The following is an 84,347-nucleotide window of genomic DNA, read 5'->3' on the forward strand; positions in this document are numbered from 1 at the left end:
AAGAGCAGTGCAACGCGGCTTTCGCTCACCGTTGCGAGGTGGCGTATATTACGCTTTCCTCTTTCAGAGTCAACCCGTTATTTCAGGATTTTTTCTCTTCAACCGACCGGGCTGTTTGTGAAGTGATTCACATCCGCCGTGTCGATGGAGGCGCATTATAGGGAGTTCCCGAACGACCGCAACCGAAAAGTTGCAAAAAAATGACTGACTGCTGCATTCCCCAGCAAAACCCCGCCTTATACCCTTTTATGCACAAAGTTATCCACAATCATGCACGGTTCCCGACGCGATCCCACGAATTGAGCGAGAAGATCAACTATACTAGCGGCAAATATTCTCCTCTGTTCAGGCCCACCCTCATGACCACACAACGCCTCACCCGCGACTGGCGTCTCCCTACAGCAGGGGTGATGCTGCTGGCACTTCTCTTTGCGGGTTTTACCCTGCATGCGCACTGGAACGCCTTTATCCAGTGGTGTCTCGCCACGCAAATTACGCTGCACCGCTATCTGGTGATGTATCTGCTGCAGCTTAATAACCACCAGTACAGCGGCGGATTATGGCTGTTAACGGGGGCTTTCCTTTATGGTGTCCTTCACGCCATCGGACCCGGGCACGGAAAGTTCATCGTGACGACCTATCTGACCACCAATAAGGAAAGCGAGCTGGCCGCCCGGGTCGTCCCCTTCCTGGGCAGCCTGATGCAGGGCGTCAGCGCCATTCTGTTTGTCTTTATTCTGGCGGTAGGATTTAACCTCGCCTCAGGGGATATTAGTACCAGCCGCTGGTATGTGGAGAAGATCAGCGCAGTGCTTATTGGCGCATTCGGCGCATTTGTCATTTACCAGGCGCTGAAAAGTCTGCGTCCGCGCAGAATGTCTGTCTCTGCCATTAAGCCACTTCATCAGCACGACGAACACTGTGGCTGCGGCCATCACGGCGTAGGTACAGACCTGACGCAGGGCGACTGGAAAACCCGTCTGGGCGTGATTCTGGCGATTGGCGCACGCCCGTGCAGCGGGGCGATCATGATTCTGATGTTTTCGAACGCGCTGGGCATTGTCACCTGGGGGGTGGCCGCAGTCATGACCATGTCTCTGGGAACCGCCCTCTCTATTGTGGGGCTGTCCCTTGCTGTAAGGTACGCCCGCGAACGCACGGTGACCTGGTTCGGAGAAAGCGCCTCATTAAGATGGCTGGTACCGGCAGTCAAAATAGCCGGAGGGATAGTCCTGATCCTGTTCGCGACACTGCTGTTCCTGACGGTGATCCCCATCAGTGCCAATGGCGACTACATCGCTGCCGGATGCTAATAAAAGAAAACCCGCCGTTGGCGGGTTTATTTATTACTCGTTGATGCGTGGATGCTGATCCACCAGTCGGGAGCGTTTTTTCTGCAGCTCTTCAATCTCGGCGTCAATATCCTCAATCTTCTGCTCTACATTATCGTAGTGCTCACGCAGGATCTCTTTCGCTTCCTGGATATCCGATGCCGCAGGCGTTGCGCCTTTCAGAGGACGATTTGCCGTCTCCTTCATGGTAATACCGGTAATCAAACCAATCACCGCGATCACCATCAGGTAATAAGCAGGCATCATCAGGTTCTGTGTGCTCTCCACCAGCGAGGCGGCAAGCGTTGGGGTCAGACCGGCAATCAGCACCGAGATGTTAAAGGCTGCGGCCAGCGCGCTGTAGCGAATGTGGGTCGGGAACATTGCGGGCAGCGTTGAGGCCATCACCCCGATAAAGCAGTTAAGGATCACCGCCAGCATCAGCAGACCGGCAAAAATCAGCCCCAGCACATCACTGTTAATAAGAATAAATGCCGGGATTGCCAGAGCAAACAGCGCAACGCTTCCCAGAATAATGAACGGTCGACGACCAAAACGGTCACTCAACAGGCCCATAATCGGCTGCACAAACAGCATACCCACCATGATGGCGATAATAATCAGCACACCGTGATCTTCCGAATAGTGCAGGTTATGCGACAGATAGCTCGGCATGTAGGTCAACAGCATGTAGTAGGTCACGTTGGTCGAAATCACCAGACCAATACAGGTCAGCAGGCTGCGCCAGTGCTTAGTGGCAATCTCTTTGAACGATACCTTAGGACCATCCTGCAGCCCTTCGCGGTCACCCTGCTCCAGTTTATCGACGTGCTGCTGGAAGGCAGGCGTCTCTTCCAGCGCATGACGCAGGTAGAGGCCAATAATCCCCAGCGGCAATGCCAGGAAGAACGGAATACGCCAGCCCCAGTCGAGGAAGTTATCTTCACCCACCACGGTTGAAATCAGCACCACGACGCCCGCACCCAGGACAAACCCGGCAATCGAGCCGAAGTCCAGCCAGCTTCCCATAAAACCGCGCTTACGGTCCGGGGAATACTCGGCAACGAAGATCGAGGCACCGGTATATTCACCGCCTACGGAGAAGCCCTGGGCCATCTTACAAATCAGCAGGAGAATGGGTGCCCAAATGCCGATGGTGGCGTAAGAGGGTATAAGGCCGATACAGAATGTACTGATCGACATAATAACGATGGTGATAGCAAGGATCTTCTGGCGACCATATTTATCGCCGAGCATACCGAAGAACAGACCACCCAGCGGGCGAATCAGGAAGGGAACGGAGAACGTACCCAGTGCGGCAATCATCTGCAGGCTGGGATCGGCCCCGGGGAAAAACACTTTACCTAACGCATAGGCCACAAAACCGTAGACACCAAAATCGAACCATTCCATCGCATTACCGAGCGAGGCTGCGGTAATCGCTTTACGCAGCTTTGCGTCATCAATAATGGTGACGTCGCGAAGCGTGATGGGTTTAATCTTTTTCCTTCTCAGCATAGCTATCCTCGTTGACTCGGCCCTGTCTGTTTCACAGTCCAGTATGCGTTCTGTGAACCATGGGATCCGCTCCATGCGAATCGCCTTATTCAAGCGTAGCAGGTTTACTTACATTGACGTTTTACATCGATACAACCGAACCTGTTGACGCCTGCCTGGGCAGTTAATGACCTTTTTACCCTACCAGCGTTTATATTTGTGATCAACTTCACATATATTTTTGCGTCTGGTCAACTCAGTCCAATTTTTGTCAAGGAATGCCAATAAGCACTTCCTTACCCTCCCCAAAAGAACATCCTCACGCGCGTTTTTATTTCTTTCGTAACAGAAAAACAAACCACGTTAATTCACATCAACTTTACATAAATTTTCATCAACAGGATCCGGCCTCAAGCTTTACATTGAATATGTGACAAAGATAACTAAAACGATGTTTTATTTTCATTGAATCAATATTCCAATGATCGCATGATAAATCCGAATACAACGTTTTATGTGTTTTCAAAAGAGGCTAATCGCGAGCACACATTTAATTATGTTGCTGGGTCATCGAAAAAAGACGGCAAGCAATAAGAGCAATCAATTGAATTTATTGACTAATTTTTAAAACCTATCCCCCGTGCTGCGGGATCCGATGTGAGGTTTGTCTATGAAGATTAAAGCCACGATAGAACGCATTCCTGGCGGTATGATGCTGGTTCCGCTGGTGCTGGGCGCGATCCTGAATACCCTTGCTCCCAATACCGGAGCTTATTTTGGCGGTTTCACTAAAGGCATGATAACGGGCACGGTTCCGATTCTTGCCGTCTGGTTTTTTTGTATCGGCGCGTCCATTAATTTGCGGGCAACGGGTACCGTATTACGGAAATCCGGAACGCTGGTGATAACCAAAATAGCGGTAGCCTGGGCGGCGGCAATGATATGCGCAATGTTCATTCCAGAGAATGGAATTCAGACCGGGTTCTTCGCGGGATTATCGGTCCTGGCAATTGTCTCGGCGATGGACATGACCAACGGCGGATTATACGCCAGCCTGATGAACCAGTACGGAACGAAAGAAGAGTCCGGCGCATTTGTGTTGATGTCTCTGGAATCTGGCCCGCTGATGACGATGCTGATCCTGGGGTCTGCTGGCCTGGCCTCGTTTGAACCCCACCACTTTGTCGGCGCGATCTTGCCCTTCCTGGTCGGTTTCGCCCTTGGCAATCTCGATCGCGATCTGCGTGATTTCTTCAGCAAAGCCACGCCGGTGCTGATCCCTTTCTTCGGTTTCGCACTGGGGAACACCATCAACCTGAAGGTCATTCTCGATACAGGCCTGCTGGGGATTGTGCTGGGTGTCGCCGTGATCGTCATCACCGGCATTCCGCTGATTATTGCTGACCGCGTAATCGGAGGAGGAAACGGCACGGCGGGCGTCGCCGCCTCTTCAGCCGCAGGTGCTGCTGTCGCAAACCCGATGATTATTGCTCAGATTAACCCGGCCTTCGAACCGGTCGCTGCTTCAGCGACAGCACTGGTTGCCGCGAGCGTGATTGTCACCGCGATTCTGGTGCCCATCATCACGGCGCTGTATGCGAAGCGCTACGGGAATATGCATGAGACCCAGCCTGAACCGGAGCCAATAGAAGCGAATCATTAACACACAGCACCAGATCATCCCCTCTCCCCTCGGGGAGAGGATCGGGGTGATAAGGGATTCATCCAAAAATTTCTTCCACCATCCCGTCCACCAGCCGTTTTGCCGAACAGAGCCGCGGCATGCCCAGCGCGACGGTCTGCCAGTTTTGCGTCACTGACCAGCTCACCGGATGTTGATCCGCCTGACACCAGTCCCCCAGCCAGCCCAGCATATCTTTATGATCGATTAAGCCCGGAGAGGCCGGCGTTGTAAGCCACTGGTGATAGAAATGGCGGGTCGTGGGTGACGCATTGATCCCCTGCGCCAGATAGTTAGCCGCCATGCTGCGCAGGTTATCCTTAAGCATTGCCGCCACATCTTCATTCGCGAGGCGGCATGCGTCACCAAATGCCCCCCAGCGTAGCTCTTCCAGGACGATAAAGCAGCGCCCGGCCAGCGACCAGCCATCATAATGTCCGGCCCGCCAGCGGGTAAAAATCTGCTCGCTGTGCTCGCCCGCCTGCACCGTCAGCCCGCGCTGGGTTAGCGCCTTCTCTTTCCAGGCGGCGCGTTGGGTAAAATGAGAAGAGAGTTCAGCGTACTGCTGCATCAGTCCGGGGGACTGCTGGGCGCGCGGGTGCGTCTGCTGGCGCAAAGCAATAAGTTTCTCTGCCATCAGCGTCAGCGCGAGATGACCCGGGTCAAGCATGCCGGCCAGTTTTTCCGCCAGCCCCAGGCGCAGCGCCGCATTTTCATTGAGCATACCCGCCATCGCCCAGGGGCGTAGCCGGGTATGCGTCATGATTTCCTGAGTCAAACGCTCACGAAATTGAAGCTGTTGAGGTCCCAGGTGAGGATGACGCGCCGCGTCCACTCCCTGAACCAGATCGACCATAAATTTTGGATTAATACACTCCAGCGTTCGCCCGGGGCCATCCAGTAGTGGTGTTGTCATGGTTGCTCTGCCGCGAATAGAGTTTGAATATCATCGCGTAACAGTCGGGTATCTTCCTGTATCCACGTCGCAGTAGTAATACTTTGCTTCAACAACTGGCAGAGCGCTCGGGTTGAATGCTCATTCTGTTGACGCACTGCGAGGCTATCACGCAAGCTTTCCTGTAACCCGGTCAGGCACAACGAAAATTCTGCAAAGAACGTTGCCATTCCTGCCGTAACAGAGACATCGACCTGCGCGGACAAAGCTTTACGTATTTGTTCACAAAACTGATCAATATGTTGCTTAAATTTGTCATGTAGCTGCGCAATGTCGATAACATAGCGCGTGCGCGTTTCCACATACTCATCCCAGCCCCAGCCCGGATTATTGAGCCAACGAGAGACCGTTTCACGCATGCTGCTCCCGCCGGAGGGAGGGGCGGCCTGGCTGTCGTCCTGTGCAATCGCATCGTTGAACAGCGCTCGCGTATTGAAGTTAAGCTGGCTTGCCTGAAACGCGGGGAAACTGATCCGCGCCCGAAACCCCGCATGGCTCAGATGCTCTTTAATACGCGTTTCGATGGGGCGCATGGCTTCGTTCAGGGAACGCGCCAGCGTAGATTCAAGCTGGTCGAAGCGTAACGCCAGCTCCCGGCAAATCTTCGTCTGTGCATCGAGCATCACCAGCTCGCAGGAGGAGCGGATTTTACTCAGCACGATCTGCGCCTGCCCTTCATCTTCCAGAACCAGCTGTTTCAGCTCGTGCGCCTCGTCACCGCGAAGGTTCTGCCGATCGATACCTGCCAAATCAAGAATATGCTGAGCGCTGAACACCTCACCAATCGCCTGGCGAAGCGCAGTTTTTTGGGCTCCCATAAAGTCCGTAGTGGCGTTCAGAGCCTCTTCAACCTCATGTTTCACCTCATCGCTCACCACGCTCTGACGCGTCTGCAGAAGCGCCATGTCCTCTTCCAGACGTGCGATGTTCAGTTCCAGCGCCTCAAAGGCAACCGTCAGCCCCTGATAGCGGAAGTCGAGGTACTCCCGGGCATTTTGTGCATAGTTGAGCAGTTTATGCGAAGCAGAACGCAGCGCGTAAAGTGAAGCATTGGCATAGGCGGCGTAAATCAGTTTGCGTATCGGTTGTTCGAATAGCGAATCTTCCCAGAGCAAATCGGCAGAATGACGAATATGGTCGATATCGTCCAGGTCCGCCGTACGCCAGCGACGTCCAAGCGCAGCTTCAGCAAAATCCTGCACCCAGGGTTGCTCCTGATGATCCGGCAGTTGTCCGTGGGTACTCATCTCGTAGCGAGCGCGGTTCGCCAGATAGGCCCACATGGACGAAACGGGGTAGATCTGGCCAGGCGAAATATTGCCTTTCATTAAGGTGCCGGAGATCATCGCCCGGATCTGCTCTTCATCGTCGCTATTGCGATCTTTCTGATCGAATTTATTGACCAGCGCATACAGCGGCACTGATTTTCCCGCTGCGGAAATGGCCTGGCGGACTTCTTCATCAGAAATGGATTTAAGCTGGGTATAATCCATCACGGCCAGCACCGCCGACGCGCGGGACAATTGCTCGCTGAGCATTTTTTGCAGGTGCGGCTGTCCGGCCTCATTCGGCCCGGGCGTATCGAGCAGCGTCAGCTGTCCGAGGTGAGCATCCAGACCCGCAAGATGCACGAACTCCACTTCAATTACCGGGATATGTTCGATAGCCGCATACTCAGAGAACGGAAACTCTACACCTAATGCCTGGGAAAGCCTCACCAGGTCGTTGAGACTTTTCAGACAGTGAAATATCGGCTGCGCGCCCAGGTGATGCTTCTCAAACGCTTCCCCTTTTTCAATGCGCTCCAGCAGCGTATTCATGTCTTTATCAATTTCCAGACGCTGAGCCAGCTTCCCGCGGTCGTAATCGCATAGCTTTTTCTGGAGCAGTTGGATCAATTCATCAATGGGCGAGGCATGCGAGAAATGCAGCACCGGCTCCTTCTGACCCGGCGTGTGGCGAATCAGGGTAGGAAGTGCCGTCATCGGACGATTGCGATTCGGCAACACTTCGGTCCCCACAATCGCATTAATGGTGGTTGATTTCCCCGCCTTCATGGTGCCCACAATAGCCAGGACCATTTCCAGCCGGGTTATTTTTCGTAATTCATTATTCAGCATCGCCTGCTGCGCTTCGACGCCGCGCGCGCTAAAATGCAAAGGTAAAACGTTGTTCTTTTCACCCGTAATAGCAGCCGCAGTGCTCTCCAGCATCGCAGTCGGCATTGATTTCAACGTATCAAGGTTTTGCAGGGCAAGCTGTAGCAAACGCTCAGCTTCCTGGCTTAATTCAAAAATGGTCTGTGTGTGCATGATAAAAGCCTTTCCTTAACGCAAATTTATTACTTTTATTAAGCCACTGGTATTAATTATGTTGTTCAGGCTTATATGATTACGTGTGGAAAACATGTTCGCCGAAATATAACTGATTGATGATAATCAGAAATAATTCACTATCCTTGCATGGCGTGTATAGCTTCCCTCCTGGCCTGACAGCCAAAAGAAAAAAAGCGTAGCCCATTTTTAAGAAACTTCAGGATATATCATCATTATTTCCCCCCTAAAAAGAGAGGTAATACCCCACTGCCATAAGATATGTAGAGCAGCGAAGTCCAGAGATAAATAACAATGTGTCGCTTCACCTTATCCGAAATGAAGGAACGTAGCAATTTGCCGCAATAAAATATTCGATATATTTAGCGTCATTTCTTCCCACCGTGTTAATGAGGTCAGCATCGCTTAACTGACTGACAGGAAGTGTCACTCCCAATACGTTTTTTGCATTTTTTTAATTCACAATGTCACCGACAAACGTGTGGATTTGCGCTATACTTGCCGCCTTTTTCGGCACGCTGCCGTCATTTAGCTGGCACTTTCCAGCGCGTTTACACTTTTTGAGGATACCGATATGTCACTCCCACACTGCCCAAAATGCAATTCTGAATACACCTATGAAGATAATGGCATGTTCATCTGCCCGGAATGCGCTCATGAATGGAATGATGCCGAACCATCAAACGATGCTGATGCACTTGTCGTCAAAGATGCGAACGGCAATCTGCTGGCGGACGGCGACAGCGTAACCGTGATTAAAGATCTGAAAGTGAAAGGCAGCTCTTCCATGCTGAAGATCGGCACCAAAGTGAAGAATATCCGTCTGGTTGAAGGCGATCATAATATCGACTGCAAAATTGACGGCTTCGGTCCGATGAAGCTGAAATCAGAGTTTGTGAAAAAGAACTGATTTACCCGCCCGGTGGCGCTTCGCTTACCGGGCTTTCGGGCACTACACTTAACGGGCTTATCTTACGTGAGGTAAAGATTATGCCGTTAAGTCCCTACATCTCTTTTGCCGGCAACTGCGCTGAGGCCACCGCCTTTTACCAGCAAGCCGTCGGCGCAGAACTTCTCTATAAAATCACCTTCGGCGAAATGCCAAAAAGCGATAACAGCGATGAAGGCTGTCCGTCCGGTATGCAATTTCCGGATTCGGCTATCGCCCACTCCAACGTCCGCATTGCGGGCAGCGATATCATGATGAGCGACGGGATGCCGCCCGGCAGCAACGCGCAGTACGCGGGCTTTACCCTGGTTCTCGACACCCAGGACGTCCATGAAGGCAAACGCTGGTTCGACAACCTCGCCGCGGGCGGGAATATCGACATGGCCTGGCAGGAAACCTTCTGGGCACATGGTTTTGGTAGAGTCACCGATAAGTACGGCGTGCCGTGGATGATTAACGTCGTTAAGCAACAAACGTCGTAGGCAGGACACGCGCAGCGCAGCCAGCAAAAGCGCCCGGTGGCGCTGCGCTTACCGGGCCTACAGTAACTGTCATCGCTTTCACTTCAACTCTTCAAACTCCCGCAACCTGCACTTAACCCAAATGTCACATTGATGCGCCAGCATGAGGCCACATTTATCGTGAGGCCCAGCACATGCAAACCGTCATCCGCGTCGAGAAACTGAGCAAGACCTTTAATCACAACAAGGCTCTGCATGCCGTTGATCTGACCGTCCGGCAGGGCAACATGGTGGCGCTTCTCGGGCCTTCTGGCTCGGGTAAATCTACCCTTCTGCGCCATTTGAGCGGGCTTATCACCGGCGATAAAACGCCGGAAAGCCACGTCGAGCTGCTGGGTAATACCGTCCAGCGCGCCGGGCGTCTGGCGAGCGATATCCGCAAGAGCCGCGCCCAGACGGGCTACATCTTCCAGCAGTTCAACCTGGTAAACCGCCTGACTGTACTGGAGAACGTGCTGATTGGCGCGCTCGGCAGCACCCCGTTCTGGCGCACCTGTCTGCGCTGGTTCTCCCCTTCCCAGAAGCAGGAAGCCTTGCAGGCGCTGACCCGAGTCGGCATGGCGCACTTCGCCCACCAGCGCGTCTCTACCCTGTCCGGCGGGCAACAGCAGCGCGTGGCGATTGCGCGCGCGCTGATGCAGAAAGCGCAAATCATTCTTGCTGACGAACCCATCGCCTCGCTGGACCCGGAGTCCGCCCGCATCGTGATGGAGACCCTGCGCGACATTAACCAGAACGACGGCATCACCGTAGTGGTCACGCTGCATCAGGTTGATTACGCCCTGCGCTACTGCGAGCGCATCGTCGCCCTGCGTCAGGGGCACGTGTTCTTTGATGGCGCGAGCCATCAGTTCGATAACGAACGTTTTGACCATCTCTACCGCAGCATTAACCGCGTCGAAGAGAACGCGCAGGCTGCTTAATTAAACCCGATCCGAGGAAAGTACATGAGCTACAAAGCCGTTGCCGCGCTGGCCTTTACCAGCATGTTCAGCATCAGCACCCTGTTAAGCCCAGCGTATGCGGAAGAGCAGGAAAAATCGCTGAACTTCGGCATTATTTCGACGGAATCACAGCAGAACCTGAAGCCTCAGTGGGAACCGTTCCTGAAAGATATGGAAACCAAGCTGGGGATCAAAGTGAACGCCTTCTTCGCCCCGGACTATGCGGGCATCATCCAGGGGATGCGCTTTAATAAAGTGGACATCGCCTGGTACGGCAACCTCTCCGCCATGGAAGCGGTGGACCGCGCGAACGGCCAGGTCTTTGCCCAGACCGTCGCGGCCGATGGCTCTCCTGGCTACTGGAGCGTGCTGATCGTCAACAAAGACAGCCCGATCAACAACCTCAATGACATGCTCGCCAAACGCAAAGAGCTGACCTTCGGCAACGGCGACCCGAACTCTACCTCCGGCTACCTTGTCCCTGGCTACTACGTCTTCGCCAAAAACAACGCCTCCGCCAGCGACTTCAAGCGCACCGTAAACGCCAGCCATGAAACCAACGCGCTGGCCGTGGCCAACAAGCAGGTGGACGTTGCCACCAACAACACCGAGAACCTCGACAAGCTGAAAACCTCAGCGCCGGACAAGCTTAAAGAGATCAAGGTTATCTGGAAATCGCCGCTGATCCCGGGCGACCCGATCGTGTGGCGTAAAAACCTGTCCGAAAGCACCAAGGACAAGGTGTACGACTTCTTTATGACCTATGGCAAAACGCCGGAAGAGAAAGCGGTTCTCGAACGTCTGGGCTGGGCACCGTTCCGCCCGTCAAGCGACCTGCAGCTGGTTCCGATTCGCCAGCTGGCGCTGTTTAAAGAGATGCAGGGCGTCAAGGACAACAAGGGACTGAAGGACGAGGAAAAGACCAGCAAAGTGGCCGCGATTCAGGCCCAGCTTGAAGACCTCGACCGCCTGACCGCCGCGCTCGGCGCGATGACCAGCGTGAATAAAGCGGTGCAGTAACTTTGTCCCCTCTCCCTTGAGGGAGAGGGAGAACAGATTAAGGAGCCAACATGCAAACCATCACCCTCCCGCCGCCAAAGCGCAGCTGGTTCTCGCTCATAAGCTGGGCCATCCTGCTGGCGGTGCTGGTTATCTCCTGGAAGGGCGCGGAAATGGATCCGCTGCTGCTCTTCAAAGACGCTGGCAACATGGCGACCTTCGCCGCCGACTTCTTCCCGCCGGACTTCAGCCAGTGGCAGGATTACCTCAGCGAAATGGCGGTCACCCTGCAAATCGCCGTCTGGGGCACCGCGCTGGCCGTTATTCTCTCCGTTCCGTTTGGCCTGATGAGCGCCGAAAACATCGTGCCATGGTGGGTATACCAGCCCATGCGCCGCCTGATGGACGCCTGCCGCGCCATCAACGAAATGGTCTTTGCGATGCTGTTCGTGGTCGCCGTCGGCCTGGGTCCGTTCGCGGGCGTCATGGCGCTGTTCATCCACACCACCGGCGTGCTCTCCAAGCTGCTCTCCGAGGCGGTCGAAGCCATTGAACCCGGTCCGGTGGAAGGCATCCGCGCCACGGGTGCCAATAAAATCGAAGAGATCCTCTACGGCGTTCTGCCTCAGGTGATGCCGCTGCTGATCTCCTACTCCCTGTACCGCTTTGAGTCCAACGTCCGCTCCGCCACCGTGGTCGGCATGGTCGGCGCAGGCGGGATTGGCGTCACCCTGTGGGAAGCGATTCGCGGTTTCCAGTTCCAGCAAACCTGCGCCCTGATGGTGCTCATCATCGTCACCGTCAGCCTGCTGGATTTCCTCTCTCAACGTTTGCGCAAGCACTTCATCTGAGAAGCGAGGCTTTGTTTTCTATGCACTTATCCAGACATCCGACCAGTTACCCCACCCGATGGCAAGAGATCGCGGCAAAGCTCGAAGTGGAGCTGCGCACGCACTACCGCTGCGGGGACTACCTCCCTGCCGAGCAGCAGCTTGCTGACCGCTATGAAGTGAACCGCCACACCCTGCGTCGCGCCATTGACCAGCTGGTCGAGCGCGGCTGGGTGCAGCGCCGTCAGGGCGTGGGCGTGCTGGTGCTGATGCGCCCGTTCGACTACCCGCTGAACGCCCAGGCGCGCTTTAGCCAGAACCTGCTGGATCAGGGCAGCCATCCGACCAGCGAAAAGCTGCTCTCGGTGCTGCGTCCGGCCTCCAGCCACGTGGCGGACGCGCTGGGCATTCAGGAGGGCGACAACGTCATCCACCTGCGCACGCTGCGCCGCGTCAACGGCGTGGCGGTGTGCCAGATCGACCACTACTTCGCGGACCTCACCCTCTGGCCGGTGCTGCAGAATTTCTCCAGCGGATCGCTGCATGATTTTCTCCAGAATGCGACAGGCATTGCGCTGAAACGCACCCAGACGCGCATCAGCGCCCGCCGCGCGCAGGCGAAAGAGAGCAAAGTACTCGAAATTCCCAATATGGCCCCGCTGCTCTGCGTGCGCACCCTCAACCACCGTGACGGCGAGATCGACGCGACGGAATACTCCGTCAGCCTGACCCGCGCCGACATGATCGAATTCACCATGGAGCACTGAATGCACTTCGACACCGCCACCCGACAGCGCTGGATGCGCGTGCTGGCCCACAGCCAGCCTGCTGCGCTCTCTGCCCGCATGATCGCCCTTGCCCTGGCCCCCGGGTACGACCTCCTCCGCGCGCCGGAGATCGGCCTCGTTCAGATCCAGGCGCGCATGGGCGGCACCGGCGAGCGCTTCTTCGCCGGAGATGCCACCCTCACCCGCGCAGCGATCCGCCTGCACAGCGGCACGCTGGGCTACGGCTACGTGCTGGGGCGTGATAAAGCGCACGCCGAGCGCTGCGCGGTCATCGACGCGCTTTTACAGGAACAACCGCATTTCCAGACGCTGATGGAAACCCTTATTTCCCCGCTGGAGGCCGACCGCGCCGCACGTATTGCCGCGCGTCAGGCCGAAGTGAATACCAGCCGGGTCGACTTCTTTACGCTCGTTCGCGGAGACAACGCATGACGCTTCAACCCGCTTTTACCCTGGCCGTCCAGGATGCCCAACACAGTTTTCGTCGCCTGCTGAAAGCCATGAGCGAGCCGGGCGTGATTGTCTCGCTGCACCAGCTCTCTCAGGGCTGGCTGCCGCTGAACCTGGCGACCACCAGCGTGCTGCTGACCCTGGCCGACAACGATACCCCGGTATGGCTTTCGGGCGCCCTGTCTAACGATATCGCCAGCCAGAACCTGCGTTTTCACACCGGCGCCCCGCTGGTTGAACAGCCGCAGCAGGCAATCTTTGCCGTGGCCGACGAACAAATCAGCCATGAACAGCTGAATGCCCTGAGCGAAGGCTCCGCCGTCGCCCCGGAAACCAGCGCCACGCTGATTTTGCAGGTCTCCAGCCTGAGCGGCGGCCGCATGCTGCGCCTGACCGGCGCAGGCATCGCCGATGAGCGCATGGTTGCGCCGCAGCTGCCGGAGTGCATCATTCACGAGCTGACCGAGCGCCCGCACCCGTTCCCGCTGGGCATTGACCTGATCCTGACCTGCGGCGAGCGCCTGCTGGCCATCCCGCGGACCACCCACGTGGAGGTGTGCTGATGTACGTTGCCGTCAAAGGGGGCGAGAAGGCTATCGCCGCCGCCCATGCGCTGCAGGCGCACAGACGACGGGGCGATGAACAGCTCCCTGAGCTGAGCGTGGCCCAAATCGAGCAGCAGCTAAACCTTGCCGTCGACCGGGTGATGACCGAAGGCGGCATCGCCGACCGCGAGCTGGCGGCGCTGGCCCTGAAGCAGGCCAGCGGCGATAACGTGGAAGCGATCTTCCTGCTGCGCGCTTACCGCACTACGCTTGCCAAACTGGCGGTGAGCGAGCCGGTCAACACCGCGGAGATGCGCCTGGAGCGCCGCATTTCTGCCGTTTATAAAGACATCCCCGGCGGCCAGCTGCTTGGCCCTACCTGTGACTACACCCATCGCCTGCTCGATTTTACCCTGCTGGCGAACGGCGAGATGCCGCCGCTCAGCTCCTCTGACGCAGAACAGGAACCGTCTCCGCACGTCTTCAGCCTGCTGGCAAAACAGGGCCTGGCGAAGGCGGAAGAAGATTCTGGCGCGCAGCCGGATGACATCACCCGCACGCCGCCGGTTTACCCGTGCTCGCGCTCGTCTCGCCTGCAGCAGCTGATGCGCGGCGACGAAGGCTATCTGCTGGCGCTAGCCTACTCCACCCAGCGCGGCTACGGGCGCAACCACCCGTTTGCCGCCGAAATTCGCAGCGGCTACATCGACCTTGAAATCGTGCCGGAAGAGCTGGGTTTTGCTGTGAACGTCGGCGAACTGCTGATGACCGAATGCGAAATGGTGAACGGTTTTGTCGCGCCTGAAAATGAAGACCCGCACTTTACCCGCGGCTACGGGCTGGTGTTCGGCCTCGGCGAGCGCAAGGCCATGGCCATGGCGCTGGTCGATCGCGCCCTGCAGGCACCCGACTACGGCGAGCACGTTGCAGGCCCGGCGCAGGACGAAGAGTTTGTGCTGGCCCACGCGGATAACGTCGAAGCTGCGGGCTTCGTCTCGCACCTCAAGCTGCCGCACTACGTCGATTTCCAGGCCGAACTGGAACTGCTGAAACGCCTGCAACGGGAGCGCAAACATGGCTAACTTAAGCGGCTACAACTTTGCCTATCTGGATGAGCAAACCAAACGCATGATCCGCCGAGCGATACTTAAAGCGGTGGCGATTCCGGGCTATCAGGTGCCCTTCGGCGGCCGCGAAATGCCGATGCCCTACGGCTGGGGCACAGGCGGTATTCAGATTACCGCCAGCGTGATCGGCGAGGCGGACGTGCTGAAGGTCATCGACCAGGGCGCCGACGACACCACCAACGCCGTGTCGATCCGCAGCTTCTTTCAGCGGGTAACGGGCGTCGCGACCACGGAAAAAACCGAAGACGCGACGCTGATCCAGACCCGCCACCGCATTCCCGAAACCCCGCTCGCTGAAGATCAGATTCTGATTTTCCAGGTGCCGATTCCGGAGCCGCTGCGCTTTATCGAGCCGCGCGAAACCGAAACCCGCACCATGCACGCCCTGGAAGAGTACGGCGTGATGCAGGTGAAGCTGTATGAGGATATCGCCCGCTTCGGCCATATCGCCACCACCTATGCGTACCCGGTGAAGGTCAACGGGCGCTACGTCATGGACCCGTCGCCGATCCCGAAGTTCGATAACCCGAAGATGGACATGATGCCCGCCCTGCAGCTGTTCGGCGCCGGGCGCGAAAAGCGCATCTACGCCGTCCCGCCGTACACGCGTGTCGAAAGCCTGGATTTCGACGATCACCCGTTTACGGTTCAGGAATGGGACGAGCCGTGCGCCATCTGCGGATCCAAACACAGCTATCTGGATGAAGTGGTGCTGGATGACACGGGCAAACGGATGTTTGTCTGCTCCGACACCGATTTTTGCCGCCAACAGAGCGAGGCGAACGGCCAATGAAACCGCTGCTTTCGGTTAATAACCTGACCCACCTGTATGCGCCGGGCAAAGGCTTTAGCGACGTGTCGTTCGAGCTGTGGCCGGGTGAGGTGCTGGGGATCGTCGGCGAGTCCGGCTCCGGCAAAACCACCCTGCTGAAGTCCATCTCCGCGCGCCTTACGCCGCAACACGGCGAGATACTCTATCAGGGACACTCCCTCTATGGCATGAGCGAGACCGAGCGCCGCCGCCTGCTGCGCACCGAGTGGGGCGTGGTGCATCAGCACCCGATGGACGGCCTGCGCCGTCAGGTCTCTGCGGGGGGCAATATTGGCGAACGCCTGATGGCCACCGGCGCGCGCCACTACGGCAATATCCGCGCCACCGCCCAGCACTGGCTTGAAGAGGTGGAAATCCCCGCCTCGCGCATCGACGACCTGCCGACGACCTTCTCCGGTGGGATGCAGCAGCGCCTGCAGATCGCCCGCAACCTGGTAACCCATCCGAAGCTGGTGTTTATGGATGAACCCACCGGCGGGCTGGACGTCTCGGTGCAGGCGCGCCTGCTCGACCTGCTGCGCGGCCTGGTGGTGGAACTGAACCTTGCGGTGGTGATTGTCACCCACGATTTAGGTGTTGCGCGCCTGCTGGCGGACCGTCTGCTGGTGATGAAGCAGGGTCAGGTGGTGGAAAGTGGGTTAACTGACCGCGTGCTCGACGATCCCCACCATCCCTATACCCAGCTGCTGGTGTCGTCCGTGTTGCAGAACTAAGAGGCCAACATGATCCACGTACAAAACGTAAGTAAGACCTTTGTGCTCCACCAGCAAAACGGCGTGCGCCTGTCGGTGCTGCAAAATGCCTCTCTGGAGGTTAATCGCGGCGAATGCATGGTGCTGCACGGCCACTCCGGCAGCGGAAAATCGACCCTGCTGCGCTCCCTGTACGCCAACTATCTGCCCGACGAAGGCCATATTCATATTCGCCACGGCGAAGAATGGGTCGACCTGGTTCAGGCCCCCGCGCGTAAGGTGCTGGAGGTGCGCCGCTCAACGATCGGTTGGGTGAGCCAGTTTCTGCGGGTGATCCCGCGGATCTCCGCCCTGGACGTGGTCATGCAGCCGCTGCTGGATCTTGGCGTGCCGCGCGAAACCTGTGCCGCCAAAGCCGCCAGCCTCCTGACGCGCCTCAACGTGCCCGAGCGCCTGTGGCACCTTGCCCCGTCGACCTTTTCCGGCGGCGAGCAGCAGCGCGTCAATATCGCCCGCGGCTTTATTGTCGACTACCCGATTTTACTTCTGGATGAACCCACCGCCTCGCTCGACGCTAAAAACAGCGCGGCCGTGGTGGAACTGATCGAGCAGGCCAAAGCGCGCGGGGCGGCGATCGTCGGGATCTTCCACGATGAGAGCGTTCGCACCCGCGTCGCGGACAGACTGCACCCGATGGGGACAAACGTATGATTATCAATAACGTCAAGCTGGTGCTGGATAATGAGGTGGTTGACGGCTCGATTGAGATCCAGGACGGAACAATCCGCGCGTTTGCTGAAACCCAGAGCCGCTCGCCCGAGGCGATGGACGGTGAAGGCGGCTGGCTGCTGCCGGGGCTGATTGAACTGCATACCGATAATCTGGATAAATTCTTCACCCCGCGCCCGAAGGTCGACTGGCCCGCTCATTCTGCGATGAGCAGCCACGACGCGCTGATGGTCGCCAGCGGCATCACCACCGTACTGGACGCGGTGGCGATTGGCGACGTGCGCGACGGCGGGGACCGTCTGGAGAACCTGGAGAAGATGATCAACGTCGTGGAAGAGACGCAAAAGCGGGGCCTCAACCGCGCCGAGCACCGCCTGCACCTGCGCTGCGAGCTGCCGCACCACACCACCCTGCCGCTGTTTGAAAAGCTGGTCGGCCGCGAGCCGGTGTCGCTGGTCTCCCTGATGGACCACTCGCCGGGGCAGCGTCAGTTCGCCAACATTGAAAAGTATCGTGAATACTATCAGGGCAAATATTCTCTCAGCGACGCGGAGATGGCGCGTTACGAAGAAGAGCAGCTGGCGCTTGCGGCACGGTGGTCGCAGCCTAACCGTGTCCGAATTGCGGCGATGTGCCGGGACCGCAATATCGCGCTGGCCAGCCATGACGATGCCACGCACGATCATGTCCTTGAATCCCACCAGCTTGGCAGCGTGATCGCCGAATTCCCCACCACGTTCGAGGCGGCTGAAGCCTCCCGCAGGCACGGCATGAACGTCCTGATGGGCGCACCGAATATCGTGCGCGGCGGCTCGCACTCCGGCAACGTCGCGGCAAGCAGGCTCGCGTCCCTCGGCCTGCTGGATATCCTCTCGTCCGACTACTACCCCGCCAGCCTGCTCGACGCGGCGTTCCGGGTGGCCGAAGACGAGGGCAACCGCTTTACGCTGCCGCAGGCGATTCGCCTGGTGACGAAAAACCCGGCCTCGGCGCTTAATCTGCATGATCGCGGCGAGATAGCTGAAGGCAAGCGGGCGGATCTGGTCCTGGCCCACCGCAGGGGCGAGCACATCCATATCGGCCACGTCTGGCGTCAGGGAAAGAGGGTGTTCTGATGGGAAAACTTATCTGGCTAATGGGGCCGTCCGGCTCCGGTAAGGACAGCCTGCTGTCCGCCTTACGGCAGCAGGAGCATCCGCAGCTGCTGGTGGCGCACCGGTACATTACCCGCGCGGCCAATGCGGGGAGTGAAAACCATATTGCCCTGAGCGAGCAGGAGTTTTTCACCCGCGCCGGGCAAAATCTGCTGGCGCTGAGCTGGCACGCCAATGGCTATTACTACGGAATCGGCATCGAGACCGATCTGTGGCTGCATGCGGGGTTCGACGTGCTGGTCAACGGCTCGCGGGCGCATCTTTCGCAAGCGCGCGCCCGCTATGGGGCAGCCCTGCTGCCGGTCTGCCTGCAGGTTTCACCGGAGGTTCTGCGCAGCCGGTTGCAGAGACGGGGTCGTGAATCCGCCCGCGAGATCGACCAGCGGCTGGAGCGTGCGGCGCGCTACACCCCGTCCGACTGCCATATCCTTAATAACGACGGAAGTTTGCTACAGTCAGTCGATACCTTTTTATCGCTTATCCGTCAGAAGGAGAAACAGCATGCCTGACTGCAGGCTTCGTCCCGCCACCGCCGACGATACGCAAATCGTCTATGCGTTAATCTGCGAATTGAAACAGGCCGAATTCGATCGCCAGGCGTTTCACGCGGGCTATCTTGCCAATCTGCAGGATCACAACATGCGCTACCAGCTTGCCGAACTGGACGGGCAGGTCATCGGCATGATCGGCCTGCACCTGCAGTTTCACCTCCATCACGCGCGCTGGATCGGCGAGATCCAGGAGCTGGTGGTGATGCCGCAGGCGCGCGGGCTAAAAGTGGGCAGCCATCTGCTCGCCTGGGCAGAGGACGTCGCGAGACAGGCCGGCGCTGAGCTGACCGAGCTCTCCACCAGCGTGAAGCGCACCGATGCCCATCGTTTTTACGTCCGTGAAGGATATACGCAGAGCCATTTTCGATTCACTAAACCGCTGTAGAGGTGTGTTATGAGTCTGACGATCGCGTTAACAGGAACCGGAAGCGCGCAACTCGTGCCGGTCTTTGGCTGCGACTGCGCGGCGTGTCGCCGGGCGCGTCTGCAGGAGACCTATCGCCGTCGCCCCTGTAGCGCGGTGGTCAAATTCAACGATGCGGTGACCCTGCTGGACGCGGGTATTCCGCACCTGATGGACGACTGGCCCGCAGGCAGCTTTCAGCAGTTTTTGCTGACCCATTATCATATGGATCACGTTCAGGGGCTGTTCCCCCTGCGCTGGGGCGTGGGCGCGACGATCCCCGTTTACGGTCCGCCGGATGAAGCGGGCTGTGACGACCTGTTTAAACATCCGGGGATTCTGGATTTCAGCCATACGGTCGAACCGTTTGTGATGTTTGAACTTCAGGGAATGCGGGTTACGCCGCTGCCGCTCAACCATTCGAAACTGACCTTCGGGTATTTGCTGGAGTCGGCCCACAGCCGCGTAGCCTGGCTTTCCGATACCGCCGGGCTGCCGGAAAAAACGGTGAAGTTCCTGCTCAACAATCAGCCGCAGGCGATGATTATCGACTGCAGCCATGCACCGCGCGACGAAACGCCGCGAAACCATTGCGATTTAAATACCGTAATTGCGCTAAACGAGGTGATTGGCTGTCCGCAGGTGATCCTGACGCACATCAGCCATCAGTTTGACGTGTGGATGATGGATAACCCGCTGCCCGACGGCATTGAAGCAGGGTATGACGGGATGGTGCTGGTCCTGGATTAGTTTTCTCCCTCTCCCGTGGGAGAGGGTTGGGGTGAGGGCAAGAGGCCGCACTTAGCCTCGATCGTAATCGTCTTCCAACCTGCGCTCGTCCTCTTCCAGACGACGTCTGTCGTCATCCAGCTGGCGCTGGCGCTCGTCTAAACGGCGGCGCCTGTCTTCGAGCTGCCGACGACGATCGTCGTACTGTCGACTGTCGATTTGACGGCTGCGGTCATAACGATCGTCGTCGTCATTGCTGCGGCTGCTGCTGGGGTTGTAGGCATCGTTGATCGCCTGCTGAATGTTGCCAATAGCATCATCAACAATGTCGGCATGAGCCAGTTGGCTGGTGAGAGACAGCAGACCAAATAACAGAGCAGTTGAGTAACGTTTCATAAGGCCAGACTCGCAGGTGAACTGGCTTTACGATAATCAACGGCAGGAAACGGGGGTAGCGGAGGAATCTCAAATTCAGTTGTGTCCTGGGACTTCCATCAGTTGATTCGCACGCTGTTTATTTTCTGCAACCAGGACGATGCCATAGCATTTTTGATCCGGCGAATGGCTCCAGATACGATCTTCGGGGATACACCCTCCGTTATAGATAACCTTGCTACCATCATACGGCCAAAATGCGCCCTGCTCGGTATCGAGAACAAATACAGCGATTTGGTCAGACTCGCGGGCAATTTTTTGCCAGAGCATCTTCCCACCCTCATATTGTTCAAAGTCGCTGACAAGCGTCACGCCACACTGTAATACCAGGGCTTCATACAGGCGAGTTGCCAGTCCCTTGTCACGCTCGGCGGGATCAACGCAGATACCTTCTACCTGAATAACACTGGCATCTTCCCAACAGCGCTCGACGGCAATAATATCTTCACCCAAATGCGTTTTACGTTGTAAATCCAGGGCAGCAACAACCCGATGCCGGGGCACTCCATCGAAGGTTTCGATATCCGCTTCAATAATCGCAGCTCTTGGCGTCTGGCTATCAAAAATAACATGTAGCACTCGCCCGGAAAGCTCAAACTCATCAACGAGTTTAAACGACCTGGCAATTGTGCTCGGGCTGTATGTTGTAGGCATCACGATCATTTGTGAGTCCCCCTTTGTGAGTACCGGCATAATTCCTTTTATATCCCAATCTGCTAAATTTTGCGCAGATTAACATCACCGGCGTTAACGATGCTCTTGATGAAATCCTAAACAGGGGCATTTAAAAACATATTTTCCGCAGAGCCTGCGCCAGCTGCGCCCGCGTAAACGGCTTACGCAGTAACGGAACGTCCGGCAGCTGAGGATTATGCGCGGGCCGTAAATCCTGGCCGCTGATCAGCAGCACCGGAAGCTGCGGATAATGATTACGCACATGACTAATCACCTCGGCTCCGCTCAGGCTTCCCGGCAACATCAGGTCGCTGATAAACATGCCAATATCCGGCGACGCCGCCAGCATGCTCAGCGCCTGCTCGCCGTTGTCCGCTTCGAGCGTCAGATAGCCAAGCTGGTGCAGCTGCTCGCACAGGGTCTGACGGACATCCGCCTCATCTTCCAGCACCAGCACCAGCCGCTCGCTATCGACGGAGGCGGTGGCAGATAATGCTTCATCAACTGCAGCAGCGGGCAGCGTCGAGCGCGGGAGGTGTAGCCGGACGGTTGTCCCCTGCCCCGGCGCGCTCTCGATCTCCACACGACCGCCGGACTGGCGGACAAAGCCATAGACCATCGACAGGCCTAGCCCGCTCCCGCTCCCGGTCTGCTTGGTGGTGAAGAACGGTTCAAAGACCCGGGATTTCACCTCCTGCGACATGCCGCTGCCGCGGTCAATGACCTCCAGTGCCACCATATCCTGCCTGCGCCCGTCGCTGCGGGTGACGCGCTGATTCCAGGTGCGAATTTTAATCACCCCGCTTTGCCCTTCCATCGCATCGCGCGCGTTCATCACCAGGTTGATGATGGCATTTTCCAGCTGGCTGACGTCTATCCAGGCGGGCCATGCAGGGGATTGCGCTTCAATCTCCAGGGTCAGGGTAGCAGGCAGGGAGTGGCGCAGCAGTTCCCGGAGGTTCTCCAGCAGCGGCAGCATCTCTACAGCATGCGGGGTCAGGGATTGCTTGCGGGAAAACGCCAGCAGTCGCTGGGTCAGTAAGGCGCCACGCTCGGCCGCCTTTAGCGCCCGGGTAATGCGCGGCACGTCTTTTGATTCAGGGTCGGTGAGCTCAAGACTGCCGATGATCACCGCCAGCAGGTTGTTAAAATCATGCGCCAGCCCGCCCGTCAGTTGTCCGACCGCCTTCATCTTCTGGCTGTGCAGGAGCGCCTCTTCCAGCCCCTGACGCTCAATGCGGTCGATCTCCATCTGCGTTGTTTTTTCTTTCAGCAGACGCGTGGTGTGTTCAAGCGAGGCGGTGTTGCGGGCAAAAACGTTGAACGCGCGCGCCAGCTCGCCAAGCTCATCGCGCCGCTGGAGGGCGGGAACGGAAACATCCTGTTCGCCGTGAGCAAGGCGCGACATCGCCCGGGAAATGGCCGTCAGGTTTGAGGCCAGATTGCGGTAGATATACCAGCAGGCGCACCCGGTGATGATCAGCGCCAGCACGGCGAAGATGCTGATAAACACGCTGATGGATTGTAGCTCGTGATGACTCTGGGCAGTGCGAAGCCGGGAGGCCTGCGCCACCTGCTCGACGTACTGATTAATGTCGCTGTTGAGGATCGCCCCCAGCGCCTTGATGTGGAACATATACCAGCTTATCGCCAGGTCGCTCTCTTCCAGCCGCTTCGAGAGCGGGCCGAGCTTACCTAACTCGGCATTAAAATCAGGCAGAACATCCTTCACGACCGGCTGTGCGGCACTCCGGGGCAGCGTTGCGGCAACTGCGTCCAGTTGCTGAACGGTCGCGCGCGGCGAAGGGGTGTCAATGGCGGCGGCGATCAGCCGGTCCATCTCCATCAGTTGCTGCGCATTCGGTACGTTGCTGTCATAACGGCGGTTGATGTCCTGCAGATGGCGCAGGTAGCTCTGGCTTTGATACAGCGAGCTCAGCAGCGCGTTACGCTCCAGATGGCGTCGCTGTCCGCGCTCCAGCATCTCCGTCACGCTCTGCTGTAATTCATTACTTCTTTGAATAATACGCGCCACCAGGGCCGGCTCCTGCTGTGCCAGCGGTGCCTCCGCAAGCTGCTCCAGGGAGCGGCGCAGCGCCATTTGCGTCTGCTTCAGGCGCTCGGCTTCGCCTTTGTACTCGAGTGCCCCCACCACCTGCGAGAGCCGCACCGCCGCCGTCGCCACGTTGGCGGTATCGCGGGCCAGGTTCATGCTGCCGGTCATATCGTCCAGCGTTTGCTGCTGCACCTGCTCCTGGATTTGGCTGGCGTGACGAAAGCCGAGCACCGCCACGCCGCTCGCCATTAGCGTTACGGCAACCACCAGCAGATTAAAAATCAGCAGGCGACCGCGGGCGCTGGCGAAAAAGGGCGGGCGGCGTGATGGCATGGATTGAGGCTCCTTTGCGGTTTGCTGCCCTCACCCTGCCCCTCTCCCACAGGGAGAGGGAAAAGGAAAATGTGATGGCGATTAGCTATTCATAACTATGACAAATATGAACAGCTTCTGACATTTTGCATTTACGCACCTGTGATGAAGTGCAGAAATCGGTATTCACAGGAGATCCGCCATGAGCAGAACCCCGGTATTAGAGATGCGCAGCATTGCCAAAACGTTTGGCAGTTTCCACGCGCTCAAGGGTGTGGATTTGACGGTTTTTCCCGGTGAGATCCACGCGCTGATGGGCGAAAACGGCGCGGGAAAAAGCACGCTGATGAAAATCCTCGCAGGGGCCTATACTGCCACCAGCGGCGAGATCCTGATCGACGGTCAGCCATTTCACATTAAAGGGCCGAAGGATGCGCTGGCCGCAGGCATCACGCTGATTTATCAGGAGATGCAGCTCGCGCCCAATCTCACCGTAGCCGAAAATATCTTCCTCGGCAGCGAACTGTCGCGCGGCGGGCTGGTCCAGCGCAAGGAGATGGCAGCCCAGGCGCAGGCGGTGATTGACCGCCTCGGCGCGCAGTTCAGCGCCACCGATCTGGTGATGAAGCTGACCATCGCCGAACAGCAGCAGGTGGAAATTGCCCGCGCGCTGCACCGCAACAGCCGCATTCTGGTGATGGATGAACCCACCGCCGCCCTCTCCTCCCGCGAAACCCATCGCCTGTTTGAACTGATTTTGCGCCTCCGCGATGAAGGGATGGCGATCATCTATATCAGCCACCGCATGGCGGAGGTCTATGAACTCTCTGACCGCGTCAGCGTTCTGCGCGACGGGCAGTACGTCGGGAGCCTGACGCGCGACAAGCTGAACGCGTCGGAACTGGTGAAGATGATGGTGGGCCGCCCGCTAAGCGACCTGTTCAACAAGGAGCGTGATATTCCCCTCGGCAGCCCGCGTCTCAACGTCCACCACCTCACCGACGGTAAAAAAGTACAGCCGTGCAGCCTGCAGGTGCGTTCCGGCGAAATCGTCGGGCTGGCGGGACTGGTCGGGGCCGGACGTTCCGAGCTGGCGCAGCTTATCTTCGGCGTGCGTAAAGCCACGGGCGGCATGATTGAGGTCGACGGCGAGCCGGTGGTGATCCATTCGCCGCGCGCGGCCATCGAAAACGGCATCGGTTTTCTCACCGAAAACCGCAAGGAGCAGGGGCTGTTTCTGGAGCTGGCGGCGCAGGAGAACATCACCATGGCGACGCTGGAGCGCGACGCGACCTTCGGTATGTTAAACCGCAAAAAAGCCCAGTCGATTTCCGATGACGCCATCGCCCTGCTCAACATCCGCGTGCCCCATTCGCAGGTGCGCGCGGGCGGGCTGTCCGGCGGAAATCAGCAGAAGCTGCTCATCTCCCGCTGGGTCGCCATCGGCCCACGCATTCTGATTCTGGACGAACCCACGCGCGGCGTGGACGTCGGCGCGAAAAGCGAGATCTACCGCATCATGAACCAAATGGCCCGCAAAGGGGTGGCAATTTTAATGATCTCCAGCGAGCTGCCGGAAGTGGTGGGGATGAGCGACCGGGTGTACGTGATGCGGGAAGGCAGCATTGCGGGTGAACTTCACGGGCGCGACATCTCTCAGGAAAACATCATGACGCTGGCAACCGGCGTAAACGACACTCATCATCAGGCGGTGTAACCATGACACATTCAACCAGTCCGCAGCAGGTGGCGAAATCCGCCTCCGCAAAAAAAATGCTGATGAGCGATCTGATGCAAACGGTCGGTATCCTGCCGATTCTTATCCTGATTGTGGCGGTATTTGGCTTTATCGCCCCCAACTTCTTTACCGAGAGCAACCTGCTCAACATCACCCGTCAGGCGTCGATCAATATCGTGCTGGCGGCGGGAATGACCTTCATTATCCTGACCGGCGGGATTGACCTCTCCGTGGGTTCGATTCTCGGCACCACGGCGGTGGCGGCGATGGTGGTGTCACTGATTCCTGAGTTCGCCATGCTCTCCATTCCCGCCGCGCTGATGCTCGGCATGGTGCTGGGCCTGTTTAACGGCGCGCTGGTGGCCTTTGCCGGGCTGCCCCCCTTCATCGTCACGCTCGGCACCTATACGGCGCTGCGCGGCGCGGCCTATCTGCTGGCCGACGGCACGACGGTCATTAACTCGAATATCAACTTCGAGTGGATCGGCAATAACTATCTCGGCCCGATCCCCTGGCTGGTGGCGATCGCCCTGGCGGTCATTGTGGTGTGCTGGTTCATCCTGCGCCGCACCACGCTCGGCGTTCACATCTACGCCGTGGGCGGCAACATGCAGGCGGCACGCTTAACGGGGATTAAGGTCTGGCTGGTGCTGCTGTTTGTCTACGGCATGAGCGGCCTGCTCTCCGGCCTCGGCGGCGTCATGAGCGCCTCACGCCTCTACAGCGCTAACGGTAACCTCGGCACGGGTTACGAGCTGGATGCAATTGCGGCGGTGATCCTCGGCGGCACCAGCTTCGTCGGCGGGATCGGCACGATCACCGGCACGCTGGTCGGTGCATTGATCATCGCCACCCTCAACAACGGCATGACGCTGATGGGCGTCTCCTATTTCTGGCAGCTGGTGATCAAAGGGGCGGTGATCATCATTGCGGTGCTGATCGACAAATACCGTACCCGACACCATCAAAGTGCATAACAACAATACCCTACGAGTGAGGAAGACAAGATGCGTTTGAAACCCTTAGTAACCGCGCTCTGTGCTGGCGCGCTGCTTGCCGCAACGCCGTTTGCGCAGGCGAAAGATCTGAAGTCCATTGGCGTGACGGTGGGTGACCTGGCCAACCCGTTCTTCGTGCAGATCACCAAAGGTGCCGAGCTGGAAGCGCGCAGGCTGGCGGGGGATAACGTCAAGGTGACGCTGGTCTCCAGCGGTTACGATCTGGGCCAGCAGGTGGCGCAGATCGACAACTTCATCGCCGCGAAGGTGGACATGATCATCCTCAACGCCGCGGATTCCAAAGGGATCGGCCCGGCGGTGAAGCGCGCGAAGGACGCCGGGATCGTGGTCGTGGCGGTTGACGTAGCGGCTGAAGGGGCGGATGCCACCATCACCTCCGATAACACCCAGGCGGGTGAGATGGCCTGTAAGTACATTACCGACCGCCTGAAAGGGAAAGGCAACGTGGTGATCATCAACGGGCCGCCGGTCTCTGCGGTGCAAAACCGCGTGGAAGGGTGCCAGACGGAGTTCAAAAAACATCCGGATATCAAGGTGCTCTCGGATAACCAGAACGCTAAGGGCAGTCGTGAAGGCGGTCTGGAAGTCATGACCTCCCTGCTGGCGGCCAATCCGAAGATCGACGGCGTGTTTGCGATTAACGATCCGACCGCGATCGGCGCCGATCTGGCCGCGAAGCAGGCGCAGCGCAATGAGTTCTTTATTGTCGGCGTGGATGGCAGCCCGGACGGTGAGGAAGCGCTGAAGCGCGAAAACTCCCTGTTTGTCGCGACCCCGGCGCAAGATCCGCAGGTTATGGCGGCAAAAGCGGTGGAGATCGGCTATGACATTCTTCAGGGCAAACCTGCGCCGAAAGAGCCTGTGCTGATCCCGGTGACGATGATCGATAAAAAGAACGTCGGCACGTATAAGGGGTGGACGGTTAAATGATCCTTTTCCCTCTCCCACAGGGAGAGGGAACTGTTTTCAAGGAGTCCCCATGAAACGCTCCGACATCAATGAAATTCTCGGCCACACGCGACAGTTCTTTTCCATGCACGACGTGCATCTCCCGCCTTTTGCCAGCTTTCCGCCAACAAAATGGCAGCAGCTTGACCAGGCCGCGTGGCAGGAAGTGTTCGATCTCAAGCTCGGCTGGGACGTGACGGCGTTCGGCGGCAACAGCTTTGCCGCAGAGGGCCTGACGCTGTTTACCCTGCGCAACGGCTCGCCCAACGGCGTACCTTATGAAAAATGCTATGCCGAAAAAATCATGCACGTTCGAGACGGCCAGGTCACGCCGATGCATTTTCACTGGCGCAAGCGCGAAGACATCATCAACCGGGGCGGCGGTAATCTGATTATTGAGTTATGGAATGCCGGGGCGCATGAAGAGACGGAAAACACCGACGTGACGGTCACCGTCGACGGCTGCCGTCAGACCCACGCTCCCGGCAGCCAGCTGCGCCTGCTGCCCGGGGAAAGCATCTGCCTGACGCCCGGTCTTTACCACAGTTTCTGGGGCGAACGCGGCTTCGGTGACGTGCTGGTCGGGGAAGTGTCCTCGGTCAATGACGATGAACACGACAACCACTTTTTGCAGCCCGTTGCCCGCTATAACAACATAGAAGAAGACGAACCGGCGCTGCTGGTGCTGTGCAACGAGTACAACCTGTTTCGGATATAAGGGGTAAATAATGCCATTAATTTCTCTTGCCGACGGTCTTGCGCACGCCAGACAGCACCGCTACGCGCTGGGCGCGTTTAACGTGCTCGACTCCCACTTCCTGCGCGCGCTGTTCGCCGCCGCAAAGCAGGAACGCTCGCCGTTTATCATCAACATCGCCGAAGTGCATTTTAAGTACGTGTCGCTGGATTCTCTTGTCGAAGCGGTTAAGTTCGAAGCCGCCCGTCACGATATTCCCGTGGTGCTCAACCTCGACCACGGCCTGCATTTTGACGCCGTCGTGCGCGCCCTGCGCTTAGGGTTCAGCTCGGTGATGTTCGACGGTTCTACGCTGAGCTACGAGGAAAACATCCGCCAGACGCGGGAAGTGGTGAAAATGTGCCACGCGGTCGGCGTGTCGGTGGAGGCGGAGCTGGGCGCGGTCGGTGGCGATGAAGGCGGCGCGCTTTACGGACATGCGGATGAAGCCTTCTTCACCGATCCGCAGCTGGCGCGCGAATTTGTTGATTCAACCGGCATCGACGCGCTGGCCGTCGCCATCGGCAACGCGCACGGCAAGTATAAAGGCGAGCCGAAGCTCGATTTCCCGCGCCTGGACGCCATTCGCCAGCAGACGGGGCTGCCGCTGGTTTTACACGGCGGCTCCGGGATTAGCGATGCTGACTTCCGCCGCGCCATTGAGCTGGGCATTCATAAAATCAATTTCTATACCGGGATGTCGCAGGCCGCGCTCGCCGCCGTGGAGCAGCGCATGGCTAACCGCCAGCCGCTGTACGACGAGTTTGCCGAGCTGCTGCTGGGGATAGAAGAGGCGATTACGGATACGGTCGCCGAACAGATGCGCATCTTCGGCAGCGCGGGGCAGGCATAATGGAACGCAAAGGCATCATCGCCGCAGGCAATATGCTGGTGGATCACGTCCACCAGATCGTGCAGTGGCCGGAGCGCGGCTGGCTGGCGGAAATCACCCACAGCGAACGCTCAACCGGCGGCGCGCCGCTCAACGTCCTGCTGACGCTGGCGAAAATGCACGTTGGCCTGCCGCTGCAGGCGGTGGGGCTGATTGGCGAAGATGGCGACGGGGACTACATTCTGGCAATGCTCGACCAGTACCACGTCAACCGCCAGCGCGTTCAGCGCACCACATTTGCGCCAACCTCCATGTCGCAGGTGATGACCGATCCCAGCGGACAGCGCACCTTTTTCCACTCGCCGGGGGCCAACCGCCTGCTGGATCTACCCGCCTTCGATCGCTTAGACGGATCGATGAAGATCTTCCATCTCGGCTATCTCCTGCTGCTCGACAGCCTGGATATGCCCGATGACGAATTTGGCACCCGCAGCGCGCGGCTGCTGGCGCAGATGCGTGACCAGGGGTATGAAACGTCGCTCGATCTGGTTTCCCGCAAGGGCGACCCGCGCTATCAGCCGCTGGTGCTCCCTGCCCTGCGACATCTCGACTATCTGGTAATTAACGAGCTGGAGGCCGGTGAGTTTAGCGGCCTGACAATGCGTGACGAAAACGACGCCCCGCACGTTGCCCATATCGCCGACGCCGCGGCGCAGCTGCTGGCGGCCGGGGTACGCCAGCGGGTGGTGATCCACTGTCCGGAAGGAGCATGGGGAGAAGCACATGGTGAAGAGGGTCGCTGGATCCCGTCATGGATGCTGGAGCAGGAAGAGATTATCGGCAGCGTCGGCGCGGGCGATGCCTTTTGCGCAGGCTTTTTATACGGCTGCCATGAATCGCTGCCGCTAACAGAGAGTATTTATCTGGCACACGCCTGCGCGCGAGCAAGCCTGCTGGCCGCCAATGCGATTGATGGCGCAAAAACGCTGGCCGAGCTGCAGGCGTTTATTCGCGAGAGTGTTTAATTTAACAATAATTGCGATTTTTCATTACAGATCTATGAATTTTACATCTCCGAACTACACTCTCTCCATCTGGCATATTCGGCGTGGGCAGCACTCTGTCCGCACGCTTTTCCGAAATGAGATAGAAAGAGGACAAGGGAAAAATGTTCGCAGCCATCATCATCGGTATTTTCGTTATCAGCGTTATTTATGCGCATTCACGCGGCAAAGAAAAACAGACGCTTTCCCGTCAGCTCTTCGACCATTCGACGTTCATGGCGCCCATCAATATGTTTATGACGGCTTTTTCTTCCCTGCCCGCCAGGCAGCCTTTCTTTGAAACAGAACGTTTTCCTGAATTAAATAAGCTGACGGAAAACTGGCTGATTATTCGCGAAGAGGCGCTGCGTTTGCAGCACCATATTAAGGCGGCGGAAAATAATAACGACGCCGGCTTTAACACCTTTTTTAAACGCGGCTGGAAACGGTTTTACCTGAAATGGTATGCCGATGCCCATCCCTCCGCGCAGTCTTTATGCCCGGTGACGACCCGGCTGGTGAGTGAAATCCCCTCGGTGAAGGCGGCCATGTTTGCCGAGCTTCCGGCGGGTGCAAAGCTTGGCAAGCACCGGGACCCGTACGCGGGCTCGGTTCGTTACCATCTGGGCTTATTCACACCGAATGACGACCGCTGCTTTATTGAAGTCGACGGGCAGCGCCACAGCTGGCGGGATGGTGAAGCCGTTATTTTTGATGAGACCTACGTCCACTGGGCAGAGAATAAATCGGATCAAACGCGCATTATTCTCTTCTGCGATATTGAGCGTCCGATGAAATGGCGCTGGGCGCAGGCGGTTAACCATTGGGTGGGGACCACGCTGATGTCTGCAGCCAGCTCACCGAATGACGAGAATGACAGCACCGGCGGCATAAACCGCATTTTTAAATACGTTCATGCGGGCCGCGAGCGGGGGCAGCGTCTGAAAAAAAGAAACCGTAAGGCCTATTACGCCCTCAAGTATCTGTGCATCATCGCAATTTTTGCCGCCATCATTGTTCCGGCAATAACGTAAGCCTTATGCCGCCTGCTCGGGCCGACTCACGTCGGTGGCAAACACGTAACCCAGCCCGCGGATCGTTTTGATGAGCGCAGGCTGATGCGGGTTAGCCTCTATTTTCCGGCGCAGGCGCATGATCAGCACGTCAATCGTGCGGTCGAACACGTCGGCGCTTTCGCTGTGGGTCAGCTCAAGCAGCCTGTCACGGCTTAGCACACGACGGGAATTTTGCGTGAGCGCCAGCAGCAGGCCGTACTCGCCCTGGGTTAAGGGCACGGGATTACGCTGCGGATCGCTCAGCTCGCAGCGGGTGGTATCAAGCGTCCATCCGTTAAACGCAATGCCCGCGACAGGCGCTGCGGAGGGTTCCGCAGCCAGCACGCCCGTACGGCGCAGTACCGCTTTTACGCGGGCGACCACCACGCGCGGGTTGAACGGTTTGGCAATATAATCGTCGGCCCCCATCTCCAGCCCCACCACCACGTCTGACTCACTCCCCAGCCCGGTTAACATCACAACCGGTAGCGCCGGACGCTGCTTTTGCAGCTGCAGCAGAACCTGCAGTCCATTAATATCAGGCAGCATCATATCCAGCAGCACCAGCGCGATATTCGGCTCCTGTTGCACCTGCCGCAGTGCATCCTGGCCGTTATGGCAGACAAGCACGCTAAAGACGTGCTCGCTCAGCACGTCCTGAAGCAGTTCGCAGACTGCCGTATCGTCATCAACCACCAGAATCGCCGGTTTCATCGTATGCTTCCGTCAGGAGATTATGTTAAGTCTGAACTATTCTGCCGTCGGCTCCAGTCAAAAGGTTTTTTCAGTGACGGAAATTCAACCCATGTCACATCCGCCGCCCTGTCGACACGTCAATTTTGACGATTGACTGTTTTTTGTCAGGGTTTTCACCACGAAGGGACCGTAAAGTCAGGGTATACCCATACGAAAAATATGGCATAGAAGCTGCATAGTGGGTGCGAATGATTCGATTAACTGGAGCAGACTGATGAAAAAAGTCGTCACGGTTTGCCCTTATTGTGCCTCAGGTTGCAAGATCCACCTGGTGGTCGATAACGGCAAAATCGTCCGGGCGGAGGCCGCACAGGGGAAAACCAACCAGGGCACGCTGTGCCTGAAAGGTTACTACGGCTGGGATTTTATTAACGATACCCAAATCCTCACCCCGCGCCTGAAAACCCCTATGATCCGCCGCGAGCGCGGCGGCAAGCTGGAAGCCGTCTCCTGGAACGAGGCGCTGGATTACGTCGCCACGCGCCTGAGCGCCATCAAGGCCAAGTATGGCCCGGATGCCATCCAGACTACCGGCTCTTCCCGCGGGACGGGAAATGAAACCAACTATGTGATGCAAAAATTCGCGCGCGCCGTTATTGGTACTAATAACGTCGACTGCTGCGCTCGCGTCTGACACGGCCCATCGGTTGCAGGTCTGCACCAGTCGGTCGGTAACGGCGCAATGAGTAATGCCATCAACGAGATAGATAATACCGATCTCGTCTTCATCTTTGGTTATAACCCGGCGGATTCTCACCCTATCGTCGCGAACCACGTTATTCGCGCTAAACAGAATGGGGCGAAAATCATCGTCTGCGATCCGCGCAAAATTGAAACCGCGCGCATTGCGGATATGCACATTGCATTGAAAAACGGCTCAAACATCGCGCTGTTGAACGCAATGGGGCACGTCATTATTGAGGAGAACCTGTACGACCAGGCGTTTGTCGCGACCCGTACAGAAGGCTTTGAAGAGTATAAGAAAATAGTCGAGGGCTATACGCCTGAATCCGTCGAAGCGATAACCGGCGTCAGCGCGCAGGAGATTCGTCAGGCGGCCAGAATGTATGCCGGGGCAAAAACCGCCGCCATTCTCTGGGGTATGGGCGTAACCCAGTTCTACCAGGGCGTGGAAACCGTGCGCTCGCTCACCAGCCTCGCGATGCTGACCGGTAATCTGGGTAAAGCCCACGTTGGCGTGAACCCGGTGCGTGGTCAGAATAACGTGCAGGGCGCCTGCGATATGGGCGCGCTGCCGGATACTTATCCGGGCTACCAGTACGTGAAGTTTCCGGAAAACCGCGCCAAGTTCGCGAAGGCCTGGGGCGTGGAAAGCCTGCCGGAACACACCGGATATCGCATCAGCGAGCTGCCGCACCGCGCGGCACATGGCGAAGTGCGTGCGGCCTACATCATGGGTGAAGATCCGCTTCAGACCGACGCCGAGCTTTCTGCAGTGCGTAAAGGGTTTGAGGATCTGGAGCTGGTGATTGTCCAGGATATCTTCATGACCAAAACTGCGGCGGCGGCGGATGTGATTTTACCGTCGACCTCCTGGGGCGAGCATGAAGGCGTCTATACGGCGGCGGACCGCGGCTTCCAGCGCTTCTTTAAGGCGGTCGAGCCGAAGTGGGATCTGAAAACGGACTGGCAGATCATCAGCGAAATCGCCACCCGCATGGGCTACCCGATGCACTACAACAACACCCAGGAGATCTGGGACGAGTTGCGCAGCCTGTGTCCGGACTTCTACGGCGCCACCTATGAAAAAATGGGTGAGCTGGGGTACATCCAGTGGCCGTGCAGGGATGAGTCAGAGGCCGATCAAGGCACGTCCTATCTCTTTAAGGAGAAATTCGACACCCCGAACGGGCTGGCGCAGTTCTTCACCTGCGACTGGGTCGCGCCGATCGATAAACTCACCGACGAGTATCCGATGGTGCTCTCCACCGTACGTGAAGTGGGCCACTACTCCTGCCGCTCGATGACCGGAAACTGCGCCGCGCTGGCGGCGCTGGCGGATGAACCGGGCTACGCGCAGATCAACACCGCCGATGCGGAACGGCTCGGTATTGAGGATGAAGCGCTGGTGTGGGTGAACTCGCGCAAAGGGCGGATCATCACCCGTGCGCAGGTCAGCGATCGTCCAAACAAAGGGGCGGTCTATATGACCTACCAGTGGTGGATTGGTGCCTGCAACGAGCTGGTAACAGAGAACTTAAGCCCGATAACCAAAACGCCGGAGTATAAATACTGCGCCGTTAACGTTGAGCCGATTGCGGATCAGCACGCGGCGGAACAGTACGTGATCGATGAATATAACAAGCTGAAAGCCCGACTGCGCGAAAGCGCAATGGGTTGAAGCCGTTAATTCATCGCTGAATAAAGGGAGTGATATATTCACTCCCTTTTTATTTTCAATTAATTCATAAGAAATATAAATTATTATTCTGGAAAGCGGCTCGCAGAAATAATGTAATTTACGCAGAATAGAATTACATCTTTGCATTTTAATTCAGAGGGATAAGATGTTCGGCGGGTGCTTAAGACTTTCTGTCTTGAGCATTGTTGAGGGACAGAAAGTGGAAAGCCCCGGGAAATTTTCATTCACCCGAGGCTACCCCTCAACAACCAACAGGTTGAGAGTAGCCTCTTATTCTTTTTTTGACAAGGAGTAAAAGGCATGACGCCATTAAAAACTGCGTTAGGCATCGTCTTTATTGTTTGCCTGACGATAGTGATTTTTACCTTTATTACTCGCGGTAAGCTCTGCGAGTTCTCAATAAAGAGTAAGCATCAGGAGGTGGCGGCAAAATTAGCCTGCAACGCAGGCTAATCTCTACAGGCGGAACAACGGTTCCGCCCGGCTTGTAGGATGCTGAGGTCTTAATGCACCCATTTTTTTCTTTTGCGCCCGCGATTATACTGCGCGGCGTGTACCCAGATGATAAGAATCCATGAAAGCCATTTTTCTGTTGTTATTGTTTTTTACGTCCTTCGCCCGCGCGGATGAGATAGGCAGCCAGTATCGACAACAGGCCGAAGCCGGTGATGCGCGTGCCCAGTATTATCTTGCCGATACGTACTTCAGCTCCGGCGACAGCAAGCAGGCCGCGCAGTGGGCCGAGAAAGCCGCGAAAGGCGGCGATGTCGACGCCATGGGGTTGCTCTCGCAAATCCTCTTTACGCAAGGTGATTACGCACAGGCCAAAGCCCTGGCCCAACAGGCAAACATTGCTGGCAGCAAACGCGGTGCGATCATGCTGGCGCGCATTCTGGTGAATACTCAGGCGGGGAAAACTGACTATCCCCAGGCCATCAGGCTGCTGCAAACGGCGACCGAAGATATCGACAGCGACTCTGCGGTCGATGCCCAACTGCTCCTGGGGCTGATTTATGCCAACGGCGTCGAGGTAGCGCAGGATGACGTGCAGGCTGCCTCGTGGTTCAAGCGGAGTTCAGCCCTTTCGCGTACCGGCTATGCCGAGTATTGGGCTGGGATGCTGTTCAGGCAGGGTGAGAAAGGCTTTATCACGCCCAATAAACAGAAAGCACTGTACTGGTTGAACCTGAGCTGTACGGAAGGGTTTGATACGGGGTGCGAAGAGTTTGATGCGTTGAGCGGGGAATAAAATCCCCTCACCCTAACCCTCTCCCCAAAGGGGAGAGGGAGACAACGTTACATTACTGGTCAGCAGTCTTATCAAAACGACCCAGCACCTCGCGTTCATACGCCAGCGCCTTTTTACGATCGAATTTGTGTTCCCACTTGGCGATAACCAGCACCGCCAGCGCATTACCCACCACGTTCAGCGCCGTACGCGCCATGTCGAGGATACGGTCCACACCGGCGATAAAGGCCAGACCTTCCAGCGGAATGCCTACGCTGCCCAGCGTCGCCAGCAGCACCACGAACGAAACGCCCGGTACGCCTGCGATACCTTTAGACGTCACCATCAGCGTCAGTACCAGGACGATCTCCTGCCACAGCGACAGGTCAATGCCGTACAGCTGGGCAATAAAGATAGCGGCGATACTCTGGTATAGCGTCGAACCATCCAGGTTAAAGGAGTAACCGGTCGGCACCACGAAGCTGGTAATAGAGGCAGGCGCGCCGTAGGCTTCCATCTTCTCAATAATACGCGGCAGCACGCTCTCAGAGCTTGCCGTGGAGTAGGCCAGAATCAGCTCATCTTTCAGGATACGAATCAGGATCCAGATGCTCAGCCCGCACAGACGCGCCACGATGCCCAGCACCACCAGTGCGAAGAACAGGATGGCGAAGTGCACCAGGATCACCAGCTTCGCCAGCGGCCACAGGGAGGCAAAACCGAAGTTCGCCACGGTGACGGCGATAAGCGCAAACACCCCTACCGGCGCGTAACGCATCACCATGTGGGTCACTTTAAACATGGTCTCGGAGATAGAGCGGAACACGGTCACCAGCGGTTCACGGTGCGTCGCGGGCAGAGAAGAGAGCCCCAGACCAAACAGTACCGAGAAGAAGATGATCGGCAGCATTTCGCCCTTCGCCATCGACGCCACGATGTTGGTCGGCACCAGCGACAGGATTGTGCCCATCAGGCCATGCGCATGGCTCTGCACGTCAGCGGTCGTACTTTGGTATTTCGAAATATCCACCGTTGCCAGCTGCGACATATCGATCCCGGAACCCGGCTGGAACACGTTCGCCAAAGTGATACCAAGAATGATCGCAACCGTAGTGATCACTTCGAAATAGATAATGGTTTTTGCACCAATACGACCTAACTGCTTCGCATCGCCGACGCCCGCAATACCGACCACCAGCGTCGAGATCACAATCGGAACCACAATCATCTTGATCAGATGAATGAAGATATCCCCTGCCGGTGAGAGCAGGTTCGCAATCAGCCATTCGCGGCTGTCGCTGTGATAGTGAAGGTAACTGCCCAGCAAGATGCCCAGCACAAGGGCGATTAAGATCTGCCAGGCAAGGCTGACTTTAACGTTTTTCATAGAAACTGACTTCCTCAATGAAGCGCCTTATTCACTCAAACTGCATGAATATGGAGACATACTGAAAGGGTATGAATTGTGTTGCGTTGGTTTATGGGATTTTTTAACGCGGCGTATGAGTATCATTTGCGCGACCTGTTGCGCAAGCCTTAAAGAACGACGCGTTTCACTCACAAAAGCGACGATGACGGCAGTTTGTTCTAATTCTGATAAATAACCTTTTGTTATAAAAACGCTTTTTTAAACATAAATGTGAATAATCGTCAGCATAAATTATTTTCCTTCAAAGATTCATTCGCTCAATTTTCATACTCTTCAAACAATGCGTGATCTGTAGCCCAAATAATAAACAAAGCTTGTAAAGCCCCTACAATTAACGTTTTTGCGACATATTATTAACATCTTACAAGGAGAAAAAAAGCCATGAGCCAAATACACAAACATGACATTCCCGCAAATATTGCGGACCGTTGCCTGATCAACCCGGAGCAGTACCACGAGAAATATCAGCAATCTATCACCGCCCCGGACACCTTCTGGGGTGAGCAGGGTCATATCCTTGACTGGATTAAACCTTACCAGAAGGTGAAGAACACCTCCTTTGCGCCCGGCAATGTCTCCATTAAATGGTATGAAGATGGCACTCTGAACCTGGCGGCAAACTGCCTTGATCGTCACCTTGCCGAACGCGGAAACGAGACGGCGATTATCTGGGAAGGCGATGATGCCTCCCAGAGCAAACACATTACCTATAAAGAACTGCACCGCGACGTGTGCCGCTTCGCCAACGTCCTGCTGGAAAAAGGCATTAAAAAAGGCGATGTGGTCGCTATCTATATGCCGATGGTGCCGGAAGCGGCTGTAGCTATGCTGGCCTGCGCGCGTATTGGTGCGATCCACTCCGTTATCTTTGGCGGTTTCTCACCAGAAGCGGTTGCGGGCCGTATTGTCGATTCCAGTTCAAAACTGGTGATCACCGCCGATGAAGGCGTGCGCGCCGGACGCGGAATCCCCCTGAAGAAAAACGTCGACGAAGCCCTGAAAAACCCGAACGTCAAAACGGTCAGCAACGTCATCGTCCTTAAGCGTACCGGCGGCAAAATCGACTGGAACGAGGGGCGTGACCTGTGGTGGAGCGACCTGATTGAAAAAGCGAGCGACCAGCATCAGCCTGAAGAGATGAACGCAGAAGATCCGCTCTTCATTCTTTACACCTCTGGCTCAACCGGCAAACCGAAAGGCGTGCTGCACACCACCGGCGGCTATCTGGTCTACGCGGCCACCACCTTCAAATACGTCTTTGACTACCATCCGGGCGACATCTACTGGTGTACCGCCGACGTGGGCTGGGTTACCGGACACAGCTACCTGCTGTACGGCCCGCTGGCCTGTGGCGCAACAACGCTGATGTTTGAGGGCGTACCGAACTGGCCGACTCCGGCGCGGATGTGTCAGGTGGTAGACAAGCACCAGGTCAATATTCTCTACACCGCACCAACGGCGATCCGCGCATTAATGGCGGAAGGTGATAAAGCCATCGAAGGCACTGACCGCTCTTCATTGCGCATCCTCGGTTCCGTGGGTGAGCCCATTAACCCGGAAGCCTGGGAGTGGTACTGGAAGAAAATCGGCAACGAGAAATGCCCGGTCATGGACACCTGGTGGCAGACCGAAACCGGCGGCTTTATGATCACCCCGATGCCGGGCGCCACGCAGCTGAAAGCGGGCTCGGCAACGCGTCCGTTCTTCGGCGTACAGCCTGCGCTGGTGGATAACGAAGGCAACCCGCTGGAAGGGGCCACCGAAGGCAACCTGGTGATCACGGACTCGTGGCCGGGTCAGGCGCGTACCCTGTTCGGCGATCACGATCGCTTCGAGCAGACCTACTTCTCGACCTTTAAAAACATGTACTTCAGCGGCGACGGCGCGCGTCGTGATGAAGATGGCTATTACTGGATCACCGGACGCGTGGACGACGTGCTGAACGTCTCCGGCCACCGTCTGGGCACCGCTGAGATTGAATCGGCGCTGGTGTCGCATCCGAAGATTGCCGAAGCCGCCGTTGTCGGCATTCCGCACAACATCAAGGGCCAGGCAATTTACGCTTACGTCACCCTGAACCACGGGGAAGAGCCGTCGCCAGAACTCTATGCTGAGGTGCGCAACTGGGTGCGTAAAGAGATTGGCCCGCTGGCGACGCCGGACGTGCTGCACTGGACCGACTCGCTGCCGAAAACCCGCTCCGGCAAAATCATGCGCCGTATCTTGCGCAAAATCGCGGCAGGGGACACCAGCAACCTCGGTGATACCTCAACGCTCGCGGATCCTGGCGTGGTGGAAAAACTGCTCGAAGAGAAGCAGGCCATCGCAATGCCTTCCTAGTGTTTTCTCCCTCTCCCCTCACCCTCTCCCCATAGGGGAGAGGGGATAAAAACAAACCTTACCTTTGGAGACTCTGTGATGAATGACCATATTTGTCAGCAGATAGAGAATAGTGCGCACTACAGGGAGCTCGTCGATAAGCGGCAACGGTTTGCCTTCACCCTTTCCATCATCATGCTGATTATCTATGTCGGCTTTATTCTGCTGATCGCCTTTGCGCCGCACTGGCTGGGCACCCCGCTGCACGAGGGCACCAGCGTGACGCGCGGTATTCCGATTGGCATTGGCGTAATCGTGATTTCATTTGTGCTGACCGGCGTTTACGTCTGGCGCGCGAACGGTGAATTCGATCGCCTTAATAAAGCGGTACTGCAAGAGGTAAAAGCATCATGAAGAGAATTCTGACGGCGCTCGCCGCCACGCTTCCCTTTGCCGCCCACGCGGCAGATGCGATTACCGGCGAGGTACAGCGCCAGCCAACCAACTGGCAGGCGATTGTGATGTTCCTGATTTTCGTGGTGCTGACGCTGTATATCACTTACTGGGCGTCGAAACGCGTGCGCTCCCGTAACGATTACTACACCGCAGGCGGCAACATTACCGGCTTCCAGAACGGGCTGGCGATTGCGGGTGACTTTATGTCCGCCGCCTCGTTCCTCGGGATCTCCGCGCTGGTGTACACCTCCGGCTATGATGGCCTGATCTACTCTCTCGGCTTCCTCGTCGGCTGGCCGATCATTCTGTTCCTGATTGCCGAGCGCCTGCGCAATCTGGGCCGCTATACCTTCGCCGACGTGGCCTCGTATCGCCTGAAACAGGGGCCGATTCGCACCCTCTCCGCCTGCGGCTCGCTGGTGGTGGTGGCGCTGTACCTGATTGCGCAGATGGTGGGTGCGGGTAAATTGATCGAGCTGCTGTTCGGCCTGAACTACCACATCGCGGTGGTGCTGGTGGGCGTGCTGATGGTGATGTACGTTCTGTTCGGCGGCATGCTCGCCACCACCTGGGTGCAGATCATCAAAGCCGTTCTGCTGCTGTTCGGCGCCAGCTTTATGGCCTTTATGGTGATGAAGCACGTTGGCTTCAGCTTCAATAACCTGTTCACCGAAGCCATGGCGGTCCACCCGAAAGGGGAAGCCATCATGAGCCCGGGCGGGCTGGTGAAAGACCCGATATCGGCCCTGTCGCTCGGTCTGGGCCTGATGTTTGGCACGGCGGGTCTGCCGCATATCCTTATGCGCTTCTTCACCGTGAGCGATGCGCGTGAAGCGCGCAAGAGCGTCTTCTACGCTACCGGCTTCATGGGCTACTTCTATATCCTGACCTTTATCATCGGCTTTGGCGCGATCATGCTGGTGGGGGCGAACCCGGCGTTTAAAGACGCGGCGGGCGCGCTGATTGGCGGTAACAACATGGCGGCAGTGCATCTGGCGGACGCGGTGGGCGGTAACCTGTTCCTTGGCTTTATCTCCGCCGTGGCCTTCGCCACCATTCTTGCGGTGGTTGCGGGTTTAACGCTGGCCGGGGCGTCGGCGGTTTCGCATGACCTCTACGCCAACGTCTTCCGCAAAGGCGCAAGCGAGCGCGATGAGCTGAAGGTTTCTAAAATCACCGTGCTGGTGCTGGGCGTCGTGGCGATTCTGTTAGGCATTCTGTTCGAGAAGCAGAACATCGCCTTTATGGTGGGGCTGGCCTTCTCGATTGCGGCCAGCTGTAACTTCCCGATCATCCTGCTCTCCATGTACTGGTCGAAACTGACCACCCGTGGGGCGATGATTGGCGGCTGGCTGGGGCTGCTGACGGCGGTGATCCTGATGATTCTGGGCCCAACCATTTGGGTGCAGATCCTCGGTCACGCAAGCGCCATCTTCCCGTATGAATACCCGGCGCTGTTCTCTATTGCCGTGGCGTTTATCGGTATCTGGGTCTTCTCGGCAACCGACAATTCGCCGGAGGGTAACCTGGAGCGTGAGAAATTCCGCGCCCAGTTTATCCGTTCACAAACCGGTCTCGGCGTTGAGCAGGGCCGCGCGCACTAAGCCTTTCTCCCCGGTCATTCTGGCCGGGGAGCTTAAAACATCACCCACGCCACCAGCGGCGCAACCAGCACCATCACCACGCCCGACAGCATCATGACCAGGCTCGCGACAACGCCCTCCTGCTGGCCCAGCTCATAGGAACGTGCCGTGCCCGCGCCGTGCGACGCCGCGCCAAACCCCGCGCCTTTGGCCATCCCTTCCCGAATAGAAAGCCGCAGAAAGAGCATATCGCCCACCGCCATCCCAAAGACGCCCGTCACCACCACAAACAACGCCACCAGGTCCGGCTGTCCGCCGAGGGGTTTAGCCGCCGCCAGCGCGAACGGCGTGGTCACCGAGCGTACGGCCAGGCTGCGCTGAATTTCGTCGGGCAGCGTAAACAGCCGCGCCAGCCAGACGGAGCTACAGACCGCGACCACCGTGGCGGTAATCACGCCTGCGCTGAGCGACATCCAGTGGCGTTTGATAATCGCCAGATTGTCGTAAACGGGCACGGCAAAGGCGATGGTCGCCGGGCCGAGCAGCCACAGCAGCCAGTGGGATTCACCAATATAGTTTTGCCAGGAGATATGGCCGAAGACCAGCATCAGCACCAGCAGGATCGGCGTGAAGACCAGCGGCATCAGCGGCAGGGCATGAAAACGGCGATACAGCCGCTTGTTGGCAAAGTAGATCCCGAGCGTCGCAATCAGGCACAGGACGCTGATCTGAAAGTTAGTCATGTTTGTGCCTGCTGATTTCAAACCGGTAGACTTTATCCACGACCCAGGCGGTCGCTCCCAGCACCATCAGCGTACTCAGCGCGATGACCGCGAAGATGCGCCAGCCGTCCACCATCAGCAGCTGCGCATAGTTCACCACCGCCACCACGGCAGGGACAAAGAACAGCAGCATCTCCGCCAGCAGCCAGCGCGCCCCGGCGCGCACCCAGTTGAGGGGGATTACGCGACAGAGGATGAGCGTCAACATCAGCAGCATTCCCACCAGGTTGGCAGGCAGCGGCAGATGGAGCCAGCCGACAAGATATTCGGCGAAAACAAACAGTCCCGCGTAGAGCAGTACCTGAACCGGGACCTGGAGTCGTTGTACAACGGCAGGCGTAACACGGCTTAACGCCACGGCCATGGGGGTTTTCCTCAAAAATGAGACGAAGCGCCAGTATAGTGAGCGCACGGTGTGGACTGAAATGAATTAAAATCATCACAGGTATAGTTTCGAGGAATAATCATGGACATAAGAACGCTGCGCTATTTTGTCGAAGTGGTTCGCCAGCAAAGTTTTACCCGCGCAGCGGAGAAGTTGTTTGTTACCCAGCCCACCATCAGCAAGATGCTGAAAAACCTCGAAGATGAACTGAACTGTACCCTATTGATCCGCGACGGGCGCAAGCTGCTGCTGACCGATACCGGACGCGTGGTGTTCGAGCGCGGGCTGGCTATTCTGGCGGAGTTCCGCCAGCTGAAAGCAGAGCTGGACGATATTAATCATCTGACCAAAGGAGTGCTTCGCCTCGGCATTCCACCGATGGTGGGAATGATGATGGCCGGGCCGATTAGCCTGTTTCGCCAGCGCTATCCCGGCGTAGAGCTGAAAATCTCGGAGTTTGGTGGGTTAACCGTCCAGCAGGCCGTCACTAACGGCGAGCTCGACGTGGCCATGACTGCCCTCCCCGTTGAGGAAGAGAGCGGCCTGGCGACGCTTCCGCTCTTTAGCCACCCGCTGTGCGTGCTGGTTCCCCGCTCCGGCGACTGGCTGAAGTTAGACTCGGTGAAGCCTGAACTGCTCGGCGAGCATCCTCTGCTGATCTACAACGAAGACTTCGCCCTCAGCCGCCAGCTTATGACGCTGTTTAACCAGCATAACGTCAAGCCGCGCATTGCGGTGCGCAGCGGACAGTGGGATTTCCTGGCGGCGATGGTGCAGGCAGGCGTGGGGATTGCCATTCTGCCGCAGCCGATTTGCGAGCGTCTGGATAAAAACACGCTGCGCTGGATCCCGCTGGAGAGCGATCTGCACTGGCAGTTAGGGATGATCTGGCGTGAAGGGGTCTATTTGTCGCAGAGCGCGCAGGCGTGGCTGCAGTGTTGTGAGGGGTTTTGGGTGCGGTCTGAATAGTGCCCGGTGGCGCTTACCGGCCTACGTTCGAACCGTAGGCCGGGTAAGGCGAAGCCGCCACCCGGCAAAACAGCGCTACTGATTCTCTATCAACAGCGCTTCCAGCAGGTCCAGATCGTGCAGCAGCTTTTGCAGCGTCTCGTTGCTGATCTGGCGCGTGGCGCGCAGGTGATACAGTTCGGCGCGCTCTGAGCGCAGCGCCGCCAGGCGGAACCGGCGTTCCAGGTTCTCCTCCTGCAGCGAGCTTTCCACATCGTTACGCCCGTCCGCGCGGCGACGAAGGTTACCAATCACGCGGGAACTCACTTCCGTCAGCAGCTGATTGTCGATGTTCTCCTCCGCATCTGCGGCCAGACGCTCTTCCATTTTCTGGATGGCGACAATGGCCACTTCGGCGGTGGCTGCGCGCGCAATGCGCTCTTCCTTGTGCTGCTGGGTCGAATCGCCGACATCAATATGCTGCAGCAGGATCGGCAGCATAATCACGCCGACAAACAGTGAGAAGAGAATCACGCCCGCCGCCAGGAAGACCAGCTCGTAGCGCGCCGGGAATACATCGCCTGTCGGCAGCAGCAGCGGAATGGAGAGCACACCGGCAAGGGTGATCGCCCCGCGTACGCCCGCAAAAGAGGCAATCAGCAGTTCACGCGTTGTCCACGAGCCGAACTCCATCGGTTTTTTCTTCAGGAAGCGGACGCTGAAGTTTTTCATCGTCCACAGCCAGCCGAAGCGCACCAGCATCAGCGCCATGTAAATCAGCACGATGTCGGTAAACAGCATCCAGACCTCAACGTTCGGGTCGGCCTCCGCCGCCACCAGCGAGGACTCCATAATGCCAGGCAGCTGCAGGCCCAGGAGCAGGAACACCATGCCGTTAAAGACAAACTCCAGCATGGCCCAGGTGCTGTTTGCACGCAGGCGCATGGCCAGCGGCGCGCGGCGCATTACGCCGGAACGGGTAATGGTCATCCCTGCCGCAACCGCTGCCAGAATGCCCGACACGCCGATATGTTCGGCAATCAGATAAGAGGCAAACGGCAGCAGGAACAGCAGTACGATCTGCGTAGCGGGTTCATCGCCGCCCCAGCGGCTGAGGAAGCGCAGCGAGCGGCCGTACAGCCAGCTCACCACGAAGCCTGCGAGAATACCGCCAATCGCCACCTTGAAGAATTCCAGCGTTGCGCCGCCGACGGTAAAGACCATCGTACCCATCGCTACGGCCACGGCAAACTTCAGGGCGACCAGGCCGGAGGCGTCGTTCATCAGCGCCTCACCCTGTAAAATCCCCATGATTTTCTTCGGAATACGGCCTTCACCCACAATGCCGGACAGCGCCACGGCATCGGTTGGCGACAGCACGGCGGCCAGCGCAAAAGCCGGTATTAACGGAATGCCCGGCACCGTCCAGTAGATCAGGAAACCAATCCCGACGACGGTGACCACCACCAGCGCAAGCGCCAGGCCGAAGATCTCTCGCCCGTGCTCAAGGAATTCGCGCGTGGGCGTTTTCCAGCCATCGGCAAAAAGCAGTGGCGGAATAAACAGCACGAGGAACAGTTCGGGGTCAAATTCCACGTGCAGGCCAAACGTCGGCCACGCCAGCAGCGCGCCGATGGCAATTTGCATTAATGGCAGGGGGACCTGAAAGGGCAGTACGCGTGTAACCACCCCGGATAGCGAGACCACAAGGGTCATGATGAGTATTGTGAAGAAGATTTCCATGCGTTCCCTGTTTGCTGTGTTGCTTATGTACTCCGGAAGGCGTCGTGCCTTTTATTCTATCTTCCCCAGAGTAACGCAAAAGGCAACAGGATGAGTCCTGAAAATAAAAACGGGCGGCCTGAGCCACCCGTTTTCGCATCAAAGGACAACTTAGATTGCCCAGCCGCCTGCGTAGAACGCCACCAGCGCAACGGCGATAACAACGGTGCCAACGTTCAGCTTGCGCCATTCACCGGAGACCAGACGACCAATCACCAGCGACGCGAAGCCGATCATAATGCCGGTCACGATGTTACAGGTCAGTACGATGAAGACCGCAGTAATCAGGCCAGACATCGCGTCCACAAAATCCGCAAAGTCGATTTTCGCCACGTTGCTCAGCATCAGCAGGCCAACGTACATCAGCGCTGGCGCGGTCGCGTACGCCGGAACCAGGTACGAGAGCGGAGAGAGGAACAGGATCAGCATGAACAGCACGCCGACGGTGATCGCCGTCAGGCCGGTTTTACCGCCTGCCGCCGTACCCGCCGCGGACTCGATGTACACCGCCGCAGGCGCCGCACCCACCAGGCCAGAGAAGACGCTGCTCAGGGAGTCAGTGGTCAGCGCTTTGCCGCCGTCAATAATCTGACCGTCTTTATCCAGCAGGTTCGCCTGACCAGCCACCGCACGAATAGTACCGGTCGCGTCAAACACGGCGGTCATCACCAGCGCCAGCACGCTTGGGAGGATCACCGGGTTCAGCGCGCCAACGATATCCAGGCTGCCAATCAGGGAGTTGCCTTTGTCATCGCTCAGCGACGGCATGGCGAAAATGCCGGAGAAGTGGACGTTCGGATCGAAAATCAGGCCCACAATCGACACGCCGATAATGGTCAGCAGAATGCCGCCCGGGACTTTTAGTTTTTCCAGACCGATAATCACCGCCAGTCCGATCAGCGACATGATCACCGGGAAGCTGGCGAAATGGCCGAGCGCCACCGGCAGGCCGTCCAGCGGGTTCTTGATGACCAGACCGACGCCGTTGGCGGCGATCAGCAGCAGGAACAGGCCGATGCCGATGCCGGTACCGTGCGCCACGCCCTGCGGCAGGTTGCGCAAGATCCAGCTACGGATGCCGGTCGCTGAAATAATGGTAAACAGCACACCCATCAGGAACACGGCGCCCAGCGCAACCGGTACGCTGATGTGCTGACCCAGCACCAGGCTGAACGCGGTAAACGCGGTCAGGGAGATGGCGCAACCAATCGCCAGCGGCAGGTTCGCCCACAGGCCCATCACGATAGAGCCCACGCTGGCCACAAGGCAGGTCGCTACAAAGACAGCCGCTGGCGGGAAGCCCGCTTTGCCCAGCATGCCCGGCACAACGATGACGGAATAAACCATCGCCAGAAACGTTGTCAAACCAGCAACGATTTCCTGACGCACGGTGCTGCCGCGGGCCGAAATTTTAAACATGGCGTCAAGTGAACCGCCAGTACGCGCAGATGGCGTAGACATAGAAAACATCCCCTGAGAGTTTTTTAGGAAGTCCGTAAGCGAGGTGGAGACGCCACTGCCAGCTAAACGTCAAATCCTTGTGTTGCGTTTGCGACGAAAGGGCGTCACAAAAAAAGCAAACGTTTAGCTCCGCGCTTACAAACGGGTGGTCAAATTAAGGCAAACGATTATCTAGCCTAATCCCCGCCCTTTTCAACTGAACTTTATCGTTTTTCGCTAAAATTCACTTATGACGCTGAAGAAATAAACAGAGGATGCGCAAACGTTATCGTCAATGCGCAATTTGTTTACATTTAATCCTCACCCGGGATGGATAACGGCCCCCCTTGTTCCAGGGTTCTTTGCCAGCCAGGGCTGTTCTCAACCTTACTTTTCCACGCCTGAATATGCGGCAGGTTGTTAATACCGCCGCGCGCCAGCAGGGCAAAAATCGGAAAGCTCATCTGGATGTCGGCCATGCTGAGCGTATCCCCGGCAAACCAGCTGTTTTTAGCCAGATGTGATTCAATAAAGCGCGCATGGGTTTCCAGCTGGTGGTTGAGGTACGCTTTCTGCACCCCCTGCCCCAGCGCTTTCCCCAGGGTTCTGATACCAAACGGCACCGGCGGTTTGCCGAGGCTGCTGAAGACCAGCTTCATTAGCAACAGCGGCATCAGCGATCCTTCCGCGTAGTGCAGCCAGAAGCGGTACTGCACCTTATGCGCCGGATCTAAAGGCTTAAGCCGCGACTCGGGATCGTAAGTTTCCTGCAGGTACTCCAGAATGGCGCCAGACTCCGCAAGGATCAGCCCGTTATCTTCGATAACCGGTGATTTACCCAACGGATGCACCTTTTTGAGAGCCTCCGGCGCCAGCATGTTTTTTTGGCGCTGATAGTGAACGATCTCATAAGGCAGGCCGAGTTCTTCCAGCGCCCAGATGGCGCGGTGTGAGCGCGACTGGTTAAGGTGGTGTACCGTGAGCATGGCTTTCTCCTGTTATTCATACTTTTTAACTATAGAAAATTGAACAACACCGCGAAAAAAATTCGGCTAAAAACCGGTCAGCGACGCTGGCGAAAAAACGGGTCTTGCATAGAATTAAAGTGTCAGCACAATCCGGAACCTCCCCAACCAGCTCGACACTGAGGGGTGCTGACGTCGGGGGAAACCCTCCCGTGAACCAGCGGGATAGAGTGAAAGACAAAGACCGGGAAAAACTAAAGCGCCCTTATGTGGCGCTTTAGTTCTTTATGTGCTTTTTGCCGCGCAATCTCAATCCTCTTCCAGCAGCCGCGCCCCCGTCCCCTGCTCGCCCAGTTTGTCGCCGGGGTTACGCAGCGGGCAGTCGCTGCGCGACAGGCAGCCGCAGCCGATGCAGCCATCCAGCTCGTCACGCAGAGCGACCAGCGTGTGAATACGCCTGTCCAGCTCTTCACGCCACTGGGACGACAGCTCTTTCCACTCTTTCGGACTCAGCGTGTGCCCTTCCGGCAGTACCCCAAAGGCCTCACCGATCGTGGCCAGGGGAATTCCGATTCGTTGCGCAATTTTGATTATCGCCACGTAGCGGAGCACGTCGCGAGTATAGCGACGCTGGTTACCCCCGTTACGGATGCTCTTGATTAACCCTTTGCTTTCATAGAAGTGGAGCGCCGATACCGCTACGCCGCTTCGCTTTGCCACTTCGCCGGGGGTTAAAAGCGCTTTTATTCGCGGCAATCTCTTTTCCATAAAACCTCTTTACCTCAAGTTAACTTGAGGAATTATACTCCCCCGCAGAGAAAACGACGAATTAACCGAGATAGTTGTATCTACAGAGGGGCAACCTTATGTCGCATCAGCAGATTATTCAGACTCTTATTGAATGGATTGATGACCATATCGACCAACCGTTGAACATTGATGTGGTCGCTAAAAAGTCGGGCTATTCGAAATGGTATTTACAGAGAATGTTCCGCACGGTCATGCATCAGACGCTGGGTGAGTACATTCGCCAGCGAAGACTTCTGCTGGCAGCGCAGGCGCTACGCTCAACGCAGCGGCCCATTTTTGATATCGCGATGGATCTTGGCTATGTGTCGCAACAAACCTTTTCCCGCGTGTTTCGCCGCGAATTTGACCGTACGCCGAGCGACTATCGCCACCAGTTGAATTAATCACTCTCAGTGCAAAGGCTGCTGCTGCCAGGTCATAAATTCCTGGGGCGGCATCGCTTTCGCGAAGTGCCATCCCTGACAAAACTGGACGCCGCGCTTCAACAGCCAGCTCACCTGCTCTGCCGTCTCTACCCCTTCCGCAATGGTTTTCAGGCGCAGGCTCTGCGCCATCTCGATAATATGCTCGGCGATCAGGTGGCTGGTACTGTTGGTCGTTAAGGTATCGATAAACGATTTATCGATCTTCAGGATATCCACGTTCAGCGAGTAGAGGTTGTGCAGGTTCGAGTAGCCGGTACCGAAGTCATCGATCGCGACTTCATAACCCGCCTGACGGAAAGCCTGAATCACCGGCGTGGTTTTTGGCACATCGATAAAACCACGTTCCGTCACTTCAATTTTGATTTGCTGCGCGCGGACGGCGTAGTGGCGAGCCTTGTCGGAAATCATGGCGATCAGCCGCGAGGAGTGGAAATCCGTGGCCGACAGGTTAATCGAAATATAGAGATGCGGATGCTCCGCCAGGAAATGGCCCAGATCGTTGAACACCTCCTCAACGACATAGTCCGTAATCCGCTCACTCATTCCCTCATTTTCCGCCAGCGGAATAAACTCAGCCGGGCTCATCACCTGCCCGTTAAAACCCGGCCAGCGTAACAACGCTTCCGCACCCACACACTGGTTGTTCTTGATATCAATAATCGGCTGATAGTGGACGCAAAGCTGTCGCTTGTTCAGCGCCCGGTGCAGTAAGCGCCCCGGCGAATTAAGCTCACGATGGGTACGGGACCATACCAGCAAAATAATAATGCTGCAGATCATGCCCAGCGGTAGCGTCAACGTCGCCTGGTGATAAAGCGTTTCATAAAAGCGTTTATTCGATGTCGACACAATGGCCGCAATAGGTCTTTTGGGAGACGTTACGATCGTATAAAAGCGGTTATCTTTTTGAAATACCGATTCCTTATCTCGAATCATCGAATTTAATAAAGAAACATTGGCTTTCTGGCTAACCGAAAAGAAAGCATTGGTTACCGTGTCGTACACACCCCACGAGAGAGAATGATCCGCGGACATGACTTCGCTGTATGAAAGCGGATTGACGACCACCACATAATTTCCGCGCTGCATATATGTCATTTTATAGCCAGTATAAAATGGGGTATCGCGATAATAATAGATAGCGACGTCAGGTTTACGCGTGTAATTAGCGACAGGAATAGCGTAGGGATGATCCGGTGTAAAAACGGTCGAACAAAGAAAATTCTGACCTTCAGCGTAAATTAAATCGGCGACAAACAGGCGGCCACGAACAACGTTCAGCATATATTGACGGTGTCCCGGCGTGCAAAGCTCACCCTGATATTTTTCAGCCTCGTCCCGGGCCAGCTCAACCTGTTGAATAACCAGCTCTGTTTTGTCCAAAGCCAGTTCAGCAAATGTGCGTAGCTGTGCGCTTGTTTCAGACACGGCGCGTAGCTGGGCAAACCATAGCGCAAGCATCACCGGCAGCATAACTACCATGATGATCCCTACCACCCTGAGCATTTTGCGCCGCGCGCTACGATTCATTTCCCGCCCTATATCCCTGCATGTTGTACGCCTGTAGTAATGAAGGCCGGATGCTTTGTTAAACAGGTGATTACGTTGCATGAATCATGCAAAGTTAGCAACTGACTTTTAGTATTAAAAATCTTAAATTTCGTTATGACGATAATATTTTCCCGTAAGTTAAACTGTAAGTATTCGTTCCGTTTCAATTAAGGGAAATAATTATCCAGCCCGCCGGGGCCGACGGAAAGATAACACAACAGGCGATCGTTGATTAAGCCAAACGTCTGACAGCATGAAAAAAGTACAACATCGTCATGACGTTTTATGCTATTTGCGCCGGGTACTGTGTTTGTTGATTTATAAATAATCAGTCTTGACCACAGTATTTTCAGTAATGGCGGAGAATAACGCCCCTGTTATAAAAACCGAATTTGCGGTATCCCCACTTACCCGACGGTCGTTTCCGGCACGTTGTGGGTTCACTTCCTCATGCGCCGAGGCTGGTCCTGCCTACAGAATCGCTTTTCCTGAGGAATAAAATCCTCTTTTTTGATCGCACTGGCACTGGCGAATAAATCATCAATTGTGATATAGTTCACACATATTTTGTAACGAGAAACACTGTTTCATTCAGTTCGTCTGTTTTGTAGAGGATGGGTTTTATGGCAACCATTACTACCAGCATGGTTCTTCTGCGCTGGCCTTTGTTGAGTGCGGTACTGATGTTTTTAGCCAGCACGCTGAACATTCAGTTTCGTAAATCTGACTATGCGGGTCTTGCTGTCATCAGCACCCTGCTGGGGCTGGGCGCTGCCTGCTGGTTTGCAACGGGTCTGCTTGGTATCACCCTGCTGGATATCGCTGCCGTCTGGGAAAACATTAAAGTGGTGATGGTTGAGGCGATGAGCCACACGCCGCCAGACTGGCCGATGGTGATTACCTGATCCCTTACGGAATAAAAAAACCCAGACGATGGTCTGGGTTTTTTGTTTTAGCACGCGGGAATCAGAACGGAATGTCGTCGTCGAAATCCATTGGCGGTTCGTTAGACGGCGCCGGAGCAGACTGCTGCTGCGGACGAGACTGTGCGCCGCCGCTGAACTGGTTGCCACCCTGCGGCTGCTGAGGCTGACCCCAACCGCCCTGCTGCTGGCTCTGACCGCCACCTGCAGGTGCGCCGCCGCCCTGACGACCACCCAGCATCTGCATGGTGCCGCCCACGTTGACCACTACTTCAGTCGTATACTTCTCAGCTCCGGACTGATCGGTCCATTTGCGGGTACGCAGCTGGCCTTCGATATAGACCTGAGAACCTTTGCGCAGATATTCTCCGGCCACTTCGGCCAGTTTGCCAAACAGCACAACGCGGTGCCATTCGGTCTGCTCTTTCATCTCACCGGTCGCTTTATCACGCCAGGATTCGGAAGTAGCCAGCGTAATGTTGGCAACTGCGCCACCACTCGGCATGTAGCGTACTTCCGGGTCCTGGCCCAGATTACCGACGAGAATCACCTTGTTTACGCCTCTGCTGGCCATGTTCGTGTCTCCTGAATACGTTTCTTAATAGTGTAAACGCGCGAGTGTACCATTTCCATGCTGCACTTTGATAGTTGCGTAGCACGTTCCAGAGTTCTCCCGCAACTCAACATTGTTACACAGCGAATCAGAAAATGCATTCCAATACTGTATATTCAAACAGGTCAAATTGTGTCATAATTAGCCGTTTCTGACAGCCGTTTGTCCTTCAAACAAACCAGGCAATCCGTGTTCCAACCGGGAAAGGTGAATGGATAAGATCGAAGTTCGGGGCGCCCGCACCCACAATCTCAAGAATATCAACCTCATAATCCCTCGCGACAAACTCATTGTCGTGACCGGGCTTTCGGGGTCTGGCAAATCCTCACTGGCTTTCGACACTCTGTATGCCGAAGGACAGCGTCGTTACGTTGAATCGCTCTCGGCGTACGCTCGTCAGTTCCTGTCACTGATGGAAAAACCGGATGTCGACCATATTGAAGGGTTGTCACCTGCTATCTCTATTGAGCAGAAGTCCACGTCGCATAACCCGCGCTCAACGGTCGGTACCATTACCGAAATTCATGACTACCTGCGTCTGCTGTATGCCCGCGTGGGCGAGCCGCGCTGCCCGGACCACGACGTCCCGCTGGCGGCGCAAACCGTGAGCCAGATGGTCGATAACGTGCTGTCGCAGCCGGAAGGCAAGCGCCTGATGCTCCTTGCGCCAATCATCAAAGAGCGTAAGGGCGAACACACCAAAACGCTGGAAAACCTGGCAAGCCAGGGCTATATCCGCGCCCGTATCGACGGCGAAGTGTGTGACCTGTCCGATCCACCAAAGCTGGAGCTGCAGAAGAAGCACACCATCGAAGTGGTGATTGACCGCTTTAAGGTGCGCGACGATCTCGCCACGCGTCTGGCGGAATCCTTTGAAACGGCGCTGGAACTCTCTGGCGGCACGGCCGTGGTCTCCGACATGGACGATCCAAAAGCGGAAGAGCTGCTCTTCTCCGCCAACTTTGCCTGCCCGATTTGCGGCTACAGCATGCGCGAGCTGGAACCGCGCCTGTTCTCCTTTAACAACCCGGCGGGCGCGTGCCCGACGTGTGACGGCCTGGGCGTGCAGCAGTATTTCGATCCGGATCGCGTGATCCAGAACCCGGAGCTGTCGCTGGCGGGCGGGGCCATTCGCGGCTGGGACAAGCGTAACTTCTACTACTTCCAGATGCTGAAATCGCTGGCAGAACACTACAAGTTCGACGTTGAAGCGCCGTGGGCCAGCCTGAGCCCGAACGTGCACAAAGTGATCCTGTTCGGTTCCGGTAAAGAGAACATCGAGTTCAAATACATGAACGATCGCGGCGATACCTCCGTGCGTCGCCACCCGTTCGAAGGGGTGCTGCACAACATGGAGCGCCGCTACAAAGAGACTGAATCCAGCGCGGTGCGCGAGGAGCTGGCGAAGTTCATCAGCAACCGCTCCTGTGCCACCTGTGAAGGAACGCGCCTGCGCCGCGAAGCGCGCCACGTGTTTGTGGAAAACACGGCGCTGCCGACCATCTCAGACATGAGCATCGGCCACGCGATGGACTTCTTCAATAACCTGAAGCTCTCCGGCCAGCGCGCGAAAATAGCCGAAAAAGTGCTGAAAGAGATTGGCGATCGCCTGAAATTCCTGGTGAACGTCGGCCTGAACTACCTGACGTTATCCCGCTCGGCAGAAACGCTCTCCGGCGGTGAAGCGCAGCGTATACGTCTGGCGAGCCAGATTGGCGCGGGTCTGGTAGGCGTGATGTACGTACTGGATGAGCCGTCCATCGGCTTGCACCAGCGCGACAACGAGCGTCTGCTCGGCACGCTGGTCCACCTGCGCAACCTCGGCAACACGGTAATCGTGGTCGAGCACGATGAAGATGCGATCCGCGCGGCTGATCACGTGATCGATATTGGTCCGGGCGCAGGCGTACACGGCGGGCAGGTGGTTGCAGAAGGGACGCTGAAGGACATCATGGCGGTGCCCGAATCGCTGACCGGCCAGTACATGAGCGGCAAGCGTAAGATTGAGGTGCCAAAACAGCGCGTAGCGGCAGATCCAGAAAAAGTGCTGAAGCTGACCGGCGCGCGCGGCAACAACCTCAAAGACGTCACCCTGACGCTGCCTGTTGGCCTGTTTACCTGTATCACCGGCGTATCCGGTTCCGGTAAATCGACGCTGATCAACGATACGCTGTTCCCGATTGCGCAGACGGCGCTGAACGGCGCGACGCTGGCCGAGCCGGCACCGTACCGTGACATCCAGGGGCTGGAGCATTTCGACAAAGTTATCGATATTGACCAGAGCCCGATTGGCCGTACCCCGCGCTCTAACCCGGCAACCTATACCGGCGTCTTCACGCCCGTACGTGAACTGTTTGCCGGTGTGCCGGAAGCACGCTCCCGCGGCTATACGCCAGGACGTTTCAGCTTTAACGTACGCGGTGGCCGCTGCGAAGCGTGCCAGGGCGATGGCGTGATCAAGGTTGAGATGCACTTCCTGCCGGATATCTACGTGCCGTGCGACCAGTGCAAAGGCAAGCGCTATAACCGAGAAACGCTGGAGATTAAGTACAAAGGCAAGACCATCCACGAAGTGCTGGACATGACCATCGAAGAGGCGCGCGAATTCTTTGATGCCGTTCCTGCGCTGGCGCGTAAGCTGCAGACGCTGATGGACGTGGGCCTGACCTACATTCGTCTGGGGCAGTCGGCAACCACGCTGTCCGGCGGCGAAGCGCAGCGCGTGAAGCTGGCGCGCGAGCTGTCAAAACGCGGCACCGGTCAGACGCTCTACATTCTGGACGAGCCGACCACCGGCCTGCACTTTGCCGATATCCAGCAGCTGCTCGACGTGCTGCATCAGCTGCGCGATCAGGGCAACACTATCGTGGTCATCGAACATAACCTGGACGTGATTAAAACCGCGGACTGGATTGTCGATCTCGGCCCGGAAGGCGGCAGCGGCGGCGGTGAAATTCTCGTCTCCGGTACGCCAGAGACGGTTGCAGAGTGCGAAGCCTCGCACACCGCGCGCTTCCTTAAACCGTTGCTGTAATTATCACACGGAGAGCTGCTGTCGGGTCGTTTCCGGCAGCAGCTCAACCGCCTGCTGATAGGACGCGTCCACCAGGTAGTAAATTTGCGAGCCTGGAATCGATCCATCCAGATAGACGGTGCTCCAGTGCGCCTTATTCAGGTGCTTGCTCGGCCTCACGTCATCATGCTGTTGACGTAGCAAATCAGCCAGTTCAGGGCTGGTTTTCAGCGACGCCGCAGGACGGCCTTCCACCTCTTTCACCATCGCAAACAGCACATCCCCCACCTTAACCTGCGTGGCTTTCCAGTCGCTATGGACGCTCTGCTCCGCGCCGGGCTTGCTCATGCAGTACTGAAGTATCTCCGAAATTGTCATCTTTATTCCCCTTGTAGCGTGGCGATAATTTTACGCGAACCACCGTGAATGCGATGCTCTCCCAGCCAGATCCCCTGCCACGTTCCCAACAGCAGTCGCCCGTTGTGAACCGGCAGCATAAGCGATACGCCCAACAGGGAGGATTTAATATGCGAAGGCATATCGTCTGCCCCCTCATAGTCATGCTCATAAGGGGCGTTGTCCGGGACGCTCTTCAGAAAATGGTGCTCCATGTCGGACCGGACGGTGGGATCGCAATTTTCATTAAGCGTGAGAGAGGCAGACGTGTGCTGAAGGAGCAGATGCAGCAAACCCGTCTTGACCCGCGGCAGGTCGCGGATTTGCCCGATGACTTCGTCCGTCACCAGATGAAATCCGCGTGGTTTCGCGCTTAAGGTCAGGGTCTGTTGATACCACATGTGCTGCTCCGTAATGAAAGATGAATCTTTCTAAGTGTGCAGCAAGAAGGCGAAAGGTAAAACCCGCAGCAACGAGATTTGCTTAAAAAAGAGTCAAAATCGTCGCCTGCGGTTTAATACTCAGAGTTCACAATGACCTCTTCGCCAAACTTTCCGGCCATCGGCAGCGGTCGATAGGTGGAGTTAGAGGCACGCAATACCCTGATTCCTCTGGCACCCACGTCATGCGCGGCGGTGATGTCGTTATCCGAATCGCCGTAGAATACTTTGATATTTTTCTTTTCCAGCCACTGGGTTTTGGTGTTTTGCCCTTCTTTGTCACCAGCAAAAATCACCGTATTCATGCTGGTCGCCGGGATCTGGAAATCATCCTGCAGCGTTTTCGAGACGGTTTCCGTTTTGGTCTGACTGCGGCCGGTCACAAAATAAATGCTGTCACCGCGCTTCACGTGCATGGCAATAAGTGCACGGGCAACCTCTTTCGGGATGCTGAATTCGTCCCAGCCGTTATTCATTTTTTCCCAGAATTCCGGGTTCTTCAGATACGCTTCGCTGTCGGGTGAATACGTTTTCTTCCCGCGCCAGAAGCCAGGGCTTGAGAACAGCACGGTATCGTCAATGTCAAAGCCCACGGCCATTGGCGCGCGGCCCATCAGGCTGTTTTCGATTTGGGCCACGGAAACCCAGTGAATAGGTGCCTGCTCGGCAAGAATGGCGGCGGTGGTGCCGGTGTAAAGCGGCGTCGGGGCAGAAGCTCGCGCGACGACGGCGCTATTAAGCGAGAACAATAAGCAGGCGGCGCTGAGCGCCAGTGTGATCTTGCGCATATTTTCCCCTGAAAATTCAGTTTGTTATCGTTTTAATTTGAGCGAACGGTCAAAAAACTATCCGACCATAACCCCAGCGGGAGGTGAAGGGAAGGAGTTTTTACTTATGAAGATGAATAAAAAGAAGATGATCACAAAGGCAGATGTGACGTGTAGGCCCGGTAACCGGGCAAGATTCTTGTGCGGCCTGATGCCCTCACCCCAACCCTCTCCCACAGGGAGAGGGGGAAAAGAGTAGTGAGTACTTACATTACAGCAGCAAACGCCTGCGCCACGCGATGAACGTTGCTGGAATTCAGACCCGCCACGCACATACGGCCGCTGGCGATGAGATAAATGCCGAACTCTTCGCGAAGGCGATCGACCTGCGCCGCACTCAGTCCGGTATAGCTGAACATCCCGCGCTGCTTGAGCAGATAGTCGAAGTTATGTCCCGGCACCGCCTCTTTCAGGACGTTAACCAGTTCCTGACGCATCGAAAGAATGCGCTTACGCATCGCTTCCACTTCGCCAAGCCAGGACGCTTTCAGTTGCTCATCACCGAGAACCGTCGCCACCACCTGCGCACCAAAGTTTGGCGGGCTGGAGTAGATACGGCGTACCGTCGCTTTCAGCTGGCCGAGCACGCGGCTGGCTGCTTCGGCATCCTCACACACTACGGACAGACCGCCAACGCGTTCACCGTACAGGGAGAAGATTTTAGAGAAGGAGTTACTAACCAGAGCAGGCAGCCCGGCGCTGGCTACGGCGCGGATGGCGTAAGCATCTTCTTCCATGCCCGCGCCAAAGCCCTGGTAGGCAATGTCGAGGAACGGGATCAGGTCACGGGCCTTCAGTACCTCAATCACCGCATCCCACTGGGCGTTAGTGAGATCTGCACCGGTCGGGTTATGGCAGCATGGGTGCAGCAGCACAATACTGCGCGCCGGCAGCGTGTTCAGTTTTTCCAACAGCGCTTCAACGCGCACGCCGTTAGTTTTGCTGTCGAACCATGGATAGGTCTCGACCTTAAAGCCTGCGCCCTCGAAGATCGCAACGTGGTTTTCCCACGTCGGGTCACTGACCCACACGCCTGAATCCGGGAAGTATTTTTTCAGGAAGTCTGCACCCACTTTTAGCGCACCCGAGCCGCCCAGCGTCTGGATGGTCGCCACGCGTTTTTGCGCGAGCACCGCGTGATCGGCGCCGAACAGCAGCGGTGCAATGGTGTTGCGATAAGCGTTTAGCCCTTCCATTGGCAGATAAAGAGAAGCGCCGTGTGGAACAGCGTTCAGACGCGCTTCGGCTTCGGCAACGGCTTTTAATTGAGGAATGATGCCATCCTCGTTGTAATACAGACCGATGCTGAGGTTCACTTTGTCGCTACGAGGATCTTCTTTGAAACGCTCCATTAAGGAGAGGATAGGGTCGCCGGCATAGGCGTCAACTTTCTGAAACACGCGATGGTTCTCCGGAATTCGATGAGGCAGGGATTTCAACAATAAACCGGAAGCAGGTGAAGGTCGAGAGGATGTTAATAAAGTTGGAGCGAGGATAAAAACCTCACTCCATTGGCGGTTCAATCAATGTACTTCATCGCCACCCGCGACGTCAGGCGGGTGATGAGTTCGTAAGCACTTACTTTTGTTATTTCAGCAATACGCTCAACGGGTAAACCTTCACCCCACATCACCACATCGTCGCCGGGCTTATCCTGGGCTTCAGGCCCCAGATCGACACAAATCATGTCCATCGCCACGCGGCCAACGATCTTCACCTCTCGACCGTTGACCAGAACCGGCGTACCCGACGGCGCGGCACGGGGATAGCCGTCGCCATAGCCCATCGCCACCACGCCAAGACGGGTATCACGCTCGCTGGTCCAGGTACCGCCGTAGCCCACCGGCTCACCCGCTTTATGGTCACGCACGGCAATCAGGTTAGAGACCAGCGACATGACCGGCTGGAAGCCAAAATCCGGCCCCCAGGGCTTGTTCTCCAGCGGTGATACGCCGTAAAGGATGATACCCGGTCGCGCCCAGTCGAAGTGCGACTGCGGCCACAGCAGGATCCCGCCGGAAGCTGCGATCGAGCGCATCCCCGGCTTGCCTTCGCAGAAGGTATTAAAGATATCCAGCTGCCGCTCGGTTGCACCGCACTCGGGCTCATCGGCACGGGCGAAGTGGCTAACAATATTCACCGGCTGGCGCACGTTTTTGCACCGGCATAAACGCTGGTAAAACGCTTCCGCGCTTTCAGGACGCACGCCCAGACGGTGCATGCCCGTGTCGAGCTTCATCCAGACGGTCACCGGCTCGCTCAGCTCGGCGGTTTCAAGTGCGGCCAGCTGTTCTTCATTGTGTACCGCCGTGTGCAGATGCTGGTCAGCAATGGTTGGCAGATCGCTGGCTTCGAAAAAGCCTTCGAGGAGGAGAATCGGTTGGGTAATCCCCCCCGCGCGCAAGCGGAGGGCTTCTTCAAGACGGGCGACGCCAAAGGCATCGGCATCGGGGAGCGTTCGCGCGGTCTCAAGAAGACCGTGTCCGTAAGCGTTCGCTTTCACGACTGCAACGAGCTTGCTGGCAGGCGCCAGTTCACGCAGACGTTGCAGGTTGTGTCGCAGAGCGCGGCGGTTAATAACAATAGTTGCCGCTTGCATTTGAATTCCTTAGAAATTACTCATCATCATATTGAGGACCGGCATAGTTGTCGAAACGCGACCACTGTCCGTTAAAGGTCAGACGCACCGTCCCGATTGGGCCGTTACGTTGTTTACCAATAATAATTTCGGCGATCCCTTTCAGGTCGCTGTTCTCGTGATAAACCTCATCACGGTAGATGAACATGATTAAGTCGGCATCCTGCTCGATGGAGCCGGATTCACGCAGGTCGGAGTTGACCGGGCGCTTGTCGGCGCGTTGTTCCAGGGAGCGGTTCAGCTGCGACAGCGCGACCACCGGCACGTGCAGCTCTTTGGCTAACGCCTTGAGCGAGCGGGAAATCTCCGCAATTTCCAGCGTACGGTTGTCTGAAAGCGACGGGACGCGCATCAGCTGAAGGTAGTCGATCATGATGAGGCCGATGCCACCGTGTTCACGGGCGATACGACGCGCGCGGGAGCGCACTTCCGTCGGCGTCAGGCCGGAAGAGTCATCGATATAGATGTTACGTTTTTCCAGCAGAATGCCCATGGTGCCGGAGATGCGCGCCCAGTCTTCATCATCAAGCTGGCCGGTACGGATGCGGGTCTGATCCACGCGAGACAGCGATGCCAGAGAACGCATCATAATCTGCTCGGAGGGCATCTCAAGGCTGAAGATCAGCACCGGCTTATCCTGCAACATCGCCGCGTTTTCGACGAGGTTCATCGCAAATGTCGTTTTACCCATCGACGGACGCGCGGCGACGATGATCAAATCCGACGGCTGCAGACCGGCGGTTTTCTTGTTGAGATCGTCATAGCCGGTGTTCACCCCGGTCACACCGTCGTGAGGCTGCTGGAACAGCTGTTCGATACGGGCGACGGTGGCGTCGAGCACATCGGCGATATTTTTTGGGCCTTCGTCTTTGTTGGCGCGGCTTTCGGCGATTTTAAAAACGCGGGACTCGGCAAGGTCAAGCAGGTCTTCGCTGGTGCGCCCCTGCGGATCAAAACCGGCTTCGGCGATCTCGTTCGCCACCGAGATCATCTCGCGGACGACGGCACGTTCGCGCACGATATCGGCATAAGCGCTGATGTTCGCCGCACTAGGCGTGTTTTTTGACAGTTCCGCCAGATAGGCAAACCCACCGCAGCTGTCGAGCTGACCAAGACGCTCCAGTGATTCCGCGAGCGTGATCAGGTCGATCGGGCTGCCCGACTCCTGCAGACGCGCCATTTCGGTAAAGATGTGGCGGTGCGGGCGGGTGTAGAAATCTTCCGCCACGACGCGCTCGGCGACGTCGTCCCAGCGCTCGTTATCCAGCATTAAACCGCCCAACACCGACTGTTCCGCTTCAATCGAGTGCGGCGGGACCTTTAACCCTGCGACCTGGAAATCACGCTCGCGAGGTTCAGTCTGTTTGTTGAAGGGTTTGTTTCCTGCCATAGTGAATGGAGTTACCGAGATAAAGAGTGGGTCGAAAGATTACCATATTTTTCTTACGGAGGGAGCATGGCAACGCGCATTGAATTCCAGAAACACGGTGGGCCAGACGTACTCAAAGCGGTGGAGTTCACCCCCACCGCGCCTGGCGAAAACGAAGTGCAGGTTGAAAACAAAGCCATAGGCATAAACTACATCGACACCTATATTCGCGGCGGGCTCTACCCGCCTCCATCGATGCCGAGCGGACTGGGCACCGAGGCAGCCGGTGTCGTCATCAAAGTGGGCAGCGCGGTTAAGCATATTAAAGAGGGCGACCGCGTGGTATATGCGCAGTCAGCGCTGGGCGCTTACAGCTCCGTCCACAACGTCCCGGCGGATAAAGCCGCCCTGCTGCCCAACGCCATCTCCTTTGAGCAGGCGGCGGCCTCGTTCCTGAAAGGCTTAACCGTTTACTACCTGCTGCGTAAAACCTATGAAATTAAACCCGACGAGCAGTTCCTGTTTCATGCCGCGGCGGGCGGCGTCGGGCTCATCGCCTGTCAGTGGGCAAAAGCCCTGGGCGCAAAACTGATCGGCACCGTGGGCAATGCCCAAAAAGCGCAGCGCGCGCTGCAGGCGGGCGCCTGGCAGGTGATTAACTACCGTGAAGAGAGCATTGTCGAACGGCTGAAGGAGATCACCAGCGGCAAAAAGGTGCGCGTCGTGTATGACTCGGTTGGGAAAGACACCTGGGAAGCGTCGCTGGACTGTCTGCAGCGTCGTGGGCTGATGGTGAGCTTCGGCAATGCGTCAGGCGCTGTCACCGGCGTGAATCTCGGTATTCTGAATCAGAAAGGTTCGCTGTACGTCACGCGCCCTTCCCTGCAGGGCTACATCACCAACCGGGAAGAACTTGAGGAAGCCAGCAACGAGCTGTTCTCGCTGATCGCCAGCGGTGTCATCAAAGTGGACGTGGCAGATGCGCAGAAATTCGCGCTGACCGATGCGCAGCGCGCGCATGAGGTGCTGGAGAGCCGGGCGACGCAGGGGTCGAGCCTGTTGATTCCCTGAGCCCCAAAAAGAAATTGGGCTTCCCGTGGGAAGCCCTTTCTTTTTTTAGTTCGGCTGTATGTAGGGTACAGCACGATGAATTCTTTAACGGCAGTCATAGTGACAGATTCGATAAGTAAATCCTATTCTGTTCTAAGCCATGCTGCCGGAAAAGTTACAACTATGTGACGAACCCCTCAATACCTTAGTAACGAAAGCGGTTATTGCGCTGATAACCGGGCACTTTTGGCGATTTAATCGACCGAATCACCCACACCACCGCAACGGCCAGCAGTAACCAAGGCAGCAGTTTGATCGTCAGCGCAAACAGTCCGCCAATAAACATGACCACCGTCGCCACCACGATAGCCGCCAGAATGCCGAGCAGCGAAACGCCTGTCGCTAACAGCATGACAAAAAAGCCAATCACAAAAAGTAGTTCCAGCATGGTGCTCTCCCACAAGTTCCCGAGTAATGCATTAAGCATTACAAGATCCATGCCAAAGCTAACATTTTGTTCTTAAAGCAAAACGCCCCGCGAGAACTCGCAGGGCGTGGTGAATTTGACGAACTTTTAGCGAAAGTTATCGCTTGTCTGCCACCAGTCGCAGCGCATGTTCCAGCACCTCAATATCGGCACCGGCTTTATGTGCGTTTTCGCTCAGGTAGCGACGCCACTGACGCGCGCCCGGTATACCCTGGAACAGACCCAGCATATGGCGAGTGATATGGCCGAGATACGTACCGTTGCTCAGCTCGCGCTCAATATAAGGATACATCGCCCGCACGACGGCAACCGGATCGGTGTCTGAACCTTCGATGCCAAAGATTTCGCGATCGACCGTCGCCAGAATGCCCGGGTTCTGGTACGCCTCGCGGCCGACCATCACGCCATCCATATGCGCCAGATGCGCTTTGGCCTCTTCCAGCGACTTAATGCCGCCGTTGATCGACATCGTCAGGTGCGGGAAGTCACGCTTCAGCTGATGCACGCGCGGGTAGTCCAGCGGCGGGATTTCGCGGTTCTCTTTCGGGCTCAGGCCGGAGAGCCAGGCTTTTCGCGCGTGGATGATGAACATCTCGCATTCGCCCTTTCCGGAGACCGTATCGATGAAGTCGCACAGGAATTCGTAGCTGTCCTGGTCGTCAATCCCGATACGGGTTTTGACCGTGACCGGAATGGAGACCGCATCGCGCATCGCCTTGATACAGTCCGCTACCAGCTGCGCGTTCCCCATCAGGCAGGCACCGAACATACCGTTTTGCACACGGTCGGACGGGCAGCCAACGTTCAGGTTGATCTCGTCGTAGCCGCGCGCTTCCGCCAGCTTCGCACACTGCGCCAGCGCGGCCGGATCGCTGCCGCCCAGCTGCAGGGCAACCGGATGCTCTTCTTCGCTATAGGCCAGATAGTCGCCCTTCCCGTGAATAATTGCGCCCGTGGTCACCATTTCGGTGTACAGCAGCGTATGGCGGGAGAGCTGGCGCAGGAAATAGCGGCAGTGTCTGTCCGTCCAGTCGAGCATCGGCGCAATGGAGAAACGGTGTGCGGGGAAAGCGGTCTGTGATTCTGACGACATGGCGAAGTTTTAAGCATCTGGTGGAAAAGGGGCGCTACTATAGCACAAAGAAAAGCCGGAGGCGCAGCGCCTCCGGTTGACTTTAGAACGTCATGCTCAGCTGAGCCCCTGCGCCCCAGGTTTCGTCTTCACCGTACAGGCCCATCAGATCAACATGCACGGTGCTAAACGGCGCGAAACCGACACCGCCGGTAAAGACATTGCTGTCGTTACCCTTCACGTCTGCACGATAACCCGCACGGACCGCCAGCCAGCTCAGCGGCGTCACCTCGGCACCGACACCCACGTACTGCGACGTATCTTCGCTCTTGAAGCCTTTGGTTTCGGTCAGATCGCCATCGGCGGTCAGCGTCACCAGGTCGTTGTGCCAGGCGGCACCGGCGGTTACCAGCGGGCGGATCTGATAGGTGTCTTTATAGCTCACCACTTCTCCCGTACGGCCATTGCGGATACGGATATCTTTGGTGTCGATATCGCGCGACATCAGGTTTTGTCCGCTCACGCCAACGGTCCAGTGTTCGCCGAAATCGGCCGCAATACCGGCATCCACGTTGAAGCCCGTATCGTCAGTACGGTAGCGGCTGTCGTTCCACTTGTTACTGTCATAATCGTAGATTGACGTGGTGTAGTTATAGACCCAGGTTTTTTGCAGCTTTGGCGTCACGCCCACGGAAACAGGGACGCCGCCGAGGTCAAACTGACGGGCAACGGCAACACCATAGTCGGAGACAATCGCCGCCCGGCCGGATGCCGTTGAGTTGAGATTTTTGGTGATCTGATCCGTGCCGTTCAGCGCAGCGTCCAGTGCAACACCGGCAGCCACCACATTACTGCGTTGAATACCGCGAAGGTAATCAATATCCTGCTGATCGATAGACGAGCTCACCCGGCCATGGGCATAGCCTTTCGCCATGAAGGCTACCGAAAGGACATCGTTAGGGATACTCACCGCAAGCCCTGCCCCTGCCGTTGCGCGTGCGGTTTTGCCTTTGAGATAGTCCAGCTCATCGGCCAGATCTTTGGCCGCGCCCTGGAATTGATTAATGGAACCTAATGGATTGGTGATAATTTCTCTTGGCGTGAGATTATCAACCACATCCTTGTAGTGATTGATTTTGTCGTTGATGGTATCAATCTCGTCCTGAAGATTGTCTTCATCCGTGATTTGCGCGCCAACCGAAGGCAATATGACCGTCACATCATCGTCCGGCTTTGCCTTTGCCAGCAGCGCGGGGTTGATTAACGCCCCACTACCATAGCTTCCCGAAGCCACGCCGGTGCCACCCATTGCGTCGCTGCGTGATTCTGTCCAGGTATTGGCTGCTCCCGCCTGATTTGCCATAAACAAGGAGACAGCAATGCTAACCACCGAAAATTTAAAATTTTTTTTCACAGTATGCCCGTTATAGTCTGTTATGAAATAACCCCTGTCTGTTATCACCCAAACAGGAACGAACTATTGCTGTGAATAAGTAGTAAAAGACCCGCTATTTCTTTCCCTAAGTAAAACTCCCTTACGGCCTGTTATATTTTGTGACGGCCCTCAATATTTATAGAAGAGGAAATTATTTTTTCCCAGGTTTTCCATCATGCGGTCCAAAAAACTGCGGGGGATGATCTACCCAGCGATCTTCCCGCGTGGCGGCATACACGGGGTTGAGCGGGTAGTAGATGCGGTTGTGCTTCTTGTTGGCCTCGCCAACGACCAGGAGCCGAACCTCATCGTCCGTGTTGTTGATAAAGGTATGACAGATGCCGGTACCGGCGGGAAAACCTACGCTGTCGCCAGGCTCCAGCTTCCACAAGTAGCCATTAATCCAGGCGTCAGGGTGGCCTTCAAGCACGTAAATAAACTCTTCTTCGTCGCTCTCCGCGTGCGGATAGGACGTCCTGCGCCCAGGCGGCAGGCGCTCATGATGGATGCCAATACGCCCGAGCCCAAGCTTTCGAGCCAACGGGGCGCCGATAGAAAAAAGCTCATCGCTGTCGGGATAGGTCGAATCATCCGCGCCTTCAAGGTCGCGCCAGTGTCGAATACAGTCAGGTTTTTTCATTGTTTATTTCCCGGTTTGTAATGGGTCAGGTATAGCACAGACTGGCGGATCTCGGCGTTTTTACCAGAACATGATAAAGTGAGGGTTTTCCGTCCTATAACATCCGGGGTGCTACATGGATAAGTCCACAAAAGAGCTGTTAGCGCAGGCCGAAAAGCTGTGTGCGCAACGCAATGTGCGCCTGACTCCGCAGCGCCTTGAAGTATTACGCCTGATGAGCCTGCAGCAGGGTGCTATCAGCGCCTACGATCTGCTCGACCTGCTCCGCGAAAGCGAGCCGCAGGCAAAGCCGCCGACGGTTTATCGCGCATTGGATTTCCTGCTGGAACAAGGGTTCGTGCACAAGGTGGAATCCACCAACAGCTATGTGCTGTGCCATCTGTTCGATCAGCCCACCCACACATCGGCGATGTTTATCTGTGACCGCTGCGGCGTGGTGAAAGAAGAGGCTGCGGAAGGCGTGGAAGACATTATGCATACGCTGGCAGCGAAAATGGGGTTTGCCCTGCTTCATAACGTGATTGAGGCGCACGGGCTCTGTTCCGCGTGCGTGGAGGTGGAAGCCTGTCGCCATCAGGACGCGTGTCAGCACGACCACTCTATTCTGGTGAAGAAAAAGCCGCGTTAACGGCAAAAGAAAAGGCGGCTTAGAGCCGCCCTGTGGGTTATTCAGCGTTACCAGCGGTAGTCGTTACGGGTTTCCCAGTCTTTGACTTCATTTTCCGCCTGATCTTTCGCGTAGCCGTAACGTTCCTGAATTTTACCGACAAGCTGATCGCGTTTACCTTCAATGACAGTCATATCGTCATCAGTCAGCTTACCCCACTTTTCTTTCGCTTTACCTTTGAACTGCTTCCAGTTGCCGCCGATTTCGTCTTTATTCATCATCGTGTCCTCTTAGTTAAGCGTCGGGTCGTAACGTCCGTTACGTTCTTTTCTGCTGGACGTGATAATTATTGTAGTTAAGGATTCCGTACTTAATTTCATATTCGGAATCTTTAACCGTCACGATATATCGTGGCGCGAAGAGAACCAGGTATCGTTTTGCCAGTGGCGGTGCCAGATAAACGCCAGCGATAACCCGCGCAGCGAGAGGAAGACGGCCAGGGCCAGCCACAAACCGTGATTACCCAGCCAGGGAAGCGTTAGCAGCGTCAGACCAAACCCTGCCGCCGCGACCGCCATGCTGTTGCGCATTTCCGCTCCGCGCGTCGCACCAATAAACATGCCGTCCAGCAGATAACACCAGACGCCGACCACCGGTAAGATGACTTGCCAGAGGAGATAGTGACTCGCCAACTCGCGCAGAGCAGGTATAGACGTCAGCAATGCAACGATCTGCTCACCAAAGCAGGCGTAAACCAGACCAAAGGCCAGCGCCACCAGTCCCGACTGACGGCAGGCTGCCCGCCAGACATCCTGAAGCTGCCCGCTTTCTCGCGCACCGTACGCCTGCCCGGAATGCGCTTCAACCGCGTAGGCAAAACCGTCCAGCGCATAGGCGGTAAAGGTCAGAAGCGTCATCAATATCGCGTTGACCGCCACGATTTCTGGCCCCAGTCGAGCCCCGAAAACCGTCAGCGCGCCGAAGCAGAGCTGAAGAAGCAGCGAGCGCAGCATGATGTCACGGTTGAGGGCCAGCAGCTTACGGATATTGCCGCGCCATGCGGTTTTGAGCAGCGCCAGAGAGATCCCGCGCATCGACAGCACGCGCCAGACCATCCACAAGCCAATGATAAAGGTCCCGTATTCGGCAATCGCCGTCGCCAGCGCCGCGCCCCGCACGTTCATATGCAGGCCCATCACCAGCCAGATATCCAGCACAATGTTGAGAAGGTTGCCCACCACCAGCAAAATCACTGGCGCCCGGGCATACTGAACGCCCAGTAGCCACCCCAGCAGAACCAGGTTAGCCAGCGACGCTGGCGCGCTGAGCCACCGGATTTCAAGGAAACGTCGCGCCTGATCCAGTACCGCCTCGCTGCCGCCAACGATATGAAGCGCAAGATCGATCAGGGGTGTCCGTAATACAACGATTAACGCACCCGCGCCAAGCGCGAGTATAAGCGGCTGCACCAGCGCGCGCGCCAGACGCAGCGGATCTTTCGCACCATAAGCCTGTGCGGTAAGACCGGTGGTGCTCATGCGTAAAAAGAGCAACAGCATAAACAGGAAGCTGGTTGCCGTCGCGCCAATCGCCACGCCGCCAAGATAAACCGGTGAATCAAGATGGCCTATAACGGCAGTATCAACCAGTCCCAGCAAAGGCACGGTAATATTGGAGAAAATCATCGGCAGGGCAAGACGCCACAATGCCTTATCTGATGCCGTCAGTAGTGACATGCGAAATACCGGGAAAGGTAGATGAACAGGCTACAGCGGAAGCGTAGCCTGTCAGGAAGAGATTACAGCCATTCACCGTTACGAATCACGCCTACTGCCAGACCTTCGATAGAGAAGTTCTGTTCGCGGAGATCGACCACAATTGGGGTGAACTCGTTGTTTTCAGGCAGTAACTGAACGGTGTTACCCTGTTTTTTCAGACGTTTGACGGTGACTTCATCGTCAATGCGCGCGACAACCACCTGGCCGTTACGCACATCCTGCGTTTTATGTACCGCAAGCAGATCGCCGTCAAGAATACCGATGTCTTTCATCGACATGCCGCTAACGCGCAGCAGAAAATCAGCGCTCGGCTTGAACATGGCTGGATCGACCTGGTAATGACCTTCAATATGCTGCTGTGCCAGTAAAGGCTCACCGGCAGCAACACGACCTACCAGCGGAATGCCCGTCTCTTCTTCTACCAGCAGTCGGATACCGCGTGACGCGCCTGATACAATCTCAATCACGCCTTTACGCGCCAGCGCTTTCAGGTGTTCTTCGGCAGCATTCGGAGAACGGAAACCCAGACGCTGCGCGATTTCCGCACGCGTAGGTGGCATACCCGTCTGGCCGATATGATCCCGGATGAGATCAAACACCTCTTGCTGCCTGGTCGTTAACGCTTTCATTCCGCCCCCTGGGTGTATATACAGTTATGCTGTGAGTATATACAGTCAAAGGCGATTTTGGAACCAAAAACTGCACAAAAAACCAGGGACTTAATTATTCCTCGAGGCTCATCGGAAATGTGACCAAAGCAGCGTGACCCAGGTGATAACGGCAGTGATAATCGCCAGTAATACGGCAGCAGATCCCATGTCTTTTGCGCGGCCAGAAAGCTCATGGAAATCGGAACCGATGCGATCAACAACGGCCTCAATAGCGCTATTAAGAATTTCCACTATCATCACCAGAAGTACGGAACCGATAAGAAGTACGCGGGTAATAGCATCAACATCAAGGAAACAGGCGACGATCACCGCGATGATAGCGGCGACGCCCTCCTGGCGAAACGCGGCCTCGTTGGCCCATGCGGCACGGAAACCTTTCCATGAATAGCCGGCGGCTTTGATGATACGTGTTAACCCAGTGGTATTATTGGCCATTAAAAGAACCTTTTTTAAAAAAGAGCGTCAGTAACAGGAGCCGTAGCGCGTTTCGCTACAGCCTGAAGTATGACGGGTAACAACAGAAATTTTGCGCGCTTTCTGTTATCCTTGCGCCGCAATTGCATTATTAACCAGAGGCTTTACATCGTTTATGTCCGGCTGGCCACGAATTTACTACAAATTACTTAATTTACCATTAAGCATCCTGGTAAAAAGCAAGTCTATCCCAGCAGAACCCGCGCTGGAACTGGGGCTCGATACGTCGCGTCCCATTATGTACGTTTTGCCTTATAACTCGAAGGCTGACTTACTGACGCTTCGCGCCCAGTGTCTGGCGCATGACTTACCAGATCCGCTTGAACCGCTGGAAGTTGACGGTACGCTGCTGCCGCGCTACGTGTTCATCCACGGCGGGCCGCGCGTGTTTACTTATTACACCCCGAAAGAAGAGTCCATCAAGCTGTTCCATGACTATCTCGACCTGCACCGCAGCAACCCCGATCTGGATGTGCAGATGGTGCCGGTATCGGTGATGTTTGGTCGTCGTCCGGGCCGCGAAAAAGGTGAAGAGAATCCGCCGCTGCGCATGCTTAACGGCATCCAGAAGTTCTTTGCGGTCTCCTGGCTGGGACGCGACAGCTTTGTGCGTTTCTCCCCTTCCGTTTCGCTGCGTCGCATGGCGGACGAGCACGGCACCGACAAGATCATCGCGCAAAAACTGGCGCGCGTGGCGCGTATGCACTTCGCTCGTCAGCGCCTCGCTGCCGTAGGGCCACGCCTCCCGGCGCGTCAGGATCTGTTCAACAAGCTGCTGGCTTCCAAAGCGATTGCCCGCGCCGTTGAAGATGAAGCGCGCAGCAAGAAAATTTCGCATGAGAAAGCTCAGCAGAACGCCATTGCGCTGATGGAAGAGATTGCAGCGAACTTCTCTTACGAGATGATTCGCCTTTCCGATCGTATCCTCGGCTTTACGTGGAACCGCCTGTATCAGGGCATCAACGTTCATAACGCCGAACGTGTACGCCAACTGGCGCATGATGGCCATGAGATTGTCTATGTCCCCTGCCACCGCAGTCACATGGACTACCTGCTCCTTTCCTACGTGCTCTATCATCAGGGGCTGGTACCGCCGCACATTGCTGCCGGTATCAACCTGAATTTCTGGCCAGCAGGTCCGATTTTCCGCCGCCTGGGCGCGTTCTTTATTCGTCGTACCTTCAAGGGTAACAAGCTCTACTCCACTGTGTTCCGCGAGTATCTGGGCGAGCTGTTCAGCCGCGGCTATTCCGTGGAGTACTTCGTGGAGGGCGGGCGTTCCCGTACCGGTCGTCTGCTCGATCCGAAGACCGGCACGCTGTCGATGACCATCCAGGCCATGCTGCGCGGAGGTACCCGTCCGATTACGCTGGTGCCTATCTACATTGGCTACGAGCACGTGATGGAAGTGGGCACGTACGCGAAAGAGCTGCGTGGCGCGACCAAAGAGAAAGAGAGCCTGCCGCAGATGCTGCGCGGCTTGAGCAAGTTGCGCAATCTTGGTCAGGGCTACGTTAACTTCGGCGAGCCGATGCCGCTGATGACGTACCTGAACCATCACGTTCCGGAGTGGCGCGAGTCCATCGATCCTATCGAAGCGGTGCGTCCGGCCTGGCTGACGCCAACGGTTAACGGCATCGCGTCCGAGCTGATGGTGCGCATTAACAACGCCGGTGCGGCTAACGCCATGAACCTGTGCTGTACGGCACTTCTGGCTTCGCGCCAGCGCTCGCTGACCCGTGAACAGCTCACAGAGCAGCTGGATTGCTATCTGGATATGATGCGGAACGTGCCGTATTCGGTTGATTCGACCGTACCTTCTGCGACCGCCAGTGAGCTTATCGATCACGCGCTTCAGATGAATAAGTTTGAAGTCGAAAAGGACACGATCGGCGACATCATCATTCTGCCGCGCGAGCAGGCGGTGCTGATGACCTACTACCGCAACAACATCACGCATATGCTGATGCTGCCGTCGCTAATGGCCGCCATTATTACCCAGCATCGACATATTTCCCGTCAGGAGCTACTGCGCCATCTTGAGACCATCTATCCGATGCTGAAAGCGGAGCTGTTCCTGCGCTGGAGTAGGGATGAGCTGGCGACAGAACTGGATAAGATGACGGAAGAGATGCGTCGCCAGGGGCTGATCACCGTTTCAGACGACGAGCTGCACATCAATCCGTCACGCTCCCGTACCCTGCAGCTGCTGGCGGCCGGTGCGCGTGAAACGCTGCAGCGCTACGCCATTACGTTCTGGCTGCTGAGTGCGAACCCGTCTATCAACCGCGGTACGCTGGAGAAAGAAAGCCGGACGCTGGCCCAGCGTCTGTCCGTTTTGCACGGCATTAACGCCCCTGAATTCTTCGACAAAGCAGTCTTTAGTTCTCTGGTACTGACGCTGCGTGATGAAGGCTTCATCAGCGATACAGGCGATGCCGAGCCGGAAGAGACGCTGAAGGTTTACCAGATGCTCGCAGAGCTGATTACCTCGGACGTGCGCTTGACGATTGAGAGCGCCACGCAGGGCGAGTGATGTTAAAAAGCCGGGTGATGGTTTCACCTGACCCGGCCTGACGTTCTGCATAATAAAAGGCCCGGTAAGCGTTAACGCTACCGGGCCTTTTTTTCTGCCTTGTTAAATCATTGCATTTAGCTGAGCAGCGTAAAGGCAATCATCCCGACAATCGCACCCGTCGTGCCGAGTATGGTTTCCATCAGCGTCCAGGTTTTCAGGGTTTGCGCTTCGGTGGCGCCGGTAAACTTACCGAACAGCCAGAAGCCGGCGTCGTTAACGTGAGAGACCACAATCGAACCGCCCGCGATACAGATAGAGAGCGCGGCCATCTGGGCACCGGAGTAGTTCAGCTGTTCAATCACCGGCATCACCAGACCCACGGCGGTTAAACACGCCACGGTGGCGGAACCCTGAATGATACGAACCGCCGCCGCCAGGACAAAGCAGGTTACCGCAATCGGCAGGCCCATCCCGGTCAGCGCTTCGCCCAGAGCCGGCCCCACGCCGGAATCCACCAGTACCTGCTTGAACACGCCGCCGGCACCAATCACCAGCAGGATAATACCCGCAGGCTGCAGCGCGGCACCGCAGATCTCCATCACCCGGTCTTTTGGCATCCCCTGACGCATCGCCAGGCCGTAAATCGCCACCAGGCACGCCACCAGGATCGCCGTGAACGGGTGACCGATGAACTCAAACCATTCGTACGCGGTAGAACCCACCGGCACAAAGCGCGCGGCGATGGTTTTCAGACCCACGAGAACCAGCGGGAGCAGGATCAGCGACAGGCTGAAGCCGAAGGACGGCATTTTGCCCTCGCCCAGGTGCGGCTCGGTGATGTCGTCCGGAATATGCAGCTCAACGTAACGGCTGATGAAGTTACCCCAGAGTGGGCCGGCGATAATCATTCCCGGAATTGCCGCGCACAGGCCTATCAGGATCATCCAGCCAAAGTCGGCGTGCATCTGGGACGCCAGCAGCATCGGTGCAGGCCCCGGCAGCAGAAACGCTGCGGCCGCCGCAACGCCCGCAAACAGTGGAATAACCAGCTTCACGAGGTTTGTGCCGGTATGGCGCGCCATGGAGAACGCGACGCTTATCAGCAACACAACGGCCACTTCAAAGAACAGCGGCAGCGCGCAAATCAGGCCCGCCAGGCCAATCGCGTAGTGCGCACGGCTGTGGCCAAAGGATTTCAGCATCTTAACGGCAATCTGGTCGACCGCGCCCGTCTCGTGCAAAATCTTGCCAAACATCGCGCCCAGCGCGACCACAATCGCCAGGAAGCCCAGCGTTCCGCCCATCCCTTTTTCCATTGTCGCGGCGATCTTGTCGAGCGGCATACCGGAAAAGAGACCTGCGCCAATAGAAACCACCATCAAAGCAACAAAGGCGTGCATACGCGCCTTCATCACTAAAAACAGCAGCAGCAATACCGAACCCACTGCTGTCAAAACTAGCGTTAATGTACTCAAAACTTACTGCCTTTTATTAATGACCTCGATGGTGCTGGCAACAACACCCTCCAGTGACTGATCGATATCAACCACTAAGACGTCTTTCTCGTCTTCACCCGGCTCCTGCAGCGCTTCGAACTGCGTTACCAGCATCTGGGTTTTGAAGAAGTGACCTTTACGCGCCTTCAGGCGGCTTTCAATCACCTCGAAATCTCCTTTCAGGTAGATGAAAGAGAGATTCGGGTTGCCGTCACGCAGCAGGTCGCGGTAGGTTTTTTTCAGCGCGGAGCAGACGATCAGGGAGACTTTATTGGTACGCTGCATAGCGAACGCGGCGTCATTTAGCGCCTGCAACCAAGGTTTGCGGTCGTCGTCGTTCAGCGGCTCGCCGGAGGCCATTTTCATGATGTTGCTGCGCGGATGGAGGAAGTCGCCATCAAGAAACGCAGCCTGGAGTTGATGCGCCACTTCGCTGGCCACGGCTGATTTCCCGCTACCGGAAACGCCCATCAGGACGTAGACGTGGTGATCGTGATTAGTCGTGCTCAAAGGGTGTCCCTCAGTCAATTGTTACGGGTAACAGTTATCGGTAACATTGTCCTGCCGGGGCAAAAGAGAAGCAATATCCAAACGTGCGCGAAGTGAATAAGTGTGAGCTACTTCAAATTTGTCAGTTCAAATAGATCCACCCGGTGACAAGGTGAAACCTAAATCTAACATTTTCGGGGTAACCGTCTCGCCACGAATGCGCGCCAGCAGGCGTTCTGCGCCAATGCGGCCCATACGTTCACGCGGGGTCAGGACGCTCGCCAGACGCGGCTCCATCACCTGGCCAATATCGTGGCCGTGGAAACCGGCGATCGCCATATCATCAGGGATCTTCAGCCCCAGACGCTGACACTCAAATGCTGCGCCGACCGCAAGGTCATCGTTGGTACAGAAAATACCGTCCAGTTGCGGATACTCGCGTCGCGCCTGACGCATCAGCTCAATACCCGACGTATAGGAAGAGGACTGCTCCACCATCACGCTGTACGGGGTTAAGTTCGCGTCGAGCATCGCCTGCTCGTATCCCTTCTGTTTGATGATAGTACGTTCATCAAGACGCGCACCCAGATAGGCGATATGACGATGCCCGCGGGCGATGATAGCCGCCGTCATCTGGCGCGCCGCTTCGAAGTTATCGAACCCAACGGCGATGTCGAGGCACGGCGACTGGCTGTCCATCAGTTCTACCACCGGGATACCGGCCACTTCGATCATTTTGAGCGTACGGGCAGTGTGGGTACGTTCGGTTAAAATCAGGCCGTCGATGTTCCAGGAAAGCATCGATTCAAGACGTTCCTCTTCGAGTTCCGGCTTGTACCCGTAGTGGGCGAGCATGGTCTGATAACCAAAAGCATCGGTGACGCTTTCGATTCCCCGTAATACTTCGGCGAAAACCTGGTTGGTCAGGGAAGGAAGCAGAACGCCCACCGCACGGCTGGTCGCATTGGAGAGAATATCGGGTGCGCGGTTGGGGATATAACCCAGTTCATCAAGGGCAGCGGCAATCTTGCCACGTAACGCCACGGAAACCTGTTCCGGGTTACGTAAAAAACGGCTGACCGTCATTTTGGTCACACCGACGCGATCGGCGACATCCTGAAGTACGGGGCGTTTCTTTTTCATCGTCCTGAGAAATCTTGAAGTGAGAGATTTGCTCAGTTTACCACGGACAAAGCCCATCCTTCCCCTGTCAAAGGGAAGGATGGGGATTTATTTATGTTTTATTACACCGGCGGCAGGTCAAACAGCAGGATTTCACTGTCGCTGTCGGCGTGCACGGAGAGCGCCTGCTCATCCCAGATGGCCAGACCATCGGCGGTAGTTGCTTTGGTGCCATTAATGGACACCTCACCTTTCACCACCTGGATCCAGACGCGGCGGTTGGCGGCAATCTGATGGACAGACTGTTCGTCTTTTGCCAGCGCCCAGCGGTACAGCTCCATATCCTGATGCACCTTCAGGGAACCTTCACGCGCATCCGGGGAGAGCACCAGCTGTTTGCCCTGTTTCGCGTCGAAGCGGCGCTGCTCGTAGCGCGGCGTGATGCCGGTCTCTTCTGGAATGATCCAGATTTGATACAGGTGCAGTTTTTCCGTTTTGCTCGGGTTGTACTCGGAGTGACGCACCCCGGTACCCGCGCTCATAATCTGGAACTCGCCCGCCGGAACCTGCTCTTTGTTGCCCATGCTGTCCTGGTGCTCAACCGCCCCTTCCAGCACGTAGGTCAGGATTTCCATGTCTTTGTGCGGGTGAGTACCGAAGCCCTGCCCTGCATCAATCACGTCGTCGTTAATCACGCGCAGCGCGGAGAAGCCCATGAAGTTCGGGTCGTAGTAGTCGGCAAACGAGAATGAATGCCATGAGTCCAGCCAGCCATGATTCGCGTGACCACGTTCGTTTGCTTTGCGTAAGTAGATCATTGTTTTCACCCTCAGTTCGTTTCGATGGAGTAAGTGTGGACGCAAACGGTCTGGGATCATAGAGGGTGAAAATTGACTCCTCTGTTCAAAAATTATGAACAAGCACAGAGGAGCCGTTTTTGCTTATTTCGCAAGGGTTATCGTGGCAGGAGAAGCCTGCTCGAAGGACCGCTCAAGGATTTCCAGGTTGGTCAGAACGTCAGATTCCTTGACGTAATTCGCCGTGCCGTTTGTGAGGGTCTCAAACAGCGCATCGTAGACGCGGCCATAGTCGCCGATTTCCGGCTTCAGCGTTTCTTTGACCGTCACGCCCTCGTTGTTCACATACTCCAGCACGCCCACGGAATCGTCCGCCGCAAAGCCCGGCTCGCCCGGCATGATGTTGGCCTTCAGGCTGGTCTCCTGCTGGTCAATGCCGTACTTAATGAACGAACCCCGGGTACCGTGAACGATAAATTTCGGGTAGTCGATCTTCACCAGGTGGCTGGTTTTGACGATGGCCTTCAGGTCGCCGTAGAACAGCTGGGCTTCGAAGGTATCGTCCGGATTGGCTTTGTTGCGCAGGCTGCGAATGTCATACGCCACGTGGTCCGGGCGGCCAAACAGGGAGATGATCTGGTCCATGGTGTGCACGCCCAGACCATAGAACGAACCATCCTGAGGCAGTCCGGGTTGCGTTTCCGCCACAGGACGGTAGTAATCGAAGTGACTTTCGATTTCCACGATGTTGCCGAGCTTGCCGCTTTCAATCGCTTTTTTCGCCGTCAGGAAGCAGCTGTCAAAGCGCCGGTTCTGATATGGCGTAACGGTCAGGCCTTGACTTTTCGCCAGCGTAAACAGTTCCTTCGCTTCGGCGATAGTCGGGGTGAACGGCTTTTCTACCAGCACGTTTTTACCCGCATTGAGCGCGCGTTTGGCATAGTCAAAATGGCTGTCGGCGTGGGTGCAGACAATCACCAGCTTCACCTGTGGGTCGTTAAGCACCTCGTCGAGATCGCAGGTGAAGTGGATGTGGGAGTACTGCGGAGATTGCTCTTCCGGCTTCGCGCGGCGGCGGTAGATATGGGCCACATGCCAGCTGTCTTTGCGGTTAAGAACATACGGCAGGTGATAGCGGGTCGTACTTTTACCAAATCCAATAAATGCGCAATGTAGTGTCATGGCTCAGTCCTTTTGGAAGGTTACTGAGTCTAACCATAACAAAAAAAAAGCCAGCTAAAAGCTGGCTAAAGTAATACTGGAAGCAATGTGAGCAATGTCGTGCTTTCAGGTTCCCGTAGCGGTCTTCCTGAACGCAGAGCAATAATAATCATTCTCATTCGCACTTGTCCAATACTTTTTGCAAAAAATAGCGGTTGACTCAAATTTTAAAGTCATTGATGTTGGAAGGGACTTTTAACTGACTGAGGAACAAGGAATGAGTGAGATAGTGATACGCCACATCGAACCCAGCGATGCAGAAGCTTTACGTGACATCATGTCGCATCCTGATGTGTATCACGACACGCTACAACTCCCTCATCCTTCTATGGAAATGTGGCACGAACGCGTTGCGACAAAACCAGGCCGGCGCCATCTCGTTGCCTGTCTGGACCAGCGCGTTATTGGACATATGGCGCTGGACGTAATGGAAAACCCGCGTCGCAGCCATGTTGCCACATTCGGCATCAGCGTGGCTGCGGATATGCAGGGACGCGGCGTAGGCCGCAGGCTCATGAGCGAGATGATCAACCTGTGTGACAACTGGTTGCGCATTGAACGTATCGAACTGACGGTCTTTGCCGATAACCCCGCGGCAGTTGCCCTCTATAAAAATTTTGGTTTTGAAATCGAAGGCACCGGCAAGCGCTATGCCCTGCGCAACGGCGAGTATGTGGATGCGTATTATATGGCGAGAGTGAAGTGACACACTCCCCTCACCACGGCCCTCTCCCCTATGGGGAGAGGGTTAGGGTGAGGGGAATAATCAATACCCCGCCGTCAAATCATCCACCGAACGCGGATCTGATGCGCCAAACAGCGCTCCGTCCGGCCCTACCATAATGCTCTGGGTGCTACCCATCGCCTCTTTCACCGCCACCTTCTGCCCACGCTGCTCAAGCAGTTTAATGGTGTCCGGGCTAAAGCCCTTCTCGACGCGCAGCTCGTCCGGCAGCCACTGGTGGTGGAAGCGCGGGGCGTTGGTGGCTTCGGCGACGTTCATCCCAAAGTCAATGCTGTTCACCACCATCTGCAATACTGTGGTGATAATTCGGCTGCCGCCCGGGCTGCCGGTTACCAGCCAGGTTTTGCCATCTTTCACGACAATGGTGGGCGACATGGACGACAGCGGACGTTTCTTCGGTCCTACCGCATTCGCATCGCCGCCGACCAGCCCGTAGACGTTCGGCACGCCCGGCTTGGCGGAGAAGTCATCCATCTCGTTGTTCAGCAGAATGCCGCTATTGCCCGCCACAATCCCGGTGCCAAACGTGGTGTTGAGCGTATAGGTCACCGCCACCGCGTTACCGTCTTTATCCACCACCGAGAAGTGGGTGGTCTGGTTGCTTTCATACGGCGCCAGCTTGCCGGGGCGGATCTCGCTCGACGGCCTGGCCTTGTTGATATCGATCTGATCGGCAATGGATTTGGCGTACGCCTTGTTGGTCAGCGCCTGCCACGGCACCTTCACGAAGTCCGGGTCGCCGAGATATTCCGAGCGATCGGCATAGGCGCGTTTTTCCGCTTCCGCCATTATCTGCATGGCATCCGCGCTGCCAAAGCCGAACTTGTGCATATCGAAGTTTTCAAGAATGTTGAGGATCTGCACGATGTGAATGCCCCCGGAAGACGGCGGCGGCATGGAGAACACCTCATAGCCGCGGTAGGTGCCGCTAATCGGCTCGCGCTCCACCGCCCTGTAGTCCGCCAGATCCGCTTTGGTGATGAGCCCGCCGTTTTTTTGCATCTCTTCCGCAATCTGATCGGCAATCGCCCCTTTGTAGAAGGCGTCCGGACCGTGCTCCGCAATCAGCTCCAGGCTTTTAGCGAGGTTTTTTTGCACCAGCTTATCGCCCTTCTTCAGCGGTTCACCGTCTTTCCAGAAGATGGCCTTGCTGTTTTCGTGATTCGGAATGACTTCGCTACCGTAGGTTTTGAGGTCGTCTGCCAGCGCGTCATTCACCACAAAGCCCTCCCGCGCCAGCTTGATGGCAGGCTGAACCACCTTGTTCAGCGGCATCGTGCCGTATTTTTCCAGCGCCAGCGAGAAGCCCGCAACGGTGCCCGGGGTGCCGGACGCGAGATGCGAGGTCAGGGATTTTTTACTGTCCGGGTTGCCCTGGTCATCAAGGAACATGTCCCGTGACGCCTGAGAAGGCGCCATTTCACGGAAGTCGATGGCGGTGGTTTTCCCGTCTTTGGTGCGCAGCATCATAAAGCCGCCACCGCCCAGGTTCCCCGCTTGCGGGTGCGTCACCGCCAGCGCGTAGCCGACGGCGACCGCGGCATCCACCGCGTTACCGCCCTGTCTGAGAATATCGACGCCCACGCGGGTCGCCAGCGCATCCACGGATGCCACCATGCCGTGGGTTGCCCGCACGGGATGAAAAACATCTTCCTCCACGCCGTAAGAGACCGGAGGCGCCGCGGGCGGGTTCGCCGCCACGCTAAATGTACCGCCAGCCATCAGCGCGGCGAGGGCGACCCAGCGCAAAAACGTTGGTTTCATCATTATTGTTCTCCAGGTGAAGGGATCCATATTCCCCGCTTAAGCCTGGTTCACAACTCCTAAAAAATCATCGTCATGGTGAAATCAGGGTAAACTTAAGAGAGACCTCAAGAGGAGGAAATGACAATGAAACGCTTATTGATTCTTACGGCGCTGATCCCCTTTGCCGCGCTCGCACAGCCACTCAACACCATGAATAACCCGAATCAGCAGGGTTACGTCATCCCGAGCCAGCAGCGTATGCAGACCGAGATGATGAGCCAGCAGCAGCAGCAAAAAGGGATGCTGAATCAGCAGCTGAGAACGCAGACCCAGGTGCAGCAGCAAAGCCTGCAAAATCAGATGAACGCCAACACCCAGCGCGTGCAGCAGGGCCAGGTGCGCGAGCAACCGTTGCCAAATAAAAACGGCGGGATGTTAGGGGGAATGACGTCGTCAGGTAGCGGACAGCAGCATATGCTGCCGCCGCAGTCGAATGGCAGTATGCTTAATCCGCAGAACTAAAGTCCGGGCCGATCAGGTCGATTGCATCGGTGCAGATGCTGTCCACCCCCCAGCGCAGCAGTTCGGCCGCGCGCTGGGGTTTATTGACGGTGTAAACCAGAATATGCAGACCCGCGTCCTTCAGCATCTTCACCCGCGCCTCATCCAGCAGCCTGTGGTTGAGATGGATCGAAACGCACGCTAAGCGCGTCGTCAGCTCGCGCCAGTCCTCGCGCCACTCGTCAAGCAGCAGCCCGCGCGGCAGCTCCGGTACGGCCGCCTGTGCCGCTTCCAGTGCGTCAATTTCAAACGAGGAGAGCAGCGGCGCGGTCATCCCTTCCCACAGCTCGCGCGCGGCAAGGGCAATCACTTTGCCGGTCAGCGGCCCGGTGCCGGTGGTCGGTTTGATTTCGATATTGGCCATCATGCCGTGCTGGCGACAGCGATCGGCTACTTCCGTCAGCAGCGGCAGCGGTTCGCCTTTGAATTCGCCGCTGTACCAGCTTCCGGCGTCGACTTTCAGCAGATCGCGCCACGGCAGCTCGCCCGCCACGCCCCAGCCGTTGCTGGTGCGTTCGAGGTTATCGTCATGCAGCAGGAAAATTTCGCCGTCTTTCGACAGCTTGGCGTCGAACTCGATCATCGTGTGACCGTAGCGCGCGCCGACGTCAATCGCCGCCAGCGTGTTTTCCGGCGCCAGCTTACCGCCGCCCCGGTGGGCGACGACATGGGGATAAGGCCAGTTGCTCATACTCGTTGTCCTGTTTCACCGTCAAACAGGTGCAGATGATTTTCCGGCAGGTGCAGCCACAGCGTGCTGCCTGCTTTAGGGCGCTCCTGATGTGCCAGACGCACCACCATCTTTTGCTCGCCCCAGCGCCCGTGCGCCAGGTTATCTGCACCCAACATCTCCAGCGTGTCCATGACCAGCGGCACGCCGCCTTCCGCCTGAGAGGTTAAACCGATATGTTCCGGGCGGATACCGAGCGTCATCTTACGCCCGGCGTAGCCACGATAGTACCAGTTGATTGGCAATGCCATCCCGCTTTCCAGCTCAAAGTGCGAGCCCGCGCTGCTGATACGCCCTTCCAGCAGGTTCATCGCCGGGCTGCCGATAAAGCTCGCCACAAAGCGGGTAGCCGGTTTCTCATACACTTCCACCGGGGTACCGATCTGCTCGGCAACGCCTTTGTTCATCACCATCACGCGCTGGGCGAGGGTCATGGCTTCGACCTGATCGTGGGTAACGTACAGCGAGGTGGTTTTCAGACGACGGTGCAATTGCTGCAGCTCAAGACGCATCTGCACGCGCAGCTTGGCGTCGAGGTTAGAGAGCGGCTCGTCGAACAGGAATACCGCCGGATCGCGCACGATGGCGCGCCCCATCGCTACGCGCTGGCGCTGGCCGCCTGAGAGCTCGCGCGGGCGGCGCTTGAGCAGGCCGTCCAGCTCCAGAATGCGGGCGGCTTCTTTCACGCGCTCCTCGATATGGCCTTTGCCCATGCCGCGGATTTTCAGCCCCCAGGCCATGTTCTCCTCCACGCTCATGTGCGGGTAGAGAGCGTAGTTCTGGAAGACCATCGCGATACCTCTGTCTTTCGGCTCCATCTCGGTGACGCGCTGGCGGTCAATCCAGATGTCCCCGGAGGTCACGCGCTCCAGCCCCGCCACCATGCGCAGCAGGGTGGATTTGCCGCAGCCGGACGGGCCGACCATCACGATAAACTCCCCGTCCGCCACGTCGAGCGTCAGCGGCTGGATCACCTGGGTTTTGCCGTCCCAGCTTTTGGTTACTGCCTGAAGTTTTAAACCTGCCATCTTATTTCTCGCTATCGACCAGGCCGCGGACAAACGCGCGCTGCATGGCTAAAACAATGACTACGGGTGGGATAAGGGTGAGCAGCATCGCCGCCATCACCTGGTTCCAGAGGGTGGTGCCTTCGCCGGTGGCAATCATGCCTTTGATGCCCGCCACGGCGGTGCCGAGATTGACGTCCTGAATAATCAGCAGCGGCCACAGGTACTGGTTCCAGCCGTAGATAAAGGTGATCACAAACAGCGCCGCAAGGTTGGTTTTCGACAGCGGCAGCACGATGTCGCGGAAGAAGCGCATCGGTGAGGCGCCGTCGATGCGCGCGGCTTCAATCAGCTCGTCCGGTAGGGTCATAAAGAACTGGCGGAAGAGGAAGGTGGCGGTCGCCGAGGCCATCAGCGGCAGGGTTAAGCCCGCGTAGCTGTCGAGCATCTTCAGGTTGGCGATCACCTCCACCGTCGGGAAGATACGCACCTCAACCGGCAGCATCAGCGTGATGAAGATCATCCAGAAGAAGAGGTTACGCAGCGGAAAGCGGAACCAGACGATGGCGAACGCCGAAAGCATCGACACCGTAATTTTGCCGACCGTAATGCCAAACGCCATGATGAAGCTGTTGAGCATCATCAGCCAGAACGGTGCGCTGTTGACGCCCACGCCCTGGGTCCAGATGGTCTTCATGTTCTCAAAGAGGTGGCCGCCGGGGATCAGCGTCATCGGCGTATCGAACACCGCTTTGGTGTCCAGCGTGGCGGCGACAAAGGCCACGTACAGCGGGAAGAGGATGACGATGATCCCTAAAATCAGCATGGTATGGCTGAAAATCGTCAGCCCGCGACGGTTCTCAATCATTGGTAGCGCACCTTACTTTCAACATAGCGGAACTGCACCACCGTGAGGATGATGACGAGGAACATCAGCACAACCGACTGCGCGGCAGAGGCCGAGAGATCCAGCCCGGCGAATCCTTCGCGGTAGATCTTATAGATAAGCGTGGTGGTCGCCTGCACCGGACCGCCTGCGGTGGCCGCATCGATTACCGGGAAGGTGTCGAAGAAGGCGTAAACGAGGTTAACCACCAGCAGGAAGAAGCTCACCGGGGCGATCAGCGGCAGCGACAGCCTGAAGAAGCGACGAATCGGCCCTGCGCCGTCAATCGCGGCGGCTTCCACCAGCGAGCGGGGAATGGACTGCAGCGCGGCAAAGAAGAACAGGAAGTTATAGCTGATCTGCTTCCACACCGAGGCGAACACCACCAGGAACATGGCCTGACCGCTGTTCTGGGCGTGGTTCCAGTCGTAGCCGAACTCTGCCAGGAAGTGGGTAATCAGCCCGCGACCGGGGTTAAACAGGAAAATCCACAGCACGGCGGCGACGGCGGGCGCCACGGCGTAAGGCAGCAGCATCAGGGTCTGATACAGGCGGCTGCCGCGCACCACGTAATCGACCAGCGCGGCGAAAAATAGCGAGGCAACAAGGCCGCTGACGGTGACCAGCGCGCTGAATTTCATCGTCGTCCAGAAGGAGTCCAGGTAGTAGCTGTCATGGAACAGCGCGGTAAAGTTGTCCAGCCCGACAAACTGGCTGGAAAGCCCAAACGGATCGACGCTTTGTACCGAGTACCACAGCGCTTCGCCCGCAGGCCAGATAAAGAAGATAACGGTGATGACCAGCTGAGGCGCGACCAGCAGGTACGGCAGCCAGCGGGAACGGAACACCGGACGGGATGATGACATAGGTTAGCTCTGTAGGTATTCACCCCTCACCCTAGCCCTCTCCCCAGAAGGGAGAGGGGACTGCACGGAGCCGTCTTTTCTCCCTCGCCCCTTTGGGGAGAGGGCCGGGGTGAGGGGCAGGTTTGAATTACGATTTCGTCGACTGCTCAAAGCGGCGCAGCAGCTGATTCCCGCGCTCTACCGCGGAATCCAGCGCCTGCTGTGGCGTTTTCTTCCCGGTCCAGACGCTTTCCAGCTCTTCATCCACAATGGTGCGGATCTGCGGCATGTTGCCCAGGCGCAGGCCTTTGGTGAACGGCAACGGCGGCTTGTTCAGCATCTGACGCGTCGCGATGTCCGCCCCTGGGTTCTTGCTGTAGAAGCCCTGCTCGCGGGTCAGGTCGTACGCGGCTTTGGTGATCGGCAGGTAGCCGGTCTTCTGGTGCCATTCGGCGGCGTTTTCCGGCTTCGCCAGGAAGTCGAGGAACTCGGCTACGCCTTTATAGGTGCCCTTGTCTTTACCCTGCATCACCCACAGGCTCGCCCCGCCGATGATGGCGTTCTGCGGCGCGCCCTTCACGTCAGCGTCGTACGGCATCATGCCCACGCCGTAGTTGAATTTGGCGTAGTGGCGGATATCCGCCAGGGAGCCGGACGAGGCGGTGGTAATGGCACAGTCGCCGTTGTAGAACTTCTCGGTGGATTCGTCTTTACGCCCGAAGTAGCTGAAGTCGCCCTTCTTGTTCAGATCGGCAAGCAGCGCAATGTGCTTCACCTGCTCCGGCTTGTTGAACTCCAGTACCGCATCGGTGCCGTCGAAGCCGTTGTTTTTGGTCGCAACCGGCAGGCCGTGCCAGGCGCTGAAGTTTTCAATCTGGATCCAGCCCTGCCAGCCGCTAGCGTAGCCGCACTTCATTCCCGCCGCTTTCAGCTTCGCGGTGTATTCGGCCAGGTCCTGCCAGGTTTTTGGCGGCTGCTCCGGGTCTAAACCGGCTTTTTTGAAGGCGTCTTTGTTGTAGTACAGCACCGGCGTAGAGCTGTTAAACGGCTGGGACAGCAGATGGCCGGTTTTGGAATCGGTGTAGTAACCCGCTACGGTCGGTACAAACTGGGATTCATCGAAGTTGATACCCGCTTCTTTGAATACTTCATAGACCGGCTTGATGGCTTTGGAGGCCATCATGGTGGCAGTGCCCACTTCATAAACCTGTAACAGTGCAGGCGCGTTGCCGGTACGGAAGGCGGCGATGCCCGCGCTCAGGCTCTGCTCGTAGTTGCCTTTGTAAACCGGCACAATTTTGTAATCCGGGTGGGTGTCGTTGAAACGCTGCGCCAGGGAGTCAACTTCTTTACCCAACTCCCCTTCCATGGAATGCCAGAACGGAATGGTCGTCACAGCCATTGCGTTCGTCGCAAAAGCCAGACCCAGTGCCAGACCCAAAGCTGTGTGTCGTAACGATGTCATTGTCATCTCTCTTATTGTGCCGGATGCGCGATATCACGCGTTTTATGCTCGCGAGGTAACATGACATGCTCGAATGACAGAAAAATAACTGTTTGTTTACAGATAAGTGACAGTAAAGGGTCAGGGGGATGATGGTTGTGTGAAGGGGGTTGGGG

The 84,347-nt window shown here is 56.8% G+C and carries 81 protein-coding genes; 40 read left to right on the forward strand and 41 right to left on the reverse strand.

Features of this window, described 5'->3' with window-relative positions:
* Window positions 1-359 precede the first annotated feature (359 nt).
* Complete coding sequence (locus USH94_RS19170; protein ID WP_111964167.1) at window positions 360-1,313, forward strand: nickel/cobalt transporter; 954 nt, start codon at window positions 360-362, stop codon at window positions 1,311-1,313.
* A gap of 33 nt (window positions 1,314-1,346) precedes the next feature.
* On the opposite strand, the gene proP is transcribed toward USH94_RS19170, so the two are convergent.
* Window positions 1,347-2,849 carry a glycine betaine/L-proline transporter ProP gene (gene proP / locus USH94_RS19175; protein ID WP_023334221.1) on the reverse strand — a complete coding sequence of 501 codons (1,503 nt, stop codon included), beginning with the start codon at window positions 2,847-2,849 and terminating at the stop codon, window positions 1,347-1,349.
* A 649-nt stretch (window positions 2,850-3,498) separates the two neighbouring features.
* Here proP and kdgT point away from each other — a divergent pair.
* On the forward strand, window positions 3,499-4,491 hold the full coding sequence (gene kdgT, locus USH94_RS19180) for a 2-keto-3-deoxygluconate transporter (protein ID WP_111964168.1): 993 nt from the start codon (window positions 3,499-3,501) through the stop codon (window positions 4,489-4,491).
* A gap of 58 nt (window positions 4,492-4,549) precedes the next feature.
* Here the strand turns inward: kdgT and USH94_RS19185 are convergent, their stop codons facing one another.
* Both USH94_RS19185 and crfC read right to left on the reverse strand, forming a co-directional pair.
* On the reverse strand, window positions 4,550-5,425 hold the full coding sequence (locus USH94_RS19185) for a diguanylate cyclase regulator RdcB family protein (protein ID WP_111964169.1): 876 nt from the start codon (window positions 5,423-5,425) through the stop codon (window positions 4,550-4,552).
* On the reverse strand, window positions 5,422-7,776 hold the full coding sequence (gene crfC / locus USH94_RS19190) for a clamp-binding protein CrfC (protein ID WP_111964170.1): 2,355 nt from the start codon (window positions 7,774-7,776) through the stop codon (window positions 5,422-5,424). The genes USH94_RS19185 and crfC overlap by 4 nt, the downstream gene beginning before the upstream one ends.
* Window positions 7,777-8,371: 595 nt before the next feature.
* Here crfC and USH94_RS19195 point away from each other — a divergent pair.
* The 16 genes from USH94_RS19195 to phnP all read left to right on the forward strand — a co-directional run bounded on the left by USH94_RS19195 (window position 8,372) and on the right by phnP (window position 20,061).
* Entirely contained in the window at window positions 8,372-8,707 is a 336-nt protein-coding gene (locus tag USH94_RS19195; protein WP_111964171.1) for a zinc ribbon domain-containing protein YjdM, read from the forward strand.
* An 80-nt stretch (window positions 8,708-8,787) separates the two neighbouring features.
* Window positions 8,788-9,228, forward strand: a complete 441-nt coding sequence (gene yjdN, locus USH94_RS19200; RefSeq protein WP_111964172.1) for a VOC family metalloprotein YjdN — start codon at window positions 8,788-8,790, stop codon at window positions 9,226-9,228.
* 173 nt (window positions 9,229-9,401) lie between these two features.
* Entirely contained in the window at window positions 9,402-10,190 is a 789-nt protein-coding gene (gene phnC / locus USH94_RS19205) for a phosphonate ABC transporter ATP-binding protein (RefSeq protein WP_111964173.1), read from the forward strand.
* Window positions 10,191-10,214: 24 nt separating this feature from the next.
* Complete coding sequence (gene phnD / locus USH94_RS19210; RefSeq protein ID WP_111964174.1) at window positions 10,215-11,231, forward strand: phosphonate ABC transporter substrate-binding protein; 1,017 nt, start codon at window positions 10,215-10,217, stop codon at window positions 11,229-11,231.
* Window positions 11,232-11,281: 50 nt separating this feature from the next.
* Window positions 11,282-12,061 (forward strand): phosphonate ABC transporter, permease protein PhnE, encoded by a 780-nt coding sequence (gene phnE, locus USH94_RS19215; RefSeq protein ID WP_048226491.1) that lies wholly within the window; start codon window positions 11,282-11,284, stop codon window positions 12,059-12,061.
* A 20-nt stretch (window positions 12,062-12,081) separates the two neighbouring features.
* Window positions 12,082-12,807, forward strand: coding sequence for a phosphonate metabolism transcriptional regulator PhnF (gene phnF / locus USH94_RS19220; protein ID WP_023326523.1), 726 nt, complete (start codon window positions 12,082-12,084; stop codon window positions 12,805-12,807).
* Window positions 12,808-13,260: a phosphonate C-P lyase system protein PhnG gene (phnG, locus tag USH94_RS19225; RefSeq protein ID WP_111964175.1), complete on the forward strand. Its 453-nt coding sequence runs from the start codon at window positions 12,808-12,810 to the stop codon at window positions 13,258-13,260. It begins immediately after the preceding gene.
* Entirely contained in the window at window positions 13,257-13,841 is a 585-nt protein-coding gene (phnH, locus tag USH94_RS19230) for a phosphonate C-P lyase system protein PhnH (protein ID WP_111964176.1), read from the forward strand. Before phnG ends, phnH begins: the two co-directional genes overlap by 4 nt.
* Window positions 13,841-14,905: a carbon-phosphorus lyase complex subunit PhnI gene (locus USH94_RS19235; RefSeq protein ID WP_111964177.1), complete on the forward strand. Its 1,065-nt coding sequence runs from the start codon at window positions 13,841-13,843 to the stop codon at window positions 14,903-14,905. The genes phnH and USH94_RS19235 overlap by 1 nt, the downstream gene beginning before the upstream one ends.
* The gene (locus tag USH94_RS19240) at window positions 14,898-15,743 is read left to right on the forward strand and encodes an alpha-D-ribose 1-methylphosphonate 5-phosphate C-P-lyase PhnJ (RefSeq protein WP_048990321.1); all 846 of its coding nucleotides are present in this window, start codon (window positions 14,898-14,900) and stop codon (window positions 15,741-15,743) included. The genes USH94_RS19235 and USH94_RS19240 overlap by 8 nt, the downstream gene beginning before the upstream one ends.
* Window positions 15,740-16,495, forward strand: a complete 756-nt coding sequence (phnK, locus tag USH94_RS19245) for a phosphonate C-P lyase system protein PhnK (protein WP_111964178.1) — start codon at window positions 15,740-15,742, stop codon at window positions 16,493-16,495. The genes USH94_RS19240 and phnK overlap by 4 nt, the downstream gene beginning before the upstream one ends.
* Window positions 16,496-16,504: 9 nt before the next feature.
* Complete coding sequence (gene phnL, locus USH94_RS19250; RefSeq protein ID WP_111964179.1) at window positions 16,505-17,185, forward strand: phosphonate C-P lyase system protein PhnL; 681 nt, start codon at window positions 16,505-16,507, stop codon at window positions 17,183-17,185.
* Window positions 17,182-18,318: an alpha-D-ribose 1-methylphosphonate 5-triphosphate diphosphatase gene (gene phnM, locus USH94_RS19255; protein WP_111964180.1), complete on the forward strand. Its 1,137-nt coding sequence runs from the start codon at window positions 17,182-17,184 to the stop codon at window positions 18,316-18,318. Before phnL ends, phnM begins: the two co-directional genes overlap by 4 nt.
* Complete coding sequence (gene phnN, locus USH94_RS19260; RefSeq protein WP_111964181.1) at window positions 18,315-18,866, forward strand: ribose 1,5-bisphosphokinase; 552 nt, start codon at window positions 18,315-18,317, stop codon at window positions 18,864-18,866. The genes phnM and phnN overlap by 4 nt, the downstream gene beginning before the upstream one ends.
* Window positions 18,859-19,293 carry an aminoalkylphosphonate N-acetyltransferase gene (gene phnO, locus USH94_RS19265; RefSeq protein ID WP_111964182.1) on the forward strand — a complete coding sequence of 145 codons (435 nt, stop codon included), beginning with the start codon at window positions 18,859-18,861 and terminating at the stop codon, window positions 19,291-19,293. Before phnN ends, phnO begins: the two co-directional genes overlap by 8 nt.
* Before the next feature lie 9 nt (window positions 19,294-19,302).
* Window positions 19,303-20,061, forward strand: a complete 759-nt coding sequence (gene phnP / locus USH94_RS19270) for a phosphonate metabolism protein PhnP (protein ID WP_111964183.1) — start codon at window positions 19,303-19,305, stop codon at window positions 20,059-20,061.
* Window positions 20,062-20,112: 51 nt separating this feature from the next.
* Here phnP and yjdP read toward each other — a convergent pair whose 3' ends face one another.
* From yjdP to USH94_RS19285, 3 genes are all read right to left on the reverse strand, one after another.
* Window positions 20,113-20,436, reverse strand: coding sequence for a DDRRRQL repeat protein YjdP (yjdP, locus tag USH94_RS19275; RefSeq protein WP_033144428.1), 324 nt, complete (start codon window positions 20,434-20,436; stop codon window positions 20,113-20,115).
* Window positions 20,437-20,511: 75 nt separating this feature from the next.
* Window positions 20,512-21,138 (reverse strand): GNAT family N-acetyltransferase, encoded by a 627-nt coding sequence (locus USH94_RS19280; RefSeq protein ID WP_111964221.1) that lies wholly within the window; start codon window positions 21,136-21,138, stop codon window positions 20,512-20,514.
* Window positions 21,139-21,259: 121 nt separating this feature from the next.
* Entirely contained in the window at window positions 21,260-23,539 is a 2,280-nt protein-coding gene (locus USH94_RS19285) for an ATP-binding protein (RefSeq protein WP_111964184.1), read from the reverse strand.
* Window positions 23,540-23,720: 181 nt separating this feature from the next.
* Here USH94_RS19285 and USH94_RS19290 point away from each other — a divergent pair, with 181 nt between their 5' ends.
* The 7 genes from USH94_RS19290 (at window position 23,721) to lpxO (ending at window position 30,868) form a co-directional block, all read left to right on the forward strand.
* On the forward strand, window positions 23,721-25,235 hold the full coding sequence (locus tag USH94_RS19290; RefSeq protein WP_111964185.1) for a sugar ABC transporter ATP-binding protein: 1,515 nt from the start codon (window positions 23,721-23,723) through the stop codon (window positions 25,233-25,235).
* A gap of 2 nt (window positions 25,236-25,237) precedes the next feature.
* On the forward strand, window positions 25,238-26,233 hold the full coding sequence (locus USH94_RS19295) for an ABC transporter permease subunit (RefSeq protein ID WP_111964186.1): 996 nt from the start codon (window positions 25,238-25,240) through the stop codon (window positions 26,231-26,233).
* Window positions 26,234-26,263: 30 nt separating this feature from the next.
* Complete coding sequence (locus USH94_RS19300) at window positions 26,264-27,205, forward strand: ABC transporter substrate-binding protein (protein WP_111964187.1); 942 nt, start codon at window positions 26,264-26,266, stop codon at window positions 27,203-27,205.
* Between the two features lie 49 nt (window positions 27,206-27,254).
* Window positions 27,255-27,941, forward strand: a complete 687-nt coding sequence (locus USH94_RS19305; protein ID WP_111964188.1) for a D-lyxose/D-mannose family sugar isomerase — start codon at window positions 27,255-27,257, stop codon at window positions 27,939-27,941.
* Window positions 27,942-27,951: 10 nt separating this feature from the next.
* Window positions 27,952-28,812 carry a ketose 1,6-bisphosphate aldolase gene (locus USH94_RS19310; RefSeq protein WP_111964189.1) on the forward strand — a complete coding sequence of 287 codons (861 nt, stop codon included), beginning with the start codon at window positions 27,952-27,954 and terminating at the stop codon, window positions 28,810-28,812.
* Window positions 28,812-29,816 carry a carbohydrate kinase family protein gene (locus USH94_RS19315; protein ID WP_111964190.1) on the forward strand — a complete coding sequence of 335 codons (1,005 nt, stop codon included), beginning with the start codon at window positions 28,812-28,814 and terminating at the stop codon, window positions 29,814-29,816. Before USH94_RS19310 ends, USH94_RS19315 begins: the two co-directional genes overlap by 1 nt.
* A 143-nt stretch (window positions 29,817-29,959) precedes the next feature.
* Window positions 29,960-30,868: a lipid A hydroxylase LpxO gene (gene lpxO / locus USH94_RS19320; RefSeq protein ID WP_111964191.1), complete on the forward strand. Its 909-nt coding sequence runs from the start codon at window positions 29,960-29,962 to the stop codon at window positions 30,866-30,868.
* Between the two features lie 3 nt (window positions 30,869-30,871).
* Here the strand turns inward: lpxO and USH94_RS19325 are convergent, their stop codons facing one another.
* Window positions 30,872-31,603, reverse strand: a complete 732-nt coding sequence (locus tag USH94_RS19325; protein ID WP_111964192.1) for a response regulator — start codon at window positions 31,601-31,603, stop codon at window positions 30,872-30,874.
* Between the two features lie 256 nt (window positions 31,604-31,859).
* On the opposite strand from USH94_RS19325, the gene fdhF reads away from it, so the two are divergent.
* The 3 genes from fdhF (at window position 31,860) to USH94_RS19340 (ending at window position 35,277) form a co-directional block, all read left to right on the forward strand.
* Window positions 31,860-34,007 (forward strand): formate dehydrogenase subunit alpha, encoded by a 2,148-nt coding sequence (fdhF, locus tag USH94_RS19330; protein ID WP_084831941.1) that lies wholly within the window; start codon window positions 31,860-31,862, stop codon window positions 34,005-34,007.
* 321 nt (window positions 34,008-34,328) lie between these two features.
* A complete protein-coding gene (locus USH94_RS19335) occupies window positions 34,329-34,481 on the forward strand; it encodes a Hok/Gef family protein (protein ID WP_111964193.1) in 153 nt (50 codons plus the stop codon).
* Between the two features lie 121 nt (window positions 34,482-34,602).
* On the forward strand, window positions 34,603-35,277 hold the full coding sequence (locus tag USH94_RS19340; protein ID WP_111964194.1) for a tetratricopeptide repeat protein: 675 nt from the start codon (window positions 34,603-34,605) through the stop codon (window positions 35,275-35,277).
* Between the two features lie 52 nt (window positions 35,278-35,329).
* Here the strand turns inward: USH94_RS19340 and gltP are convergent, their stop codons facing one another.
* The gene (gltP, locus tag USH94_RS19345; RefSeq protein WP_024906735.1) at window positions 35,330-36,643 is read right to left on the reverse strand and encodes a glutamate/aspartate:proton symporter GltP; all 1,314 of its coding nucleotides are present in this window, start codon (window positions 36,641-36,643) and stop codon (window positions 35,330-35,332) included.
* A 423-nt stretch (window positions 36,644-37,066) separates the two neighbouring features.
* On the opposite strand from gltP, the gene acs reads away from it, so the two are divergent.
* The 3 genes from acs to actP all read left to right on the forward strand — a co-directional run bounded on the left by acs (window position 37,067) and on the right by actP (window position 41,064).
* Window positions 37,067-39,025 (forward strand): acetate--CoA ligase, encoded by a 1,959-nt coding sequence (gene acs, locus USH94_RS19350; protein WP_111964195.1) that lies wholly within the window; start codon window positions 37,067-37,069, stop codon window positions 39,023-39,025.
* A gap of 78 nt (window positions 39,026-39,103) precedes the next feature.
* The gene (locus USH94_RS19355; protein ID WP_008503396.1) at window positions 39,104-39,418 is read left to right on the forward strand and encodes a DUF485 domain-containing protein; all 315 of its coding nucleotides are present in this window, start codon (window positions 39,104-39,106) and stop codon (window positions 39,416-39,418) included.
* Entirely contained in the window at window positions 39,415-41,064 is a 1,650-nt protein-coding gene (gene actP / locus USH94_RS19360; protein WP_021242771.1) for a cation/acetate symporter ActP, read from the forward strand. The genes USH94_RS19355 and actP overlap by 4 nt, the downstream gene beginning before the upstream one ends.
* Before the next feature lie 32 nt (window positions 41,065-41,096).
* Here actP and USH94_RS19365 read toward each other — a convergent pair whose 3' ends face one another.
* Both USH94_RS19365 and USH94_RS19370 read right to left on the reverse strand, forming a co-directional pair.
* Window positions 41,097-41,786 carry an LrgB family protein gene (locus USH94_RS19365; RefSeq protein WP_024906731.1) on the reverse strand — a complete coding sequence of 230 codons (690 nt, stop codon included), beginning with the start codon at window positions 41,784-41,786 and terminating at the stop codon, window positions 41,097-41,099.
* Window positions 41,779-42,189: a CidA/LrgA family protein gene (locus USH94_RS19370; RefSeq protein WP_021242769.1), complete on the reverse strand. Its 411-nt coding sequence runs from the start codon at window positions 42,187-42,189 to the stop codon at window positions 41,779-41,781. The genes USH94_RS19365 and USH94_RS19370 overlap by 8 nt, the downstream gene beginning before the upstream one ends.
* 102 nt (window positions 42,190-42,291) lie before the next feature.
* On the opposite strand from USH94_RS19370, the gene USH94_RS19375 reads away from it, so the two are divergent.
* The gene (locus USH94_RS19375; RefSeq protein ID WP_111964196.1) at window positions 42,292-43,179 is read left to right on the forward strand and encodes a LysR family transcriptional regulator; all 888 of its coding nucleotides are present in this window, start codon (window positions 42,292-42,294) and stop codon (window positions 43,177-43,179) included.
* A gap of 75 nt (window positions 43,180-43,254) precedes the next feature.
* Here the strand turns inward: USH94_RS19375 and USH94_RS19380 are convergent, their stop codons facing one another.
* The 4 genes from USH94_RS19380 to soxR all read right to left on the reverse strand — a co-directional run bounded on the left by USH94_RS19380 (window position 43,255) and on the right by soxR (window position 48,113).
* Complete coding sequence (locus USH94_RS19380) at window positions 43,255-44,901, reverse strand: Na+/H+ antiporter (RefSeq protein WP_111964197.1); 1,647 nt, start codon at window positions 44,899-44,901, stop codon at window positions 43,255-43,257.
* 150 nt (window positions 44,902-45,051) lie between these two features.
* Window positions 45,052-46,401, reverse strand: a complete 1,350-nt coding sequence (ghxP, locus tag USH94_RS19385; protein ID WP_111964198.1) for a guanine/hypoxanthine transporter GhxP — start codon at window positions 46,399-46,401, stop codon at window positions 45,052-45,054.
* Between the two features lie 293 nt (window positions 46,402-46,694).
* Entirely contained in the window at window positions 46,695-47,366 is a 672-nt protein-coding gene (locus USH94_RS19390; protein ID WP_111964199.1) for a glutathione S-transferase family protein, read from the reverse strand.
* Window positions 47,367-47,654: 288 nt separating this feature from the next.
* Window positions 47,655-48,113: a redox-sensitive transcriptional activator SoxR gene (soxR, locus tag USH94_RS19395; protein ID WP_008503388.1), complete on the reverse strand. Its 459-nt coding sequence runs from the start codon at window positions 48,111-48,113 to the stop codon at window positions 47,655-47,657.
* 98 nt (window positions 48,114-48,211) lie between these two features.
* Between soxR and soxS the strand changes: the two genes are divergently transcribed.
* Entirely contained in the window at window positions 48,212-48,538 is a 327-nt protein-coding gene (gene soxS, locus USH94_RS19400) for a superoxide response transcriptional regulator SoxS (protein WP_008503387.1), read from the forward strand.
* Window positions 48,539-48,544: 6 nt separating this feature from the next.
* On the opposite strand, the gene USH94_RS19405 is transcribed toward soxS, so the two are convergent.
* The gene (locus tag USH94_RS19405; protein WP_111964200.1) at window positions 48,545-50,110 is read right to left on the reverse strand and encodes an EAL domain-containing protein; all 1,566 of its coding nucleotides are present in this window, start codon (window positions 50,108-50,110) and stop codon (window positions 48,545-48,547) included.
* A gap of 644 nt (window positions 50,111-50,754) precedes the next feature.
* On the opposite strand from USH94_RS19405, the gene USH94_RS19410 reads away from it, so the two are divergent.
* The gene (locus USH94_RS19410; protein WP_008503385.1) at window positions 50,755-51,036 is read left to right on the forward strand and encodes a YjcB family protein; all 282 of its coding nucleotides are present in this window, start codon (window positions 50,755-50,757) and stop codon (window positions 51,034-51,036) included.
* A 61-nt stretch (window positions 51,037-51,097) separates the two neighbouring features.
* Here the strand turns inward: USH94_RS19410 and ssb1 are convergent, their stop codons facing one another.
* Window positions 51,098-51,628, reverse strand: a complete 531-nt coding sequence (gene ssb1, locus USH94_RS19415; protein ID WP_023310055.1) for a single-stranded DNA-binding protein SSB1 — start codon at window positions 51,626-51,628, stop codon at window positions 51,098-51,100.
* A 250-nt stretch (window positions 51,629-51,878) separates the two neighbouring features.
* Here ssb1 and uvrA point away from each other — a divergent pair, with 250 nt between their 5' ends.
* Window positions 51,879-54,701 (forward strand): excinuclease ABC subunit UvrA, encoded by a 2,823-nt coding sequence (gene uvrA / locus USH94_RS19420; RefSeq protein WP_045328845.1) that lies wholly within the window; start codon window positions 51,879-51,881, stop codon window positions 54,699-54,701.
* Between the two features lie 3 nt (window positions 54,702-54,704).
* On the opposite strand, the gene USH94_RS19425 is transcribed toward uvrA, so the two are convergent.
* The 6 genes from USH94_RS19425 to dnaB all read right to left on the reverse strand — a co-directional run bounded on the left by USH94_RS19425 (window position 54,705) and on the right by dnaB (window position 60,371).
* Window positions 54,705-55,058 carry an MmcQ/YjbR family DNA-binding protein gene (locus tag USH94_RS19425; protein WP_111964201.1) on the reverse strand — a complete coding sequence of 118 codons (354 nt, stop codon included), beginning with the start codon at window positions 55,056-55,058 and terminating at the stop codon, window positions 54,705-54,707.
* 2 nt (window positions 55,059-55,060) lie between these two features.
* Complete coding sequence (locus USH94_RS19430) at window positions 55,061-55,477, reverse strand: secondary thiamine-phosphate synthase enzyme YjbQ (protein ID WP_111964202.1); 417 nt, start codon at window positions 55,475-55,477, stop codon at window positions 55,061-55,063.
* Window positions 55,478-55,590: 113 nt separating this feature from the next.
* Window positions 55,591-56,304: an acid phosphatase AphA gene (gene aphA, locus USH94_RS19435; RefSeq protein ID WP_047646887.1), complete on the reverse strand. Its 714-nt coding sequence runs from the start codon at window positions 56,302-56,304 to the stop codon at window positions 55,591-55,593.
* A 245-nt stretch (window positions 56,305-56,549) separates the two neighbouring features.
* Window positions 56,550-57,743, reverse strand: coding sequence for an aromatic amino acid transaminase (gene tyrB / locus USH94_RS19440; RefSeq protein ID WP_111964203.1), 1,194 nt, complete (start codon window positions 57,741-57,743; stop codon window positions 56,550-56,552).
* A 119-nt stretch (window positions 57,744-57,862) separates the two neighbouring features.
* On the reverse strand, window positions 57,863-58,942 hold the full coding sequence (alr, locus tag USH94_RS19445) for an alanine racemase (protein WP_111964204.1): 1,080 nt from the start codon (window positions 58,940-58,942) through the stop codon (window positions 57,863-57,865).
* Between the two features lie 16 nt (window positions 58,943-58,958).
* Entirely contained in the window at window positions 58,959-60,371 is a 1,413-nt protein-coding gene (gene dnaB / locus USH94_RS19450; RefSeq protein ID WP_023310046.1) for a replicative DNA helicase, read from the reverse strand.
* A 66-nt stretch (window positions 60,372-60,437) separates the two neighbouring features.
* Between dnaB and USH94_RS19455 the strand changes: the two genes are divergently transcribed.
* Entirely contained in the window at window positions 60,438-61,421 is a 984-nt protein-coding gene (locus USH94_RS19455; protein ID WP_111964205.1) for a quinone oxidoreductase, read from the forward strand.
* A 184-nt stretch (window positions 61,422-61,605) separates the two neighbouring features.
* On the opposite strand, the gene pspG is transcribed toward USH94_RS19455, so the two are convergent.
* The 4 genes from pspG to USH94_RS19475 form a co-directional block, all read right to left on the reverse strand.
* On the reverse strand, window positions 61,606-61,848 hold the full coding sequence (gene pspG / locus USH94_RS19460; RefSeq protein WP_111964222.1) for an envelope stress response protein PspG: 243 nt from the start codon (window positions 61,846-61,848) through the stop codon (window positions 61,606-61,608).
* Window positions 61,849-61,984: 136 nt separating this feature from the next.
* Complete coding sequence (gene dusA, locus USH94_RS19465) at window positions 61,985-62,980, reverse strand: tRNA dihydrouridine(20/20a) synthase DusA (RefSeq protein WP_111964206.1); 996 nt, start codon at window positions 62,978-62,980, stop codon at window positions 61,985-61,987.
* Window positions 62,981-63,062: 82 nt separating this feature from the next.
* A complete protein-coding gene (locus USH94_RS19470; RefSeq protein WP_111964207.1) occupies window positions 63,063-64,373 on the reverse strand; it encodes a conjugal transfer protein TraF in 1,311 nt (436 codons plus the stop codon).
* Window positions 64,374-64,545: 172 nt separating this feature from the next.
* A complete protein-coding gene (locus tag USH94_RS19475) occupies window positions 64,546-65,034 on the reverse strand; it encodes a cupin domain-containing protein (protein WP_111964208.1) in 489 nt (162 codons plus the stop codon).
* Window positions 65,035-65,149: 115 nt separating this feature from the next.
* Here USH94_RS19475 and zur point away from each other — a divergent pair, with 115 nt between their 5' ends.
* Window positions 65,150-65,662 carry a zinc uptake transcriptional repressor Zur gene (gene zur / locus USH94_RS19480; protein ID WP_111964209.1) on the forward strand — a complete coding sequence of 171 codons (513 nt, stop codon included), beginning with the start codon at window positions 65,150-65,152 and terminating at the stop codon, window positions 65,660-65,662.
* Between the two features lie 47 nt (window positions 65,663-65,709).
* Here the strand turns inward: zur and USH94_RS19485 are convergent, their stop codons facing one another.
* The 4 genes from USH94_RS19485 to USH94_RS19500 form a co-directional block, all read right to left on the reverse strand.
* Window positions 65,710-65,919 (reverse strand): CsbD family protein, encoded by a 210-nt coding sequence (locus tag USH94_RS19485; protein ID WP_024906712.1) that lies wholly within the window; start codon window positions 65,917-65,919, stop codon window positions 65,710-65,712.
* Between the two features lie 120 nt (window positions 65,920-66,039).
* The gene (gene dinF / locus USH94_RS19490) at window positions 66,040-67,377 is read right to left on the reverse strand and encodes an MATE family efflux transporter DinF (protein ID WP_111964210.1); all 1,338 of its coding nucleotides are present in this window, start codon (window positions 67,375-67,377) and stop codon (window positions 66,040-66,042) included.
* 62 nt (window positions 67,378-67,439) lie between these two features.
* On the reverse strand, window positions 67,440-68,048 hold the full coding sequence (gene lexA, locus USH94_RS19495) for a transcriptional repressor LexA (protein WP_111964211.1): 609 nt from the start codon (window positions 68,046-68,048) through the stop codon (window positions 67,440-67,442).
* 108 nt (window positions 68,049-68,156) lie between these two features.
* Window positions 68,157-68,525, reverse strand: a complete 369-nt coding sequence (locus tag USH94_RS19500; RefSeq protein WP_111964212.1) for a diacylglycerol kinase — start codon at window positions 68,523-68,525, stop codon at window positions 68,157-68,159.
* A 154-nt stretch (window positions 68,526-68,679) separates the two neighbouring features.
* Between USH94_RS19500 and plsB the strand changes: the two genes are divergently transcribed.
* The gene (plsB, locus tag USH94_RS19505) at window positions 68,680-71,100 is read left to right on the forward strand and encodes a glycerol-3-phosphate 1-O-acyltransferase PlsB (RefSeq protein ID WP_111964213.1); all 2,421 of its coding nucleotides are present in this window, start codon (window positions 68,680-68,682) and stop codon (window positions 71,098-71,100) included.
* 116 nt (window positions 71,101-71,216) lie between these two features.
* Here plsB and gntU read toward each other — a convergent pair whose 3' ends face one another.
* The 5 genes from gntU to USH94_RS19530 form a co-directional block, all read right to left on the reverse strand.
* A complete protein-coding gene (gene gntU, locus USH94_RS19510) occupies window positions 71,217-72,557 on the reverse strand; it encodes a gluconate transporter (protein ID WP_014833577.1) in 1,341 nt (446 codons plus the stop codon).
* A 3-nt stretch (window positions 72,558-72,560) separates the two neighbouring features.
* Window positions 72,561-73,088 carry a gluconokinase gene (gene gntK / locus USH94_RS19515; RefSeq protein ID WP_008503362.1) on the reverse strand — a complete coding sequence of 176 codons (528 nt, stop codon included), beginning with the start codon at window positions 73,086-73,088 and terminating at the stop codon, window positions 72,561-72,563.
* A 126-nt stretch (window positions 73,089-73,214) separates the two neighbouring features.
* On the reverse strand, window positions 73,215-74,210 hold the full coding sequence (gene gntR, locus USH94_RS19520; protein ID WP_021242747.1) for a gluconate operon transcriptional repressor GntR: 996 nt from the start codon (window positions 74,208-74,210) through the stop codon (window positions 73,215-73,217).
* Between the two features lie 101 nt (window positions 74,211-74,311).
* Window positions 74,312-75,007 (reverse strand): pirin family protein, encoded by a 696-nt coding sequence (locus USH94_RS19525; protein WP_111964214.1) that lies wholly within the window; start codon window positions 75,005-75,007, stop codon window positions 74,312-74,314.
* Window positions 75,008-75,130: 123 nt separating this feature from the next.
* On the reverse strand, window positions 75,131-76,168 hold the full coding sequence (locus USH94_RS19530; protein WP_111964215.1) for an oxidoreductase: 1,038 nt from the start codon (window positions 76,166-76,168) through the stop codon (window positions 75,131-75,133).
* 256 nt (window positions 76,169-76,424) lie between these two features.
* On the opposite strand from USH94_RS19530, the gene yhhY reads away from it, so the two are divergent.
* Window positions 76,425-76,913, forward strand: a complete 489-nt coding sequence (yhhY, locus tag USH94_RS19535; protein WP_111964216.1) for an N-acetyltransferase — start codon at window positions 76,425-76,427, stop codon at window positions 76,911-76,913.
* Window positions 76,914-76,973: 60 nt separating this feature from the next.
* On the opposite strand, the gene ggt is transcribed toward yhhY, so the two are convergent.
* A complete protein-coding gene (ggt, locus tag USH94_RS19540; RefSeq protein ID WP_181574021.1) occupies window positions 76,974-78,719 on the reverse strand; it encodes a gamma-glutamyltransferase in 1,746 nt (581 codons plus the stop codon).
* A gap of 123 nt (window positions 78,720-78,842) precedes the next feature.
* Between ggt and USH94_RS19545 the strand changes: the two genes are divergently transcribed.
* Entirely contained in the window at window positions 78,843-79,220 is a 378-nt protein-coding gene (locus USH94_RS19545; protein ID WP_111964217.1) for a DUF2756 family protein, read from the forward strand.
* On the opposite strand, the gene ugpQ is transcribed toward USH94_RS19545, so the two are convergent.
* From ugpQ to ugpB, 5 genes are all read right to left on the reverse strand, one after another.
* Window positions 79,204-79,950: a glycerophosphodiester phosphodiesterase gene (ugpQ, locus tag USH94_RS19550; protein ID WP_111964218.1), complete on the reverse strand. Its 747-nt coding sequence runs from the start codon at window positions 79,948-79,950 to the stop codon at window positions 79,204-79,206. The two genes, USH94_RS19545 and ugpQ, sit on opposite strands and share 17 nt — an antisense overlap.
* Window positions 79,947-81,017, reverse strand: a complete 1,071-nt coding sequence (locus USH94_RS19555) for a sn-glycerol-3-phosphate import ATP-binding protein UgpC (RefSeq protein WP_111964219.1) — start codon at window positions 81,015-81,017, stop codon at window positions 79,947-79,949. Before USH94_RS19555 ends, ugpQ begins: the two co-directional genes overlap by 4 nt.
* Before the next feature lies 1 nt (window position 81,018).
* The gene (ugpE, locus tag USH94_RS19560) at window positions 81,019-81,864 is read right to left on the reverse strand and encodes a sn-glycerol-3-phosphate ABC transporter permease UgpE (RefSeq protein WP_111964220.1); all 846 of its coding nucleotides are present in this window, start codon (window positions 81,862-81,864) and stop codon (window positions 81,019-81,021) included.
* Window positions 81,861-82,748: a sn-glycerol-3-phosphate ABC transporter permease UgpA gene (gene ugpA / locus USH94_RS19565; RefSeq protein ID WP_023618241.1), complete on the reverse strand. Its 888-nt coding sequence runs from the start codon at window positions 82,746-82,748 to the stop codon at window positions 81,861-81,863. The genes ugpE and ugpA overlap by 4 nt, the downstream gene beginning before the upstream one ends.
* Before the next feature lie 127 nt (window positions 82,749-82,875).
* Window positions 82,876-84,192: a sn-glycerol-3-phosphate ABC transporter substrate-binding protein UgpB gene (gene ugpB, locus USH94_RS19570; RefSeq protein WP_023310025.1), complete on the reverse strand. Its 1,317-nt coding sequence runs from the start codon at window positions 84,190-84,192 to the stop codon at window positions 82,876-82,878.
* Window positions 84,193-84,347 lie beyond the last annotated feature (155 nt).

The sequence above is a fragment of the Enterobacter sp. 148H3 genome (genome assembly GCF_034107425.1).
GTDB classification, from domain to species: Bacteria; Pseudomonadota; Gammaproteobacteria; order Enterobacterales; family Enterobacteriaceae; genus Enterobacter; species Enterobacter vonholyi.

Coding starts and splice junctions, on each gene's coding strand:
- USH94_RS19170 (WP_111964167.1), top strand. CDS start 360: ATGACCACACAACGCCTCACCCGCGACTGGCGTCTCCCTACAGCAGGG.
- proP (WP_023334221.1), bottom strand. CDS start 2,849: ATGCTGAGAAGGAAAAAGATTAAACCCATCACGCTTCGCGACGTCACC.
- kdgT (WP_111964168.1), top strand. CDS start 3,499: ATGAAGATTAAAGCCACGATAGAACGCATTCCTGGCGGTATGATGCTG.
- USH94_RS19185 (WP_111964169.1), bottom strand. CDS start 5,425: ATGACAACACCACTACTGGATGGCCCCGGGCGAACGCTGGAGTGTATT.
- crfC (WP_111964170.1), bottom strand. CDS start 7,776: ATGCACACACAGACCATTTTTGAATTAAGCCAGGAAGCTGAGCGTTTG.
- USH94_RS19195 (WP_111964171.1), top strand. CDS start 8,372: ATGTCACTCCCACACTGCCCAAAATGCAATTCTGAATACACCTATGAA.
- yjdN (WP_111964172.1), top strand. CDS start 8,788: ATGCCGTTAAGTCCCTACATCTCTTTTGCCGGCAACTGCGCTGAGGCC.
- phnC (WP_111964173.1), top strand. CDS start 9,402: ATGCAAACCGTCATCCGCGTCGAGAAACTGAGCAAGACCTTTAATCAC.
- phnD (WP_111964174.1), top strand. CDS start 10,215: ATGAGCTACAAAGCCGTTGCCGCGCTGGCCTTTACCAGCATGTTCAGC.
- phnE (WP_048226491.1), top strand. CDS start 11,282: ATGCAAACCATCACCCTCCCGCCGCCAAAGCGCAGCTGGTTCTCGCTC.
- phnF (WP_023326523.1), top strand. CDS start 12,082: ATGCACTTATCCAGACATCCGACCAGTTACCCCACCCGATGGCAAGAG.
- phnG (WP_111964175.1), top strand. CDS start 12,808: ATGCACTTCGACACCGCCACCCGACAGCGCTGGATGCGCGTGCTGGCC.
- phnH (WP_111964176.1), top strand. CDS start 13,257: ATGACGCTTCAACCCGCTTTTACCCTGGCCGTCCAGGATGCCCAACAC.
- USH94_RS19235 (WP_111964177.1), top strand. CDS start 13,841: ATGTACGTTGCCGTCAAAGGGGGCGAGAAGGCTATCGCCGCCGCCCAT.
- USH94_RS19240 (WP_048990321.1), top strand. CDS start 14,898: ATGGCTAACTTAAGCGGCTACAACTTTGCCTATCTGGATGAGCAAACC.
- phnK (WP_111964178.1), top strand. CDS start 15,740: ATGAAACCGCTGCTTTCGGTTAATAACCTGACCCACCTGTATGCGCCG.
- phnL (WP_111964179.1), top strand. CDS start 16,505: ATGATCCACGTACAAAACGTAAGTAAGACCTTTGTGCTCCACCAGCAA.
- phnM (WP_111964180.1), top strand. CDS start 17,182: ATGATTATCAATAACGTCAAGCTGGTGCTGGATAATGAGGTGGTTGAC.
- phnO (WP_111964182.1), top strand. CDS start 18,859: ATGCCTGACTGCAGGCTTCGTCCCGCCACCGCCGACGATACGCAAATC.
- phnP (WP_111964183.1), top strand. CDS start 19,303: ATGAGTCTGACGATCGCGTTAACAGGAACCGGAAGCGCGCAACTCGTG.
- yjdP (WP_033144428.1), bottom strand. CDS start 20,436: ATGAAACGTTACTCAACTGCTCTGTTATTTGGTCTGCTGTCTCTCACC.
- USH94_RS19280 (WP_111964221.1), bottom strand. CDS start 21,138: ATGATCGTGATGCCTACAACATACAGCCCGAGCACAATTGCCAGGTCG.
- USH94_RS19285 (WP_111964184.1), bottom strand. CDS start 23,539: ATGCCATCACGCCGCCCGCCCTTTTTCGCCAGCGCCCGCGGTCGCCTG.
- USH94_RS19290 (WP_111964185.1), top strand. CDS start 23,721: ATGAGCAGAACCCCGGTATTAGAGATGCGCAGCATTGCCAAAACGTTT.
- USH94_RS19295 (WP_111964186.1), top strand. CDS start 25,238: ATGACACATTCAACCAGTCCGCAGCAGGTGGCGAAATCCGCCTCCGCA.
- USH94_RS19300 (WP_111964187.1), top strand. CDS start 26,264: ATGCGTTTGAAACCCTTAGTAACCGCGCTCTGTGCTGGCGCGCTGCTT.
- USH94_RS19305 (WP_111964188.1), top strand. CDS start 27,255: ATGAAACGCTCCGACATCAATGAAATTCTCGGCCACACGCGACAGTTC.
- USH94_RS19310 (WP_111964189.1), top strand. CDS start 27,952: ATGCCATTAATTTCTCTTGCCGACGGTCTTGCGCACGCCAGACAGCAC.
- USH94_RS19315 (WP_111964190.1), top strand. CDS start 28,812: ATGGAACGCAAAGGCATCATCGCCGCAGGCAATATGCTGGTGGATCAC.
- lpxO (WP_111964191.1), top strand. CDS start 29,960: ATGTTCGCAGCCATCATCATCGGTATTTTCGTTATCAGCGTTATTTAT.
- USH94_RS19325 (WP_111964192.1), bottom strand. CDS start 31,603: ATGAAACCGGCGATTCTGGTGGTTGATGACGATACGGCAGTCTGCGAA.
- USH94_RS19335 (WP_111964193.1), top strand. CDS start 34,329: ATGACGCCATTAAAAACTGCGTTAGGCATCGTCTTTATTGTTTGCCTG.
- USH94_RS19340 (WP_111964194.1), top strand. CDS start 34,603: ATGAAAGCCATTTTTCTGTTGTTATTGTTTTTTACGTCCTTCGCCCGC.
- gltP (WP_024906735.1), bottom strand. CDS start 36,643: ATGAAAAACGTTAAAGTCAGCCTTGCCTGGCAGATCTTAATCGCCCTT.
- acs (WP_111964195.1), top strand. CDS start 37,067: ATGAGCCAAATACACAAACATGACATTCCCGCAAATATTGCGGACCGT.
- USH94_RS19355 (WP_008503396.1), top strand. CDS start 39,104: ATGAATGACCATATTTGTCAGCAGATAGAGAATAGTGCGCACTACAGG.
- actP (WP_021242771.1), top strand. CDS start 39,415: ATGAAGAGAATTCTGACGGCGCTCGCCGCCACGCTTCCCTTTGCCGCC.
- USH94_RS19365 (WP_024906731.1), bottom strand. CDS start 41,786: ATGACTAACTTTCAGATCAGCGTCCTGTGCCTGATTGCGACGCTCGGG.
- USH94_RS19370 (WP_021242769.1), bottom strand. CDS start 42,189: ATGGCCGTGGCGTTAAGCCGTGTTACGCCTGCCGTTGTACAACGACTC.
- USH94_RS19375 (WP_111964196.1), top strand. CDS start 42,292: ATGGACATAAGAACGCTGCGCTATTTTGTCGAAGTGGTTCGCCAGCAA.
- USH94_RS19380 (WP_111964197.1), bottom strand. CDS start 44,901: ATGGAAATCTTCTTCACAATACTCATCATGACCCTTGTGGTCTCGCTA.
- ghxP (WP_111964198.1), bottom strand. CDS start 46,401: ATGTCTACGCCATCTGCGCGTACTGGCGGTTCACTTGACGCCATGTTT.
- USH94_RS19390 (WP_111964199.1), bottom strand. CDS start 47,366: ATGCTCACGGTACACCACCTTAACCAGTCGCGCTCACACCGCGCCATC.
- soxR (WP_008503388.1), bottom strand. CDS start 48,113: ATGGAAAAGAGATTGCCGCGAATAAAAGCGCTTTTAACCCCCGGCGAA.
- soxS (WP_008503387.1), top strand. CDS start 48,212: ATGTCGCATCAGCAGATTATTCAGACTCTTATTGAATGGATTGATGAC.
- USH94_RS19405 (WP_111964200.1), bottom strand. CDS start 50,110: ATGAATCGTAGCGCGCGGCGCAAAATGCTCAGGGTGGTAGGGATCATC.
- USH94_RS19410 (WP_008503385.1), top strand. CDS start 50,755: ATGGCAACCATTACTACCAGCATGGTTCTTCTGCGCTGGCCTTTGTTG.
- ssb1 (WP_023310055.1), bottom strand. CDS start 51,628: ATGGCCAGCAGAGGCGTAAACAAGGTGATTCTCGTCGGTAATCTGGGC.
- uvrA (WP_045328845.1), top strand. CDS start 51,879: ATGGATAAGATCGAAGTTCGGGGCGCCCGCACCCACAATCTCAAGAAT.
- USH94_RS19425 (WP_111964201.1), bottom strand. CDS start 55,058: ATGACAATTTCGGAGATACTTCAGTACTGCATGAGCAAGCCCGGCGCG.
- USH94_RS19430 (WP_111964202.1), bottom strand. CDS start 55,477: ATGTGGTATCAACAGACCCTGACCTTAAGCGCGAAACCACGCGGATTT.
- aphA (WP_047646887.1), bottom strand. CDS start 56,304: ATGCGCAAGATCACACTGGCGCTCAGCGCCGCCTGCTTATTGTTCTCG.
- alr (WP_111964204.1), bottom strand. CDS start 58,942: ATGCAAGCGGCAACTATTGTTATTAACCGCCGCGCTCTGCGACACAAC.
- dnaB (WP_023310046.1), bottom strand. CDS start 60,371: ATGGCAGGAAACAAACCCTTCAACAAACAGACTGAACCTCGCGAGCGT.
- USH94_RS19455 (WP_111964205.1), top strand. CDS start 60,438: ATGGCAACGCGCATTGAATTCCAGAAACACGGTGGGCCAGACGTACTC.
- pspG (WP_111964222.1), bottom strand. CDS start 61,848: ATGCTGGAACTACTTTTTGTGATTGGCTTTTTTGTCATGCTGTTAGCG.
- dusA (WP_111964206.1), bottom strand. CDS start 62,980: ATGTCGTCAGAATCACAGACCGCTTTCCCCGCACACCGTTTCTCCATT.
- USH94_RS19475 (WP_111964208.1), bottom strand. CDS start 65,034: ATGAAAAAACCTGACTGTATTCGACACTGGCGCGACCTTGAAGGCGCG.
- zur (WP_111964209.1), top strand. CDS start 65,150: ATGGATAAGTCCACAAAAGAGCTGTTAGCGCAGGCCGAAAAGCTGTGT.
- USH94_RS19485 (WP_024906712.1), bottom strand. CDS start 65,919: ATGAATAAAGACGAAATCGGCGGCAACTGGAAGCAGTTCAAAGGTAAA.
- dinF (WP_111964210.1), bottom strand. CDS start 67,377: ATGTCACTACTGACGGCATCAGATAAGGCATTGTGGCGTCTTGCCCTG.
- lexA (WP_111964211.1), bottom strand. CDS start 68,048: ATGAAAGCGTTAACGACCAGGCAGCAAGAGGTGTTTGATCTCATCCGG.
- USH94_RS19500 (WP_111964212.1), bottom strand. CDS start 68,525: ATGGCCAATAATACCACTGGGTTAACACGTATCATCAAAGCCGCCGGC.
- plsB (WP_111964213.1), top strand. CDS start 68,680: ATGTCCGGCTGGCCACGAATTTACTACAAATTACTTAATTTACCATTA.
- gntR (WP_021242747.1), bottom strand. CDS start 74,210: ATGAAAAAGAAACGCCCCGTACTTCAGGATGTCGCCGATCGCGTCGGT.
- USH94_RS19525 (WP_111964214.1), bottom strand. CDS start 75,007: ATGATCTACTTACGCAAAGCAAACGAACGTGGTCACGCGAATCATGGC.
- USH94_RS19530 (WP_111964215.1), bottom strand. CDS start 76,168: ATGACACTACATTGCGCATTTATTGGATTTGGTAAAAGTACGACCCGC.
- yhhY (WP_111964216.1), top strand. CDS start 76,425: ATGAGTGAGATAGTGATACGCCACATCGAACCCAGCGATGCAGAAGCT.
- ggt (WP_181574021.1), bottom strand. CDS start 78,719: ATGATGAAACCAACGTTTTTGCGCTGGGTCGCCCTCGCCGCGCTGATG.
- USH94_RS19545 (WP_111964217.1), top strand. CDS start 78,843: ATGAAACGCTTATTGATTCTTACGGCGCTGATCCCCTTTGCCGCGCTC.
- ugpQ (WP_111964218.1), bottom strand. CDS start 79,950: ATGAGCAACTGGCCTTATCCCCATGTCGTCGCCCACCGGGGCGGCGGT.
- USH94_RS19555 (WP_111964219.1), bottom strand. CDS start 81,017: ATGGCAGGTTTAAAACTTCAGGCAGTAACCAAAAGCTGGGACGGCAAA.
- ugpE (WP_111964220.1), bottom strand. CDS start 81,864: ATGATTGAGAACCGTCGCGGGCTGACGATTTTCAGCCATACCATGCTG.
- ugpA (WP_023618241.1), bottom strand. CDS start 82,748: ATGTCATCATCCCGTCCGGTGTTCCGTTCCCGCTGGCTGCCGTACCTG.
- ugpB (WP_023310025.1), bottom strand. CDS start 84,192: ATGACATCGTTACGACACACAGCTTTGGGTCTGGCACTGGGTCTGGCT.